Raw genomic sequence first — 112,163 nt, 5'->3', positions numbered from 1 at the left:
TATACACAAAAATAGTAGCTCCATAATCTCTGCGGTAGTTTTACCCACTACAGAAATTATAGAGCCGTTTTGTGCACCCTGCACAAAACATTTTTTTTATTTTGTTCACTTTGCCATAGGATAATGAAGCGTTTTCATATATAATAAAATCATAATAACAAAGGAGTTCTATTTTATGGTAGAATTAAATTTAAAAAACATTTACAAAAAATATCCAAACAGCGAACACTACTCTGTAGAAGATTTCAACTTGAATATTAAAGATAAAGAATTTATCGTTTTCGTAGGTCCTTCAGGATGTGGGAAATCTACTACGCTTCGTATGATTGCTGGTCTTGAAGACATCACAGAAGGTGAATGTTCAATTGACGGACGCGTGGTGAACGATGTGGCACCAAAAGACCGTGATATTGCTATGGTTTTCCAGAACTATGCTTTGTATCCACACATGACCGTGCATGACAATATGGCTTTTGGTTTGAAACTTCGTAAATACAGCAAGGATGATATTGAAAAACGTGTAAATGAAGCAGCGGACATTCTTGGTTTGAAAGAATTCTTGGATCGTAAACCAGCTGACCTTTCAGGTGGTCAACGTCAACGTGTAGCCATGGGACGTGCCATTGTCCGTGATGCAAAGGTATTCCTTATGGACGAACCACTTTCTAACTTGGATGCGAAATTGCGGGTATCCATGCGTGCAGAAATCGCTAAAATTCACCGTCGTATCGGAGCAACAACTATCTATGTTACTCACGACCAAACAGAAGCGATGACCTTGGCTGACCGTATCGTTATCATGTCTGCAACGAAAAACCCTTCAGGTACAGGTACAATCGGACGTGTAGAACAAATCGGTACCCCACAAGAAGTTTACAAAAATCCAGTCAATAAATTTGTCGCAGGCTTCATCGGAAGCCCAGCTATGAACTTCATCAATGTTACCTTGAAAGGTGATGAAATCGTCGCACAAGACCTTTCTTTGAAAGTACCAGAAGGTGCCTTGAAGGTACTTCGTGAAAAAGGCTATGAAGGCAAGAAACTCATCTTTGGTATTCGTCCAGAAGACATCAATACAGAAGGTGCTTTCCTTGAAACATTCCCAGATTCAGTAGTTCATGCTAAAATCTCTGTATCTGAATTGCTTGGCTCTGAATCCCACTTGTATTGCCAAGTTGCAGACAATGAATTTATTGCCAAAGTAGATGCTCGTGATTACCTCAAAGCTGGAGCAGGCATTGACCTTGGCTTTGACTTGAACAAAGCACACTTCTTTGACCCAGAAACGGAAAAGACAGTTTACTAATTTACAACGCCTCTAGAATAAATTAATAAGAAAATGCAGGATGCCTTGTTTTATGCGAGACTCCTGCGTTTTTTTATAGAAGTTAACTATAAGGTGATTTATAAATAAGAAGAAGCTTTTTAAAATTTATGTTATACTAAAGTTATGGAAAATAACGATATTGTCTACGGTGTGCATGCTGTGACGGAAGCTCTCATGGCCAATACTGGGAATAAACTCTATATTCAAGATGACCTACGTGGGAAAAATGTTGCTAAGATGAAAGATTTGGCAGCAGAAAAAAAGGTTTCTATTTCTTGGACAAGCAAAAAAACACTGCAAGAAATGACAGGCGGTGCCGTTCATCAAGGCTTTGTCTTGCGTGTTTCAGAATTTGCCTATACAGAATTTGAAGCGATGTTGAAAATGGCGGAGCGAGAAGAGAATCCTCTGCTGCTCATTTTAGACGGTCTAACAGACCCACATAATTTGGGCTCGATTCTGCGGACAGCTGACGCGACAAATGTTACAGGCGTCATTATTCCTAAGCATCGAGCGGTTGGTGTCACGCCGGTCGTCGCAAAGACCTCTACTGGTGCAGTGGAGCATATTCCCATTGCTCGTGTGACCAATCTCAGCCAAGCTCTGGATAAACTAAAACATGCAGGTTTTTGGATTTTTGGCACAGATATGAATGGCACCCCTTCGACTAAGTGGAATACGGCAGGTAAGCTGGCTCTGATTATCGGCAATGAAGGCAAGGGCATTTCTGCTAATATTAAAAAGCAAGTTGATGAAATGCTTACCATTCCTATGAATGGACATGTGCAGAGCCTTAATGCTAGTGTGGCGGCGGCTATTCTCATGTATGAAGTGTTTAGAAATCGCCTATGAAACGGAAAATTTTATTAGTAGATGGCTACAATATGGTAGCATTTTGGCAGGAGACTCGTTCTTTATTTAACAAAGGGGAATTAGATGCAGCACGAACCATTCTGCTTAACAAACTCAGTAATTACGCCAGTTTTGAACAGTTGGAAATTATCTGTGTGTTTGATGCGCAGTATATGCCGGGAGTTCGCCAGACTTATGATGAATTCAATGTTACGGTTGTGTTCACTGAGGAAGAAGAAACAGCAGACGATTACATTGAGCGTTTGGCAACTGATCTCAACAACCCTATAAATCAAGTATCTGTGGCAACGAGCGACTTAAATGAGCAATGGACTGTCTTCGCACAAGGGGCTTTACGTGTATCGGCTCGTGAACTAGAAAAGCGAGTAGCTGTTACAAAGTCGGATCTGAATCAAATGAGCCAACAGCTTCAAATGGGAAAACCACCTTTGCGTCCTATGGACAATCCAACCTTGCGCGATTTACAGAAAATGATGGAGAAAAAGAAAGATGGCTTTTAAAATTTTAACGGATTCAACCGCAGACCTTCCAGAAAGCTGGGCTTTGGAAAATGATGTTCAAATCCTTGGTTTGACTATTCAGTTGGACGGAATAACTTATGAAACGGTCGGAGAGAAGAAACTGACGAGTGAGCAGCTCCTCTCTAAAATGGAAGCAGGTAGCCAGCCAACAACCAGCCAAATCAATGTCGGTCAGTTTGAAGATATCTTTCGTGGTTACGCTGAAATCGGTATGCCAGTTCTTTATATTGCTTTTGCCTCGGTCTTGTCAGGAACTTATCAGAGTGCGGTTATGGCACGGGATATGGTTTTGGAAGATTTTCCAGAAGCGGTTATCCGAATTATTGATACCAAGGCGGCATCTATGGGAGAAGGTATTCTGGTGATGAAAGCGGTGGAAGCGAAAGCTGCCGGTCAAAGTTTGAAACAAGTAGTAGCCTTAATAAAATCTTTAGTGCCAAAAGTGAAAACGTATTTTCTAGTAGATGACCTAAATCACCTCATGCGGGGCGGACGAATTTCAAAGACCGCAGCTCTTATGGGAAGTTTAGTCAATATTAAGCCAGTCATTGCAGTCAAGGGAGATGGAAGGCTGGATTCTGTGGCTAAAGTCCGTGGGAAGAAAAAGGCTCAGATTGAGGTGGTGCGCATGACCTTGGAGGATATTGCCGATCCGCGCGTGGTGATTGCTTATGCTGGAGCAGACAGCCAAGAGGTGGCTCAAGTCTTAAAAGAGCAACTTCTTATGTCAGAGCAAATCAATGATGTTTTAGTCTTGCCATTAGGTCCCGTTATTGCCACTCACACGGGTCCTGGAACTTTGGGACTATTCAGTATTGCCCATGAAAATCAAGATTAAGCGAAATGAAACCGTTCTTTCATAAATAATTTATCAAATATATTGACTTTTACCCCTAAAATTTGGTATGATAGTAAACGGTATTGTTTACCCCATTTGTAGGGCCCCGGAACCTTCCAAATAACTTGCGGACCGGAACATCCGCCTTGTAAACAAAAACGATATTCATATAGGAGAAATCATGAACAAAACAACATACATGGCTAAGCCAGGTGAAGTTGAACGTAAATGGTACGTGGTAGACGCTACTGATGTACCTCTTGGACGCCTTTCTGCCGTTGTAGCAAGCGTACTTCGTGGAAAAAATAAACCAACTTTCACACCTCACACTGATACAGGTGACTTTGTGATCGTTATCAATGCTGAAAAAGTAAAATTAACTGGTAAAAAAGCAACTGATAAAGTCTACTACACACACTCAATGTATCCAGGTGGATTGAAATCAATCACTGCTGGTGAACTCCGTTCTAAAAATGCTGTTCGTTTGATTGAGAAATCAGTTAAAGGTATGCTTCCACACAATACTCTTGGCCGTGCTCAAGGTATGAAATTGAAAGTATTCGTAGGCGCTGAACACACGCACGCTGCACAACAACCAGAAGTTCTTGATATTTCAGGACTTATCTAAGGAAAGGAACAAATAAGCTATGTCACAAGCACAATATGCAGGTACTGGACGTCGTAAAAACGCTGTTGCACGCGTTCGCCTTGTTCCAGGAACTGGTAAAATTACTGTAAACAAAAAAGATGTTGAAGAATATATCCCACATGCGGATCTTCGCCTTGTCATCAACCAACCATTCGCAGTTACTTCAACTGTTGGTCAATACGATGTTCTCGTAAACGTTCTCGGTGGTGGCTACGCTGGTCAAGCAGGAGCTATCCGTCACGGTATCGCCCGTGCCCTCCTCCAAGTAGACCCAGATTTCCGCGACTCACTCAAACGCGCTGGTCTCCTTACACGTGATGCCCGTATGGTAGAACGTAAGAAACCAGGTCTTAAGAAAGCTCGTAAAGCTAGCCAGTTCTCAAAACGTTAAGAACCAGCTACAATACAGCATTTACAACACTTCATGGTTCACACCGTGGGGTGTTTTTTGATGATTTTTTAGCAAAATTCACACCACTTTTTACACCAAATTCACACCATTACTTTTTAAGATTGCGGTAGGCGATTTCGCCAACAGCCATTGGTACAATGTTAGATGTGTTGACGTAAGTTTTAGTTGTGATAGTATCGCTATGCGTTAGAGCCTCAGAAATGGCTTCTAGTGATGTTCCTGCTTGCTTGGCAAGAGTTGCACCAGTATGGCGTAATTTGTGCGGTGTAGCGTGTGTCAGCTCTTTGTGACGGCGTTTGACTGACTTCATCTTGTTATTGAGATAATCAGCGTGTAAGGGACTATTCACATTGCCTTTCATATCGATATAAGTAAAAACATATTGTTCATCATATTGAATAATACCGAATTTTGCCAGTTCCGATTTTTGTTGTTTTTTCCAAGATTGGAGCAGGTCGGCTAGTTCAATAGGGATTTTAAAGGTTGTCTTTTTGTTTCCTTTGGTTGATTTGATATTTTTGTACTTATCAAGTGATTGTACTAACTGAATTTCCTGTTTGCTGATGTTAATGTGTTTCCATTGCAGCGCATAGCTCTCTGACTTCCTGTCTCCTAGAAAGAAGGTAGTATAGAAGAGTACATAGTCTTTGAATAGAATTTTTTCTGCTTCTAAGTCTTCTTCAAAGGCGGTAAACCATGCTTGAAGTTCTGCTTGTGATAGATATAAATCTTCATCATTTTTAGCATCTTGTAGTTTAATTTTTTTAGCTGCCTTAATACGGCTAATGGTTTTAGAGAGACGATTAGTTTCGATATATTCCAATTCCTCAGCCCAATCAAAAATAGAATTAACGTAACTTCTGATAACCTTAAAATTAGCGTATTCCTCTGCCTTTTGAGTCAGTAAGTTTAAAACAACTTGTTTATTTTGATTGAGAAAATCAATGGAATAATTTCCAAGCATGGGTAGGATATGCCTTCTAAAGACAATTTCTGTTCCAACGATAGTAGTTTGAGAAGGTGGTTTGGCAGTAGAAGTAGTCTGGCCTGCTTTGTAGGATTCCCACCAAACATTTTGATAGAAATCTGAAAAGAGGATAGAACCGCTATTCTCTAATGGAACAGACTCTCCACTAAGAATTTTATCAATCTTGTTTTGAAGTTCTAGTTCGTATTTTTTTGCTTCACTCCTTAATTTGAACCTTTTTTCAATCACTTTCTTATTCATTCCAAGTGAAGATTTGGCTTCTTCTGGAATGTAGACACGTAAGCGATAGGTTCCGTTTTTCGTTTTTGTTATTGACATAGTAGTATTCTCCTTGTGAATTGAGCTAGAAAAATACCGTGGCTTTATTATATCAAACCACGGTTGTAATGCTACTGATTTTGTAACCAGTGATTGAGTTTGGCTTTATCAAAGCGGACAGTTTTTCCAACACGAATTACTGGTAAACCTTTTTTGATCCAACTGTCAAGAGTGTTGTTGGATATTCCTAGATATTCGCAGGTTTGTCGTTTGTTTAAAAATGGTCTTTCAAAGTTGATGTTGTTTAGTTGATTTTCAATTTCTCGTTTAACTGCATCATCAATAAGAAGATGAATTTCTTCATCTGGGAAAATTACTTGCATTTGCTTACCCCTTGTTTCTTTCAGAAATTTTTGAGATAATAGCAACAACAAAAGTAGTTGTGCTATTTTTGTTGAGTGTTTGGGTTATCATTGTTGGTTTGGTCGCTGGCATTGATAACCTTTTTTTGTTTTATTCCAATTCATATTTGTCACCACTGTTTCTAGAATTTCTTCTAATGCTCCATCTCTCTGAATAGCAGGAGACTTTTGAAAAGTGTAAGAATGTTGAACGCGAATGTTAGTTCCGAAGGCTTCTATTGTGCTTTCTTCTGCTATTTTCTCGTGAGGACAAACATGGAAAATGTCATTGTGTATGTGTACTAACAGGTCAATCCTTCGTATAAATTGCCCTAAGTCTTCCTTGTAGTTCTCCCTGGCAAAGAAAAACAATTCAACTGGTGGCTTAGTACTCGTTATTAAAATAATTCTTGGTGCGCCTAGTTTATTGTGATAACGAGCCGATATTGGGCTGATCATATAAGGATCTAGTAATTTTAACCAGTCTGAAACAGTGAAGCTATCTCCTTTGATGTCGTCTAAGAATAAGATTTCTTCACCATTATATTCATCAAATGCATTAGTAGAAGCTGTCAGACATGCTTCCCAATTTAATCCATTCTTAACTGCATTTGCTTGAATAGCATTTATCAATTCTTTACTGAACTTAGTCTTTCCTACGCCGCTTTTGGCTTGTATAAAAATGACTGTCTTCTTAAATTGGCCTGCTTCAAGCTCTGCTATGGTCTGATAACTTCTGCGCTCCCCAGCTGTATCTAAAGCTTCGTTAACTTTTCGTTTATGTTGCCCATAAATTGCGTAATATTCATCGGTAAGCATGATCTTACTTTTAGTCAGTTTACCATCCAGTATTTGCTCGATTAACCAATCAACACTAAGATTCGTTTCCTTAGCTTTTTTGGTTGCTCGACCTTTAATCCATGTTTCCATGCTTCGTTGGTAAATGCTGGTATAATCTTCGCCCCTCACGGTTATAACTTCATCAGGTTGGTATTGATGTTTGCTTTCATCTTTGGCATGTACTAGGTAAGCCAAACAATTATCGTACCCGTATCGTCCAGATTTCAATTTTTCAAGATATTGAGGTTCTACGCGAATAGCTAGAGCAATTTTTGCTAATGAAGCGCCTCTTTCAAATTTTAATAAAGCATGAATATGGACTGCCTTATCTTGAACAACATTTTTCTTCTGGTTAGCATCCCAAGTTGAAATCTTATCTTTATCATGTTTAATGATATAAGCTTCTTTAACGATAATATTGTTAGATTCAAGATTATTGACAATCATTTTAAGCAATGGAAGGCAATCACCGTCCTTGGCTTGTTGAACTGGTGCCTTATAGTCAGCAGATAGCCAGTAGTCTGCTTCTAATTGTTGAACCAGCATAATTGTTGTAAGGTTTGCTTCTTTCTTTGCCATAAATAGATAGGCTCCTTTATTTTAATTATTCCTTTAACTATTCCCTTGATAAATCAAGGATTTGAAATTTGTTATGTTGCTTCAAACCCTTGCTTTATCTAGTGTTTTGTTATGCACGGCAGTTGACAAGCCCACTGCCGTGCAGGCGTTAGAAATAGTTAGAATTAGTTTTGTTTCATCTTTTCAAGATGACCGATCTTGTGACTCATCGGCTTCGTCATGAATCCATTTGTTGTTCCAACAGACTTCGCTAGTTGGAATACAAATGGATTTCCCATTATCTAATCCTCAAACCAAGGTGTTTCATAAAAGTGGGGGACCTCCCACTTTTTACCAGAACCAAGGATACGAGCGACACCTTGCCCCTTTCCATAGCTACGCTTTGGCATGTCAGCAAAACCAGACATGAGATATTTACGCTCATCTGCACAATCAGCAGCACCACCTAGCATAATAACAGCGTCAGAGCAATTTGCACGGGCTAAGGAGGGCAAAAACCCCTCTTTTGTGGCAAATTGAGATATAGCGATGATGTGGATGCCTGTACTTGCTCCAGTAGCTGAGAGTCTGTTGATGGCATTTGTCCATCTAGCAGTCAACTTGAGGGTTTTGTCAACTTTATCAAGGGACTCAAGTGAAGCATTTAAATTACCTAATTCATCGAAGAATAGTCCTATATCTGGCATGTTCTCCATTTCTAGATATTTGTCTTTACTTGTTTTATTGATTTTAGCCAGTCGTTCATCCATTATGGTGCACCAATATTCAGCACGTTCAACGATTTGAACAGGGTCTGATTGTCCGTTAAATTCTTTTACATATCTGTCATACTTAGCAGAGTTATATTCGACAACCCAACCTTGTAAGCTCATTAATCGAGCCATGTAGCGGCCCGCTAGAACTGATTTTCCTGCACGAGTACGAGCAATAATTGAAATATGTGGAGTAATATCAGCGTACCAAATTAAATCATTTGACAGACGGATAGCATGTTTATTGTTACTTGTGAATGGTTCTAACGTATTCATTTTGTCGGTGACGAGTAGCCGCTGTGAAGTAAGTGTATCCTCGAAGTAAAAGATGATATAGCTATCACCAGCTGTTAGTTCAGAATTGACCACAGCAAATCGCTGATATTTGCCAGATAAGATTCCAGAAACACGTTGTTCAAACTTTTCTCGGTCAGCACGTTCCCAGTTAGCTATGTTTTCGATGGCAATATAGCCGTTAGATTGTTCATCATCTAACCAGACATGTATTTCAGGCATTTCATTGCCGAAACGGGTTGTATTTGACAATTTGAGTACGTCTGTTATTTGTTTATCATTAAATAATCGTCTTAAACGCTTTGCCAACTTTTTAGATTCATCAGACATGCTAGGAATCTCAATTGATGAGACTTCTTCACGATGAAACCATGTATATGCAAATATAAGAATAGAAACGATATTTGTAATGATGCTGTAAAGTAGTATGCTTCGTAAATAAGAAGATAAAACTGTTACTATTTGGCTTATGAAGAACGACAAGACAGTCAATCCAATTGTAAACCCAAAGGCTAACAAGGAGACTTGATAGCCTTGAGGTCTGCAATTTTGTGTTGGCTTGATCCTTCTGAATCTACGCTTATGCATTACGTTGAACTACAGCTACTGAGTCAGCAGCATACCAACCGATACCATTTGCGGTTGCACCACCACGTACATTCTTAAATTGAAGAATTGTACCGAAACTAACATCGACTTTGTTTGGAGCTTTAATTGTATATTCGAGATCGTGAGCGGTGTCTACGGCAGAATACTTGTATTTTCCATCGATTTCCTCAATTGAACCAATTGAGACTACTTTTAAAGTCGGGATAACATCAGTTGTATATTCATTTCCAGTTTTTTCACTAGTCATTACTTTTGGTTGTGTCTCATGCAAGAGAACTTCTGCGAGAGTCCGATTCCAATTAGTCTTTGCCATTGCTTTTACCTGCTTTCATTTTTTCAAGGTTGGAAAAAATCTCTTCCAAACGGTTATTGATATGACGTTCTTTGTCAATTCGATCTATTAGCTCATTTTCAGACATTAAATCAATATCTGAGTCATATGCTATCGATAAGGTCAGGAACGACAAGCCATCCTGTCCATACCACAGCTCAGTTAACTCAGTCGGAACTGTTTCAAAAAACCAATCATTAGTGGCTCTTTGATACGCCGGGTTTCCAAAATGGATTAAACGTTTTGCTCGTAAGTCTCGAAGCGTCTTTTGCAACTTGGTATTCATGTATATTAACCTCATTTGTCTTTCTGTTCTAAGAAGGTCTCGCTTAGCCGAGATGTTTTAAGAAATCCGTATTTCTTATGCTTTTATTATACGAAATTATGTTTGACAATTTCAGGATTTATTTTTATAATATAAACTGAAATTTTCCGTTTTCAAAGAAAGGTTAACAATGTTTGCTAATTTATTAAATTACTATATTAAAAATGCACAGACTAGAATTAATGAACGAATTGAGGTTATCAATAAAAAACGTTCTGCTCTAAGGTCTTCTGGAAGCAGTCTTTACTCAGATTTAAAACCAATCAGGAATAGCCATTTATATAAACATAAACCAAAAACAATTAAAGTTATTAGGGAATCTGATCCCGACCAATTATACACAAAGATGACGGTCAGGGTTGCTGAGTCTATGTTAGAAAATATAAAGTTAAAGCCAAATTTTAAATCATACTCCTCAAATAAAGATGAGGAATTGGAAATGAGAAAGAATAACTTTGAATTTAATAGTCTTCAAGAAATTTTTTGGGGAGTCGGTGAAAGCTACACTGATAGCGACAAATTCAATTTCGTTTTAAATCTCTTTTTAGATTTATCCAATCATCCAGTGTATTCTTCTATGACATACTCTATCCTGATTGATTATGTCCCGTTAGCCAGATATAAAGCATTGGATAAAGCGATTGATGAAGATCAGGAATTCGGATCAATGTTTGCTCCTGATTATAAGAACGCGAATGTTGATGTATTTGCTGAAGCAGTATATTTGTTTTGTATGAACAATAAATCGGATGAAATGATGGAACGTTTTATTAAATTCTTAAATACGGAATACAAGTATGAATCAAAGGATCAAAATGGGCATTTTCTTTGGAAATCAGATATTATCCATTTTCAAAATTTCAATGAAGCATTTCAAAAGAAACTAAAAGATATACTTGAACCTATATTAAACATAGAAATGCACCAGTCTCTTGGGAAGCGAGCATATGATATTGTTCTTGATGACTTCAAAATTACTTCAAAATTAATGGAGATCAGTATGGTTAGAGGTCCTGAAGAGTATGGTCGTCACTTGACGATGGCGGAAAAGAACGATGTGGATGTTATGTCTGTTTTGTTAAGTGCAAGCGAAATTTATATTGATAAGTTGATAGAAGCGCAACAGGATATTTTTGGGGACATTGAAGAAAAGTACTTTAATAGTGAGTTATTTTTATCGTCTGGTACTCCATATTATTCAGAAGCCCGGCTTCATCAGTTGGTACAGCAAAAACGAAAGAAAGAGCTTGAAAAAGACTTAGATTTTGAACCTGAATTAAATAGTCTTGAATATTAAGACTAGAGGTAAAACTCTGATTTTTATTTACACAATTACGTGTTATAATAGAATAAAGCATTGAAACAAATAGGAGTTTTCTTTATGGCAAAAGCAAAAGTACAATCAGTTGAACCAATGGTAGCGGACCTGGTTAATGGTTGGTTAAAGTCGTATGGTTTGGATTATAAGCTAGAGCAAGAGACACTTAATTCTGAAATTGACAAGGCGTTAAATGAGTACGCTTCAAAAAGTGGAGGTACAGGCGGGAATCGTCCAGATGCCAAGCTCTTGCTTCAAGATAAGCATACTGACTACTGGCCTATCTTGATTGAGTATAAGGGCTACAAGGACAAACTGGAAAAGCTAGACAAAGATGGTCAGGTTGATAATCGAAAGGCAAATAATGAGCCTAATTATACTAATATCAACTCTTTTGCAGTTAATGGTGCGGTTCACTATGCCAATGCCCTTTTGCACTACACCAGCTACACCAATATTATTTCTATCGGTGTGACAGGTTATAAAGATGAGTTCGGAGAACTTCAGACACAGATTGGTGTCTACTTTGTTTCAAAAAATAATTTTGGTATTGGTCAAAAAGTAGATGACTATACTGACTTGTCTTTCTTGAAGTCTGCTAATTTTGATGTCTTTGTCGAAAAGGTCAAAGCATTAGAGCTGACAGCTGATGAAGCAGAAAAGCTGAAAGAACAACGTGAAAAAGAAATTGATGCTAGTCTAACCAAGCTCAATAATGATATTTATCAGAGTGAAAAAGGCTTGGGCGAAAATGATCGTGTCTATCTAGTGGCTGCTTCCATTATTGCAACGCTTGGTGTAGCGGGTAAGGTCAAACCATTGGATAAAGAAGATTTGAAATCTTCAACAGAAGAGGACAACCGAGACGGCGATATTATCATCCGAAAGGTTAACTCGTTTTTGAAAGAGAAGAAAATTCCAAAGGCTAAAAGAGATTTAATTATCCGTACATTAAAAAATACTCTAACGACTGATAATATTAATAAACCCGTTAATGGCGAAAGTCAGCTCAAGAGAGTATTTAGCAAGATTGTTGATGATTTAGGAATTTACTACAAGATTGGATTGAATACTGACTTTACAGGCAAGCTCTTCAATGAAATGTATTCATGGCTTGGTTTCACACAGGATAAATTAAATGATGTAGTCTTGACCCCATCTTATGTGGCAACCTTGCTGGTCAAATTGGCACGTGTTGATAAGGATTCCTATGTGTGGGACTTTGCGACAGGTTCTGCGGGACTTTTGGTTTCAGCTATGAATGAGATGCTCAATGATGCCAAGGCTAAAATCACGTCGCCTGACGAACTTTACAAAAAGGAAGCAGAAATCAAGGCAAATCAGCTCTTAGGCTTGGAAATTCTATCGTCTGTCTATATGTTGGCTGTTCTCAATATGATTATGATGGGGGACGGCTCATCAAATATTATCAACGAGGATTCCCTTACACAGTTTAATGGTAAATACGGTTATGGAAAGACCGATGAGAAATTCCCAGCGACTGCCTTCATCCTTAATCCGCCATACTCCGCAGAGGGGAACGGCATGGTCTTCGTTAAGCGTGCGCTTTCTATGATGGAGAAAGGGTATGCTTCGATCATCATTCAAGGTTCTGCTGGAAGTGGTAAGGCAACGGAGATTAATAAGGAAATCTTGAAATCGAATAGATTGCTTGCAAGTATTAAAATGCCTAGTGATTTATTTGTTGGTAAATCTAGTGTTCAAACCTATATTTACGTTTTTCGAGTTGGAGAAGCTCACGAAAATGACTATTCAGTAAAATTTATTGATTTTACAAATGATGGTTACACCAGAAGTAATCGTAAGAAATCTAGTAATAACCTTAGAGATACAGACCATGCTAAAGAAAAATATCAAGAAGTTGTAGATTTGGTGAAATACGGTAAAAGTAAACTACAGTATTTATCTGAAGAGGAATATTATGAAGGTAATATTGATGTTACTAACGGAAATGACTGGAATCAATCAGCACCTGTTGACCTGAAGCCTACTTTGAATGACTTTAAGAAAACAATTGGAGATTATTTAGCTTGGGAAGTTTCTAACTTGTTAAGAAATCAAACAGTAGAGGATGAAACGCTGGGAAAATAGAAGCCTCACTCAATCAAAAATTAGCAAGTGTTGAGTGGGGCGAATATCGAGTCGGTGATTTGTTTGACATTGTAAATACCCTTAGTTTTAATAAAGAGCGACTGACTGCTGGTGATGAATATGATTATGTTACGAGAACATCATTAAATCAAGGGATATTACAATCAACAGGATTTGTTAATGAAGCTAATTTGAATGAAGCAAATGTCTGGAGTTTGGGATTGTTGCAGATGGACTTTTTCTATCGAAAGAGAATGTGGTATGCTGGACAATTTGTAAGAAAGATTATTCCTAAGTTTGATACAACAGTCAATAATGCAAAATTCTTTTCTGTCATGTTGAATAAATTAAAGCCAGTCTTATTGCAAGTTCTTGTTAGGAATGTTGATGAAACATTCAGAAGCCAGGCACTATACTTACCAACTAAAAACAATCAAATTGATTTTGATTTTATGGAGTCCTTCATAGCGGAGCTGGAGGCGGAGCGTATAGCGGAGCTATCCGCTTACTTAAAAGTAAGCGGATTGGACAATTATGAATTGTCCGCTGAAGAGCTAAAAGCTCTTCAGGCCTATCACACTTTGGAGTGGAGAGAATTTAATTTAGAAAAACTGTTCGGTAAATCAACTCGAGGAAAACGATTAAAAAGTTTAGATAGAGTCAAAGGTAATTTACCTTTTGTCACAGCAGGTGAGACGAATACTGGAATATCAGCATTTATTGGAAACGATGTTGAGATATTTAAATCTAATACTACAACAATAGATATGTTTGGTTCTGCAAAATATCGAAATTATGAATATGGTGCAGATGACCATATAGCTGTTGTGCATACTGATAAATTAAATAAATTTGCATCTTTATTTGTAACTACAGCTATTCATAGAGCTAGTCATACAGGGAAATTTTCTTATGATAGAAATTTTTATGCTAAAGATGCAGATGAATTAATTATCTCTCTTCCTGTGAATGGTACAGATAATATTAATTATGAGTTTATGGCTCTCTTAACTCAGGCTATTCAAAAACTAGTTATCAAAGATGTTGTTAAGTATGCAGATAAAAGGATTAAAGCAACTAAGACGGTAGTAAAATGTCGTCAAGAAAACCGCTAACTAGATAGTGATAGTTAACGGTTAAGTATAATTGAAGAATGGTGTGAACTTTCTGGTAAGATCTAGCTCAATTCGTGTATTTTTATGATAAAATTCACACCATTCAGATGAAATTTATTCAAATTAGATGAAATATATCTTTTTGATAACGCGGGAAACCATTGATTTTTGGCATATATTGAGACTCATTCAAATGCGAGATGTTCAAACCAGGCTTGAAAAAGGCTCGTAAAGCATCACAATTTAGTAAACGTTAAAACTTATTTACACTTATTTAAAGCATTTCGTATCAAAAATACGGGATGCTTTTTCTGTTCACCCCAAATATTTGAACCTTGAATTTCCGTAGATAGGTTCCATTACGACTATTACCAGAATTATAGCCTACTTTATCGTAAGGTTCATACCCTAAAAGGGCTGATAATTCTACTTTAAGCAGGTCGTTCATAGCTGTTTCAAGAGAAGAACGAAAAAAATCATCGATATCTCGTTTTTTGACTAGGAAGTTAAGAAATTCTGTGGTAAACTGTATCATAGAAGTAAATCTCTTTCTAGTAATGTTTCGCAACTCTACTATAACGGATTTATTCCTTTTTGTGTTTACACAACTTATTTTACACACCTGATCGAATAACATTAGAAACGAATGTCTTTTATGTTTGAGGTATTACACAATAGTGGGAATACAGGTAGTATTGTACTGAGAGGTATCTTATGTTTAGTAAACTAAGTGACCATGACTTTAAAAAAGGAGTCTTTAGAACAAAGTTCAGTCAATTAGTAACTCCATTAGGAAAAGAATCTGACTGGGCTCATTCAAAAGGTCCAGAATATCTTTGGATTGGATTAGCTCTGCAATATGGAAATCGAATAGAGCAAATGGAAAGAATGATGTTAGCTCTGACTAATTTATCAAAAGCATTAGATTTAGAAAAAATCTTGCCTTTACCGGCAATGAGTTTAATACTTAATTTAGATATTGATGAGAAGAAAATTTTTGTTGAATCACTAAATTCTGCTTTCGACTTATCAATATTTTCTCCGCTTTCAATAGTTTTGCCTGATAGCGAAGAGGTTTTGAGTAAAAATTTTTACAGCAAGAGTCACTCTTTTAATCAAAGACTAGATATACTTGTTAAAGTACTAAATGAAGTATCTGACCAATATAGTCAATTATCAACGGATGTAAGATATTTTTTACTGTATTACAAGATGCTACAGGGAAAAATTCAATTTGTAGAATCGCAGTTACACATGGTAGACGGATTAAGTAAGTACCCTTACTTAGATATATCAGATCCAGAAATGAGAATTATTCGTCCTCAGATTCGCTCAATGGAGGTAGCTTTATCAATGTCCGAAGATATGAATTATCCTTATAGTAAAAGATTTTGGAATAATATTAGCCAGCTAACTGATTGTGAGGTATATTCAATTGTTATGGATAGAAGTAATACTATAGATTTGAATAAGATAAAAGATACAGTATCTTCGACATTAAAATATTACAGAGATATGCTTCAAAGTATAGAGCCTTTTAACGAGAAGCTCTATGTTTTGACTAGTATCCTAACCTATTCTTATAAGCGGTTACTAGAATTAATGAATCATGATTTGCAATATACGATTTCAGGTCGTTCCATAGTAAGGTCGTGCATTGAAAACTATGTGATGACAAAATATTTAATTGCCGAAGAAGAAAAACACAAAAATATTTGGGAAGAATATCAATATTATGGTATTGGTGGATATAAACTGATTTCAGAACGCTATATAGAAAATCAGCCTGAATTAACAAACTCTCATATTAATTTTGAATATCTGAATTTACTAATATCTGAATTTCAAAATAAAGAATTTATAGATATGGATACTAGATATTTCGGAAAAGGGAATATAAGACAAAAGTTTGAACAAGTTGAGGAAGATGATTTATATAAATATCACTATGATTATGATTCTCAATTTGAACATGGACTTTGGGGAGCGATTAGAGAAAGCTCAATTTTGAAATGCAACTCTGCTGGACACCAATTCCACGGTATTCCCGATGTAGACGATATTCAAAAATTACCCGATGTTAGTCATGATCTGGTGATGGTTTTAACAAAGCATCTATCAGTGATTAAAGAAGTGTTTCCCATTCCAAGTGAGCAAACAGAAGGTGATAGTTTATGCTAGATAGACTAAGACAATCACAAAATGAATATTTAGAGTTACTGAAGAGAGTTAGAGGGGACTTGGACTTAGAGAATGTGGCTTATCATTTAGATAAAATTAGAAATTTTTGGTTTAGAAAACAAAAATTATTAGAGATGTGTAGCCAATATCTCTTTAATAATTCGAACACATATTTTTATACAGCAGTTTCTAAATTTAATGTAGATAACTCAGATAAGAACATCATCTTTGCATTAGGGAATTATCAAATATTTGACGATCCAATACTATCCTATTTAGAAGTAATGGAAAAAGGAAATACAGTACATCAAATAGAAAGATACTTCAAAAAATTAAAAGAAAAAATTGTAGAGTCAATAGATGATTTGATAGTTTTATTAGAAAAAGAGATTCCAAATTTTTACGTATTACCACTAAGATTTTCTAGTTCAACCATCAACAAAGAAAAAGTTGATATCAGACCGTTTATTGAAAACTTCTTTATAGAAGGCATTGATTTTAATAATTTACACAAGTACGAGAATATAGATACTGTGGTCGTACATGAATACTTGTCGAAGATATTACTCTTTGATTATGATGATCCTACACAAGCGATAAAAGACCGTTTGAAACAATATCGAATTGAGTACTCAGATATAGTCCCACAAGATATGAATGATACAGAACTTTTCCGATTTATTATCTATGGCTATTTCAGTCAAGCTATGGATATTTTTCTGACTTCCTACTCTTTCAATATTTCCCCATTCTTTTCTAGCTTAACTACATACATAAATTATAATGTTTTCTTATTAAATATCGTGCACAATTCGAAAAAAGAAAAACTAGAACATTTCTTAAAAATGTCAAGATTAACCTTACCCATTTGGTTTGAATACGATAAAAAAGGAGTTGAGCTAAGTATTTCTGGAATACGTGAAAGAGCAAAAAATATAAACTTTTCAGATCGTATAAGAGAGATTTATAATGCTCTCGATGATTTCAACACCCAAGAGCAGTTGATTACTGAGGTTGAGAATTGTGTACATTTATTGATAAATTATGAAGGTAGAGGTTGCTAGTAATGTTGTTTCTCAATAACATAAGCTCCGAAAAAGAATTTTTTGTAATCTAATGATAATCCATTGTTTGTAAGATTAGGTTATAAGTGTTTATTTCCAACGAAAATGAAGTTTGAATGCTTAATTTAATAGGCTTTTACAGATATTTGATTTTTGTTACCCAAAACTAGGCGTGAAAAAAGCTCGTAAAGCATCACAATTTAGTAAACATTAAAACTTATTTACAATTTTGAAAGCATTTCGTTACAAAAATACGGGATGCTTTTTCTGTTTCCCCCAAATTTTTGTAACTAGATGATACTTGAAATTGATATAAATTTGGTTGTTCTTGATAAATCTAAGCAACAATAAGTGATCAAGTGAAAAGGGAGGAATCTGAAAGAAAAAATATCTTTGATAGTACTCATTTATTGTGAAATATGATATATTTATTAATTAGAAAGAGGAGAATATTGGAAATGGTAATGACACATAAAGATATTAAAAAGTTACACAAAAGGTTTGAGAGTGGAAGTCTTATTCTATAATTGAAATTCTATGAGGTTATAGCTTCAATTATTGGGCAGTACATTCAATTGATGAATAAAAAGAAATAATTACTAAATGATGGTAGTGAGTTAGGATAATATTTCAAATAAATGTGAGGGAACTATTAATTAATGGACGATTTTAATGAGTTTAAAAATCAGTTAAAGAAAAGTGGTCGTAGAGTACTAGAAGATAGTTATGTAAGACAGTATACAAAGATTTGGAATAATTATATCAAAAGTATTATTTCCAATTATAAAAGTAAGATTGATTTAGATTCGAAAAATGTTGAAGTAGTGGTTGTAGAAGAAGTACTAAAATGTAACGCATTTGTACAAAAAGTGGGGAAAACATATTTTATTGCAATAAACCATTATATAATAAAGTATTATCATGAACGAATTCGAGATGTATTTCTTCAATATAATAATTATATTAAAATGATGTACTGTTTTAAAGACACCTTAATTGCTTCAGATATGAATGAAATTTCTTTCACTCTTCGTAGTGGTCCTTATTTGAGTTTTTTTAACACGCCTGATTTAAGGTATAATACATTTGCAAATACTATTTTTAATAATATTTTGTTCTTTATAATCTTTCACGAATTTGGACATATTATTACTGGTCAATTAGAGGAAGAGAAGACTCAGAATATATTCTTTGAGCTTCAAGATCAACGTTCAGGAGATTTAGAAGATCAGGGGAAAGAATTTTTAGCGGATTTTTATGGGACTATATATACAGTATCAACAGCAATTACCTATAATACACTAAACATCAAATCATATACAACGGTAATAGGGTTACTTAAGTTTTCCGCTTGGTGCATGTTGTCTTTTTTTACGATTGATAAGGCAGAAGCTGATTTAGAAATAAGTTTTGAAGAATACTTAGAGAAAAATTCAAGATTTAAACACCCTCCTCTAGCTGTTCGCATGCACTATATCGAATTGATGATAGAAGGAGAGGTAGTATTTTCTCTAAATAAAACACGCAGACCAGATTGGTTTATCAAGGAAAAAAATGATCGAAAAAAAGGATTGATAAAATATATTATGTTTGCTTCTAGCTGCTTGTTATTTGAATTAATAAAAAACTCAGAAGAAAATATATCGTTGAAATATGGAGATGATGTATTAGGAACGTTGGTATCAAAGTACTATCTTGAAGTTCGGAAATCTGCAAGTTTAGTTTCTGAAAAGTTGAAAAAAGATAGCTTTGTAAATGTTACCATCCAAGAAGAAATAAGTGAGTCAGAAGGTGATGAAATCATAGAACTTGAAGAGTTTGAAACTAAGAAAAAGTATGATAAAGAAGTTTTTAACTCTTATGTGGTTGAAACTGTTGATGGTTTTTTGGATGAAGTGATATCAAATTTGTCTAAAAGATAATGAATTAAGGTAGTAGAAATTTTAATATTATTATTGAAAGGTTCAGCATTTATAGTTTTTAATTTCGACTAGTTTGTTTTAAAATGAATATTGAAAGGAATTATTCCCCTTTTTAGAATCTAATTGATTCATATTTTATGAAATTAATCAGTAGATATAGTTCTGAAAAGACTTGGTATTATGCTATTTTTGCTCTAATAGAAACCCATACTTTCCAAACCAGGTCTTAAGAAAGCTCGTAAAGCTAGCCAGTTCTCTAAACGTTAAGAACCAGCTTTACATCAACGATTACAGACACTCAATGTTTACCTCATTGGGTGTTTTTTCTATCATTTGTCAAGTATATCAAGTTTTTTTAAAGTTTTTATTTTCAAAAATGTTGTTTTCATCAAGCAGTAGTCTTGCTTTGAGTGATTTTTGGCTAAAAAGGTGTGTACGAAAACAACACCTTATCTAGCTATTTTTTTCATAAGGTGTTACAATGATAGAGCATAGACGGCTTTAATGATTTTGGGTTAAAGTGTAATCGTAAAGTTTGTTATGCGTAATGAGGTAATACATTGTCCTTATGAGGCGATGCATTGAGGCAATCGTATGAGGCTTAGTTGAAGTCGTCTGCGATTGTCTTTTTCGTTTCTCATAAAAGTCCACAATGTGGCAAGGATTGGTATGACTGGCCGAAGCAATGTTGTGAATCATCTTGAATGATTCCTTGTTTTAGTGATGTCGTTTTCAATACTCGACGTTGAACGTCCCACATACTTTGAACAGATTCCCACTAAAACAGGTGTCTTGCTAGTTTTTTGTACGACGTCTAGCGTCAAAAACACCCACGACTTAACAAGACACCTCTACTTTAACATAAAGAAAAAGCAGTGAGTACCATCTCCCGTCGGAGATTTCCTCACTACTAATCTTAGTATGTTTGATGATTTTTTAGCAAAATTCACACCACTTTTCACACCATTATTTATTTTAGGTTTCGGTAGGCGATTTCTCCAACGGCCATTGGAACGATGGTAGAGGTGTTGATGTAGTTTTTAGTTATGCAGTTGTATTTATGAAGTTTTACCATAGTGCTTCCTATTTTACCCATTATTTTTACGCTAATGTTTGTCATCATCAGTCATATAAGTAGTAAATTGTAGTCTGATGATTACTTTAAAAGTAGATAAATCATTTCTTTTTTTGCTGAATTCTAAATTATATGAAAGTCAGAGCACTGTTTAAATGTTGCTGTTACAAACCAAGGAAAAAGAGATACAAAAATAGCCTTTACAAACATATTGATTGTATGGGCTATTCTGTCAAAAATTACTAGCTAGGAAAAATAGCTATATTCTAAAAGCTCGATTTTTCGGGCTCTTTTTTAGTCTGTATGATCATCTTCGTCTAGTGAGATGTATTGGTCAAGAGAAGAATGAACAAGGGTTAAAAATTTTTCTTTGAAGACTTGTGGTGGGAGTGGCTTTTCTTGGGCTATCCATACTTCAATGTTGGCAATCACATAATGCACCAGTAAAGAGATGATAAAGTCATCTGGAAAATCAACAAGGGATTGATTCGGTTTGATATTTTCAAGTGCCCATTTTGTGTAAATCTTTTTTAAATAATTGGTCCAATAAGGGTCCGTTGAGCTAGAATACAGCATTTTTAGCCATTTTCGATTTTCATAAAGAATAGGGAAAATATTATCTGCAATGAAAAGAAATGGGTCTTTATTTGTTAGTGTATTGTATTCTAAAAAAGCCTCATAAATAGGTTTATCAATGTTCTCATGAATTGATTCAATAATATCGTCAACATTATGGAAATGATGTTTATAAATTGCTTGGCGTGAAATGCCAGCTTTCTTGGCGAGGTCACTCATTGAGAGATTGACTTCAGCAGGATTTTGCATTGCCAAGTCATAGAAAGCATCCAAAATCTTTTGTTGACTACCTTTTACCATATAAAACAGCTCCTTGTTCTTTTTAGTATAATGGAAAGAGAAAAAGATTGCAAGAAAAAGTGAATAATAAAGACTTTAATGCAGTCCTTTTAAAATTGCTATTTATTAAGTTTAACAAAAATATCATTTGTCATGAATCTGTGTTTTGTTTGAGATAGAATTAACATCTGTGAATGGTATTGTAAAAATAGGATAAACAAAAATATTGATAGAATAGTCTAATTATGATGTAATAGTAGAAGTGCAATATTTTTAATACATAATAATTTTACTATTATAAAACAGTGCTGAATAAGAGGATAAATTTTACGTAAATAATAGGATAAAATCATAGAGAATGTATACTAAAATATTGACGGTATAAATTTAAAGCGGTACAATATTAGTGTACAGTAGGGGGTGGCTGTCTTATTTTAGCTAGGCGTTTTTATTTGTGTCATTCTGTTATAAGGAGGAAAACGTGAAAAAAATAAAGGTAATGGTCGTTTTTGGTACAAGACCTGAAGCTATCAAGATGGCTCCACTTATTCTTCAATTGAAAAAACAATCAGAAAAATTTGAGACCATGACAGTTGTGACTGCCCAACATCGACAAATGTTAGATCAGGTATTGCAAACCTTTAACATTGAACCAGATATTGATTTGGACATCATGGGAAAAAGTCAAACATTAACGGATATTACAGTAAAAATTTTAAACCAACTGGACAAACTTTTAAAAGAAGTGAAACCTGACATCATTTTGGTACATGGAGATACAGCGACAACATTTGCAACAAGTTTGGCAGCTTTTTATAATCAAGTTCGAATTGGACATGTGGAAGCTGGTTTGAGGACATGGGAAAAGTATTCTCCATTTCCAGAAGAAATGAATCGTCAAATGACAGATGCTGTAACAGATCTTTATTTTGCTCCAACGATGCAAAGTAAAGAAAATCTCATTAAGGAAAATCATGATGAAAAAAACATATTTGTTACAGGGAATACAGCGATTGACGCTTTAAAATTGACTGTTCAAGAGAATTATCATCATGATGTTTTGGAGCAAATACCATCAAATCATCAGCTTATTCTCGTTACCATGCACCGTCGTGAAAATCAAGGAGAACCAATGCGTCGTGTGTTTAGAACCTTGCGGCAAGTGGCCGAAGCGCACGGTGATGTTGAGGTCATTTATCCTGTTCATTTAAGTCCAGCCGTTCAAGAGGTAGCAAAGGAAATTCTTAGCAATCATCCGCAGATTCATCTAATTGAGCCTTTAGATGTTGTGGATTTTCATAATATTGCAGCGAGAAGTTATTTCATTATGTCTGATTCTGGAGGTGTCCAAGAGGAAGCCCCTTCTTTGGGAAAACCGGTGCTGGTATTGCGTGATACGACAGAGAGACCAGAAGGCGTGACTGCTGGGACATTGAAGTTAGTTGGAACAGAAAGTGAGAATATTCGCGAGGCTATGGAGACATTGTTGACAGATGAGACTGTTTATCATCAAATGTCTCAAGCTAGCAATCCGTATGGTGATGGCAGAGCATCTGAGCGAATTGTAGAGGCGATTGCGCATTACTTTGGTTATGCAGCCAGACCAAAAAATTTTGTGATAGGAGAATAAGATGTATCGAAAAAAAGAACTGGAATGGACAATTGCTTTACTAATTATCGTAATTTTAGCAATTGTTGGTTATAGTTTCTATTTTGCGAGTAGTATTTTTTATGTTGAAATTATTTTGATTGTTCTTGCCATCTTGAGTGTATTTGTCTTACCAGATATGTTGCTGACTTGGCTGTTAATTTTTAGCGTTGTATTAGCAACTTTGTTTTTAGTGGCAGGTGTTGTGTATATACCAGCAAATCAGCGTTTCTTATTATTGATTACTTTTCCAGTAGTTCTGAGAATAGCCAAGCAAGTTAATATTCATCGACGAACCTATCTTTCTATTGTAAAAGACTATAGTGAGCAAGCAAAAGAATTGTATGAAAGCCATTTACAGGCGGTTCGAGATGGACGGGAAGAAAGCTTTCAAGCCTTATTAGTTCATTGGGCGCATAATGATTATTTTCAACAAATTTATCCAAAAGAATTTCGTTGGATGTTGGTGCGCCTCTATGCAACTTTAAAGAAATGCATGCAAGAAACAGGAACAGTTTATTATCTTTCAAATGGAAATTTTCTCATTTTATCTTCAGGAGAAGGACAGTCTCTAGTAGAATTATTTCAGCACAGCATGCTTGCTAAATTGTTACTGTTGCGTTTTAAAACCAGTAAGAGTGTGCAAGAAGTTCAATACAAATCAGGTTATTTGCTGATTGATTCAGAGAATTATGAAAAGTTTTCTGATGTTGATGACTTTATGAAAAATCTAGAAAGACAGCTTGAGACAGACATTATTGTAGAATACTAGGAGGGAATCTGTGATCATAACCAATATATTTTTTGGAGTAGCATTGGCAATTAGTATCTTTTTTGCTGTATGCTTTGTTGTGCTGTTTATTTGTTATTTAGTCATTTATAACAGAGTGAATAAAAACTTTAAGGCGGTGAACCATGATTAGTCAGTTGATTATGATTATCACTCTGGTATCCATTTGGTTATCCTTGGTTTGGAGTTTAGTTACTTTGAGTTCAGGTGTTCATTTTTGGCTAAAACATAGCGACTTTAAAGTAGATACTAGTCCTTTAGAGAGCTATCCGATGGTTACAATTGTGGTACCAGCCCATAATGAAGATGTGGTCATTGCGCAAACAACAAGAGCTATTTTGGATATGAATTACCCACATGACAAAGTGGAATTGCTTTTATTTGCGGACAATTGTGAAGATACTACTTATCAAGAAATGTTAAAAGTAAAAGCGATGCCAGAATATGCTACACGAGATATTACCATTACAGACCGGAAGGGGACTGGCGGAAAAGCAGGCGTTTTAAATGATGCTCTGAAAATGGCGAAGGGTGAATATATCTGCGTTTATGATGCAGATGCTATGCCAGAGAAAAATGCTCTTTATTTTCTGGTTAAGAAAGTTCTGGAAGATCCAGAACGCCACGTGGCATCTTTTGGGCGAAATAAGACGCGAAATGCAAATCAAAATTTCTTAACACGTTGTATCAATCAAGAGATTGTCGTAACGCAACGAATTCAACATGTTGGTATGTGGCATATGTTTAAAATTGGTCGCATTCCTGGCACAAACTTTATTATCAACACTGAATTTGTAAAAAGCATTGGTGGGTGGCGAAATGGCGCCTTGACAGAAGATACTGATATTTCTTTTAAAATTATGCAAAGTGGGAAATTGATTGCTTTGGCTTATAATTCTGAAGCTTTCCAACAAGAACCAGAGACAGTTAAAAGCTATTATATGCAGCGGAAACGTTGGGCTAAAGGAAATTATGAAGTTGTTATTTCAAATTTCAAGCATTTGTTTGACAAGAGCAATTGGCGTGTGAAATTAGAAGTTGCATATTATTCCTGTGTTTTCTTCTGGTTTAATGCAGCAATAATTTTATCAGATATTGTCCTTTTGTCAAATGTGATTGCTATTATTGTTCATCTATTTGTTCCAAGTGTTCATATTCCTTTTACATTTGATTCAAATAATATTTACATTGCGCAATTGATGTTGTTTAATTGGCTTTTGATGATTATGCTATATCTCTTACAAATCAATATCGCTCTAGCCTCCCAATTTGGTCAAGCGACTTCTAAGCAGATTTGGTTAGCTTTGATTTCTTACTTTACTTATTCGCAGCTATTCATCATTGTTTCAATTGATGCTGTAACTTCTGTGACCTTGGACAAACTCTTCCATCGTGACGGAACCAAGTGGGTTAAAACGAAGCGATTTGCAGGATAGGAGGAAACGTGAAAAGAACAAATTTAAGATATGTTTGGTTAGTTGCTATTTTATTGGCAATCATTACTATTTTTACTTATGTTAGATTCAATAGTACAGGTCATTTGAAGAATCAGATTTACCAACAATGGTCAAAAAATTATGTAGTTCAGCAAAAAGACAAGGCCTACGTCAAAACAACGAACGATAAGAAAAAAAATGTTGTGCTGTCTGAATCGCAGGGCTATGGAATGGTGACTGCGGTTGAAGCGGCAAAGCAAGGGTATGCCAGCCAGAAAGATTTTGAACGTTTGTACAATTATTATTTGGCACATCGTATGAAAAATACGCAGCTGATGTCATGGCGACAAACAGTCAAGAATGGTGTCGTTACAGCCAAAACCAATAATGCAACAGATGGCGATCTTTATATTGCGTATGCTCTGATTCAAGCAGCTAAATTATGGCCACAGAAGGCTGCCGTTTATAATGCGCAGGCCAAGGCAATCTTGAAGGATATTTTGACTTATAATTACAATAGTACAACAGGAGTGTTGACAGTTGGGAACTGGGCAACATCAGACTCAAAATACTATCGTTTAATGCGAACATCAGATGTTCTTCCAGCTCAGTTCCAAGCTTTTTACAAGTTGACAGGTAATAGGCAATGGTTAAATATCAGATCAAACATGCTATCTAAATTGGAAATGATAAGTGCTAAAACAAAAACAGGTCTACTTCCTGATTTCCTTTGGGTGGAAGCAGATACAGTTCGGGCAGCTGAGAAAAAAGCTGTTGCTTCTAAGTATGACGGTGATTATTATTACAATGCTTGTCGCTTGCCATATAATTTAGCGCAAAGTCGGGATAAACAAAGCCAGAATATATTGAATAAAATGATGAATTTCTTTATGAAACAAGAAGTGCTTTATGCTGGTTATACGTTAAAAGGCAAGGCTCTAAGTCATTATCAGTCTGCTAGTTTTGGCGCTCCGATTTTCTATGCAGCCAGCCGAAATTCAGCATATCGAAAACTGGTTCAGCAAAATAAATATATTTTTATGCAAGATTTGTCAAAGGAAAATTATTACGAAGCAGCCATGATTACCCTTGTTGCACTAGATGCTTTATAAACTAAATAGAAGTGGACACAAATTGGTATTTCGTAAAAAATTGATTTTGTCGCCCCACCCTGTAGGGTTGAGTTGGTGGTATTAGTTAGGGATTACTTAACTACTGCATATTGAGTTTTATTTTAGAAGAAAGTAAACGAGTCTGGGACATTTTTGTCTCAGACTCGTTTTTACTAGTAGAGTATTCTATTCTTCTTTTTTCTTTAAATGGAGCAAGTAGCCACTGACAAGAATGAACATGCTAGCAATAACCAAGCTGCTTTGATTTTCTTTGCTTCCTGTTTGTGGAAGTTGAGCTTTTCGAGTAGCGTTCATGATTTGAGGTTGAGGAGTGTAGCGTAGGGTTGTAGCTTGACCAGCCTGAGGTTTTTGATTGATGATTTCAACAACTTCAGTAGAAGGTTTTTGTTCTTTCTCAAGATCTTTCAGTTGAGCTAATTGACTGCCAAAGATAGCATTGGATACCCAACGGTAGAAATGAATCGTGTGAAGACGGTTTGTTGGGTTGCCAGCATAAATAAAGAGTGGTTGTTCTTTGTAGCTACCAGAAATAGCTACAATTTTATTGGCTAACTGTTCATTACCTGGCCACCAACCAGCGATATAATAATCACTGCCAGCAATCGAAGCTAATGTCTTGAAATTTGCAGGTACTTTAGCAATCCAATTTCCAGAGTTAGAATAGAAAAGATCATTCTTATTGTAACCACTAGTCAACGGATCTTTGTCATCAATGATCGCTTTCATCAAGCCTTCATAATCACCACCATTTTTGAGTTGTTCTGCGTCAAAGCCATCAACTACACCGAGTTCTTCAAGGCGTTGCATAGCAGTTCCACCAACTACAATGGTTGGTTTCAGACCAAGGAGAGACTTGTCAAAGTTGTCACTTTCTAGAACAATCACATCAGCTTCTTCAGGAGTATTGACAATGTCAAATCCTAAATTCTTCAAAGCAAGAGCGGTATGAGCAGGAGTATCCACACCAGCCCAATAGTATTGATGAGGCGGTGCATAAACTTTTAGAGCTTTTAAGGTTTGCCCTTGAGGAGTTTTATAAAGGGCATCTCCATAGATTGCATAGTTTTTCAGCAGGTTGGCAAAAGTAGGTGTATCCACGATGTAGCCATCGTCTGTCAAATAAACTTTCTTACCGTCTCGGATTGCACGATTGACAGCGCGAACGGCACTTTCTGAAGTATTGGCAATGACATAATATGGTGCTTTGTGGTCAATTTCGCTAGTCCGAGTAGCACGAAGAGCAGTTACTTCACCGAGTTTACCGTCAAAGAGTTTTTCTTTAAAGACTGCTACTGCTTTGAATCCCCTCATATCTGGGAAATTAACCAGCAATTCTGCATACATAGCGGCCCAAGCAGATTCGTTGGAGCCCTTGTAGAGGATATGGTTGGCATAGCCACGTTTAGCTTGTGCCATATCAACAACCAAATCACCCTTCTTATAACCGCCAGTGTCTTCCTTCAATTCTTGAACGACAACGCCGTTTCTCTTGAAGTATTCAATCATATTATAGGCCTGTTGGGAGTCATTGCTCTTATCAAGTCCCATTGGAATCACATAATAATCGGGGAAGAATTTCTTTTGTCCATGTTTGATACGACCGACCACTTTACCATCTGGTCCAACTAATTCATTTTCAGCTTTTGGATCTTCAACCTTGTTGATACCACGGAGATAGAAGTTGAGGCGCATTTCCATGAGTTTATCAGGATCTTGGGACAGGTAAGAGATACCTCCAAGGACAGCGTGATAACCAGCTTTATAGGATTCTTGATTGCCCTCAGGGATTTCAACGGTATGTCCTAATATTCCGTGGTACATAGCATAAACACCAGTGTAGCCAGAGAAAGAGTCATCCCAGCCATCGCCCCAGTCTAACTTCGGAATGATGTAGTGGTCATACTTGGAATTGGCAACACCAGCACGGCCCATGTGGTGGGCATTTTCCAACATATTTTTTGACAAAAGGTCATATTCAAAGTTTGGATCGTGCGGTGGAGTAGCTGGCTCAATCAGGAAGTCCCTGACAAAGCCGTGGATGTCGTAAAGTGCAATTGGATTCCATTTGTTGATGAGTCCAGCAACAGTCCGGGTTTCTGGGTTGGCCTGATAGCTAGTATCGCGGTTTGGATCGATTCCGTTAGCTAGGGCACGGGTATTGGCAACATCTCCGTCAGGATTTTCTGTGAAATCAAAGAGGAAGATGAATTTCTTGAGAAGGTCTTTAACGGAGAGGGTTACGATTTTTTGTGTTCCATCTGCTTGAGTCGTTTTAAAGCTGATTTGGTCTTGGGTTGCGAAAGAGTTGAACAAGCCGGTAATAATATCAATAGCAGGTTGCTCATCAGCATGTGTGTTGTTGATGAGGATAGGAAGTTTGTAGTCTAATTTGCCGTCTTTGAGGGCTGCTAACATTTCAGCAGGTTTGGTTAGCGCCATTTTATTGGTTGAGTTGAGGTAATCATCAATGCTTTTTTGATCAGAACTGATAATGCCTAACTTAATTTTCCGTCCTTGAGCGCTGGTACCAATGTCTTCAATTTGAACAAGCCGATCATTTTTAGCTTCTTGTCGACTTTTTTCGATAGCAGCTAACATTTCTTCGTGAGTATGGAAGTTTTCATATGGTCGGAAAACAAGTGTTTTTCGAATCGTCAGACCGGATTCTTCATCTGTTCCAACGAGCTCATGATTTCCGATGAATTGCCGATAGGTTCTTCGGATATTGTTTGGTGTCCGAAGACTTAAATCCTTTCCAAATAATTCATTGAATTTGAGAGAAAGTTTGAGGTCAGAGCCATTGGTTGTTTCCTCAATGGTGACAAAGGAATCTCCTGAAAAGTCTCCTTTTTCCATATTCCAAGTTTTCCATTCAGCGATTGGCTTATTATCTAATTTCCAAGTCACCTTGCCAGCAGCGGCTCCTTGTTCCTGTACAGTCTCAGTAATGGTAGCTTTTTCAGACATATGGACTGTACTATCAGCTAATTGAACCTTCTTTTCTTCTGTTCCAGCTGCTCGTGTTTCTGGTTTTGCAGGTGTTGCAGGAGTCACTGTTTCGGATTCGTTTGTAGTAGAAGTCGAACTGTCTATTGAAGGAGCGCTTTCTGATTTTTGTGCTTCTTCTTGATTGGTTGTTGTGGGAGGCTGAGCTTCAGCTGGTGAAGAATCTGGCGTTGCTGTCGCTTCTGTTGCGTTTGTTTTCGCACTTGACTTTTCGGCAGGGACTACCGTTTCTGTCTTGTTAGCAATAGGCTGTGTCTCCGTGCTATCTTGCGTATCTGCAGCAGCATTTCCTTGCGTTAAAACTGCAACAAGAACGGCAGCTGACAAGCTGAGAACATTTGTGTACAATCGTTTCTTATATGAATTTTTCATAAGAAACCTCCTTTATGAAATTTGAGGGCAGCAAAAAATAACGAAAATAGCTCTTAGTTATTCTCTGTTATTTTTCTCCCCTTATTTATTTGAAGTATACAAAGATAGTATACCAGAAAGTGTAAACGGTTTCAATCAAAAGTGTAGACAAAAAATAGAAATATATCAAAATAAATAGATATGTAATGAATTTTGGTGGGAATTGAATGGCAGAAAATCTCAAAGCACACACTAAAGACGATCAAAGAATAAACTTCACCTCGAAAGTCTGACAATGTTCTAACGAAGAAAGTTAGAGGTAAGACTTTTGCAACTGAAATATTCTTTGCCCCTGATAGCAAGGAAATCTTTCAAGATAAGTAGTTAAAGATTATACATTTTAAAAAGAATGAAGAAAAAGTAGATTGTCTTTGTATCGATTTCTGGGAGCGAGTAGGAAATTTGACGATGGGGAAATTGTCTTAAAAGTGGTATAATACTATATATATTAAAGATTTTAGGAAGGTGGGATATTATGAGAAATTCAATATGTGAAAAAATAGTATGGTATGACTCTCGGTTATAGAGTTGACAGCAATCAATAAAGAAGTAATAGTGAAGCGGCGTAAATAAATTAGAATTTGTGGGAGGAATCATAGTGAATGAATTTAACGAATATGTACGTGAATGTTTTTCTACAGTTGGTGATATTACCATAAAATCCATGATGGGCGGATACCTTGTATATTTTAATGGTAAGCTGATAGGTGACATTTGTAATAATGAACTGTTTTTAAAGAGAACGCCGACATCGGACAGACTTCTTGCAGATTCAGAACTGCGTTATCCGTATGAAGGGTCAAAGACTCTGATGCACGTATTCGAAAAATTTGAGGATGCGAATTTGATTGTAGGATTACTGGGAGGAATGTATACGGAACTGCCCGAGAAGAAACCTAAGAAAGCCAAATGAGATTGACAAACTTCAGTTTGTTGAAATTAAATAATTAAATAAAAACAATAATATAGCAAATTACAAAACAGTAAATCAAAAAAATGGTTTACTGTTTTTCTTGCTCAAAATGGGGATGAGGTCAAAAGAAAAAGCATCAATAAATCAAAAAGATACTTGACAAAACGCTTTAGGGCAGAGTAAACCAGTTTTCGGGTAGCCTGTCTGACCCTCGGATGAAGTGAACGAGTTTTCGTTCAGTCCGTTGATCGAGATGACGAGCTTATCTTCGCCGAGTATCACGACAAGGCCAACCAGCTTTTGAAGAAGGCCAGCGGGCAACCAAGATTTTGATTGACCAGATTGAGGGGCGTCATCAAGAAGACAAACAACAAGTGCTGGATTGTAGTATTCATTGGAAAGAATCAACAATCAATTGATAACGATTAAGCAGAGCTTAAGGGCAAAAGTCGTATTTTTCTCTTTCGGTTTATGCAAATTTCCTTTACTTATGCTACAATAGGAAAAAGGATGTTGATTGGAGTAAAAAAATGAAAGCGATTATTACGGTTGTTGGCAAAGATAGAACGGGGATTGTGGCAGGAGTTTCGAGCAAAATTGCAGAGCTTGGGTTGAATATTGATGACATTTCGCAGACTGTTTTAGATGAATTCTTCACTATGATGGCAGTCGTTTCTAGTGAAGAAAAGAAAGATTTTACAGAACTGCGCAATGAATTTGAAGCCTTTGGCAATACACTTAATGTCAAAATTAACATTCAAAGTGCAGCGATTTTTGACGCTATGTACAATATCTAATAGAGGTGAAAAATGGATATAAAGCAAGTTACTGAAACCATTTCCATGATTGAGGAGCAGAATTTTGATATTCGGACGATTACCATGGGAATTTCACTTCTCGACTGTATTGATACGGATATTGAGCGAGCAGCGGAAAAAATCTATCAAAAAATCACCACGAAAGCTCAAGATTTGGTGGCAGTTGGTGATGAAATAGCTGCGGAGCTGGGCATTCCCATTGTCAACAAACGTGTATCGGTGACCCCGATTTCCTTGATTGGCGCTGCGACAGATAGTGATGACTATGTGCCTCTAGCAAAAGCGCTGGATCGAGCAGCAAAAGAAATCGGTGTCGATTTTATCGGTGGTTTTTCTGCTCTGGTGCAAAAGGGTTATCAAAAAGGAGATGAAATCCTTATCCGTTCCATTCCGCGAGCTTTAGCGGAGACTGATAAGGTTTGCTCATCTGTTAATATTGGGTCCACCAAGTCTGGGATTAACATGACGGCGGTTGCAGATATGGGACGTGTTATCAAAGAAACTGCAGAACTTTCTGACATGGGGGCAGCGAAATTAGTTGTTTTTGCCAATGCGATCGAGGATAATCCTTTTATGGCAGGTGCTTTTCATGGCGTTGGCGAAGCTGATGTCGTCATCAATGTAGGCGTTTCTGGTCCTGGTGTCGTCAAACGTGCCCTTGAAAAAGTTCGTGGCGAAAGTTTTGATGTAGTGGCGGAAACAGTCAAGAAAACAGCCTTTAAAATCACTCGGATCGGTCAGCTTGTCGGACAGATGGCTAGTGAGCGGCTGGGTGTTAAATTCGGGATTGTTGATTTAAGCTTGGCGCCAACACCTGCTGTTGGCGACTCTGTTGCCCGTGTTCTGGAAGAAATGGGCTTGGAAACAGTCGGTACGCATGGCACAACGGCAGCCTTGGCTCTACTCAATGACCAAGTGAAAAAAGGCGGTGTTATGGCTTGTAATCAAGTTGGCGGTTTATCTGGTGCTTTCATTCCAGTTTCAGAAGACGAAGGTATGATTGCAGCGGTTCAAAACGGATCTCTCAATTTAGAAAAATTAGAAGCCATGACCGCGATTTGCTCGGTTGGATTGGATATGATTGCCATTCCATCAGACACGCCTTCTGAAACGATTGCAGCTATGATTGCAGACGAAGCCGCTATTGGGGTTATCAATCAGAAAACAACAGCGGTACGGATTATTCCTAAAGGAAAAGAAGGCGACATGATTGAGTTTGGAGGTCTTTTAGGGACTGCGCCAGTGATGAGAGTCAATAAAGCTTCATCAGCTGATTTTATTGCGCGTGGTGGACAAATTCCAGCACCGATTCATAGTTTTAAAAATTAAAATAAGGTCTGCATGACAGGCCTTTTCTTTTGAAAAGGAGATTGAAATGGCAAAAACGAAATTATACATTATTCGTCATGGAAAAACGATGTTTAATACAATTGGTCGGGCGCAAGGTTGGAGTGATACGCCGCTTACGGCTGAAGGGGAACGTGGCATCCATGAATTAGGAATTGGTTTGCGAGAATCAGGACTTACATTTACAAGAGCTTTTTCCAGCGATTCTGGGCGGACAATTCAGACCATGGGGATTGTCCTTGAAGAGCTCGGTTTAACAGGCAAAATTCCTTATACCTTTGACAAGCGAATCCGCGAATGGTGTTTTGGCAGTTTCGACGGTGCTTATGGTGGCGATCTGTTTCATGGCGTGATTCCACGAGTGCTGGATGTTGAAGACTATAAGAAACTAACCTTGCAGGAATTAGCAGACGGTCTAGTCGAAGTGGATACAGCTGGCTGGGCAGAACCTTGGGAAAAGCTGAGTGGACGTATTCTAGATGGTTTCACAGCTATTGCGCAAGAGGTAGAAGCTACTGGTGGGGGCAATGCTCTTGTCGTCAGCCACAGCATGACAATCGGTGCCTTTACTTGTTTGATTGATCCGTCTATTATTTTAAATCCTGGCGTACAAAATGGCAGTGTAACGGTCGTGGAGTATGAAAATGGGAAATTCACCATTCAAGCGTTAGGAGACATGTCTTATCGCCAAGTAGGTGCTAAGATATTGGAAGGGCAGAAATAATCGCAAAAACGGGAATGTGAGAAAAGTTGATTTTCACGAATTGTGGCTTTCATCTTACTCCTGATTTTTCTTTTATCTCTCAAACGACTTTCTGCAAAAAAATGATATAATATAGTAAGAAAAACGGAGGTAAAATATGGCAAAAACAAGATTATACATTGTTCGCCATGGGAAGACCATGTTTAATACAATCGGTCGGGCACAAGGCTGGTCTGATACGCCTTTGACTGCTGCAGGAGAACGTGGCATTCGTGAGCTAGGAATTGGGCTTCGCGAGTCAGGACTTCCATTCAAAAAAGCTTTTTCTAGCGATAGCGGGCGGACAATTCAAACCATGGGGATTATTTTAGAAGAACTTGACTTGACAGGGCGCATTCCTTATCGCACAGATAAGCGAATTCGTGAATGGTGTTTTGGTAGTTTCGATGGAGCTTACGATGGTGAATTGTTTATGGGAGTGATGCCCCGTGTTTTCAATGTAGAGCATGTTCATCAATTGAGTTACCCTGAGCTGGCTGAAGGCCTGGTAGAAGTTGATACAGCTGGTTGGGCTGAGAGTTGGGAAAAATTGAGCAGCCGTATTTGGGAAGGATTTTCAGATATTGCCAAGGAAATCGAAGCTGCTGATGGAGGCAATGCACTGATTGTTAGCCATGGTATGACCATTGGAACATTTGTGTACCTCATTGACCGAACAAGACCACATGGTTTAGACAATGGTAGTGTGACCGTCATTGAATACGAGAATGGTCAGTTTACAGTTGACTGCATTGGAGATATGTCTTATCGTGAGGTTGGCAAGAAAATACTGGATGACGGTGAGCAAGAGTAGTTTTTAGTAGTGCAATTCGTGTGAATTTGCTACGGTTTTATTTAACATTGAGGAAAGTTTAAGATTTATAACATCTTCTATAAGATATTTTGTAGGTCCTCAGACTGATTTTTAGCACTCTTTTTAAAAGAGTGCTAATTTTTTGAGTTTTTGTCTTGACTTTAAAAATGAACCGTGTATAATAGAATCATAAGTTAGCACTCGGGTGTTTAGAGTGCTAAAAAGAAAATCTCATATTCCAGCTGAAAGCTGAAAGGGGTGATGTTATGGTAACGGAACGTCAGAATGAGATTTTAAACTTGATCATTGACATCTTTACAAAGACCCATGAGCCAGTCGGATCCAAAGCCCTACAAGAATCAATCCAGTCTAGTAGCGCGACGATTCGTAATGATATGGCTGTTCTTGAAAAGCAGGGGCTTTTGGAAAAAGCGCACACATCAAGTGGACGTAAGCCTAGTGTTGCAGGTTTTCAATACTTTGTCAAACATTCCCTTTCCTTTGATCGTCTTGCTGAAAATGAACTCTATGAAGTAATCAAGGCATTTGACCGTGAATTCTTCAAACTAGAGGATGTTCTTCAACAAGCAGCAGACGTTCTTTCAACGCTAAGTGGATGTACGGTGGTAGCACTTGATGTAGAACCGAGTCAACAACGCTTGACAGCTTTTGACATTGTGATTCTCAGCCAGCATACAGCTTTAGCAGTCTTTACTTTGGATGAATCCAATACGATTACCAGCCAGTTCATGATTCCCCGTAATTTCTTGCGAGGTGATTTGATTCAGCTGAAAGAATTGATACAAGAGCGTTTCTTAGGACAGACAGTTCTTGATATTCACTATAAGATTCGGACAGAGATTCCACAAATTATTCAGCGTTATTTTACAACGACCGATAATGTTATGGATCTTTTCGAGCATATCTTTAGTGATATTTTCAAAGAAAATGTCATTGTATCTGGTAAGGTGAAGTTGCTAAATTTTTCAGATCTAAAGAGTTATCAATTCTTTGACCAACCGCAAAAAGTGGCTTTTGAAATTCGAGATAGTTTAGCTGAAGATCAAATGCAGACGGTGCGCGTGGCGGATAGCAGAGAAAGTAGTCTGGCGAATTTGACGCTCATCTCTAGCAAATTTCTCATTCCTTACCGGGGATTTGGCATGCTAGCGGTCATTGGACCAGTCAATTTAGATTATCAGCGAGTTGTCAGTCAACTCAATGTTGTCAATCGCGTTTTAACGATGAAGCTCACAGATTTTTATAGATATCTGAGTAGCAATCATTATGAAGTGCATTAAGGCGACAAAGCTGATAGCTATAGATAGAAAAATAATCAAAAGATCATAAGGAGGTGCCTAGTGGCAGAAGAAAAACAGCAAGAAGAAGTAAAAAAAGAGGACGTTTCAGTAGAAGAAACGTCTGAAGAAACAACAGAGGTAGCTCCTGAAAAGTCTGAATTGGACTTGGCGAATGAGCGCGCAGACGAATTTGAAAACAAATATCTTCGTGCAGCTGCTGAAATGCAAAATATTCAGCGCCGAGCAAATGAAGAACGTCAACAATTGCAGAAATATCGTAGCCAAGACTTAGGGAAAGCAATCCTTCCTTCGCTGGACAACTTAGAACGTGCCTTGGCAGTTGAAGGATTGACTGATGATGTCCGAAAAGGGCTAGAAATGGTACAGGAAAGTTTGATTGCCGCTCTTAAAGATGAAGGAATTGAAGAGGTTCCGATAGACGGTGAGTTTGATCACAACTTCCATATGGCTATTCAGACGGTGCCGGCAGATGATGATCACCCAGCTGGAAGCATCGCACAAGTCTTTCAAAAGGGCTACAAACTCCATGAACGTCTCCTAAGACCAGCTATGGTAGTAGTAGCAGAATAAAAAATCTCGTCCGAAACGACGGTAAACTATGAAGAAAGAAAATATATTTTCGCTCTGCTAAACCGTGAGCGAAGCGAACAATTAGCGACACTCTTCACCGTGGTCTCTCTGCGCAAACTTTAATAAAGAGATTGACTTAATCAAGCTCTGATGACGCCGCCACTTAAGAAGAGTATCAAAAAAGAAATTCTAAAATAAAGAGGGAAAAATAATGAGTAAAATTATTGGTATTGACTTAGGTACAACAAATTCAGCAGTTGCAGTTCTTGAAGGAACTGAAAGCAAAATTATTGCAAATCCAGAAGGTAACCGTACAACACCGTCAGTTGTGTCTTTCAAAAACGGTGAAATCATCGTTGGTGACGCAGCAAAACGTCAAGCGGTGACAAACCCAGATACAATCATTTCCATCAAGTCAAAAATGGGAACATCTGAAAAAGTAGCTGCTAACGGCAAAGAATACACTCCGCAAGAAATCTCAGCTATGATTCTGCAATACTTGAAAGGCTATGCTGAAGATTACCTTGGTGAAAAAGTAACCAAAGCAGTTATCACAGTTCCTGCTTACTTCAACGATGCCCAACGTCAAGCAACTAAAGATGCTGGTAAAATTGCTGGTCTTGAAGTAGAACGTATTGTCAACGAACCAACAGCAGCAGCCCTTGCTTATGGTTTGGACAAGACAGATAAAGAAGAAAAAATCCTTGTATTTGACCTTGGTGGTGGTACATTTGACGTGTCAATCCTTGAATTAGGCGACGGTGTCTTTGATGTGCTAGCAACTGCAGGGGACAATAAACTCGGTGGTGATGACTTTGACCAAAAGATTATCGACTATATGGTAGCAGAGTTCAAGAAAGAAAACGGTATTGATTTGTCAACTGACAAGATGGCTCTTCAACGTTTGAAGGATGCGGCTGAAAAAGCTAAGAAAGACCTTTCTGGTGTAACTTCTACTCAAATTAGCTTGCCATTCATCACTGCGGGAGAAGCTGGACCACTCCACTTAGAAATGACTTTGACTCGTGCAAAATTTGATGACTTGACTCGTGACCTTGTGGATCGCACAAAAGAACCTGTTCGTCGTGCATTGTCTGACGCTGGTCTTAGCTTGTCAGAAATTGATGAAGTTATTCTTGTTGGTGGTTCAACACGTATCCCAGCCGTTGTGGAAGCAGTAAAAGCTGAAACTGGTAAAGAACCAAACAAATCTGTAAACCCTGACGAAGTGGTTGCTATGGGTGCTGCTATCCAAGGTGGTGTGATTACTGGTGATGTTAAAGACGTTGTCCTTTTGGACGTAACACCGTTGTCACTTGGTATCGAAACTATGGGTGGTGTATTTACAAAACTTATTGACCGCAACACAACTATCCCAACTTCTAAGTCACAAGTCTTCTCTACAGCAGCAGACAACCAACCAGCCGTTGATATCCATGTTCTTCAAGGTGAACGTCCAATGGCTGCAGACAACAAGACACTTGGACGCTTCCAATTGACAGACATTCCTGCTGCACCTCGTGGTATCCCTCAAATCGAAGTAACCTTTGATATTGACAAAAACGGTATCGTGTCTGTTAAGGCTAAAGACCTTGGTACGCAAAAAGAACAACACATCGTTATTCAATCGAACTCCGGTTTGACAGACGAAGAAATTGACCGCATGATGAAAGATGCAGAAGCAAACGCCGAAGCAGATAAAAAACGTAAAGAAGAAGTGGATCTCCGCAACGAAGTGGATCAAGCTATCTTTGCAACTGAAAAGACAATCAAAGAAACAGAAGGCAAAGGTTTTGATGCAGAACGTGACGCTGCTCAAGCTGCTCTTGATGAATTGAAAAAAGCCCAAGAAGATAACAACTTGGATGACATGAAAGCAAAACTTGAAGCACTCAATGAAAAAGCGCAAGCCCTCGCTGTGAAACTTTACGAACAAGCGGCTGCAGCCCAACAAGCTCAAGCAGGAGCAGAAGGAGCAAGTCAAACAAATACAGGCGACAACAAAGGTGATGATGTCGTAGACGGTGAGTTTACGGAGAAATAAGACGCCAAAGCAGTTCATCTGCTAACGCTTGCCGCTATAAGGCGGTCAAGCTAAGCGGCTTACTAGATCGAAAACAAAGAAAAAATCGTCTTTGCTTTCTCCCGTCGTAACGATGAGACAGGAGTGCTTTAGGAAAATCCTGAAACCTCCTTTGTCACATCTTGGCAAGAACGATTGCGGATTATAATTTAGTGCTTGCTCAATCTTACTTGTAGCCGATTTGTAACAGATAAATTCAGGGGTTGATAAACCAACCTCTGTTTTTGGATAAAGAGGAACTGAACCCGACATAAATATTGGTTCATTTCGTAACAATAACAGAAAGGAACAAAGAGTGTTCATGAAATTGAACACGAGCGGAAAGCTCGGAAATTAGATAAACCTCTTAAGAAATCAGGATTTCTTGTCGGTTTCCTAAATTTCAGTCGCTTTCTGTTCGCTCTTAGTATCTTATATGAACAATACAGAATTTTATGACCGTTTAGGCGTTTCAAAAAACGCATCTCAGGATGAGATTAAGAAAGCCTATCGGAAATTATCAAAAAAATATCATCCAGACATCAATAAAGAACCGGGTGCTGAAGAGAAATACAAAGAAGTCCAAGAAGCTTATGAAACCTTGAGTGATGAGCAAAAACGGGCAGCCTATGACCAATATGGTGCTGCGGGAGCTAACGGAGGCTTCGGTGGCGGAGCTGGCGGTTTCGGAGGCTTTGACGGTTCTAGCTTTGGTGGCTTTGAAGATATTTTCTCTAGCTTCTTTGGTGGAGGTGGTGCAAGTCGCAATCCCAACGCACCTCGTCAAGGAGATGATCTTCAATATCGGGTCAACCTTAAGTTTGAAGAAGCGATTTTTGGTACAGATAAAGAAATTAAATACAATCGTGAGGCGACTTGCCATACTTGTCATGGCTCTGGTGCGAAACCAGGAACTAGCCCAATAACTTGTAGTCGCTGTCACGGATCTGGTGTCATCAATGTGGACACGCAAACTCCACTTGGCATGATGCGCCGTCAGGTGACATGTGATGTCTGCCATGGACGCGGACAAGAAATCAAAGATCCTTGTCAAACCTGTCATGGAACAGGGCATGAAAAACAAGCTCATAGCGTTCATGTAAAAATCCCTGCAGGTGTTGAAACTGGTCAACAAGTTCGCTTGTCTGGTCAAGGTGAGGCCGGTTTCAACGGTGGACCGTACGGAGATCTATATGTCGTCGTTCAGGTGGAATCAAGTGATAAGTTTGAGCGGGATGGATCGACCATTTATTACAAACTGAACCTCAACTTTGTTCAAGCAGCTTTAGGTGACAGCGTGGAAATACCAACCGTTCACGGTGATGTGGAATTAACCATTCCAGAAGGAACACAAACCGGCAAACGCTTCCGCCTGCGTGGAAAGGGAGCACCGAGCCTTCGTGGCGGCAGCATGGGAGACCAGTATGTCACAGTCAATGTTGTAACACCGACAGGACTTAACGACAAACAAAAAGCAGCGTTGAAAGAGTTCGCAGAAGCTGGTGATATGAAAGTCAATCCGAAGAAAAAAGGTTTCTTTGATAAAATGAAAGATGCCTTTGAGCAATAAGAAAAGAGCAGTTTGACGCTGCTCTTTTATATTATAAGGATAAAATTGTGTGTTTTTCATCTTTGGTGATGACGCGCTTGATACCAGTTGGTTGTGTGGAAACAAGTTTTGCTAGAAAATTTGGGTAGGCTTGATACTCATCCATTCGATCTAGTGGAATCCATTCAACTGTTTCACGAGGAGAGAAGCTTGGGAACTGCTGGCCTTTTGACTTCATCAAGTAATAAAAGGAAATTTCATGGCAATTCAGACCAGCTAACTTGCCAGAATTTTGTTGGAAAAAATTTTCGTGAATGAACAGCAATCGATCGATTTCGTAGTCCTGTCCAGTTTCTTCCTTAATTTCTCGAAGAATAGCTTCTTCTGAAGTTTCTCCTAGCTGAACAGCTCCACCTAAAGGATAAAAATAATCCTCGTTTGGATTGGTCATAAAAGCAAGCGCGCCTTCTTCAATAATGACGGCAGCAGCTTTGTAACGAAATCGAGATTTCTTTTTGCAAAAAGTAATATCAGTCATTTATCTTTCCTCCGTATTCTAGTGTAGCATATTTTCAATGAAAACCTGTCCCCGGACAGTTTTGTTTTTACAGTCTTGCGAGGGGCTTTTTTTCTTGTTACAATAAACACATGACACGATATAAAGCGATTATTTCTTACGACGGTCATGGCTTTGCTGGTTTTCAGCGGCAACTTCATGCTCGTAGCGTTCAAGAAGAGATTGAAAAGACTTTAACCAAAATCAATAGTGGGGCATCGGTCGTAATCCATGGTGCAGGACGTACAGACAGCGGTGTTCATGCGCTAGGACAAGTTATTCATTTTGATTTACCACAAAAAAGAGATGGAGAAAAACTACGTTTCGCACTTGATACGCAGACACCAGAAGACATTGATTTTATTAGCGTAGAAGAAGTTAATGAAGCTTTTCATTCAAGATATTGTAAACACAGCAAGACCTATGAATTTATAGTGGATATCGGGCGTCCTAAAAATCCTATGATGCGCTATTATGCAACCCATTACCCTTATCCGCTTGATTTGAGTTTGATTGAAGAAGCTATTGAAAAGTTAGAAGGAACTCACGATTTTACAGGTTTTACAGCGTCAGGAACTAGCGTGGAAAATAAAATACGGACGATTACAAAAGCGAGGCTGGTATTTGATGAAAAACGCAACTTTTTGATGTTTACTTTTTCCGGCAATGGATTTTTATATAAGCAAATCCGCAATATGGTCGGAACATTGCTGAAGATCGGCAACGGTCGAATGCCAGTTGAGCAGATTGATAGAATTTTAACAGAGAAAGATCGTCATTTGGCTGGACCGACTGCAGCGCCAAACGGACTTTATCTAAAGGAGATACGATATGAAGAATAATCTTATTCTGGCAATTTCAGGGAATGATATTTTTAGTGGTGGCGGACTGCATGCTGATTTAGCGACTTACACGGTCAACCAACTACATGGTTTTGTGGCGGTGACTTGCTTGACCGCCATGACGGAGCAAGGTTTTGAGATTATTCCTGTAGACACGACCGTCTTTGCTCAGCAGCTCAACTCTCTCAAGGATGTCCCTTTCTCAGCTATTAAATTGGGGCTTTTGCCCAATGTAGAAGTGGCAGATTTGGCTTTGGATTTTGTGAAAGCTCATGCAGAGACTCCTGTTGTGTTAGACCCTGTCTTAGTTTGCAAGGAAAGCCATGATGTGGAGGTTTCAGCGCTTCGAGATGAACTGATTAAATTTTTCCCTTATGCAAGTATTATCACGCCTAATTTGCCAGAAGCCGAACTCTTGACTCAAAAAGAATTGCGAACATTAGAAGATGTAAAAGAAGCGGCTAAGCTTCTTCATTCCTTGGGCGCTAAATCCGTTGTTATCAAAGGAGGAAATCGCTTAGATGCTCAAAAAGCGATAGATGTTTTTTATGATGGCGAGCGGTTTCAAATTTTAGAATCACCTGTTTTAGACAAGAATAATACTGGTGCGGGCTGTACCTTTGCTTCAAGCATTGCCGGTCAGCTATTATTAGGGAAGTCAACTTTTGAAGCGGTTCAAAATTCAAAAGAATTTGTTTACCGAGCTATCCAACATTCAGATCAATATGGAGTTGTTCAATATGAAAAAGAATCAGACGCATAAACTTGTCCTTTTATCTATGATTGCTGCTTTGACAGTTGTTTTGGGATATTATTTAAAAATTCCAACGCCAACGGGAATTTTAACTTTTCTTGATACAGGAATTTTCTTTGCCGCCTTTTATTTTGGCAGAAAAGAAGGAGCAATTGTTGGTGGTTTAGCCGGATTTCTTATTGATTTGATTTCGGGTTATCCGCAGTGGATGTTTTTTAGCATGATTTTTCATGGTCTACAAGGTTATTTTGCGGGTTTTAAAGGGAAAAGTCGTTATCTTGGTTTAGTATTGGCGACGCTTGTTATGGTAGGGGGGTATGCTGTTGCTTCCACAATCATGCATGGTTGGGGAGCAGCTTTTCCAGAAATATTTCCTAACTTCTGCCAAAATACCTTGGGAATGATTGTCGGAGCTATCTTGAATAAATTGTTGGCAGATGTTTCGAAAAAATAAAGTAAATAAGGGGCATTGTGCCCTTTTTACTTTTAAGAATTTCAGTTTGTAAAAGCAATAAAAATCATTTATAATACAATTAAAACGAGGTGAAATCATGGATTTACAAAAACTTAAAGAACAAACACAAACAATTTTAGCAGATGTTTTAGAAAAATCAGTTCTTTCTGCTGGTGATATTTTTGTGCTTGGACTTTCTTCCAGTGAGGTGATTGGAGGGCATATTGGAAAAAATTCCAGCCAAGAAGTGGGAGAAGTCATTGTCAAAACCATATTGGATATGTTATCCGAGCGTGATCTTTACTTAGCTGTTCAAGGCTGCGAACATGTTAATCGAGCCTTGGTTGTGGAGCGAGAGTTGGCTCAAAAACGAAATCTAGAAATTGTCAATGTCTTGCCCACTCTGCATGCCGGTGGAAGCGGGCAGTTAGCTGCTTTTAAATATATGAACGATCCAGTTGAGGTGGAATTTATCATGGCTCAAGCGGGGCTAGATATCGGAGATACGGCGATTGGTATGCATGTTAAACACGTTCAAATCCCAGTTCGACCAATTTTGAGAGAATTGGGAGAAGCGCATGTGACTGCGCTCGCTAGCCGCCCTAAGCTAATCGGTGGAGCACGTGCTGCTTACCAAAAGGATAAAATTCGGAAAGCATAAAGAGCAAAATCAGCAAATGGACGGAAAAATCATTAAAATTTCATTAGAAAATTTGTGAATTAACGTGTATTTATGGTATAATTGATTGTATTCAATAAATTTTAAGGAGAAATGACAGAATGTCTGTATCATTTGAAAACAAAGAAACAAATCGCGGAGTTTTGACATTTACAATCAGTCAAGAACAAATCAAGCCAGAATTGGATCGCGTGTTTAACTCAGTTAAGAAAACTCTGAATGTACCAGGTTTCCGTAAAGGTCATCTTCCTCGTCCGGTGTTTAACCAAAAATTTGGGGAAGAAGCTCTTTACCAAGACACACTGAACGCCCTTCTCCCAGCTGCTTATGAAGCTGCAGTTAAAGAAGCAGAAATTGAAGTTGTTGCCCAACCACAATTTGACGTGGCTTCTATGGAAAAAGGTCAAGATTGGACCATTACCGCTGAAGTAGTTACAAAACCTGAAGTAAAATTAGGTGAATATAAAAATCTAGAAGTATCTGTTGATGTCTCTAAAGAAGTATCTGACGCAGATGTAGACGCAAGAATTGAACGTGAGCGCAACAATTTAGCAGAGCTTGTATTGAAAGAAGACAAGGCTGCTAATGGCGACACAGTTGTGATTGACTTTGTTGGAACAGTTGACGGTGTTGAATTTGACGGTGGTAAAGGAGATAACTTCTCACTTGAACTCGGAAGCGGTCGATTCATTCCAGGTTTTGAGGATCAATTGGTTGGACATGCTGCTGGCGAAACAGTAGAAGTAAACGTGACATTCCCAGAAGACTATCAAGCAACAGACCTTGCAGGTAAAGATGCTAAGTTTGTTACAACCATTCATGAAGTCAAAGAAAAAGAAGTTCCAGAACTAGATGATGAACTAGCGAAAGACATTGATGAAGATGTTGAAACACTGGATGAATTAAAAGAAAAATACCGCAAAGAATTAGCTGAATCAAAAGAAATTGCTTTTGATGACGCAGTCGAATCTGCAGCACTTGATCTTGCAGTAGAAAATGCAGAAATCGTTGAGTTGCCAGAAGAAATGGTTCACGAAGAAGTTCATCGCTCTGTGAATGAATTCCTTGGAAACATGCAACGTCAAGGTATTTCACCAGATATGTATTTCCAAATCACTGGTACAACGCAAGAAGATCTTCACAAACAACATGAAGCTGACGCTGAAAAACGTACTAAGACAAACCTTGTGATTGAAGCTGTTGCGAAAGCAGAAGGATTTGAAGCAAGTGATGAAGATATTGAAGCAGAAATTGCTTCTCTTGCCGCTGATTACAATATGGAAGTAGAACGCGTTCGTCAACTTCTTTCAGCAGATATGTTGAAACATGATATTGTGATTAAAAAAGCCGTTGAATTGATTACAAGTACTGCAAAAGTAAAATAATCGAACGATAACATAAGGCAAGTTCAGTCGGAAATTCGGCTGAATTGCCTTTTTACTTCTTTTTAATAGAAAAAATGAAAGTCATTTTGGTAAAAATGGTGATTTTCTTGAATAGAAGATAAAATTCTTTTGACGAAAGAAGATTTTTATCGTACAATAAAAAGTAGCGAAAAATTTAATTTATTGAATTTTTGAGAGCAAACAGGGCAGAAGCCCTCAGACTTAAAAGGAGATCGACTTTGGAATTAGAAGTATTTGCTGGACAAGAAAAGAGTGAACTTTCTATGATTGAAGTAGCGCGTGCTATCTTAGAAACACGTGGTCGTCATCATGAAATGTATTTTAACGATCTTGTCAATGAAATTCAAAATTACCTTGAAAAATCAAATAGTGATATTCGTGAAGCCTTGCCACTTTTTTATACAGAGCTAAATGTAGACGGCAGTTTCATTCCTCTTGGAGATAACAAATGGGGCTTGCGTTCATGGTATGCGATTGACGAGGTGGATGAAGAAATTATTACACTTGAAGAAGACGATGAAGAAACTCCGAAGAAACGGAAGAAAAAACGTGTGAATGCCTTTATGGACGGAGATGAAAACGCCATTGATTACAATGATGATGATCCAGAAGATGAAGATTCATACGAAGCAGACCCTGCCCTTAACTATGACGAGGACAATCCAGACGATGAAAAGAGTGAAGTTGAGGCGTATGATGCGGAAATCAATGAAATTGCACCTGATGATTTAGGTGAAGAAGTCGAACTCAATGAAGAGGATGAGGATTACTCAGATGATGAGGTGGATCCAGAAGATGAAGAATAGTTCAGTTTAGAGCATTTTCTGATTTGACAAAAAATCTATTCTGCGATATTATAATATCGGGCACTTCTTTTAAAGAAGTCAAAGGCTCCCTAGCTCTAGGGAGCTGTTTTTGTTTTTACTATTTAGAAGTGAACATGCCTAAAAGCATCGAAAAAAGGAAAGATTGATTTGTGAATGATCGTTCCCCATTTTCATGTGTTTTCTAAATGGGTTTTGTATCTTAGAGAAGGAGAATTTATGGCAACAAAATATATTTTTGTTACAGGTGGTGTAGTTAGTTCGATCGGTAAAGGGATTGTGGCAGCAAGTCTTGGTCGTCTCTTGAAAAACCGTGGCCTTAAGGTGACTATTCAAAAGTTTGACCCATATATCAATATTGACCCAGGAACGATGAGTCCTTACCAACACGGGGAAGTGTTTGTGACGGACGACGGTGCAGAGACAGACTTGGATCTGGGGCACTATGAACGCTTTATTGATATTAACCTAAATAAATATTCAAATGTCACAACAGGTAAGATTTATAGTGAAGTTCTTCGAAAAGAGCGTAAAGGTGAGTACCTTGGAGCAACAGTTCAAGTCATTCCACACATTACAGATGCTTTAAAAGAAAAAATTAAGCGTGCTGCAACGACAACAGATTCTGATGTGATTATCACAGAAGTGGGAGGAACTGTTGGAGATATTGAAAGCTTGCCATTCTTAGAAGCGCTTCGTCAAATGAAGGCAGATGTCGGTGCAGATAATGTAATGTATATTCACACGACCTTGCTTCCATATCTTAAGGCAGCTGGGGAAATGAAAACCAAGCCAACTCAACACTCTGTAAAAGAATTGCGTGGTCTGGGTATTCAACCGAATATGCTGGTCATTCGCACCGAAAAGCCAGCCGGTCAAAATATTAAGAATAAATTGGCACAGTTTTGTGATGTAGCACCAGAAGCAGTGATTGAGTCGCTAGATGTGGAACATTTGTATCAAATTCCGCTGAACTTGCAAGCACAAAACATGGATCAAATCGTTTGTGATCACTTGAAGTTGGACGTGCCAGAAGCAGATATGACAGAGTGGTCTGCTATGGTTGATAAAGTCATGAACTTGAAGAAACAAGTAAAAATTGCACTAGTTGGAAAATATGTGGAACTACCAGATGCGTACATCTCTGTTGTAGAAGCTCTCAAGCACTCTGGTTATGCCAACGATGCGGAAATCAAGCTGAATTGGGTCAATGCGAATGATGTCACAACTGAAAATGTCGCCGAATTACTGAAAGATGCAGACGGTATCATTGTGCCGGGTGGCTTTGGTCATCGTGGGACCGAAGGAAAGATTGCGACGATTCAATATGCTCGTGAAAATGATGTGCCAATGCTTGGAATTTGTCTTGGTATGCAGTTGACTTGTGTTGAATTTGCTCGCCATGTGCTGGGATTTGATGATGCTAATTCTTCAGAACTAAATCCAGATACGAAACATCCTGTTATAGATTTGATGCGGGATCAGATTGATGTAGAAGATATGGGAGGGACGCTTCGTTTAGGACTTTATCCGTCTAAGTTGAAACGCGGTTCCAAAGCGGCTGCAGCTTATGACAATCAAGAAGTTGTTCAGCGTCGTCACCGTCACCGTTACGAATTTAACAATGAATTCCGTCAACAATTTGAAGATGCTGGTTTTGTATTCTCAGGAGTTTCACCTGATAATCGTCTGGTGGAAATTGTTGAAATGCCAGAAAATAAATTCTTTGTGGCTTGTCAATACCACCCAGAATTATCTAGCCGTCCTAATCGTCCAGAAGGACTTTATACCGCTTTTGTCACAGCAGCAGTTGAAAATAGTGAGAAATAAGATTGGAAGCAATTCCAGTCTTTTTAGCATTTCTCATAGGAGAAAAATTTGTCAATATGGATGAAAGACAGCATTTTAAAACTAAAGTAAGAAATTTTCTCCTAAAAATGATACAATTTGAATAGTTGATGAGCTCAATAAATAATAAAACGGAGGTGGATCATGATGAAGTTTATACTGAATGAAAGTCTCGCAATGCTTGGGATTAAAAATGTGGTTATTGGCATCGCTAAAAATGTAGATCCACGTGCACCTTTACCTGCTTCATTTTTGAAAAAGCAAAAAGAGATGGAAAAGTGGGCATTGAATTGCGATATCGATGAGGTGTCTGATACTCCAGTCATTCAAGGCTACAAGGATTTATTGCAAAGTGTCGGACGTAGTGTCAAGAAGAATCCTCCTACCGTTTTGGCGCTTATTCGGAATATTCGACATCGTGGATCCATCCCGAATATTAATAGTATTATTGATATTTATAATGTTGAATCTTTACATTCTTTATTAGCCATTGGTGGGCATGATTTGGATAAAATAGCGGGGCAAATTGAATTTACGGTTAGTCAAAAAGAAGATGTTTTTCTACCGATTTTATCTACGGAAAAACACGTTTCACAGACTGATTATGTTTATCGTGATCAAAAAGGAATTTTAGCATGGCTAGATGTTCGTGACGGAGAAAACTATAAATTTGATGACGAGACAAAGAATGCTATTTTTATCATTCAAGGAAATGCTTATACATCTGTGGAAATGCGTTTAGAAGCACTGGAGCGCATTGAGAACGATTTGGCAGAATGTATGCCGAATCTGGATTTTGAAACGTATGTCATTCACCCAGAGGGGAAATAACCTAAAAAGCAATGCATCCATCAATAGGATACGAGAAGTGAGTCCGTTGTTTGAAAGCATTTGGAATACAATCACATTTTTTAGTAAAAGATTTGTTTGAAAATTCTTTACTTTTTATGAAGATATAGTATAATTAGAATATATCATACTTTTCGGAGGTAACTATGAAAAAAAGTAAAATCATCGCAGTTGCGGGGCTAGCTCTTTTAACGTCTGGTCTTTTAGCTGCTTGCTCGGGTTCGAAATCGAGCTCAGCTGAAACAAAATTTGGTTATGTGTATTCTAGTGATCCAGAAACTTTGGATTATGTAACATCAGGAAAAGCAACCACTAGCGATCTTGTGACAAATGGAGTTGACGGATTGTTAGAAAATGACAAATATGGAAATCTTGTACCATCAATGGCTAAGTCATGGACTGTATCAAAAGATGGTTTAACCTATACTTATAAACTTCGTAAGGGTGCCAAATGGTACACATCAGAAGGGGAAGAATACGCAGAAGTTAAAGCGCAAGACTTTGTAACTGGTTTGAAACATGCTGCCGATAAAAAATCTGAGGCGCTTTATTTGGTTCAAAACTCAATTAAAGGTTTAGATGCTTACGTGAATGGTCAAACAAAAGACTTTTCAACGGTAGGTGTGAAAGCAGTTGATGATTATACTGTTCAGTATACATTGAACAAGCCAGAACCATATTGGAATTCTAAGACAACCTCTGCCATTATGTGGCCAATCAATGCCGAATTTTTGAAATCTAAAGGAAATAAATTTGGCCAATCAACAGACCCTAACTCAATCCTTTATAATGGACCATTCTTGATGAAAGCTATCACAGCAAAATCTGCGGTAGAATATGTTAAAAACAAACATTATTGGGATAAAGATAAAGTAAATGTTGATAGCATCAAGTTGGCTTATTATGATGGTCAAGACCAAGATTCATTAGCACGTAACTTTAAAGATGGTGCTTATACGTATGCACGTCTCTTCCCAGCAAGTTCAAACTTTTCAACTTTTGAAAAGGACTTCAAAGACAATATCTATACATCAGAAGCTGGTGCAGGAACAGCAGTTTTAGGACTTAATATTGACCGTCAAACGTACAACCACACTGCTAAAAAAACAGATGAAGAAAAAAATTCAACGAAAAAAGCATTGTTGAATAAAGACTTCCGTCAAGCGCTGAACTTTGCGCTTGACCGCGACTCTTACGCTGCACAAGTCAATGGTAAAGAAGGCGCTGCTAAAGCAATCCGCAATATGTTTGTACCGTCTGACTTTGTCCAAGTTGGAGAAAAATCATTTAGCGATGTTGTAGAAGAAAAATTAGCTAGCTATGGTGATGACTGGAAGGGTGTCAAATTAGCAGATTCACAAAACGGTTTGTACAATCCAGACAAAGCAAAAGCGAAATTTGCAAAAGCAAAAGAAGCATTGCAAGCTCAAGGTGTGCAATTCCCAATCCACATAGATGTTCCTGTAATTGAAACTTCTAAAAACTTTGTTGCTCGTATGCAATCTATGAAACAATCTATTGAAAAAGTGCTTGGCAAAGAAAATGTTGTCATGGACTTGAATATGATGTCAGAAGATGATGTAATGAACATCACTTATTATGCTCCGAATGCAGCTAGCGAAGATTGGGATCTCTCAGGTATCGTTGGTTGGACTCCTGACTATCAAGACCCATCTACTTATCTTGACATTTTGAAATCAACATCTTCTGATAATACGAAAACTTGGTTTGGATTTGACTCTGGTAGTGAAAATGCTGGTGCTAAAGCAGTTGGCTTGGACGAATATAATAAATTAGTCGATGAAGCAGGTGCAGAAACAACAGACATTGCAAAACGTTATGAAAAATATGCAGCAGCACAAGCTTGGTTAACAGACAGTTCACTTGTCTTACCAACAATGGCTTCAACAGGTGCCGGAACTTTTGTGTCACGCATTCAACCGTTCTCAGGTGCATTTGCGCAAACAGGTAGTAAAGGTAGCTCAACCTACTTCAAATACATTAAAGTCGGTAACGATACTGTCACTAAGAAAGACTATGAAGCAGCTAAGAAGAAATGGCAAAAAGAAAAAGCCGAGTCTAATAAAAAAGCTCAAGATAAATTAGCTGATCATGTAAAATAATACAACCTATAAAAGCAGGTGAAACTCACTAAAAGGTGAGGAAAACCTGTTTTTTTCTATCTATAAAATTGTAAGGTTAATATAATTCCTTTGATACTAGGTCTGAAAAATATGTCATAAAATTTAGAAAATTCTATTTACTTTTCACTTTTTGTGTGCTAGAATGTATAGAAATAATGGTTTGGGGAGGAATATTCATGAAAAAAAGTAAAATTATTACCCTTGCAGCGCTAGCCTTGCTTGCAACAGGAACTTTAGCAGCTTGTTCTAGCTCTAAAACAAGCTCTGGGAATAAAACATTCTCATATGTTTATGAGCAGGATCCAGATAATTTGAACTATTTGACAACTGGGAAAGCAGCTACTGCAAATCTTACCAGCAATGTTATTGACGGACTCTTGGAAAATGACCGTTATGGAAATCTAGTTCCTTCTGTGGCGAAGGATTGGACCGTCTCTAAAGATGGCTTGACTTATACTTATACACTTCGTAAGGGTGTGAAATGGTACACATCAGAAGGCGAAGAGTATGCAGAAGTTAAGGCACAAGACTTTGTAACGGGCTTAAAATATGCTGCAGACAATAAATCTGATGCTATTTACTTGGTGCAAGATTCTGTTAAAGGCTTGGATGCTTACATGAAAGGTGAAAATAAAGATTTCTCTTCTGTCGGTATCAAAGCAGTCGATGATTACACGGTTCAATACACTCTTAATCGACCAGAAAGTTTTTGGAACTCAAAAACAACAATGGGTGTTCTAGCACCAGTTAATGCAGAATTTTTGAAATCAAAAGGCAATAAATTTGCACAAGCAACAGATCCATCTAGTCTTCTTTATAATGGACCATACTTGCTAAAATCTATCACAGCAAAATCATCTGTCGAATTTGCGAAAAATCCAAACTATTGGGATAAGAAAAATGTGCACATTGATAACATCAAGTTGTCTTACTATGATGGTCAAGATCAGGACAAACTTGCTAAAGGATTTAGCGATGGTTCATTTACTAATGCCAAAGTATTTCCAACAAGTCCAAGTTATGCTTCTGTCAGCAAGAAATACAAAGATAACATCGTTTATACTCCGCAAGATGCAACGACTTACCTAGTAGCTACAAACATTGACCGTCAATCTTACAAACATACTTCAAAGACAACAGATGTTCAAAAGACTTCTACTAAGAAAGCTTTGCTAAACAAGGATTTCCGTCAAGCGATTACCTTTGCATTTGACCGCACAGCTTATGCATCACAGGTGAATGGTAAAGACGGTGCGACGAAGATGCTCCGTAATCTCTTTGTACCGCCAACATTTGTTCAAACAGATGACAAGAGCTTTGGAGAATTGGTCAAAGAAAAATTAGTTGGTTATGATGAAAGTTGGAAAGATGTCAACTTAAATGATGCGCAAGATGGTCTTTACAATCCAACTAAAGCTAAAGAAAAATTAGCGAAAGCGAAAGCAGCGCTTCAAGCAGACGGTGTTCAATTCCCAATCCACATTGATATGCCAGTTGACCAAACAGCAACTAATAAAGTTCAACGTGTGCAATCATTGAAACAATCGATTGAAAAAAATCTTGGGAAAGAAAATGTTGTGATTGATATTCAACAAATGTCTAAAGACGACGTGAATAATATCACTTACTTTGCCGAATCCGCAGCTGCAGAAGATTGGGACCTTTCTGATAATGTCGGTTGGAGTCCAGACTTCCAAGACCCATCTACTTATCTTGATGTCATCAAACCTTCAAGTGGTGAAAACACTAAGACTTATCTAGGATTTGATGCAGGTACGAATAACGCTGCAGCAGCACAAGTTGGTATGAACGAATATGAAAAGTTGTTGAATGAAGCTGAAAAAGAAACCACTAATACGAATGCACGCTATGAAAAATATGCTGCAGCCCAAGCTTGGTTGACTGATAATGCTTTGGTTATTCCGACAACAACCTTGACTGGTCGTCCAATTCTTTCTCGTACAGTGCCATTTACTAATCCATTTGCTTGGTCAGGAAACAAAGGGAATAGTGAAATCATTCTATATAAATATCTTGAACTCCAAGATGAGCCTGTGACTCAAAATCAATACAAGAAAGCAATGGAAAAATGGAATAAAAAGCGCACAGAATCTAATAAAAAGGCTCAAGAAGAACTTGCAGATCATGTTAAATAATTGAAAAAAATTAGATAAAATTTAACAGAAAAACAAAAAAAGTTCAATTATGATAAAAATATTCTGACAATTGATTTTACAATTAACCAGAATTGTGATATAATTTTAAACAATCAGTTTAAAAATTGAAGGTATTCTAAAATTGAAAATAGGTATTTGTCGTGACGCGTGGCATTTCTCTATCAGTTCCTTCGGTCTTGGCTGACAGGTTATGTTTAATAACTTAACCATAGTTATTAAAGTGGAATATCTGATGTGACTCATGCTGAATCATTAAAATACAAAAAGAATTAGCAGATCATGTAAAATAAACTTCTCATCAGAACTTTCTCTAACAGGAGGGAAAGTTCTTTTGGGATTTTAAAGGAAACGGTAAATGAAGAAATATATTTTTATGCGTATCTTACGCTCTTTAGTATCTATTTTCATGGTAACAACGCTGACTTACACCATTATCTATACCATGGTGCCTAGGAAGTTGATTTTCAAACAGGACCCAAACTATAACAAAATAGCGACAACTCCTGATAAAAAAGCCAATTACGAAAATACGATTTTTGAGCGTATGGGTTACATTGACTACTATGATACGAAGGAATTACAAGAAAAAGCTAGTAAAGAGAATTCCTCTGTAACAGTAGAACCTACTAATGCAAATAAAAAAATCTATGAAGCTTACATCAAAAAGCTGGGACGCGGTTGGAAATTGCAGCAATTTAAAGAAAGCAAGCAATTTTATGCAACTCGTGAAGTTCCAGTCTATGAACGCGTTCTTGGTTTCTATGGTAATTTGATTCAAATTGACCATACAGGTGCTGTGAAAGATGCTTCTAATCCGAATTTGAAGCGTTATATTCGCATTGAAAATGATCCTGCTATTGGTTGGTCTGTTGTTGGTTCTGGAACGAGACATAAATATTTATTGTACTTCAATAGTCAGTTTCCATTTATCCACCAAAATTTTGTAAGATTAAATCTAGGAACTTCTTATCCGACCTATGCTAATCTTCCTGTTTTACAGGTTATTTCACAAGGGCAAGGTCAAACGAAGACATCAGAAGTTCAATTTCCAACAGGAAAGAAAACATCATCTGTTAATATTTATACGCGTACATACAAGTCTCCAAAACAAGCCGATGCACGCGATGTTGCTAATTACGGAAAAGATGATCCTTATACGGCGACAGAGAGCAATTATCAATATCCATCTATGATTGTGAGCTCTTCTATTGTTGGGTTGATTGGTTTGGCCTTGTCATACTTAATCGCCGTTCCACTTGGATCTTATATGGCTCGCTTTAAGAATACATTGTTTGATAGTATTTCAACCGGTGCTTTGACTTTCTTAATGTCACTGCCAACTATTGCCTTGGTTTATATCATTCGGTTGATTGGCTCAGCAATTGGTTTGCCTGATTCATTCCCTATTTTGGGAGCAGGTGATTGGCGCTCTTATGTGCTGCCGGCAGTTATTCTTGGACTCTTGAGTGCGCCTTGGACAGCAGTGTGGATTCGCCGTTATATGATTGACTTGCAATCACAAGATTTTGTTCGTTTTGCACGTGCAAAAGGTCTTTCTGAAAAAGAAATTTCTAATAAACATATTTTCAAAAATGCCATGGTGCCACTTGTATCCAGCATTCCAAACTCAGTTATTGGGGTTATTACAGGTGCAACTTTGACTGAAACAGTCTTTGCTTTCCCTGGTATGGGTAAGATGTTGATTGACTCTGTTAAAGCTTCAAATAATTCTATGGTCGTTGGTCTTGTCTTTATCTTTACTTGTCTTTCTATCTTCGCTCTTCTATTGGGTGATATTCTGATGACAGTACTTGACCCACGTATTAAATTAACATCAAAAGGAGGTAAATAATGGCTACAATTGATAAGACTAAGTTCCAATTTGTCAAACGCGATGATTTTGCCTCTGAAACAATTGATGCTCCAGCCTATTCTTACTGGAAATCAGTTATGCGTCAGTTCCTAAAAAAGAAATCAACAGTTATCATGTTGGGAATTTTGGTCGCTATTATTTTGATGAGTTTCATTTATCCGATTTTCTCAGATTTTGACTTTAACGATGTCAGCAAGGTGAATGATTTCGGTGCGCGTTATATTAAACCAAACGGTCAATATTGGTTTGGTACAGATAGCAACGGGAAATCTCTTTTTGACGGAGTATGGTTTGGAGCTCGTAACTCCATCCTCATTTCTGTCATTGCAACCGTGATTAACTTAGTTATTGGTATTGTGATTGGCGGTATCTGGGGAATTTCAAAAACCGTTGACCGTATCATGATGGAAGTGTATAATATCATTTCTAACATCCCTTCTCTCTTGATTGTCATTGTCTTGACTTATTCAATTGGTGCTGGTTTCTGGAACTTGATTTTTGCTATGACCATCACAGGTTGGGTTGGGATTGCTTATACGATTCGTATCCAAATCATGCGTTATCGCGACTTGGAATATAACCTTGCCAGCCGAACTTTGGGTACGCCAACACTGAAAATCATCGTGAAAAACATCATGCCACAATTGGTTTCTGTTATTGTGACCACGGCTTCGCAACTGCTTCCAAGTTTCATTTCTTATGAAGCGTTTCTATCGTTCTTTGGTTTAGGGCTTCCTGTCACAGTACCAAGTTTGGGACGGTTAATTTCAGATTATTCACAAAACGTGACAACAAATGCGTATCTTTTCTGGATTCCATTGACAACCTTGATTTTGGTTTCTCTTTCATTGTTCGTTGTCGGTCAAAACTTAGCGGACGCTAGTGATCCACGTACACATAGATAGGAGTAAATATGACACAAGAAAAAAATGTAATATTGACTGCTCGCGATATTGTCGTGGAATTTGACGTTCGTGATAAAGTCTTAACAGCCATTCGTGGTGTTTCGCTTGACCTTATCGAAGGTGAGGTTCTTGCACTTGTAGGAGAATCTGGTTCTGGTAAGTCTGTCTTGACAAAGACATTTACAGGAATGTTAGAGGAAAATGGTCGAGTTGCTCAAGGAACGATTGATTACCGTGGACAAGATTTGACAAAATTGAAGTCTAATAAAGATTGGGAACCTATACGCGGTGTTAAAATTGCAACAATCTTCCAAGATCCGATGACGAGTTTGGACCCTATTAACACAATTGGTAGCCAAATTACAGAAGTGATTATCAAGCATCAAAAGAAAACGCCAAAAGAAGCAAAAGAAATGGCTGTTGACTATATGAATAAGGTCGGCATTCCTGATGCTGAAAAGCGTTTTAATGAATACCCATTCCAATATTCAGGAGGAATGCGTCAACGGATTGTTATTGCTATTGCGCTTGCTTGTCGACCTGATATCCTTATCTGTGATGAACCAACGACAGCGCTTGACGTTACGATTCAGGCACAAATCATTGATTTGTTGAAATCTTTGCAGCAAGAATATGAATTTACAACTATTTTTATCACCCACGACCTTGGAGTGGTAGCAAGTATTGCAGATAAGGTTGCGGTTATGTATGCTGGTGAAATCGTAGAGTATGGAACAGTAGAAGAAGTCTTTTACGATCCACGTCACCCTTACACTTGGAGTTTGTTATCTAGTCTACCTCAGTTGGCAGATGATAAGGGTGAGTTGTATTCAATCCCTGGAACGCCGCCATCTCTTTATTCACAATTGCAAGGAGATGCATTTGCCTTGCGTTCAGATTATGCTATGGAAATTGATTTTGAAGAGAAGCCACCTCAAATCTATGTAACGGATACCCACTGGGCAAAAACATGGTTGTTACATGAGAATGCTCCAAAAGTGAATAAGCCAGCTGTTATTGATGATTTACACGAAAAAATTAGCTCAAAAATGGGCTTTGCCCATTTAGACGCCTAGGAGGAAGGAAATGCCTGAAAAATTAGTAGAAGTTAAAGATTTGGAAATTTCTTTCGGTGAGGGAAGCAAGAAATTTGTTGCTGTTAAAAATGCTAATTTCTTTATCAATAAAGGAGAAACGTTTTCACTTGTAGGAGAATCTGGTTCTGGTAAAACGACAATTGGTCGTGCGATTATTGGTTTAAATGATACGAGTCATGGAGAGATTTTCTTTGAAGGGAAAAAAATCAATGGCAAAAAATCAAAAGAAGAAGAGTCAGAAATCATTCGTAAAATTCAAATGATTTTCCAAGACCCTGCTGCTAGTTTGAATGAACGTGCGACAGTTGATTATATCATTTCGGAAGGCTTGTATAATTTCCATTTATTTAAAGATGAAGAAGAACGCAAGAAAAAAGTGAAAGATATTATTCATGAAGTTGGATTGTTATCAGAGCATTTAACACGTTACCCGCATGAATTTTCTGGTGGTCAACGTCAGCGGATTGGGATTGCCCGTGCGCTTGTTATGGAACCAGATTTTGTCATTGCAGATGAGCCGATTTCAGCTTTGGACGTGTCTGTGCGGGCACAAGTTTTAAACCTACTGAAAAAATTCCAAAAAGAATTAGGTTTGACTTATCTCTTTATTGCTCACGATTTATCGGTTGTACGCTTCATTTCAGATCGTATTGCGGTTATTTATAAGGGTGTGATTGTCGAAGTAGCTGAAACAGAAGAACTCTTTAACAATCCAATTCATCCTTATACTCAGTCTTTATTGTCAGCTGTGCCAATTCCAGATCCAATCTTGGAACGGAAGAAAGTGTTGAAAGTCTATGATGCTAATCAGCATGATTATTCAACGGATAAGCCAGAAATGGTCGAAATTCGTCCTGGACACTTTGTGTGGGCTAATAAAGCAGAAGTTGAAAAATATAAAAAAGAATTATAACATCATTCTTTGACTTTGAGAGAATTTTAAAAATCACTTTAGAGGTTATCTAGAGTGATTTTTGAATTCATGTTATCTTTTTCTGGACGATTCTATTTTAAACTGTACTATACTAGATATGATAGAAAAGAGGAGTAATGGAATGTATCAATTGATTGCGTTTGATATGGATGGAACACTTTTGACTAGTAAAAAAACGATTGCCAAAAGCAGCGTTGAAGCGATTGGGAGAGCTCAAGATGCTGGTAAACAAGTTGTACTTTCAACAGGACGCTCTTTGTCAGAACTGCTTCCTTATGGAGATGATTTGCGCGGGATTCGCTATGCTATTCTTGCAAGTGGTGCATTGATTTATGATTTGGAGGCTAAATGCGTTTTAGCTAAGCAAACCTTGCCTGCTATAGCAGTGGATAAGGTGAAGGCGATAGCAGAAGCTCAAGATTTGATGCTGGTTTGTATGATTGACGGACAAGGCTATCTTCAAAAATCACATTTTGAGAATATTGCTAACTTTTATATGGAAATTTATACTGAACTTTATGATAAAACAGCTATCTTGGTGGATAACATTTACGATTTGTTAGCTAAGGAGAGAGAGCATTTTGACAAAATCAATATTTATCACTTTACGGCAAGGGATCGAGATCAATCGTATGAAACTTTATTGTCTGAAAAGATAACGATGATAAAAGCTGAAGTAAGTGGTCTTGAACTAACAGCGCAAGGAGTTGAAAAGGGGCAGGGTTTAGCTCACCTTGCTCAAAAATTAAATCTTCCTATGGAGCAAATCATTGCTGTTGGGGATGCTGACAATGATGAAAGCATGATTCGCGAAGCAGGTTTTGGTGTTGCTATGGGAAATGCCAATGAGAATATCAAAGGTTTGGCAGATATTATTGTGGCAGATAACGACCACGGTGGCTGTGCGCAGGCTATTGATGATGTGCTTCTGGCAGATAAAATATAAGAACAACGAATAAACACTAACCCCCACTTAAGATTTCTCAATACTTAAGTGGGGGTTTAACTATCTCACAGTATTAAATACTCTTTCCTGAAGAGAGGTGGACGGGAAGAAAGTAGCCGGTTGTCACAACTTCTTCACCAGCAATTTTTCGAAGCAACAAATCTACCAGTAAACAAGCTATATCTTTCAATGGTTGCTGTATAGTGGCTAGTTGGGGATAGTAGTTTTCTACAAAATAAGTTCCGTCGTAGCCAATGACTTTTAGCTCCTCTGGAATTTTGATTTCCAATTCTTGAGCGACTTTCATGATTAAAATGGCTGTCAAATCATCTGAAGCAAAAATGGCATCAGGTTTTCTATGTTTTAAAATATTTTTGATTTCCATTTCTTTGCGAATAGGAGAGAAGTCACTTGATACATTGATAATTGGTGCATCAGGTAGAATGGAAGCAAAACCTGCATGGCGGAGACCTGTCGGGGAGTTTGAATTATCATTTCCGGTAATCATAATGATATTTTGGGCACCGGATTTGACCAAGGTTTCTGCAGCCAAGACACCACCAGCATAGTTGTCCGAAGATACAACAGGAATGGAAGGGGATAAGTTGCGGTCAAAAGAGATAATGGGAGCTGTTACACGGTCATAATCAGAGATGCCTAAGTTGTGGCTACCTGAGATAATGCCATCCACTTGATTGGCTTCTAGCATCTCCAGATACTCTTTTTCCTTACTTGAATTGTGCTCGCTATTGCAGATGATTGTCTTGTAGCCTCTTTTGAATAACTCATGCTCTAATTTGTCAATGAGTTCGGCATAAAAAATGTGACTGATATTTGGGAAAATCAATCCAATCAGTTTAGCGGATTTTCCTTGTAAGCTACGAGCGAGATTATTGGGCTTGTATCCCAACTCGCGCATGGCCTCATTGACTTTTGTAATCGTTTTTTCTGAGAGGTAGCCTTTTTTGTTAATTACACGAGATACAGTGGTTGGGCTGACTCCAGCAATTTTTGCAACATCAGTTAACTTCGCGACCATAATCTAATTCATAGTAAGTTCCAGTTGGATTTCCCTCGTTGATAAAAATACCGTTTTGGTTTTCATGAGGGAAAACGCGACCTGAAAATACCTTTTCTCCTTTGTTAATAAAAATTTCAAAAACTGACTTATCAATGAAGATAGTAGCAGTTGTAGCTTGGTTTTCAATCGTACAACTACGAACAGTACCAAATTCAAGAGCGTATTGCTCACCGGCTTGACTACGGTCAACTGTTACTTGACCATTTTTGATGTCAAAGCGAATGCGTAACCCCTTATGCTCTTGATCTGCAAAGAGGACGATTTCAGCTTGTGAATCAGCTGTAAATTCTAGTTCTAATTCATAGCAGTTCTTTGTTTGCGCTTGGTTAGCAAACGTTTGGATATTATCTGTGCGTAAGGATGTGATAGCTGGGACAGGGTATTGATAGAGTTTACCGTCTTTTAGGGTTAATTCTTTGACCAAAGAGAATGTTCCTTGGTGGTCGAAACGGTCAGATGGATAAGCGATATCTGGCAAACCCAGCCAGCTGACAGCTAAGGCACGGCCATCTGGAGCATTGAAAGCTTGAGTGGCGTAGCATTCAAATCCATAATCTAAATTTTGCAGAGGACTAGGTTCAACAATTGCTACTTTCTTTGTGTCAAACGATTGACCTATTTTATACATATTTGGATAAATATTGTCATAAGGGACAATTTCTTTTGATAAACCTTGAGGACAGTAGAGCAAAACAGGCTTCTCATCAATAAAGACAAGATTTGGGCACTCCATCATGTAGGCGGTGTTATCATTTTCAAAGTGTAAATTACCGACTTCTTCCCAGTTTGTATAATCGTTGTCAACCGCTTTATAAAGCTTGATATAGCCTTTTTTGTCAAGGTTTTGTCCCCCAACAATGGCATAAAATTGTCCGTGGTAGTTAAAAATCTGAGGATCACGGAAATGATCTGTAGTGTCCTGAGGCTGTTCAATCAAGATCTTGTTTAGTTTTTGAATATGTCCGTCTTTGTCCAGCAAAGCGCCGATTTGGTAAGGGTGACGAACCCAATTCTCATCACGGACATTCCCAGTATAGAATAGGAAAAGTTTGTCGTCAAACTGCATAGCAGAGCCAGAGTAAGCACCGTGACTGTCTAATGGGGTGTCTGGCAGAACACGAACACCGGTTTCTGTGAAGTGTACGAGGTCATTACTTTCCAGTTGTACCCAGGACTTGAGCCCATGAGTTGCACCAAATGGAAAATTTTGATAGAAGGCAATCCATTTTCCGTCAAAATAGGAAAAACCATTTGGGTCATTCAGCAGTCCCGTATCAGGCTCTACGTGGTAGGTAGCACGCCAAGGTGATGTAGCGATTTTATTTTTTATCTGTTGGATTTCGTTTTCAGTCCATTGTTCATAGCGTTTGTAGCGTTGTTCGGTTGTCCAAGCCAATCTTTTGTCCTCCGAGATAGTTTTCTTACTTATATAGTAAACGTTTTCTCTGAAAAAATCAACTTTTTAATAGAAAAAAATTAAATTTCTGCAAAACGCTTGACATATTTTGAAATCATGTTAAAATAATAGTCGTAGGAGCGATTAAATCGCTTTCATAAATTTTAATTATTTTCAATAAGGAGATGCAAATGGAAAATAAGGACATTGCAAAAGCAGTCATTGAGGCCATTGGCGGACGTGACAATGTAAGTAGTGTTGCTCACTGTGCGACCCGTCTGCGTGTCATGGTCAAAGATGAAGCTAAGATTGATAAAGACAGAGTTGAGAATCTTGAAAAGGTTCAGGGAGCTTTCTTTAACTCAGGTCAATATCAAATTATCTTTGGTACTGGTACAGTGAATAAAATCTATGATGAAGTGGTAGCACTTGGTTTGCCTACGTCTTCAACTGGTGAACAAAAAGCAGAAGCAGCTAAAAAGGGGAATTGGTTCCAACGTGCCGTTCGTACATTTGGTGACGTATTTGTGCCAATCCTGCCAGCAATCGTAGCAACAGGTCTCTTCATGGGGATTCGTGGTGCGATTAATAACGATACAATTCTTGGGTTATTTGGCACGACTTCAAAAGCATTCGCTGCATCAGACTTCTATACTTACACAGTTGTGTTGACAGATACAGCCTTTGCCTTCTTCCCGGCTTTGATTTCTTGGTCAGCTTTCCGTGTATTCGGTGGTAATCCAGTTATTGGTATTGTACTTGGTTTGATGTTGGTCAATACAGCTCTTCCAAATGCATGGGATGTAGCTTCTGGTGCTGCAAAGCCAATCATGTTCTTTGGTTTCATTCCAGTAGTTGGTTATCAAAACTCAGTATTGCCAGCCTTCTTCATTGGACTACTTGGTGCGAAACTTGAAAAATGGTTGCATAAGAAAATTCCAGATGTGCTTGATTTGCTCGTTGTGCCATTCTTGACCTTCCTTGTGATGTCAGTTCTTGGACTCTTTGTCATTGGTCCGATCTTCCACTCACTTGAAAATGTCATTCTTGCTGCAACAAAAGCTATTCTTGCTTTGCCGTTTGGTTTAGCTGGTCTCATCCTTGGTGGTGTACATCAGCTTATCGTGGTAACCGGTGTTCACCATATCTTCAACTTATTAGAAGCGCAATTAATTGCAAATGAAGGAAAAGATGCCTTTAATGCGATCATCACAGCTGCTATGACTGCCCAAGCGGGTGCAACTCTTGCAGTTGGTGTAAAAACAAAATCTAAAAAACTAAAAGCTCTTGCATTCCCAGCTGCTCTCTCTGCAGGTCTTGGAATTACTGAACCAGCTATTTTCGGGGTAAACTTACGTTATGGTAAACCATTTGTACTTGGTCTTGTTGCCGGTGCTGCTGGTGGTTGGTTAGCTTCTATTCTTGGACTTGCTGGTACTGGATTTGGTATTACTATTATCCCAGGTACACTTCTCTATCTGAATGGGCAAGTTCTTCAATATATCTTCATGGTACTTGTAACTACTGGTCTTGGATTTGGTTTGACTTACGCATTTGGTTACAAAGATGCTGAAGAAGAAGTGACTGAAGCAAAAGAAGTAGTAGAAGCTAATGAAGCAGCTGCACCAGTCCTTTCTGATGAAACAATTGTTTCTCCAATCGTTGGTCAAGTGGTTGACTTGAAAGATGTCAATGATCCAGTGTTCTCAAGTGGTGCTATGGGACAAGGAATCGCAGTAAAACCTAGCGAAGGTGTTGTGTATGCTCCTGCGGATGCAGAAGTGACAATTGCATTTGCAACTGGTCACGCTTACGGCTTGAAAACGGCAAATGGTGCTGAAATCTTGATTCACGTAGGTATTGACACAGTTTCTATGAACGGTGACGGATTTGATCAAAAAGTTGCTCAAGGTGATAAGGTGAAAGCTGGCGATGTTCTTGGTACATTTGATGCTGCGAAAATTGCAGCCGCTGGTCTTGATGACACAACTATGGTGATTGTTACCAACACAGCTGATTATGCTTCTGTTACTCCTGTTGCAGAGGGTACAGTAGCGAAAGGCGATGCTGTGATTGAGCTAAAAGCCTAACCGTATAATGTGATAAGAGGCTGAGCAAAAAGGTTCAGCTTCTTCACTTTTGGTTAACAAAACACATTAACACAGCGGTTTATTGTTTTCTTTGCTCGCTTCACGTCTCAAAGTTGTCAATCAACTGTGCGGGGTGGGAAACGAACTTTTTCCGGTTCTTTCCCACTCCCTTTTCTTTGAAAAAGAGAAGAAAAAGTAAGATTTTTACTCAGAAGTCATACGAGGATATGCTATAATGAATAGAGAAGAAAACAAAATTAAAAGAGGTTTTGAAATGACAAAATTGTATGGAAGCCTAGAAGCTGGTGGTACAAAATTTGTGTGTGCAGTTGGGGATGAAAAATTTGAAGTAGTTGAGAAAACACAATTTCCAACGACCACACCGATTGAAACGTTGGATAAGACGATTGCATTTTTCTCTCGTTTTGAGAATTTAGCCGGTCTTGCAGTTGGTTCTTTTGGACCGATTGATATTGACCCTAATTCAAAAACGTATGGTTTTATCACGACGACACCTAAACCACATTGGGCAAATGTTGATATTGTGGGAGCTTTGCGGCGTGCTTTAAATGTGCCGATTTACTTTACGACAGATGTCAATAGCTCTGCTTATGGTGAAGTGGTGGCGCGAAATAATGCAGGCGGACGCATTGAAAATCTAGTTTACTATACGATTGGGACGGGGATTGGAGCCGGTGCTATTCAACGTGGTGAATTTGTTGGTGGGACGGGTCATCCAGAAATGGGGCATTACTACGTTGCAAAACACCCAATGGATGTGGAAAAAGAATTTAATGGAGTGTGTCCATTCCATAATGGCTGTTTAGAGGGATTAGCTGCTGGACCTAGTTTAGAGGCCCGGACAGGCATTCGAGGTGAAAATATTGAACTAAACAGCTCTGTTTGGGATATTCAAGCCTATTATATTGCGCAAGCAGCAATTCAAGCGACAGTGACTTTCCGACCAGATGTGATTGTCTTTGGTGGAGGTGTTATGGCGCAACAGCACATGTTGGATCGCGTTCGTGAAAAGTTCACAGTTTTGTTGAATGGTTATTTGCCTGTTCCAGATGTACGTGATTACATTGTAACGCCAGCGGTTGCAGGAAATGGGTCAGCGACACTTGGAAACTTTGTCTTAGCTAAAAAAGTCAGCGAAAAAGCCAAAGGATAATTGAGTAATTGAGAGCAAGTGAGTGAATATTGAATAAGCTTGCTCTTTTTTTGATATAAGGAAGAAAATGATTAAACCAATTGTAAAAGATATGTTGGTTTTGTAGCAGAAAGCACAACCAGCAAGCAAAGAAGATGTCGGAATCGGGCAGGATTTGTTCGATACCTTAAGAGCGAACAAAGATAAGTGTGTCGGAATGGCCGCCAATATGATTGGAGTTCAAAAACGCATCATTATATTGATGTACGACGTGATTCCTATTGTTATGTTCAATCCTATTTTGAAAAGGAAGTCATCTCCTTACCGAGCGGAAGAGTCCTGTTTATCATTTGCGGGGAGTCGCTTGACAACTCGTTATAAGGAAATTACAGTTGAATATTTGGATCAACATTGGCGAAAGCAAACGCTGACTTTGAAAGATTTTCCTGCACAAATCTGCCAGCATGAACTGGATCATTTGGAAGGGATTTTGATTTAATGACCTGAAAACTCAGCTTTTATAGTACTGGGTTTTTAATTGGTCAAAAAAATAGTTCTCATAGGAACTTTTTTCTTGACATTCGTTTAAATTATAGTAAAATAGTTCTCATGGAAACCAATTGGTTCTCTAGAGAACTATTTGAAAGGAAGTCAAAATGGAAAAACCATTATTGGAATTCAAGCGATTTGGACGAAAAACACATCTAATGATTCAAAAAATTGCCAAAGAGCGAGGAATTGAATTTATGGCGGGTCCGCAGGGGCAGGTATTGCATTTTGTGAATCACCGCGAAGACTGTGATAAGATGACCTTTATTAAAGATATTGAGCAGGAGTTGGGCATTACTAAGTCCGTTGCCAGTAATTTAATGAAGCGGATGGTGAAGAATGGCTTGATTTATCTGGAAGTGAGTGAGACCGATAAACGCGCTAAGATTATTCGTTTAACGCCGGAATCAAAAGAGCGCATGAATAAAATTCGTGATTTTTTTGATGAAATGGATCGTTGCCTATTGACAGATATTTCAGAAGAAGATTTGGTTACTTTTTTTCAAGTGATGGGGAAATTTTACCAGAATATTGAAAAATTAGAAAAAGGAGAAGCGAATGTTTAAATTGTTTAAACGTTTAACTGTCAAAGAAGTAGGGATGATTGTCATCAGCATCTTGTTTACTTGTTTAACAGTTTATTTAGAATTAGAGGTTCCAACTTATATTTCAAAAATTACAGAACTCCTACAAACGAGGGGGACAGTAGTTTCTGATTTGTGGGATCCAGGTTTGAAAATGATTGGGCTGTCTTTTGCGAGCTTTCTTAGTGCTGTGACAGTTGGCTTTATTGCGGCTAGATTGGCGGCTAGCTTTACAACGAGTTTGCGGTCAGATATTTTCAATCGTGTGCTAGATTATTCAGACGCTGAGATTAAGCGATTCTCTATTCCGAGTCTTTTGACGCGGACAACCAACGATCTTACGCAAATTCAGCTCATGATTACCATGGGCTTGCAAGTTGTGACGCGTGGGCCAATCATGGCGATTTGGGCGATTACGAAAATCATTGGGAAATCAGAATACTGGCTCTGGGCAGTTATTGTGGCTGTGATTGTGAATGTTATCATGGCAACAGTCCTGTTGACACTTGCCTTTCCAAAGCAATCTGTTATTCAACGGTTGACTGATAAGTTGAACAGTATTACGCGTGAAAGTCTAACAGGGATTCGTGTTGTTCGGGCTTACAATGCTGAAGACTATCAAGATGACAAGTTTGCAGGAGCCAATGATGAAGTGACTCGTTTGAATCTCTTTGTCAGTCGTCTCATGGCAATTTTAAATCCAATTATGATGGGGATTTCGAGCGGATTGACTTTAGCGATTTATTGGATTGGGGCTTACTTGATTCAAGACGCAGCTTTACCAGAGCGATTGCCTATCTTTAGTGATATGGTAGTCTTTATGTCTTATGCCATGCAAGTGGTAATGGGCTTCATGCTCATGGCGGCTCTTTTTATCATTCTACCTCGTACCTTGGTGTCTGCTGGACGGATTAATGAAGTGCTTGATTTATATTCAACGATTGAGTCTCCAGAACACCCTAAAGAAGCTAAAGATATTAAAGGAGAAGTGGTATTTGACAATGTATCTTTCCGCTATGCTAAAAACTCTGAGGCTGTCATTGAGCATGTCAGCTTTACAGCAAAAGCAGGTGAAACCGTAGCTTTCATTGGTTCAACCGGTTCTGGGAAATCTACTCTAATTAGCTTAATTCCTCGTTTTTATGATGTGACAGAAGGAAGAATTTTAGTAGACGGCGTAAACGTCAAAGATTATCAGCTAGAAGATTTGCATAATAAAGTTGGCTACATTCCACAAAAAGCTGTCCTCTTCTCTGGTGATATAAAGAGTAATTTGGACTTTGGACAAAGCAATGAAAGTCCATTGGATGATGAAAAAATGTGGGCTGCGTTGGACTTGGCACAAGCGAAATCATTTGTTGAAGAAAAAGAAGACGGTTTGCAATCTGAAGTTGCACAAAGCGGAACCAATTTCTCTGGTGGTCAAAAGCAGCGGCTGGCAATTGCGCGTGCGCTTGCTCGCAAGCCTGAAATTTTGATTTTTGATGATTCATTTTCAGCGCTGGACTATAAGACAGACCGCATTTTGCGGGAAGAATTAGCGAAAAAAGTGAAGGACACAACCAGATTGATTGTGGCGCAGCGGATTTCAACGATTATGGATGCTGATCAGATTTTGGTACTGGATAAAGGAAAAGTAGTCGGTCAGGGTACTCATAAAGAATTGCTGGCAACGAACGCAGTTTACCAAGAAATTGCTTACTCACAATTATCAAAGGAGGAATTGGAAAATGGAAAATAAAAAATCATCTTTATTTAGCCAAGTGAAACCTTATCTCAAAGGTTTTCAGCTTCCATTGCTCATTGCATTTGTGGGAGCGGCAGTGTCTAGTATTATTACAGTTTATGGACCGGACAAATTAAAAGAAATTACCAACCTTATCACAGAGGGAATGCGAAGTCAGATTGATTTGAAAGCAATCTCCAACATTGCTCTTTTCCTAGCGATTTTGTATGCAGCAGGTGCTTTGTTAAATTACGTTCAATCTTTTATCATTTCATCTGTTATTCAGCATTTCTCCAAGCGTTTGCGGACTGCTATTGCTGAAAAAATCAATAAATTGCCTCTGCGCTATTTTGACAGCCATTCCCAAGGGGACACTCTTTCACGGGTTACCAATGACGTGGATACAGTCGGACAATCTCTGAACCAAAGTTTAGGAACGGTGATTTCATCAAGTTTGCTTCTCGTTGCGGTTCTCTTTATGATGTTTTACAATAATGTCGTTCTCTCCTTTGTAACGATTGGCTCAGTCTTGATTGGCTTTGTCTTTGTTGCTTTGATTATGGGCAAATCTCAACGATTTTTCCGAGCACAACAAGAAAATCTTGCCAGCGTCAATGGCTATGTAGAAGAAATGTACTCTGGTCACAATGTCATTGTCAGCTACAATGCCGCAGAGGAATCTAAAGCAGCCTTTCAAACGCTCAATACGAATCTTTACAACAGCATGTGGAAATCCCAATTTATTTCAGGAATTATGATGCCGCTTATGATGTTTGTGGGGAACTTCGGTTACGTTATGGTTGTTTTGGTTGGAGCGAGCATGGCCTTGAATGGCGATGTCACTATGGGAACGATTGTTGCCTTTATGGTGTATGTACGGACTTTCTCTCAACCGTTGTCACAAATTGCGCAAGGGATTACCACTCTTCAACAAGCTAGCGCTGCTATGGGACGCGTGTTTGAATTTTTAGCAGAGCCTGAAATGGAAAATGATGAACACAAAGCGCAACAACTTACGACCCTAAAAGGAGATGTTGCCTTTGATAAGGTATTCTTTGGTTACAATCCAGATCGAACGATTATTCATGATTTTTCTGCCAATGCAAAAGCAGGGCAAAAGATTGCCATTGTCGGTCCGACCGGTGCTGGGAAGACGACGATCGTCAATTTGCTGATGAAATTTTATGAGATTGATAAGGGTCGCATTACGATTGACGGTGTTGATACGAAGCAAATGAAACGTTCTGAGGTACACGATGCCTTCTCCATGGTTCTTCAAGAGACTTGGTTATTTGAGGGAACGATTAAGGAAAATTTGATTTACAATCAGAAAAATATTTCTGACGAAGCAGTTGTGGCAGCTGCCAAAGCTGTTGGGGTTCATCATTTCATCAAGACTTTGCCAAAAGGATATGATACGGTGCTGGACGATACTGTGAGCCTCTCTGTTGGGCAAAAGCAATTGCTGACCATTGCGCGTGCCCTTCTTAAGGATGCTCCATTGCTTATCTTGGACGAAGCGACTTCATCTGTTGATACACGGACGGAAGAGCTGATTCAAAAAGCGATGGATAAACTAATGGAAGGACGGACTTCCTTTGTCATTGCTCACCGTTTGTCAACGATTCGTAATGCTGACTTAATTTTGGTTATGCGAGATGGCAATATCATTGAACAAGGCAATCATGAACAATTGATGGAACAAAACGGCTTCTATGCTGATCTTTACAATAGTCAATTTGATGAAGACGCAGAATATGCGTAAAGGAAATGACAAACGATAAATTGCAATAGGGACTCTTTCTAGTCAAAATTTGACCGGAAAGAGTTTTTTGTTATTAAATTTTTTGAAAAAGTATAATCTTTATATATAAAAGACTAGACATTTAACAAAACTGTGCTATACTAATATCAATGATAGGTAATTCGTTAATAAAAAATTACCTAATATACAATATTTTAAGGAGAATTTTCATGGCAAAAGCGTTAATTATCTGTGCGGCAGGGATGTCTTCCTCTCTTATGGCAAAAAAGACAACTGAATACCTTCAAGGTCAAGGACAAGACATTACCGTTGAAGCAATTGGTGCAACAGAAGGAAATAAAGTGATTGAATCTGCAGCGTTTGATCTTTATTTAATTAGTCCTCAAACAAGAATGTATTTCAAACAATTTGCTGACCTCGGTGAAAGAGTTGGACGCCCAGTTGTTCAAATTCCGCCTCAAGCCTATGTGCCTATCCCAACAGGGGTCGCAGCCTTAGCCAAAGTGGTAACGGACAATCTATAAAGAGGGTTTTATGAATACAGAAGAATTACAAGTAGCAGCGTTTGAAATCATTCTTCATAGTGGAACGGCGCGTGCAACAGTACACGAAGCATTTGCAGCGATGCGTCTTGGTCACTACGATGAAGCCTCTCAAAAATTGGAAGCTGCGAATACAGAGTTGGTTGAAGCGCATCACGCGCAAACGAAATTGTTGCAAGATTATGCAAGTGGTGTTGAGATTAAGATCGAGATTATCATGGTTCATGCACAAGACCATTTGATGACAACGATGACATTACGTGAAGTGGCATTAGAAATGCTTGAATTATATAAAAAGCTAGAAGAAAAATAATTTATTGCTAAACCTCCTAAGAATAAACTTATAACATTTGTGCAAACTAGTTACATGTTATAGGTTTATTTTTTATTTTTAAGATAACTCAAACTCCCCAAGGGTTCCGATACCTTGGGGAGTTTTGCTAAATTCAATCTTCAAAACCGTTTTTGTCAGACAGTTCTTTAAAGAAATAACCCGATTTTTTAATCGTTCGTTTACCTTGTTGGTCTAGGTCAACGGCAATAAGTCCATAGCGATTTTTATAGGCATTGCACCAGGACCAATTGTCCATACAGGTCCAGAGATGATAACCAAGGCAGTTAGCTCCTTCGTTAATCGCTTGATGAAGGTAACGGAGATGATCTTTGATAAAGTAAATACGGTAATCATCCTCGATTTGATCATTGGCATTGATATAGCGCTCCTCACCTTCAACGCCCATACCATTTTCTGAGATGTAGCAAGGAATATTACCGTAGTTATCACGAACGTTAATCATAATATCGTAAATCCCTTTTTCATAGATTTCCCAACCGCGATAAGGGTTCATTTTTTTATTCGGCATATCGTAGTAGTCAAAGAAATCATCTGGCATAGGATTCTGCGGATCCTTACCGGCAGGATTTTCTTTTGCTTTAACCCGACGTGGCTGGTAATAATTGACACCAAGCAAATCAATGGTGTTTTCTTTAATAGTCTGCAAATCCTTACTTGTGTGTTCTGGCACCATGTCTAATTCCTTAATAAGGGCAATCAAGTCAGCCGGATATTCGCCCTTGATAGCAGGATCTAAGAAAGAGCGGTTAAAGAAAGCATCCGCAATCTGAGCAGCTTTGACATCTTCGGGATTGTTTTCATCACGCGGATAGCTTGGAGTTAAGTTAAGGATGATCCCGATTTTTCCGTCTTGGTTTTCATGATAGGCTTTGACAGCTAAGCTACTGGCGAGCATTTCATAAAAAGCCACTTGAACAGCGTGTTTCATGTTGACTTCGTTAGGATAATGGAAGTTATAGAGGTAGCCACCTTCAACAGGGACAATCGGCTCGTTATGGGTAAACCAATATTTGACACGGTCTCCAAATAACTCAAAGCAGGTTTTTGCGAAATTTACATAAGCATCAACCGTTTCCCGATTGAGCCAACCGCCTTTTTCTTGCAGTGCCATTGGCATGTCAAAATGGTACAAGTTGATAAATGGCTCAATACCATTTGCAATCAGTTCATCAATGAATGAGTTGTAAAAATCCACAGCTTTGGGATTAACAGCACCAACGCCTTCAGGGATTAGGCGACTCCATTGGATAGAAGTGCGGAAAGAATTATGCCCTGTTGCTTTCATCAATTGCACATCTTCTTTGTAATACTGATAATTATAAGAAGCTTTATCTGGGCCAATATGATTGAAGAATTTTTCGGGCTCTTTATCGTACCAATAGTCCCAGATATTCTCTCCCTTTCCGTCCCCCTCAAAACGCCCTTCTGTTTGCGGACCGCTGGAAGCAGTCCCCCAGAAAAATCCCTTTGGAAATGTTAGAAATGTCATATATTTTCTCCTTTAAAAAATTCTCTATAATATAATTCTATACTTTTTTTAGAAAAAAGTCAATCTTTTATTAAAAAAGTATAGACATTTTACAAAAAATATAGTATAGTTAGAGTATCAAAAAAAGAAAAAGAGGGAAGATTGATGAACAAGTTTCTAGATCAAATCGGTGATAAGTTGTTGCCATTGGCAAACAAGCTCGCTTCCAATCGTTATTTGGCTGTTTTACGGGATGCTTTTATGCTCTCCTTTCCATTAACGATGTTTGGCTCAATCGTAGTAGTATTTAACAATTTGCCATTTTTTAATGATGCAACGAAAGCAACTTTATCTAATCTGTTTGGTAGCGGTCAAAGTGCAACAATGTCTATTATGACAGTGTTTGTAACGTTTGGTATTGGCTATTATTTATCAAAATCTTATGATGTAGAGGGAATCTTTGGAGGAGCCGTTTCCTTTTCTAGTTTTCTTCTCTTGACACCTTTTTATACCATGTCAGAAAAAGGTGAAAAAATTTCAGGCGTATTGAGTTTAGACCGTTTAGGGGCTAAAGGGATGTTCCTTGGCATGCTGGTTGCATTTTTGGCGGCGGAAATCTACTGCTGGGCAACGAAAAAAGGTTGGCAGATTAAAATGCCAGACAGCGTTCCGCCTGCAGTAGCCAAGTCGTTTGCGGCTTTGATTCCTGCCGTATTGACTCTTTCCATATTCTTGTTTGTCAATGCTAGTTTGACAGGATTTTTCAATGCAAATCTTCATGATATTATTTATAAGGTTATTCAAACGCCGCTGGTTGGCTTGGGAAGTAGTATCTGGGCAACTTTAGTGGCAATCTTCTTTGTTCAATTTTTATGGTTCTTTGGACTTCATGGACAAATTCTTGTTAATTCTGTCATGGATCCAATTTGGAATACATTGATGTTGGATAACTTAGAGGCTTATCAGGCTGGCAAGCATTTGCCACACATTATTTCCAAATCATTTATGGAAACATTTACTGTTGGTTTAGGTGGTTCTGGGATGACGCTAGCTGTAGTTATCATTATGGCTTTTATTCTGAAAAAGAAAATGTATAAGGACGTTGGACGACTTGCTCTTGGCGCGGGGCTATTCAATGTCAATGAACCAGTTATCTTTGGCTTGCCAATCGTTTTGAATGCGACTATTCTGATTCCATGGGTTTTAGCACCGATTGTTGTGACTGCGTTTAACTATACTGTGATGGCAGTAGGAATTGTTCCAGCTCCAACAGGAGTGGCAGTTCCTTGGACAGTACCCGTATTCTTTAGCGGAATGCTAGCAACCAATTCCATTTTAGGTGGTGTCCTTCAGTTAGTGGATATGGTGATTGTTGGATTTATCTGGTATCCATTCCTTCGTATGCTGGACAAACAACCTGATTCTGTATTATAATGAGATGAAAGACAGATTTGCAGGAGCTATCTTATGCCTAAATACGAAGAAATAGCAAATATACTTCGAGATAGAATTGCAAGTGGAGTCTACCCAGTAGACTCCATGTTGCCTATTCAGTCCGAATTATCAAAAGAATTTGGCGTCAGCCGAATGACCATCAAAAAAGCCGTTGAGATTTTAACCATTGAAGGACTCATTTTTTCTAAACAAGGAAATGGAACGAGAGTGTTAAATTCCTCCTTTTGGGATAAAGAAGATTCAAAATTTCGCTTGAATAACTACAATGGCTTGAGTCAAGATTTAAAAAATGATGAGCGAAAATTAACGAGCCAGATTATTCAATTTGCAGTTGAATTTCCAGAAGCTGATCTTGCAGAGCGCCTGCAAGTGGAAGTAACGGCACCAGTTTATAAAATTATACGATTGCGTCTGCTTGATGAGCAACCTTATGTGTTGGAACACACTTATATGCCGTGTGACTTGGTACCAAGATTGAATGAGGAGATTTTGCTTCAGTCTATTTATGCTTATTTATGGGATGAATTAAACTTAAAATTTGCCGGGAGTTATCGCCATATCACAGCTGAAAAGCCAGATGAATATGACAAAACCTATTTAGCTTGCCAAGAGACAGACCCGATTTTGCAGGTGGAGCAAGTTGTTTATCTGGAAAATGGACGTCCGATTGAATATTCGAGAAGTCGCAATCGCTTTGACACGAGAGGATATTCTCTTTTAGATGTTAAAAATATTTAAGTCATTATTTGTACAATGAAAAGGAGGAAATGATGTCAGAACCATTATTTTTACAATCTGTTATGCAGGAAAAAATTTGGGGCGGAACGAAACTACGAGACGAATTTGGCTATGAAATTCCCAGCGACAAAGTAGGCGAATACTGGGCGATTTCGGCTCACCCGCATGGTGTATCAACGATCAAAAACGGTCGTTTTGCTGGTACGGGCTTAGATCAGCTCTATGCAGAGCATCGAGAGTTATTTGGTAACAGCAGTGAGCCTGTTTTTCCGCTTTTAACCAAAATTTTGGACGCTAATGATTGGTTGAGTGTTCAGGTTCATCCAGATGATCATTATGCTATGGAGCACGAAGGAGAATTAGGAAAAACGGAGTGCTGGTATGTGATTGCTGCAGATGAAGGAGCAGAAATTATCTACGGGCACAATGCCAAATCACGAGAAGAATTACGCCAGCAGATTGAAAAGAAAGAATGGGACAAGCTCTTAACCAAAGTGCCAGTCAAGGCTGGAGATTTCTTCTATGTTCCAAGTGGTACTATGCACGCGATTGGCTCAGGTATTTTGATTTTAGAAACGCAACAGTCTAGCGACACTACCTATCGTGTCTACGACTTTGACCGAAAAGATGATGAAGGCAATCTGCGCGAGTTGCATTTGGAAAAATCCATTGATGTGCTCAATATCGGTGCACCAGCTAATAGCCGTCCAGTTACAGTGAAAGCGGATGATTTGACGTCGACGCTTCTAGTAGCTAGTGATTTCTTTGCCGTCTACAAATGGGAAGTATCAGGAAAAGTGGATATCGAGAAAACAGCTGCTTATTTACTAGTAAGTGTGCTAGCAGGGGGAGGTGTGCTGACCGTAGATGGAGAAACGTATCCAATCGCAAAAGGAGACCATTTTATCCTGCCAAGCGATGTGGAAGCATGGACTTTTGATGGACAAGACCTTGAAATGATTGTTAGTCATCCGTAATAGCTTTTATAGAACATCAGAGGTTGAGGAAAAGTCCTTGACCTCTTTTATCATAAGGTAAAGCATTATGGCGTAGTTCTCTACTGTTCTACAGATTTTTAAAGGTATCTATGAAACAATCCTATCTGTACAATCCTTATATTTTTGCAGGAATTGTCAGTTATATTAAGAAATGATGTCATTTTCAGAAAACGTTGATAGTATTTCAGAAAAGCGTTATAATAGCTGATATTGAAAATTTAGGAGAAAAAGATGTTTTCCAAGTTGAAGAATATTTTTATTGGTCGACCTTTGAAATCAAGCGATGAGGGAGATGAAGGGAATTTACTCACTAAGCTACAAGCCTTGGCTATGCTGTCAAGCGATGCTCTGTCTTCGATTGCCTATGGTCCTGAACAAGTTGTTTTGGTTTTGGTATCCGTATCTGCTGGTGCAATTTGGTGGTCTTTGCCAATCGGTATTGTGGTGCTGATTTTGCTGGCTAGTTTAACCATTTCATATCGTCAGGTGATTCATGCTTACCCACAAGGCGGTGGGGCTTATATGGTCACAACGGAAAATCTTTCCCCTAAAGCTGGTCTAGTTTCAGGTGGTAGTTTGCTAGTTGATTATATGTTGACAGTAGCGGTATCTGTTTCGTCTGGGGCGGATGCGATTACGTCAGCAATTCCTGCTTTGCATCCGTACAATTTGCACATTTCGATTATTTTAGTGTTGGTTTTAATGCTAATGAACTTACGCGGACTGCGAGAATCTGCGGTTTCTCTGATGATTCCAGTTTATTTGTTCATCGCAAGTACCGTTTTCTTAATTGGCTTTGGTTTATTGCAATTATTACTGGGGAATTTATCCTACCATGCAACAGCTCCTATCGGAAAATCTATTTCAGGTGTCAGCTTAGTGCTCCTGCTACGCGCTTTCACGAGTGGTTCGGCTTCTCTGACAGGTGTGGAAGCTATTTCAAATTCTGTACCATTTTTCAAAACACCCAAAGCTGAAAATGCAGCGAAAACCTTGGCAATTATGGCAGCCATTTTAGGTTTCATGTTTGCTGGCATTACCTTTTTGAATTACTGGATTGGAATCGTTCCGGTAAAAGGTGTTACAACGCTCGCTCAAATGGCGCAAGCTATTTTGGGAAATTCACCTGTTGGGCAGCTTCTCTTTTATATTTTCCAACTGTCAACAGCTCTCATCCTTGCTGTAGCGGCTAATACAGGCTTTTCGGCCTTTCCTATGTTATCCTACAATATGGCAAAAAATAAATATATGCCACACATGTATATGGAAAAAGGAGCACGCCTTGGTTATTCAAACGGGATTTTGACCTTAGCTATCGGTGCTATTCTTCTGTTGCTTATTTTCAACGGAAACACTGAACGGCTCATTCCGCTTTATACCATTGGTGTGTTTGTGCCTTTTGCTCTTTCTCAAACGGGAATGGTTGTGCATTGGCATAAGCAGTACGGAAAACATTTCTTAAAATATTCAATGGCGAATATTTTGGGTGCTGCGATTTGTTACACCATTGTAGTGATTTTGCTGTTTTTCCGTTTGCGAGATATCTGGCCATTCTTCCCGATTATCATTGTTTTATTGTGGATTTTCCTGAGCATTAAAAATCATTACAATAAAGTGGCGAAACAGCTACGTTTGAATGAAGAAATTGAATGCGTGAACTATGCAGGAAATTTGGTTTTGGTGCTTGTTGGAAATGTCACGCGTGTTAGTGTTGGTGCAATGAATTATGCCCGTAGTATCGGTGATGAGGTGATTGCCATGCACGTATCTACCAAAGAAACACAAGAAAAAGATGAAGAAGTAGCAAGTGAATTTAAACAATATTTTCCGAATATTCAATTTGTAAATGTGGAAACAAGCTACCGTAATATCATCAGACCAACCGTACAGTATGTGACAAAAATCGCTCGTGGTGCGCAGAAGAAAGGTTATACCGTAACAGTGCTGGTACCGCAATTTATCCCAAATCATAGCTGGCAAAATATGCTGCACAATCAAATGAGCTTGAAATTGAAATATTTCCTCAGATGGCATGAAAATGTCGTTGTAGCCAGTTATTCTTATCACTTAAAAGAGTAAGAACATAAAACGGCAGTTTTGAATGGAACTGCCGTTTTTATCCTTTTATTTTCTTGAAAGATATAGTGAAAAATGCTATAATGAAAAGAACATTTTAAAATAAGAATTGTAACAAGTAAGGAAAGAAATGGCGAATATTTTAAGAAAAATTATCGAAAATGATAAAGGTGAATTAAGAAGATTAGAAAAAATGGCAAAGAAAGTCATGGCGTATGAAGATGAAATGGCTGCTTTGTCAGATGAAGCTTTGAAAGCAAAGACGGATGAATTTAAGCAACGGTATCAAAATGGCGAGTCATTAGATGACTTGCTTTATGAAGCTTTTGCGGTTGTTCGTGAAGGTGCAAAGCGTGTGTTAGGACTTTTCCCTTACCCAGTACAGATTATGGGTGGGATTGTCTTACACCATGGAGATGTGCCAGAAATGCGTACAGGGGAGGGAAAAACCCTGACAGCGACCATGCCAGTTTATCTGAACGCCTTGTCTGGAGAAGGGGTTCACGTTGTCACAGTAAATGAATATCTGACAGAGCGTGACGCAACGGAAATGGGGGAACTGTACTCTTGGTTGGGGCTTTCTGTCGGTATCAATCTTGCTGCCAAGTCATCCGCAGAGAAAAAAGAAGCCTATGAATGTGATATCACGTATTCAACCAATGCAGAGATTGGTTTTGACTATTTGCGTGACAACATGGTAGTGCGCGCTGAAAACATGGTGCAACGCCCGCTCAACTACGCTTTGGTTGACGAAGTAGACTCCATTTTGATTGACGAAGCTCGTACGCCTTTGATTGTGTCAGGACCAACTTCGTCTGATACGAACCAACTTTATCACATGGCGGATAGCTTTGTGAAGTCTCTTAATAAAGATGACTACATCATTGATGTGCAGTCTAAAACCATTGGACTTTCTGACTCTGGGATTGATAAAGCAGAAAGCTACTTCAAGTTAGAAAACTTGTATGATATTGAAAATGTAGCACTGACTCACTTTATTGACAATGCCCTTCGTGCAAACTATATCATGCTGTTAGATATTGACTATGTGGTGAGTGAAGAGCAAGAAATTTTGATTGTGGATCAATTTACAGGTCGTACAATGGAAGGTCGCCGCTATTCAGACGGACTTCACCAAGCAATTGAAGCCAAAGAAGGTGTGCCAATTCAGGATGAAACGAAGACTTCGGCTTCTATCACTTATCAAAATCTATTCCGTATGTATAAGAAATTGTCAGGGATGACAGGGACAGCTAAGACAGAAGAGGAAGAATTCCGAGAAACATATAATATTCGGGTCATTCCGATTCCGACAAATCGTCCAGTAGCTCGTATTGACCATCCAGATCTTCTTTATCCAAGTATTGAGTCTAAATTTAAAGCGGTTGTCCAAGATGTGAAAGCTCGTCATGAAAAAGGACAACCTGTTCTTGTAGGGACAGTCGCAGTTGAAACAAGTGATTATATTTCTAAAAAATTAGTCGAAGCTGGAGTTCCTCATGAAGTATTGAATGCGAAAAATCACTATAAAGAAGCGCAAATCATTATGAATGCTGGTCAGCGAGGTGCTGTAACGATTGCAACCAATATGGCTGGTCGTGGTACGGATATTAAACTTGGTGAAGGTGTTCGTGAGCTTGGTGGACTTTGTGTTATTGGTACAGAGCGCCATGAAAGCCGTCGTATTGATAATCAACTTCGTGGTCGTTCAGGTCGTCAAGGAGATCCTGGTGAATCACAATTCTACCTATCACTTGAAGATGAACTTATGCGTCGCTTTGGATCGGAACGGATTAAAGCTGTTTTGGATCGCATGAACCTCAGCGAAGAAGAGTCTGTCATCAAATCTCGTATGCTGACGCGCCAAGTAGAAGGAGCTCAAAAGCGTGTTGAAGGGAACAACTATGATACACGTAAACAAGTCCTTCAATATGATGATGTTATGCGTGAGCAACGTGAAATTATCTATGCGCAGCGCTATGATGTCATTACGGCTGATCGTGATTTGGCACTGGAAATTCATGCCATGATGAAGCGAACAATCAACCGTTTTGTGGATGGTAACAGTCGTGCAGAACAAGATGAAAAATTAGAAGCAATTGTTAATTTTGCAAAATACAATCTTGTTCCAGAAGAATCTATTGAAATCGCAGATTTAGAAGGCTTGTCTGATGAAGATATCAAGGCTGATTTATACAAACGTGCCTTGGAAGTTTATGATAGTCAAGTAGCAAAACTTCGCGATGAAGAGTCCGTCAGAGAATTCCAAAAAGTTCTGATTTTACGCGTTGTAGATAGCAAATGGACTGATCACATTGATGCTTTGGATCAACTTCGGAACGCAGTTGGACTTCGTGGTTATGCTCAAAATAACCCAGTCGTTGAATACCAAGCTGAAAGTTTCCGTATGTTTAATGACATGATTGGTTCGATCGAATTTGATGTGACGCGTTTGATGATGAAGGCTCAAATTCACGAGCAAGAACGTCCACGTACGGAGCATCATATCAGCACAACAGCAACACGCAATATTTCAGCACAACACTCTGGCTTACCTAGCGATATTGATTTGACAAAAGTGAAGCGCAATGACTTGTGTCCATGTGGTTCTGGTAAGAAATTTAAAAATTGTCATGGACGCCACAGATAAGTAGTGTAAAGAGGGGGAAGATTATGACATTTAAGGCAACTAGCGAGCCAATTGATGTAGCAAAGGTTCGCAATTTATCAAAGTTGGAAGGAGAGGCTTTAGCTAAAAAAGAGGCACGAGATCGCGAGTTAAATGCGATTATTCGTGGAGAGGATGACCGCATTCTGTTGGTTATTGGTCCATGTTCTTCTGATAATGAGGCTGCTGTTCTGGAATACGCAAAACGTTTATCTGCCCTCCAAGAAGAGGTGAAAGACCGTATTTTCATGGTCATGCGTGTTTATACGGCAAAACCTCGTACTAATGGCGATGGTTATAAAGGATTGATTCATCAACCGAATGCTAAGGCTGCTCCAAGCTTAATCAACGGGATTAAGGCTGTTCGGAATTTGCATTATCGTGTCATTACGGAGACAGGAATGACGACAGCCGATGAAATGCTCTATCCAGAAAATCTTCCGTTGGTAGATGATTTGATTTCATATATGGCTGTTGGGGCGCGTTCTGTGGAAGATCAGCAACACCGTTTTGTAGCGAGTGGAGCTGATGTTGCGACTGGCTTGAAAAATCCTACGTCTGGCAATCTTAATGTCATGTTTAATGGGATTTATGCAGCGCAAAACAAGCAAAGTTTCTTGTTTGCTGGTAAGGAAGTAGAAACTTCAGGGAATCCTCTGGCACATGCTATTCTGCGTGGTGGACTTGATGAGTATGGAAAAAACATTCCAAATTATTACTATGATAATTTGCTAGACACGATTGACCAATATGAAAAAATGGGCTTGGAAAATCCTTTTATCATCATTGATACCAATCATGATAATTCTGGTAAACAGTATTTAGAGCAGGTGCGGATTGTCCGTCAAACCTTAATCAATCGTGACTGGAATGAGAAAATCAAAAAAGTTGTACGTGGCTTTATGATCGAGTCTTACTTAGAAGACGGTCGTCAAAATGAGCCTGAAGTGTTTGGAAAATCCATTACAGACCCTTGTCTGGGTTGGGATAATACAGTCAGACTGGTCAAGGAAATTTATACTACCCTATCTAAAAATGAAAAATAAAAAAGATGGGGAGTGGATTTGTAAAATCTGATAGTATTAGCGCATTAAGTTTTATTTTAGAAAGTAACTGAGTCTGGCACACGTTTGTGTCCCAGCCTCTTTTTAAAAAGATGATTAAAGGACATGGTATTGATATAGAGGAAATTTCTTCTATTCAAAAAGTTTACGAAAAAAATGCTCGCTTTGCCCAAAAGGTTTTGACAGCTGCAGAATTTGACCGATTTGAAAAGCTGACGGGCAAGCGAAAAATGGAATATTTGGCGGGACGTTGGTCTGCTAAAGAGGCTTTTTCTAAAGCGTGGGGGACTGGTATTGGCTGTGTCACTTTTCAGGATTTAGAAATTTTAAACGATGAAAAGGGAGCGCCCGTTTTTACCAAATCGCCTTTTTCTGGCAAGGTCTGGGTGTCGCTCAGCCATGCAGGAAATATTGTTACAGCTAGTGTTATTTTGGAGGAACATCATGAAAACGAGTAATCATCGACCTACTAAGGCCGTTGTTGATTTAGCTGCTATCAGCTTTAATATTAAGCAAATTGCTGCCCACATTCCAAACGATGTGGAAAAGTGGGCTGTGGTGAAGGCAGATGCTTATGGTCACGGTGCGGTTGCTGTTACACGCTATATTGAGTCAATTGTAGATGGCTTTTGTGTTTCCAATATTGATGAAGCTGTAGAGTTGCGTGATGCTGGCATTACGAAAAAGATTTTGGTATTAGGAGTGTCAGATGTTCATGCCATTTCATTGGCAATTGAGCGCAAAGTGACCTGTACGGTTGCTAGTTTAGAATGGATTGATTTGCTCTTGAAGTCAAATATAGATGTAGCTAGCTTGGTTGTTCACATAAAAATTGATTCTGGAATGGGACGGATTGGTTTTCGAGATAGTCAAGACGCTCAAGAAGCCATTCATCGTTTGGAAAAAGCGGGTGCTCAGGTAGAAGGCATCTTCACCCATTTTGCAACAGCTGATGAAGCAGATACCCATAAATTTGAGGCACAGTTGGCACGTTTTAAAGAAATTTTAGAGCAATTAGAAACCGTTCCACCGATTGTTCACGCTAGTAATTCTGCAACGACTCTTTGGCATGCAGAGACTGTGATGAAAGCGGTGCGTCTGGGTGATATTATCTATGGTCTCAATCCTAGCGGTCGTACCTTGCAGCTTCCTTATGAAATGAAGCCGGCTCTTTCTCTGGTGTCGGAATTAGTTCATGTCAAGCAGCTGGAAGCAGGGGCAGATGTGGGATATGGAGCTACTTATACAAGTGAAAATTCGCAGTATATTGGAACGATCCCGTTAGGATATGCAGACGGTTGGACACGAGATATGCAAGGTTTTAATGTTTTGATTGACGGGCAACCTTGTCCTATTGTTGGGCGTGTGTCTATGGATCAGATTACTGTTCGTCTACCTAAAGCTTATCCTATTGGTACACCTGTTGTTTTTATCGGAGAAAGCAGTAAAAAATCTATTTCGGCAACAGATGTAGCAGAAAAACGAGGAACAATCAACTACGAGGTGGTTTGCTTGATTAGTGATCGTGTGCCTAGAGTTTATAAAAATTGATTGAAACTAAAAAGCAGTTGGAAAAATCTAGAAAGCTATTTTCAGCATGGTTGTTCCAATCTGCTTTTACAAACTCTTGAAAAACAGAACTGAAAGAGGAATTATGAATTTACACCAACCTTTAACGGTTCTGCCGGGTGTAGGACCGAAATCTGCTGAAAAATTTACTAAGCTGGGAATTGAAAGCCTGCAAGATTTGCTGCTCTATTTTCCCTTTCGCTATGAAGATTTTAAAAGTAAGAATGTGTTAGAACTGGAAGATGGTGAAAAGGCAGTTATTTCAGGGGTGGTGACTACACCAGCAAATGTCCAGTACTATGGCTACAAGCGCAATCGCCTGCGTTTTACCATAAAGCAGGGAGAGGTGGTACTTGCAGTCAACTTCTTTAATCAACCTTATCTAGCAGACAAGGTGGAGGTTGGCTCAACCATTGCTATTTTCGGAAAATGGGATAAGGCAAAGGCTAGTTTGACCGGGATGAAAATTCTAGCACAAGTAGAAGATGATTTGCAGCCTGTTTATCGAGTGGCACAAGGGATTAGTCAAGCTAGTTTGGTGAAGGTCATTAAGACAGCTTTTGACCAAAGCTTAGAACTTCTGTTGGAAGAAAATCTGCCTCAAATTCTGCTGGAGCGCTATCAGTTAGTGGAACGTAGTCAGGCTGTACGAGCAATGCATTTTCCAAAAGACTTAACAGAGTACAAACAAGCCTTGCGTCGGGTCAAGTTTGAAGAGCTTTTTTATTTTCAAATGCAATTGCAGGTTCTCAAATGTGAAACAAAAGATGTTAGTCAGGGCTTAATTATTCCTTGGCAGGCAGACTTGCTAGAAAATAAAAAAGCTACTCTACCTTTTGAGCTGACAGTTGCTCAAGAGCGCAGTCTAAACGAGATTTTACAGGATATGAAATCGCCAGCTCACATGAACAGGCTCTTGCAGGGAGATGTCGGAAGCGGAAAGACGGTGGTTGCAGGTTTAGCTATGTATGCTACTTATACAGCTGGTTTGCAATCTACTCTCATGGTACCGACTGAAATCTTGGCAGAGCAGCACTTTGATAGCTTGAGCCAACTTTTTCCTGAACTGCGGATAATTCTGTTGACAGGAGGAATGAAGCCAGCAGAACGCAGACAGGCACTAGAAGCTATTGAGGTTGGTCAGGTGGATATGATTGTCGGCACTCATGCTTTGATTCAAGAAAGTGTGATATATCATCAGCTCGGTCTGGTGATTATTGATGAACAGCACCGCTTTGGAGTGGGGCAGAGGCGAATTTTGCGAGAAAAAGGAAATAATCCTGATGTCCTCATGATGACTGCAACGCCCATTCCTAGGACGCTTGCTATTACTGCTTTTGGCGATATGGATGTGTCCATTATTGATCAAATGCCAGCAGGACGTAAGCCAATCATCACCCGTTGGGTCAAGCATGAGCAGCTGGAAGTAGTTCTGGATTGGTTGCTAAAAGAGCTGCAACGAGGTGCTCAAATCTATGTCATCTCTCCTTTGATTGAGGAGTCAGAAGCGCTGGATCTGAAAAATGCGATTGCTTTGGAAAAGGAACTAAAGGCTTATTTCGGTGACAAAGCTCATGTAGCACTACTACATGGTAAAATGAAGAGCGATGAAAAAGATGCCATTATGCAGGATTTTAAGGAAGGGAAAACGGACATTCTGGTTTCCACGACTGTTATTGAAGTCGGTGTCAATGTGCCCAATGCTACGGTCATGCTAATCATGGATGCGGATCGATTTGGGCTCAGTCAGCTTCATCAGTTACGTGGTCGAGTAGGTCGTGGGAATAAGCAGTCTTATGCGGTTCTCGTGGCTAATCCCAAGACGGAATCTGGCAAGAAACGCATGAAAATCATGACGGAAACAACTGACGGTTTTGTCTTAGCTGAGGAAGATTTGAAAATGCGTGGTTCTGGTGAAATCTTTGGCACTCGTCAGTCTGGTTTGCCGGAATTTCAGGTAGCGGATATTTTGGAGGATTATCCAATTTTAGAAGAGGCCAGAAAGGTCGCCAGTCAAATTGTGTCCACTCCTGATTGGCGAACGAATGCAGACTGGTATATTGTAGCACTTCATTTGGAACAACAGGATTATTTGGATTGATTTGAGTCTATCATCATGTATAAAACAAAAAAACTTCACCATTTTCATTTGGATGAAGTTTTTTAAATTAAGTTTTCTGAAAGAAATCTATAAGTCTGCTTTAAGTTTTTCGGGCTATACTAAATTCATCAAAAAGAAAGAGGTAAGTCCAATGACAGTAAATATTAAAGTAAATTATAACAAAACATTCAAAAAAACAGGAAAGGAATCAGAAATATATGGCAAATAACTAAAAAACAAAAGAGCTAAAAACTTTTTTTCATAAATCTCCTAAACATAAAATATCCTAAGAAGCTTCGAATCACTCGAGGCTTTTTATCTATGTAAGAACCTAGCCTTCCATGTAGTCTTTTAATTCTTGCTCTTGAAGTCTAGCATTCAGGGCGATTAGCAGCTTGATACGAGCTTTAGGAGCATTCAGCTCTTTGACAAACATGATTCCTGATTCGTGTAACTTTACACCGCCTCCTTCATAAGCGTAAACTGGCTCTGCAATCCCGTTAAAGCAACGTGATACAAGTGCAATTGGTAATCCAGAATTCGCAAGTTTTCTGAGCTTTTGGGCAACTTCTTGTGGTAGATTTCCAGCGCCAAAGCCTTCAATGATGAGACCGTTTATCTTTTCCAAGTCTAGCATATCAAGCAGTTCAGTTTTCATTCCAGCATAGGCTGGGATAATCGGTACTAACCCAGAAATTTTATCTAAATGAAAACGAACGCGTGGTTCAGCTGTTTTGAAATAGAGGATTTCTTGCTTCATAATCAGTCCGAGTGGTCCATGAGTTGGCGTTTGAAAAGTGCTGACATTGGTCGTATGCGTTTTTGTCACGTATTTGGCAGCATGGACTTCATCATTCATAACCACCAGAACGCCTTTTCCGCGTGCTTTGTCATCACTTGCTACACGAAGTGCAGATAAGTAATTGTAAACTCCGTCACTTCCTAGTTCATTGGAGCTTCGCATGGCACCGGTCAAGACGACAGGAATATCTGGAAGTTCCATGGTATCCAAAAAATAAGCTGTTTCTTCCAGAGTGTCCGTTCCATGAGTAATTACAACCCCGTCAAAATGCTTCCCGTCTGTCTTGATTTTTTGATACAATTGCAACATGTGCTGTGGTGTTATGTGAGGGCTAGGAATATTGAAAACATCAAGAGCCGTCACTTGAATGCCTTCTAGAGGAACTGTGACATGGTTCATGGGATTGTGTTCAGTTGTGACGACTTTTCCAGTAGTGTCCGCCTGCATGGAAATAGTACCGCCAGTATGTAAAACTAAAATTCTTTTGGTCATAAGTGAGCTTCTCCTGAATCTATGCTATAATTATTGTATCATAAAAGAAAGAGATGAGAAATGAATGGAAATCAAAGCAGTCTTTTTTGATATTGACGGGACATTAGTAAATGATAGTCGGACGGTCTTGAAATCCACAGAACAAGCAATCCATAGTTTAAAACAGCAAGGTATTTTAGTTGGTTTAGCAACAGGAAGAGGCCCCTTTTTTGTCCAATCCTTTATGGAGCAGTTGGATTTGGACTTTGCAGTAACCTATAATGGACAATATATTTTTTCAAAAGATAAAGTCATTTCTGCGAAGCCAATTGATAAAACCAGTTTGCGTCACTTGATTCAGTATGCTCGCCAGCATAAAATAGAAATTTCATTTGGGACAAAATCAGGAGTGGTTGGCTCCAAAATCATGAGCTTTGGCATGAGCAAGTTTTCTCAATGGACCAGTCGCTTTGTTCCGAAGAAGATGACACACTTGGTCAATAAAAGTTTCAACAATGTGATTAGTAAGGCACTTCCTCAACAACAGGATGATTTATTGAAATCTATTCAAGAGCCGATTTATCAAGTACTGATGCTGGCAACACCAAAAGAAACACAAGCTATCGAAGTAGATTTTCCAGATTTAAAGTTTACTCGTAGCAGTCCTTTTGCGGCTGACATTATCAATCAGGGTATGTCCAAGCTAGAGGGAATTAAGCTGGTTGGAAAAGAATATGGCTTTGATATCAATCAAGTCATGGCTTTTGGTGATTCTGATAATGATGTTGAAATGTTAGCGGGGGTTGGTATGTCCATCGCCATGGGAAATGGAACCAGCCGAGTGAAAGAAGTTGCGAAACACACTACTAGCAGCAATAGTCAGGACGGGATTCATAAGGCTTTGGAGCATTTTGGTATTTTGGCAAGTGAAAAAGTCTTTGTCAGTAGCGACCACCACTTTAATAAGGTCAAAGAATTTCATGGGATAATGGATGAATGCACGCAGGAAGAGCCCATCCTGTGGACAACAGAAGGTGCTCGTCATCGTGCAGGTTTCAAGGTAGAAGAATTAGTAGAATTTTTACGGGCAGCCAGTCCGTCAGAAGAAATTTTCAATCAGTCTGTTCAATCTTTGCACGAAGCTGTGAACAAAGCTGCTGAAAAAGTCAAAAAGAAGAGCAAAGCAGAGATGTCCTTAGTTGGGCAAGTAGATGCACTGATTGATATGTTGTATTTTACTTATGGTAGTTTTGTTTTAATGGGAGTAGATCCTGAGCGTTTATTTGAAATTGTACACCAAGCGAATATGGGGAAACTCTTCCCAGATGGTAAAGCGCACTTTGACCCAGTTACTCATAAAATTTTAAAACCAGATGATTGGGAAAAAAATTATGCACCGGAGCCTGCTATCAAAAAAGAGCTTGAACGTCAAATTCAAGCTTATCAACGGAATTGTGAAAAAAATGAAGAATAAAAAAGAGGAGAGACTGGTTTATGCCAATCTCTCTTTATCTTTGTATTATAATGTTTTTTCCTTATCACGAACAACAAGTAAGTCAACTTTTGCATGACGCAAGATGTATTCAGATGAGGAACCAACCAGTAACCGTTCAAAGGCATTGAGCCCAGTAGCACCGACCATGATGAGATCAACTTTTTGTTCTTCTGGAATATCAGTGGCAAGAAGGGTTTTCGGATTTCCCATTTCAACAACTGTGACAACATTTCCCACGCCGGCTTCTTTGGCTTTTTCAGCATATTGATCCATGAGTTTCTTTGCATCTTCTTGCAATTCTTCATAGACTTCTGCATCAAATGTAGAAACGCTTTGCAAGGCACGTGTATCAATCACATGGGCGATCGTTAGGCGTGAATTATTTCTAAGCGCAACATTTACACCCTTTTCAAAGGCAAGCTCAGCTTCGTGAGAACCGTCAACAGCGACCATAATGTTTTGATATCTTTGTAGCATAGGAATACCTCCATTCTTTCTTTAGTTATATTGTAACCCTTTACATGAAAAAAGTAAAGCATTTTCATGCAGACTTTACAAGAAGTTTTTTAGATTTTTTAGAAAAATTGCGTTATAATAAATTGACTCTTTTGAAATGAGGAAAAATTCGATGAAAGAATTTAATAAATCAACAAAATTAGAACATGTGGCTTATGATATTCGTGGTCCTGTCTTAGAAGAAGCCATGAGGATGCGCGCAAACGGTGAGAAAATCCTCCGTTTGAATACAGGAAACCCAGCTGAGTTTGGTTTTACAGCGCCAGATGAGGTGATTCATGACTTGATTATGAATGCACGTGATAGCGAGGGGTATTCTGACTCGAAAGGGATTTTTTCTGCTCGGAAAGCTATTATGCAATATTGCCAGTTAAAGAATATTCCAAATGTTGATATTGACGATGTCTACCTTGGAAATGGAGTCAGCGAGCTGATTGTCATGTCTATGCAAGGTTTGCTAGACAATGGCGATGAGGTATTGGTTCCGATGCCGGATTATCCACTCTGGACCGCAGCGGTCAGTTTAGCAGGAGGGAATGCTGTTCACTATCTTTGTGATGAAGCTGCTGATTGGTACCCAGATATTGATGACATTAGATCGAAAATTACTTCTAATACAAAAGCTATTGTCGTTATCAACCCAAACAATCCGACAGGAGCTTTGTATCCTAAAGAGGTGTTGGAAGAACTTGTTGAAGTTGCGCGGCAAAACAACTTGATTATTTTTGCAGATGAGATTTATGACCGTTTAGTGATGGACGGTGAGAAACATACGGCTATCGCCAGTTTGGCTCCTGACCTCTTTTGTGTCAGCATGAACGGCTTGTCTAAATCACACCGTATCGCGGGTTTTCGTGTCGGGTGGATGGTGTTATCTGGTCCTAAATATCACGTGAAAGATTATATTGAAGGGCTAAACATGCTATCCAATATGCGTTTGTGCTCAAACGTCTTATCTCAGCATGTGGTACAAACGTCGCTTGGTGGTTATCAATCAGTCGATGAATTGCTGCTTCCTGGTGGGCGCATTTATGAGCAACGAAACTTTATTTACAAGGCTATCAATGAAATTCCAGGCTTGTCAGCAACCAAACCTAAAGCGGGGCTTTATATTTTTCCTAAAATTGACAGAGAAATGTACCGAGTGGACGATGATGAGCAATTCGTGCTTGATTTCTTAAAGCAAGAAAAGATTTTGTTGGTGCACGGACGAGGCTTTAACTGGAAAGATCCAGATCATTTCCGGATTGTTTATCTGCCTCGTGTAGATGAATTGGCACAAATTCAAGAGAAGATGACTCGTTTCTTAAGGCAATATCGGAGATGACGAAGAGCAGCCGAAAGGTTGCTTTTTTGTTGCTGAAATAAAAGAGCAATAAACTTAGCAGAACTAATTGCACACAATTGTATCTCAATAAACAATTTTCAGATAATTGTTGAAGATTAAAGCGCTTTATGATATAATCAATAAGATTATATGCGAGGTAAATTATGGCAAACTTATTAGCAAAAACACGAAAAATTACATCTATTTTGCGTCGTTCAGATGAGCGATTACAGGATGAATTACCTTACAATGCAATTACCCAGCAGTTAGCTGAAATTATGGATTGCAATGCCTGCATTGTAAACAGTAAAGGGCGTCTTTTGGGGTATTTCATGCGCTACAAGACGAATAATGACCGAGTGGAAGCATTTTATCAAACGAAAATCTTCCCAGAAGAATATGTTCGCACAGCGAATTTAATGTATGACACAGAGGCCAATCTTCCTGTCAATCATGATTTGTCAATTTTTCCTGTCGAAACCAAAGATGAATTTCCAGACGGCTTGACGACGATTTCGCCTATTCATGTTTCAGGGATTCGCTTAGGGACTTTGATTGTTTGGCGCAATGATAAAGAATTTGATGATGATGATTTGATTTTGGTTGAAATTGCAAGTACAGTGGTTGGTATTCAGTTGCTCAACTTCCAACGAGAAGAAGATGAAAAAAATATTCGTCGCAGAACAGCTGTAACCATGGCTGTAAATACTTTGTCTTATTCAGAATTACGAGCTGTTTCAGCTATTTTAGGTGAATTAAACGGTAATGAAGGTCAATTGACAGCATCGGTCATTGCGGATCGTATTGGCATTACTCGCTCGGTGATTGTCAATGCTCTGCGTAAACTAGAGAGTGCAGGCATTATTGAAAGTCGCTCTCTAGGAATGAAAGGGACCTATCTTAAAGTCCTTATTCCAGATGTCTTTGAAGAGATTAAAAAGAGAGATTACTGATGACAAAAGCATTGATTTCGATTGATTATACGGTGGACTTTGTAGCAGATAATGGGAAATTGACGGCAGGTGCACCAGCTCAGGCGATTTCTAAAACTATCGCACAGGTAACAAAGGTTGCTTTTGATCGAGGCGATTATATCTTTTTTGCCATTGATGCCCATGATGAAGGGGATATTTTTCACCCAGAGAGTAAACTCTTTCCACCACATAACATCAAAGGCACTAGTGGACGTAACCTTTATGGACCGTTGGCGGATTTTTATCAGGAGCATAAAGCAGATTCTCGCGTCTTTTGGATGGATAAACGGCATTATTCAGCTTTTTCGGGAACAGATTTGGATATTCGTCTGCGAGAAAGAAAAGTTGACACGGTGATTTTGACTGGTGTTCTGACGGATATTTGCGTTCTCCACACAGCTATTGATGCCTATAATTTAGGGTATCAAATTGAGGTGGTAGAGTCTGCTGTAGCTTCTCTTTCGGAGGAAAATCATAAATTTGCACTAAACCACTTGCAAAATGTTTTAGGTTCGACTATAATAGATAACAATTTAAAAGTAAAAAAGCAGTAGAGTAGGCTTGTTGACTTGAACAGAGAGTGCTGAAAGCTGAGAGCAGCACCAAGGAAGCAAAATCCGAAGAACATACTGTCAATGATATAATGGTTTTTTTCTATACTATTAATGGCAAAGGATGATATTGTCTGAAACTATTAGATCATTGTAAATAATTTGTGTGAATCAAAGCACAAACGTCTGCTCACGTTACGAGCTAGAGGTTGCAATGCAACGAATAACAGTGGTACCACGGCTTTCGTCTGTTTTACAGGCGGAAGCCGTTTTTCTATAGCTCTTAATGTTTTAGCGTTTAGAGCTATGATTATAGATTTACGTAGTAAAGTCAATGTTCCTTATAATTCTTAGTACTTAGAGGAGCGGTTGCAATTTTGTTAGTTGGACAAAAGCTGTAAACAAAAAATGCTTCCTACTTTTAGTATCTAGAGCTACGGTCGTAGATTTCTATAAGTAATTTGCGGCAAATGGTTAATTTGAAAATGAATTTAGAAAGAGGCAGAAAACATGAAAGAAGTTTTTATTGGGAACTACGGTTTAGAACAAGTTGGTCAGAAAATGACAGCGACTGGATGGGTCGCAAATATCCGAAATCATGGGAAATTGGCTTTTATAGAGCTACGAGACCGAGAAGGACTGCTTCAAGTTTTTGTCGCAGGTGATAGCCCGGCTTTTACTGAAATTGAACATCTACATAAAGAAGATGTGATTGCTGTTACAGGAGAAGTTGTCGAGCGAGAAAGTCGCTTTGTCAACAAAGCTATCAAGTCTGGACAGGTGGAACTACGAGCAGAGGCGATTCAAATCCTTGCAAACAGTAATCCTCTTCCTTTTGAACTTGATCAGCACGCCCATACAGGAGAAGAGTTGCGACAGAAATATCGCTATCTGGATTTGCGTCGAAGTAAGATGACAGAAAACCTCAAACTTCGTCATCAAGTAACCAGCACGATTCGTGACTACTTAAACGGTAAGGATTTTCTGGAAGTAGAGACGCCTTATTTGACGAAGTCCACGCCAGAAGGAGCCAGAGACTTTTTGGTTCCTAGCCGAGTTTTTAAAAATCAATTTTATGCCTTGCCTCAAAGTCCCCAAATGCTGAAGCAACTCCTAATGGGAGCTGGTCTGGAGCGTTATTATCAAGTTGTTCGCTGCTTTCGAGATGAGGATTTACGGGGAGACCGTCAGCCTGAATTTACTCAGGTCGATATGGAAATGAGTTTTGCTAGTGAAAAAGACATTCGCATGCTTGTAGAAGAGATGCTCAAAGCGGTTGTCAAGAAAACTCATGGTTTGGAGCTGACAGAAGCTTTTCCGACTATCAGTTATGAAGAAGCCATGAACCGCTTTGGTACAGATAAGCCGGATACGCGATTTGGTTTGGAATTAAAAAATCTGACCAATCTCTGTCAGGATAATCCCTCTCTTTTGCTGAAGCAGGCTTTTGCTCATCACGAAGAATTATGGGGCATTTGTGTTCCAAATGCTACGGATTCTTTCACGAAGAAGCAGCTCAGTCATTTCTATCAGGAAATGAAAGAATTTGGAGCTAGTAGGTTTGCTAGTCTTAAGGTGGAAGCAGGTGAATTTCAAGGGGATTTGGCTTCGACTTTTGAAGTAGAAGCAACAGCTTTCGTAGACCAATTCGAAGCGCAAGACGGTGATTTGCTTTTACTGGTCATCGCCAAGAGAAGACAAGCTCAAGAAGCCTTGGGGCACTTGCGATTGGAGATTGCCAAACAATTAGACTTAATCGATCAGAGTCGACTAGACTTCCTTTGGGTGCTGGATTGGCCTTTGCTAGAGTGGAATGAGGAGCAAGAACGCTATCAAGCCATGCACCACCCATTCACCCAAGGAATTTTTGAAAATGAGAAAGAAGATTTAGCTTCAATCAAAAGTCATGCCTATGATATTGTCCTTAATGGCTATGAAATTGGAGGCGGTAGTTTACGAATCCATGATCGAAAGAGTCAAGAAGCCATGTTTGAACTCTTGGGCATGGAAAAAGAAGATTACGAGCGTGACTTTGGCTTTTTCTTAGAAGCGCTTGATTATGGTTTTCCGCCGCATGGTGGTCTAGCACTGGGCTTGGATCGATTGGTTATGATTTTAGCTGGTGAAGAAAATATCCGTCAGGTCATTGCCTTTCCTAAAAATGGAACTGGTTTTGATCCTATGCTAGAAAGTCCCAGCCAAGTAGATGCGAGTCAAGTGAAAGAACTTCATTTGGAATTGAAGAACTAAGCCTATTTGTGATAAAATAAGAAGATGACTGTTTTTCGGTTATGCTGAAAAATAAAAGAAGAGAAAGGAAACAGAGATGAAAATTACTCAAGAGGAAGTAACGCATGTTGCCAACCTGTCAAAACTAGCTTTTTCACCTGAAGAAACAGCAGAATTTGCGACAACTTTGTCAAAAATTGTGGACATGGTGGAGTTGTTAAACGAAGTTGATACAACTGGTGTGCCTTTTACATCAAATGTTGCAGAAAATGTCAACTATATGCGTGAAGATGTAGCAGTTGCAGGTTGGAATCGAGAAGAACTTTTCCAAAATGTGCCTGAAAAAGAGCGAGGCTATATCAAAGTGCCTGCTATTCTAGATGACGGAGGAGACGCCTAATGACTTTGAATCAAAAAACAATTGAAGAATTGCATGATCTCCTTGTCAAAAAGGAACTTTCCGCAGTTGAGCTGACGAAAGCTACTCTGGAAGATATTAAGAGTCGAGAAAGTGCAGTTGATAGCTTTATTACGATTAGTGAAGAAGAAGCATTGGCGCAAGCAGCAGCAGTAGACGCGAAGGGAATTGATGCAGATAATCTTATGAGCGGGATTCCACTAGCTGTTAAGGACAATATTTCTACTAAGGGGATTTTAACGACAGCTGCATCAAAAATTCTTTACAATTATAAGCCAATTTTTGATGCAACCAGTGTAGAAAAACTCCATGAGAAAGATATGATTGTCATTGGTAAGACCAATATGGACGAATTTGCCATGGGTGGCTCCAGTGAAAATTCTTATTTTAAGACTACAAAAAATGCTTGGGACGCCACCAAAGTTCCCGGTGGTTCATCTGGTGGTTCAGCGACAGCAGTTGCTTCTGGTCAGGTTCGCTTGTCTTTAGGTTCTGATACCGGTGGCTCTATCCGTCAGCCAGCTTCCTTTAACGGAGTGGTCGGACTGAAGCCAACTTATGGACGAGTTTCTCGCTTTGGGCTCATTGCTTTTGGTAGCTCGTTGGATCAAATCGGACCTTTTGCTCAGACGGTCAAAGAAAACGCTCAGCTTTTGGGCGTAATTGCAGGCAATGATAAAAAAGACTCAACCTCTTCTCAACGAACTGTTCCTGATTTCACTAGCAAGATTGGTCAAGATATTAAAGGATTGAAAATTGCTCTTCCAAAAGAATATATGGGTGAAGGGATTGATGAAAAAGTCAAGGAACGCATTTTGGCAGCTGCTAAACATTTGGAAAGTCTGGGAGCGATTGTTGAAGAAGTCAGCCTGCCGCACAGCAAATATGGGGTAGCGGTTTACTATATCATCGCTTCATCTGAAGCCAGCTCTAACTTGCAACGTTTCGATGGGATTCGTTATGGCTATCGGGCAGATGAGATTGAGAACTTAGAAGATGTCTATGTCAAGTCTCGTAGCCAAGGTTTTGGTGAGGAAGTGAAGCGCCGGATTATGTTGGGAACATTTAGTCTATCTTCTGGTTATTACGATGCTTATTTCAAGAAAGCAGGTCAAGTTCGGACGCTCATTATGCAGGATTTTGCCAAGGTATTTGAAAAGTATGATTTGATTTTAGGACCAACTGCACCGACGGTTGCTTACGACTTAGGAACTCAAAGTCATGATCCAGTAGCTATGTATTTGGCTGACCTTTTGACAATTCCGGTCAATTTGGCAGGGCTTCCTGGTATCTCCATTCCAGCAGGCTTTGCGGACGGACTTCCGGTTGGTCTGCAATTGATTGGAAATCATTTTGATGAAGAAACGATTTATCAAGTGGCAGCTGCTTTTGAAGCAACGACAGACTACCACAAGCAAAAACCAGTCATTTTTGGAGGTGAAAAATAATGAACTTTGAAACGATTATTGGACTGGAAGTCCACGTTGAATTAAAAACAAATTCAAAAATTTTCTCACCAGCACCGGCTCATTTCGGAGAAGATCCAAATACCAACACCAATATCATTGACTGGTCTTTCCCAGGTGTCTTGCCGGTGATGAACAAGGGAGTTATTGATTACGGTATTAAGGCTGCTCTGGCGCTCAATATGGACATTCATCAAAAGATGCACTTTGACCGCAAGAATTATTTCTATCCAGATAATCCGAAAGCTTACCAAATCTCTCAATTTGACGAGCCAATTGGCTACAATGGCTGGATTGAGATCGAATTAGAAGACGGTACGACTAAGAAAATTCGCATTGAGCGGGCTCATTTGGAAGAAGACGCTGGAAAGAACACTCACGGCAGTGATGGTTATTCTTATGTTGACCTTAACCGCCAAGGCGTGCCGCTGATTGAGATTGTTTCAGAAGCGGATATGCGAAGTCCAGAAGAAGCCTATGCTTATCTGACAGCCCTTAAAGAAATCATCCAGTATACGGGTATTTCTGACGTCAAAATGGAAGAAGGGTCCATGCGCGTGGATGCCAATATTTCTATCCGTCCTTATGGTCAAGAAGAGTTTGGAACCAAGACAGAACTAAAAAATCTTAATTCCTTCAACTTTGTTCGCAAGGGCTTGGCTTTTGAGGAAAAACGTCAAGCTGAGATTTTGCGCAGCGGCGGTCAAATTCGTCAAGAAACCCGTCGGTATGACGAAGCAACGGGTGAAACCCTGCTTATGCGGGTCAAGGAAGGCTCGGCTGACTATCGTTACTTCCCAGAGCCTGACCTACCAAACTTTGAGATTGATGATAGTTGGATTGAGTCAGTGCGCTCAGATTTACCAGCCTTTCCAAAAGAACGTCGGGCTAAGTACAAGGCAGACTTTGGATTGTCAGACTATGATGCCAAGCAATTGACAGCAACGAAGAACATCTCTGACTTCTTTGAAGCTGCAGTGACAGCAGGTGGAGACGCGAAATCTGTGTCAAACTGGCTCCAAGGTGAGGTTGCTCAATACCTCAATGCTGAAGGTAAAACGATTGAAGAAATCGGCTTAACACCAGTCAACTTGACTGAAATGTTGAGTTTGGTGGCAGACGGTACGATTTCCTCTAAAATCGCTAAAAAAGTCTTTGTTCATTTGGCGAAGAATGGTGGTTCAGCCAAGGAATACGTTGAAAAAGCTGGCTTAGTGCAGATTTCTGACCCAGCACAACTTCTTCCAATCATCCAAGAGGTTTTTGCCAATAATGAAAAAGCAATCAACGACTACAAGGGTGGCAATAAGAATGCTGCCAAGTCCTTAATTGGTCAGCTCATGAAAGCAACCAAAGGACAAGCTAATCCACAAGTAGCTCAAAAACTTCTTAATGAAGAATTGGCAAAGTTGTAAAATCTAAAAAAAAAATCAGTCGTTTCGGCTGATTTTTTGTGCTATAATCATAGAATGGAAAAGCTTGGGGGTAAGATATGTCAAAAATAGCAAAAGGCACCATTTTAACCTTAGTCGCAGGAATTGCATGGGGATTGTCTGGGACGAGCGGACAATACTTGATGACGCATGGATTTCCTGTTTTAGTTTTAACGAATATTCGACTTTTAATTGCAGGACTTCTGTTGGTATTGTATATGTTGCTAACTAATCGTAGAAAATTGGTTGAAATGATAAAAGACCGAAAAGCAATAATGTCTTTAGCACTGTTTGCTTTGTTAGGATTGTTGCTCAATCAATTTGCTTATTTAAAGTCTATTTATGAAAGCAATGCAGGAACGGCAACCGTTTTACAATATGTCTGTCCGGTTGGAATCCTTGCTTACACTTGTATCAAAGACCGTGTTGCACCTACTGTGACAGAAGTATTGTCTATGATATTGGCTGTTGGTGGTACTTTTTTGATTGCCACCCATGGACAACTCAATCAGTTATCTGTCACACCTGCAGGACTGTTCTGGGGGCTGTTTGCCGCATTCACTTACGCTTTGTATATTCTTATTCCGATTCAGCTGATAAAGATGTGGGGCAGTATTTCAGTGATTGGAGTGGGCATGATGCTAGCAGGCATTGTCTTAACGCCATTTAGCGGTATTTTGCGTTTTCATTGGCAGTTGTCAATGAAAGTATATCTGGCTTTAGCGGGGATTATTTTAGTGGGGACAATCCTCGCCTATACACTGTTTCTCAAAGGAACCAGTTTAGTCGGGCCTGTGAAATCTAGCCTTCTAGCGGCTGTTGAGCCTATATCGGCTGTATTTTTCGCCTTTCTCATTATGCACGAGCAATTTTACTTTTTGGATTTTGTCGGGATGTTCATGATTTTATCAGCAGTTGCCTTGATTTCTATAAAAGATTTGATATTGGAAAAAAGGAAAGGAATCTTATAAAAGGCAGAGCGAATCGCATTGCTCTGCCTTTTATTTTGAAAATAATTGCCAAAAGAAATCAATGATGTATGTCAAACCGTAAGTGTAGATGACTAGTGTGATTGGTTTGCACAAAATGATAATCATCATATATTTCTTAAAGGTCATCTTTGTTAAGGCTGCTAACATACAAAGAAAATCCGCTGGGCTGATAGGCCAAATCATCATAAAGATGAAAAAACGCTCAAAACGATTGTCTTCATCCAGCCAACCGATGTACTTATCATAGGTGCGTTTACTGACGACCGATTGGACAAAAGCAGAACCGTAGGTACGCGCTAGGTAAAAAATAATAGCACAGCCGATGACGATGCCGATATAATTATAAATGGTTCCAATGATATGACCATAAATAAAAATACCAGCAACCGAAGTCAAAGCTCCAGGAATAATAGGAACAACTGTCTGTAGAATTTGCAGGAAAATAAAGAGTGGCGGTCCCCAAATGCCAGCTTGCTTAATAAAGGCTGACAGAGTTTCTTTGGATTGTAAAATGCCAGTATAATAGGCCCAGATACAGAAAATTACTGTTCCAACTGCTCCAACAATAGAAGACCAGTTGATAAATTTTTGTAAAAGAGGGGAGACGGCAGTCATTTTCTTACTCGTATTTGCCATAAGTTCCTCCGTGTTAAATTCTCTATTCTTACTATAACATTTTTAAACATTTTTTGGCAAATTGTACATAAAATCGATGAAAAAATCTAGGGTGCGAAAACTCTTTTTTTATGTTAAAATAGGTAGAAGTATAATGTTTGGAGAGAAATGTGGCAATTGAAAACTACATGCCTGATTTTGCGATTGAGGCAGTTTATGATTTGACAGTTGAAAGTTTAAAAAAACACGGTATCAAGGCTGTTTTGGTGGATTTAGATAATACTCTTATCGCATGGAACAATCCTGACGGAACGCCAGAAATGAAACAGTGGCTCCATGACGTGCGCGATGCAGGGATTCGGATTATTGTGGTGTCCAATAACACTAAAAAACGAGTAAAACGAGCAGTTGAAAAGTTTGAAATTGACTATGTCTGTTGGTCTATGAAACCATTCACTTGGGGGATTGATCGGGCGCTGAAAGAATTTCATTTTGAAAAAAATGAAGTTGTCATGGTGGGAGATCAACTCATGACGGACATTCGAGCTGCTCATAGAGCTGGAATTCGTTCGATTTTGGTTAAGCCACTGGTTGAGCATGATTCGTTAAAGACCCAGATTAACCGAGCTCGTGAGCGTCGTGTGTTGAAAAAAATCACCGAAAAATATGGATCGATTGAGTATAAAAAAGGAATTTAAGTATGGAAGACATTCTCTGTATTGGGTGTGGAGCACCGATTCAGACAAAATATAAGGATAGGCTTGGCTACACCCCTCAGTCGGCTTTGGAAAAGGGAATGGAGACAGGTGAGCTGTATTGTCAGCGCTGTTTCCGTCTGCGTCACTACAACGAAATTACCGATGTGCAATTGACAGACGATGATTTTCTCAGACTTCTCCACGAAGTCGGCGACAGCAATGCTCTCGTAGTCAATGTAGTAGATATTTTTGATTTTAATGGTTCGGTGATTCCGGGTTTGCCACGCTTTGTGGCTGGTAACGATGTGCTGTTGGTCGGGAATAAAAAAGATATTCTCCCTAAGTCGGTTAAGACGAGCAAGGTTGCCCAATGGCTGACGGAGCGGGCTCACGAGGAAGGACTGCGCCCTGTTGATGTAGTTTTGACTTCAGCTCAAAACAAGCAAGCGATTAAAGAATTGATTGAAAAGATTGAGCAATATCGGAAAGGCCGAGATGTTTATGTGGTCGGCGTGACCAATGTTGGTAAGTCCACACTTATCAATGCCATTATTCAGGAAATTACTGGGGATAAGGAAATCATTACGACTTCGCGTTTTCCAGGGACCACACTGGATAAGATTGAGATTCCGCTGGCTGACGGCAGTCATATCTACGACACACCAGGGATTATCCACCGCCACCAAATGGCTCATTATCTGTCTGCTAAAAATCTTAAATATGTCAGTCCTAAAAAGGAAATCAAACCCAAAACTTACCAACTCAATCCTGAACAAACCCTCTTTTTAGGGGGCTTGGGGCGCTTTGATTTTGTGTCAGGTGATAAACAAGGCTTTACGGCTTATTTTGACAATGAACTCAAATTGCACCGCACCAAGCTTGTAGGAGCGGGAGAATTTTATGAAAAGCATGTTGGCTCTTTGCTAGCACCGCCCTCTAAAAAAGAAGTGGCAGATTTTCCTCAGCTCGTCAAACATGAGTTGAAAATTGAAACCAAAACAGATGTAGTCTTTTCAGGCTTGGGCTGGATTCGCGTGACAGGACCAGCAAAGATTGTAGCCTGGGCACCAGAGGGAGTTGCAGTAGTGACCCGAAAAGCCATTATCTAAGGAATTCTAGTAAGAAACCGTCACAGTTAAACCAATTTTTAGAAAGGAATTGAACACGAGTTAAAACTTTGGAAAATAGAAAAATTCTCTTAGAAAATCATTGATTCTTCGTCGAATTTCCTAGTTTTCTGTTGGTTTTGTCGTTCTTTGTATCTTATTATGTCATTAACATCCAAACAACGAGCTTTTTTAAATAGTCAAGCTCACAGTCTCAAACCCATTATTCAGATTGGCAAAAACGGTCTCAACGACCAGATTAAAACGAGTGTTCGTCAAGCTCTAGATGCTAGAGAATTAATTAAAGTAACTCTTCTACAAAATACAGATGAGAACATCCATGAAGTAGCAGAAATTCTCGAAGAGGAAATCGGTGTGGATACTGTTCAAAAAATTGGCCGTATTTTAATTCTCTACAAACAGTCTAGCAAAAAGGAAAACCGCAAAATTTCAGTAAAGGTAAAAGAAATTTAGAGGAAGCAGCCTATGGCAATTGAATTACTGACTCCCTTCACCAAGGTGAAGTTGGAACCAGAAGTAAAAGCAAAAAAAAGAAAGCAGGTGGGGATTTTAGGTGGAAACTTTAATCCAGTTCATAATGCCCATTTGGTTGTGGCGGATCAAGTTCGGCAACAATTATGTTTAGATCAAGTCTTGCTGATGCCTGAGTATGAGCCACCACATGTTGATAAGAAATCCACGATTGATGAGAAGCACCGACTGAAAATGCTGGAGTTGGCGATTGAAGGTATTGAAGGTCTGGGAATTGAAACCATTGAGTTAGAGAGAAAGGGTATTAGTTACACCTATGATACGATGAAGCTCTTGACGGAAAAACATCCAGATACAGATTATTATTTCATCATCGGAGCGGATATGGTAGATTACCTTCCCAAGTGGCATCGAATTGACGAATTAGTTGATTTGGTGCAATTTGTTGGTGTTCAGCGCCCCCGTTATAAAGCTGGTACCTCTTATCCAGTTATCTGGGTAGATGTGCCGTTGATGGATATTTCTTCGAGCATGGTTCGAGATTTTCTAGCTCAAGGTAGGACGCCTAATTTTCTCCTACCCAAGCCAGTTTTAGACTATATTGAGAAAGAAGGGCTTTACAATAATGGGATATGAAACTTACGTGGGAATTTCTCGTGAGCAGCTTTTAGTCAAAATGCAGCATCTTTTACCAGAGAAACGTTTTAAACATTGTCTGGGAGTGGAACAAGCAGCGATTGACTTGGCAGAGCGCTTCGGAGTAGATGTAGAAAAAGCTGGTTTGGCAGGTCTGCTCCATGATTATGCGAAAAAGCTCTCTGACGAAGAATTTCTGGCGCTGATTGATAAGTATGCTTTGGATCCAGCATTGAAAGATTGGGAAAATAATGTCTGGCATGGCATGGTCGGCATTTATAAAATTCAGGAAGATTTAGGATTGGCAGATCCAGAAATTTTGAGAGCTATTGAGGTTCATACCGTAGGTTCTGCTCAGATGTCCGATTTAGATAAGGTGATTTATGTAGCAGACTATATTGAGCCTAATCGGGACTTTCCAGGAGTGGAGCAAGCGCGTGAAATTGCTCATGTTTCGCTCAACCAAGCTGTGGCTTATGAAACAGCACATACAGTGGAATACTTGGCACACAAGGGCTTGCCTATCTTCCCACAAACTATTGAGACTTATAATGCGTATGTCGGCTTTATGAAAGATGATAAATGAAAACAGCTCTGTTAGTGATTGATATTCAAACAGCCTTGATAGAGGCTAAACCGTATGCTGTTGATAACTGCTTGTCTGTCTGGCAAAAAGCAATCGCCACTTGTCGTGAGAAAAACATTGAGGTGATTTACATCCGCCACAATGACGAAGAATTACTGACAGGAAGCCATGGCTGGGAAATTTACGGAGCTATTGCTCCAGAAGCTGACGAGAAAATCTTTGATAAGCATTATAATAGTGCTTTTAAAGAAACTCATTTACAGACTTATCTGGATAGCCAAGCTATTGAGCGGCTGATTATCATTGGCATGGCAACGAATTATTGCATTGATACGACTGTTAAGGTGGCGTTTGAATTTGGCTATAATTTGGCAGTTGTTAAAAATGGCACGACCACCTTTGCTGAAAGAGAAATTACAGCAGAACAATTAATACAGCATTATGAAAATACTTGGAACGGACGTTTTGCCCAAGTGGCTGATTTAGAAGAAATTTTAAAAGAGGATTAAATGGATAAAAAAGAACTATTAGAAATTGTTGTAAAAGCAGCGGATGAAAAACGAGCAGAAGACATTACTGTGCTAGATTTGCAAGAATTGACGACGATGACAGACTATTTTGTCATTGCCAGCTCTATGAACAGCCGTCAACTAGAAGCTATTGCTGATAATATTCGTGAAAAAGTTACAGAAGCAGGGCAATCAGCTAGCCATGTAGAAGGAGACTCTGCTGGAGGCTGGGTGCTTTTGGATCTAGGCGGGGTGGTTGTTCATATTTTTTCTGAGGAAATGCGGAATCACTACAACCTTGAAAAACTCTGGCATGAAGCCGTTGGTGTGGATGTGACACCATTGCTTGAGAAACAAGCCTTGTAGATAAAAAACGATGAGGGTTGAGGACATTGTCCCAACCTCTTTCAATGAGAAGAAAGGAAGAGTACCTTTTTGGTACTTCTAGATAAGATGACAACTTATGAAACCTTCGCATCAGTCTATGATGCTATTATGGATGATAGTCTTTATGATAAATGGACCGATTTTTCGCTCCGCCATTTTCCAAAAAATAAGAAAAAGCTCTTAGAATTAGCTTGTGGAACAGGAATTCAATCCGTACGCTTTGCCAAAGCTGGCTTTGATGTGGCAGGACTTGATTTGAGTGACGAGATGCTTGAAATCGCTCGTAAACGTGCCAAAGAAGCAGGTGAAGCCATTGAATTCAAACAGGGCAACATGCTTGATTTATCGCAAGCTGGGAAATACGACTTGGTGACTTGTTACTCTGATTCAATTTGCTACATGGCCGATGAAGTTGAAGTCGGTGATGTCTTTCAGCAAGTTTACAACTGTTTGAACGAAGGCGGCGTTTTCATTTTTGATGTGCACTCAACTTACCAGACAGATACCGTCTTTCCTGGTTATTCTTACCATGAAAACGCTGATGAATTTGCCATGGTCTGGGATACATACGCCGATGAAGCACCCCATTCAGTCGTGCATGAATTGACCTTCTTCTTGCAAGACGAAGACGGGCGCTTCACACGTTATGACGAAGTCCATGAAGAACGCACTTACGAAGTCTTAACTTACGATATCCTCTTGGAACAAGCAGGCTTCAAATCATTCAAACTTTACGCCGACTTTGAGGACATAAAGCCACGCAAAAAATCAAACCGCTGGTTCTTTGTGGTGGAGAAATGAGAAAATCGTTATATCCCCACGTATTATATGTATAAAGGAATGATTTAATGTTTCAATTATTAATTATTGTAGGAATCGTAGTTATAGAATTTTGTGTATTGAAGAATATTTTATCCGTGAATGTAAAAGATTATCAGGGATTTAGTACGAGATTTTTTTCTCCAAGCAACAATAGTATCAGTACAGGCAGTGTTATTTTCTGGATATTGGCTTCTCCTATTTTTTCGTCTCTAGCATATATATTTACTTTATTTGTAAATTCTACACTGGAGTGTAATTATATCCAATTTGATATGCTTTGGCTTATAAGTGTACTGTTTTGGTTATGGTTTTCTCTATTAGTGTTTGTATTAGGGAGACGAAAACTGGTAAATTGGCTTTTTGTTAGTTTTATAGCTGGAAGCTCAATTCTGTTTAATTGGTATTTATCTTCAATATCTTTTACTGGAGATGTAAAAGATATACTGCCGAATGCTAATAATACGACATTTCAGCTTTACTTGATATTGGGAATATTTTTAGTTTCAACAATACAAATTATTTATGAGCGAGATGATTACGATTTAAGACGTACTAGATTCATTTTAGAGAAGTTGGATTTGTACCTTTCTAAGTTTAAAGTTTTATTTGAATTAGAAGGTGAAGAACTTTACTTGGCTCTTGCAATTCTGATAGTGGAAGATTTTGAACGCCCAAAATTTATTAGATATATAGAGAATATTATAAAATCTTCTACCCGAAATATTGCGCAAAATGATTCTAGAAATGATAATCATAGCGTTTCTTTACTTGTGAAAGAAATTCATGATTTATATATTATAGGAGAAGATGATTACCCTTACCAGAGAATAAGGAATTTCGCCTTAAAATACAATAATTCTTCGAGATATGCTGATGATGTCTGGAAAATATATGACGAAGTGTCTAAACTTGATGAAAATATAAAATTGTTGAAAAAAACAAACCACAATGTTAGTGAAGAGCTAATTTAAAATAGGAGCGCCACATGACTATCACCGGTATCATTGCAGAATTCAATCCCTTCCACAATGGTCATAAATACTTGCTAGAGCAGGCTAAAGGTTTAAAAATTATTGCCATGAGCGGCAATTTTGTCCAACGTGGTGAGCCCGCGATTGTAGATAAGTGGATACGCGCGGAAATGGCTCTGCGAAATGGCGCTGATTTGGTGGTTGAATTGCCATTTTTGGTGGCTGTTCAGTCAGCTGACTACTTCGCACAAGGAGCAGTAGATATTTTAGAGCGCCTTAGTGTGAATAAGTTGACCTTTGGCACGGAAGAGGTCTTAGATTATCAACACTTTTCACAGATTTATACAGATAATCAACAGAAAATGCTGGACTACGTACAAAGTTTGCCAGATGATTTGTCTTATCCACAGAAAACACAGAAAATGTGGGAAAAGTTTGCTGGTGTAAAATTCACAGGCAATACACCCAATCACATTTTAGGACTTTCTTATGCCAAAGCTTGTGCTGGAAAGGCTATTGAGATTCTTCCAATCAAGCGTCAAGGAGCTGGCTATCATTCGCAAGAAGAAAATTTAAAATATGCCTCAGCTACGGCTCTTAGAGAGCGTCTTAATTGTCCAGATTTTCTGGAGAAATTTACCCCGGCTCATGAACTGCTGATTCAGTCTCCCAAAGTGACCTGGTCAGCACTTTATCCTTTGCTGCGTTACCAGATTATCAGTCATCCCGATTTGACGAGTTTTTATCAGGTTAATCGAGAACTTGCGGTGCGCTTGCAGGAAGCAGTGAAAACCAGTTATAGCGTAGAGGAGCTGGTTGAACAAGTCGCAACCAAGCGATATACGAAAGCACGAATCAGACGAATTCTGACTTATATTTTGGTCGGTGCAAGAGATGAGCTTTTGCCTAGTGGGATTCACGTATTAGGCTTTACTCAAGCAGGTCGGGAACATCTCAAAAAGATGAAAGGGAAAACAGACTTCGTCAGTCGCATCGGTCAAGAACCATGGGATTCCTTAACCCAGCGAGCTGATTGTATTTATCAGCTAGGGAACGCCCAACTAGAGGAGCAGAATTTTGGGAAAATCCCGATAATGATAGATTGATGCAAAAATTATTTTATAGAGTTAGACATTGTCAATAATTTGCTAGTGAAATTCAACCTGACTTGTGATATAATAAAAAAGATTGAAAAAGTGAAAATCTAAAGGAGAATATCCAATGGGACGTAAATGGGCCAATATTGTGGCGAAAAAAACTGCCAAGGACGGTGCAAACTCAAAAGTTTATGCTAAATTTGGTGTTGAAATCTATGTAGCAGCTAAAAAAGGAGAGCCAGATCCAGAATCGAACTCAGCTTTGAAATTTGTTATTGAACGTGCGAAGCAAGCGCAAGTGCCAAAGCATGTTATTGACAAAGCGTTAGATAAGGCAAAAGGAAATACAGACGAAACCTTTACTGAAGGACGTTATGAGGGCTTTGGTCCAAATGGTTCAATGCTTATTGTGGATACACTAACTTCAAATGTCAATCGTACCGCAGCAAATGTTCGTTCTGCCTTTGGTAAAAATGGTGGAAACATGGGAGCGAGTGGCTCAGTGTCTTATATGTTTGATAATAAAGGTGTGATTGTGTTTGTAGGAGACGATGCAGATAGCGTCTTTGAACAATTGTTAGAAGCAGATGTAGACGTAGATGATGTAGAAGCAGAAGACGGTACTATCACCGTTTATACAGCACCAACAGATTTGCACAAAGCCTTGACTGCTCTCCGCGAATCTGGTGTAGAAGAATTCCAAATTACCGAATTGGAAATGATTCCACAATCTGATGTGGTATTATCAGGCGAAGATTTAGAAACATTTGAAAAGTTGTATGCTGTTTTAGAAGACGACGAAGATGTCCAAAAGATTTATACAAATGTAGAAGGATTTTAATAGTGAAGAAAGAGTCCGACAGCTACTGCGTCAAGAGTTTTTTACTAATACAGATTGAGACTGAGATAATTTTGTCCCAGTCTCTTTTTTTGTTACTTACTAATCTCTCAGTGTTTTTTAAGAAATTTAGTTATAAGACCGTAAGTATGTTGAGCTAGTATCTTCTTTACTTTGATAGAGTAGACATGAAGTTTGGTAGAAAAGGTGGCTAGCTAATAATATGTAGTTGAAGAGTGAGGTTGGTTTCCAAGACTGCTTGTTGTAGCTTAGTTTATTCTAAAAATTCAAATAAGGAGCGTAAAAAGCAGACAAACCAGTGATAAACTATAAGTTGAGAGAAGTAAACTATTGGTCGATTGAGTTTGTAAGAAAAGGTGCTACAATATAATTAGCAAATGGAAGGAGGAAAAATCTGATGAAAAAACAAACACTAGGTATGATGATTTCATCATTAAGGAAAGCAAAAGGGATGACACAATTAGAACTGGCTGAAAAGATGGGGGTCACTGATAAGGCTGTTTCAAAATGGGAAAGAGATTTATCCTATCCAGATATTAATACCATTCCTAAATTAGCAGACCTGTTTGATACATCGGTAGATGAGCTGATGCAAGGACAGACAGTGATGAAAGAAAACAAGAAAAATAGAAAATCTGATATTGTTGACACCGTGTTGAGAGGACTTGGAGTAGCCATGGGGATTGTTGTAGTGGTTTTATCTGCTTTAGGAAAAGTGGACACTAAGGCTGCACTGACAATGCTTGGACTTGGTTTAGCCAGCCTTTCTATCTCCTCACTAAAGGATAGAAACGAATGAGAATAATTGTTAAAGACGTTGGTGAAATAACTATCGCCTTTTCTGGTAAGTTTTCATATTCAGGTCATCTAGAGATTTTACATGGGGTTATATTACAATGGTAATAAGATTCTCGCAAGCGTCTGGGAACAGGGGGAATGGACGCTTTTAAGCGTATCAATCCTAAGTTTTTAGTATGGTAAAGAATTATTCGGGTGCACAATTTGTCAAAGACCTTGTAGCTAGATTATCGTGGCAATTATTGCCTTACCATTGTCAATTGCTTTGGCGATTGCTTCGAGGGTCAATCCAGAGCAAGATCTTTATACAGCTGTTGTAGTTGGTTTTTTCATTTCCTTTTTTAGGTGGGAGTCGTGTTTAGATTGGTGAGCCAACAGCCGCTTTGGTTGTTATCATTTATGGAATTATTGCGCAATACGTTCTGGCTGGTCTGACAGTGGCTGCTTTCTTAGCTGGTCTTATGCTCATCGGCATAGGTTTGTTGCATTTTGATGATCTGATTAAATTTATTTCAAAGACCATCACTGTTGGATTTACCCTTGAAATTGCCGTTGGAATCATCGTTGGACAAATCAAGGACTTATTTTGTCTGAACAAGGTAAAAATGTCTTAATTCTTCGTATGCGCAGTGTGTCTGCAATGGATATTTCAGGATTGGATGCTCTTGAAGAGCTCCTTGGCAAATGTCAACGAACAACCTTATCATGTCATGGAAAAAGCAAGCTTTATTGATAGAGTTGGTGCAGACAACTTTTGTGCTAATATTGATGTCGCTTTAACGCGCGCAGCTAGTTTAGAAAAGTAATTGAGTTTTCCACTATTCGTCAAATGTATCAATGGTTGGTAAAAATCTGATTTCGTTTAGCTCTACTTGATAAAGAAAATCTATCACTTTGATAAAAATCAAATAATAGTCAAGAAGGAAAATATTTGATATGATAAGATTTATCTTAATGAAAGAGGTTATTATAGGAATATGAAAAAAGTGTTAAAATATTCTTCTTTAACAGCCCTTGGGCTTTTGACAATAGGAGCTTTAGCAGCGTGCTCCAATTCAAAATCAACGACTTCATCTGGAAAAACAGAAATTAAAGTCGCAACGAATGCTTCACCCAAGCCGTTTAACTATGAAGAAAATAGTAAACTAACAGGTTATGAAATCGAAGTCGTTCGTGCGATCTTCAAAGATTCTGACAAATACAAGGTAAAATTTGAAACAACAGAGTGGTCAGGTATTTTCGCAGGTCTGGATAGTGATCGCTACCAAATGGCGGTCAACAATATCAGCTATACAAAAGAACGTGCAGGAAAGTATTTGTATGCAGCTCCAACTGCTAAAAATCCAAACGTTTTAGTGGTGAAAAAATCTGATAAAAGCATTCAATCGCTGGATGATATTGGTGGGAAAACAACAGAAGTTGTACAAGGGACAACGACTGCAGCACAATTAGAAAAATACAACCAAGAACATTCTGGCAATCCAACGAAAATTAGCTATACAAAAGCAGATTTTCAACAGATTATGAGTCATTTAAACGACGGTAAGTTTGATTATAAGATTTTTGATAAAATTGGTGTAGAAACAGTCATTAAAAATCAAAAACTGGACAACTTGAAAGTGATTGATTTACCAAGTGACCAACAACCTTATGTTTATCCACTTTTAGCAAAAGGACAAGATGAGTTGAAAACATTTGTTAATAGGCGCATTCAAGAGTTGTATAAAGACGGAACTCTGGAAAAACTATCCCAAAAATTCTTTGGCGGTAGTTACTTGCCAGTAGAAGCAGATGTGAAATAAGAGAATGTAAAGCCAGCTAGTTTCAAAGTTTCAGTTGGTTTTCTTATACAAAACAGTTATAGTTTATAACTATATCCTTTGTTATGAAATAACAATTTGTCAATCAGGTAAATATGTGCGATACTATTTTCATAAGATTTTTAAAGGAGACAGAAAATGAAATTTAAAAAATGGTTTGGAATAACAGCTCTAGCAGCTGTAGCAGTGATTGGCTTAGCAGCTTGTGGTTCAGAAAATAAAAGTGACGACGCCAAAACGATTAAAGTTGGTGTAATGACAAAGAGTGACTCAGAGGAAAAACGCTGGGACAAGATTCAAGAATTGTTGAAAAAAGATAATATCAAGTTGAAATTTACAGAATTTACGGACTACTCGCAACCAAATAAAGCGGTCGCTGATGGTGAAGTGGATATCAATGCTTTCCAACATTACTATTTCTTGAACAACTGGAACAAGGAAAACAAGCAAAACTTAGTTGCAACTGCTGAAACTTATATCTCACCCATTCGCCTCTACTCTGGTACCAAAAATGGAAAAAATAAATATACGAAAGTAGATCAAATTCCAAATGGTGCAGAAATTGCAGTTCCAAATGATGCGACAAATGAAAGTCGGGCGCTTAATTTATTGCAATCTGCAGGATTGATTAAATTAGACAAGTCTGGAAATGAATTGGCAACTGTGGCAAATATCAAAGAAAATCCGAAAAAATTGAAAATTACAGAATTGGATGCTAGTCAAACAGCTCGCTCATTGACTTCAGTAGATGCAGCCGTTGTAAACAATACATTTGTAACAGAAGCAAAATTGGACTATAAAAAAGCCTTGTTCATTGAACCGAAAGATAAAAATTCAAAACAATGGTTTAACATCATTGCAGCTAAAAAAGATTGGGAAAAATCTCCAAAAGCAGATGCCATTAAGAAACTCATTAAAGCTTATCATTCAGATGAAGTGAAAAAAGTGGTTGAAGAAACATCAGATGGTTTAGACCAACCGGTTTGGTAATCTTTATTTCATTAGCTGTATTTCAGTCTAAAAACTCAGTTGGAATTACCGACTGAGTTTTGTCGCCATTCTATAAGGAGAAAATATGACATTTTCAAGTGAAGAAGAGCAAATTAAAAAATTTGAACAAGATATAGTAACACAAGAATATATCGCCATTTTACGAACTTTGATTGCTAAAAAATCAATCTTCGCTCAACAAGTCGGTTTACAAGAAGTGGCTGCTTATCTAAAAGAAATCTTTACAAAAGCTGGTGCGGAGGTGGAATTAGATGACAACTATACAGTGCCATTTGTGATAGCGAAGTTTAAAAGTTCAAACCCTACAGCTAAGACAATTATTTTTTATAATCACTACGACACGGTTCCGGCAGATAGCGATCAGATTTGGACAGATGACCCATTTACCTTATCTATTCGAGACGGTGGCATGTATGGTCGCGGAGTAGATGATGACAAAGGACATATTATCGCGCGTTTGACGGCTATGCAAAAATATTTACAAAAGCATAAAACGTTACCTGTCAATGTCATTTTTATGATGGAAGGAGCAGAAGAGTCTGCTTCTGTTGATTTAGAAAAATACCTAGCCAAACACAAGGTGCTTCTGCAAGGAGCAGATCTTCTCGTTTGGGAACAAGGAATTAAAAATTCTTTGGGTCAACTAGAAATTTCTGGTGGGAACAAGGGAATTGTGACCTTTGATATGAAGGTCAAAAGTGCGGAAGTGGATATTCATTCTAGCTTTGGTGGTGTGATTGATTCGGCTTCTTGGTACTTGTTGAACGCCCTTGCTAGCTTGAGAGATAAGGATGGACGTATTCAGGTAGAAGGGCTTTATGATCAAGTAATCACACCTAATCAACGAGAGTTAGCTTTAGTGGAACAATACGCTCAGCGCAGTCCAGAAGAAGTAGAAACTATTTATGGTTTGGAATTACCTTTATTACAAGAAGAGAAAAAATCTTTTTTAAATCGAATTTTCTTTGAACCATCTTTGAACATTGAAGGAATTACTTCTGGTTACCAAGGTCAAGGAGTGAAGACGATTCTTCCGTCAGAAGCTTCGGCAAAAGTAGAGGTTCGCTTAGTGCCAGGACTGGAACCACATGGAGTATTGGAACTGATTCGCAAACAACTCGACAAAAATGGTTTTGATAAGGTAGAATTAGTTTATACTTTGGGAGAAATGAGCTATCGTAGTGATATGAGTGCGTCGCCGATTTTAAATGTCATTGAACTAGCTAAGAAATTCTATCAAAAAGGAGTTTCTGTCTTACCAACTACAGCAGGTACAGGACCGATGCACACGGTATTTGAAGCACTTGAGGTACCAATGGTCGCCTTTGGACTTGGAAATGCGAATAGTCGAGACCATGGCGGTGATGAAAATGTCCGCATTGCAGATTATTACACCCATATTGAATTAGTAGAGGAGCTGATTGCAAGTTATGAGTAAAGAAATGATTCAGTTAGATCACATTGATGTAACTTTTCAACAAAAGAAACGTCAGATTCAAGCAGTTAAAGATGTGACGATTCATATTCAAGAAAGAGATATCTATGGAATTGTCGGTTATTCTGGGGCTGGGAAATCAACCTTGGTTCGTGTCATTAACCTACTGCAAGTTCCAACGAGCGGGGAAATTATTGTAGATGATGATGTTCTTTTTGACAATAAAGTAACCTTGACAGCAGAACAGCTGCGCCGCAAACGTCAAGACATCGGCATGATTTTTCAACATTTTAATCTGATGAGTCAATTGACAGCAGAAGAAAATGTCGCTTTTGCATTGAAACATTCTGGCTTATCAAAAGAAGAAAAGAAAGAAAAAGTGCGTACACTGTTGGAGTTGGTCGGTTTAGCAGATCGCGCTGAAAATTATCCTTCTCAGCTTTCTGGAGGGCAAAAACAGCGGGTTGCAATCGCGCGTGCTTTAGCAAATGACCCTAAAATCTTGATTTCTGATGAATCAACCTCAGCTCTAGATCCAAAAACAACTAAACAAATTTTAGCTCTTTTACAAGATTTAAATCAAAAGCTGGGATTAACAATTGTTTTGATTACTCATGAGATGCAAATTGTCAAAGACATCGCTAATCGTGTCGCAGTTATGCAGGACGGTCAACTGATTGAAGAAGGTTCTGTTTTGGATATTTTCTCTAATCCTCAGCAAGACTTAACCAAAGACTTCATCGCGACTGCAACAGGAATTGATGAAGCTATGGGCAAGATTGAGCAACAAGAAATTGTCAAACATTTGGCGAAAAATAGTCTCTTGGTGCAAATGAAGTACGCAGGAACCTCTACAGATGAACCCTTGCTGAATGAAATTTACAAACATCATCAAGTTACTGCCAATATACTCTATGGAAATATTGAAATTTTAGGTGGAACACCTGTCGGAGGACTGGTCGTTGTTTTATCTGGTGAAAAGGAAAATCTAGCAGCGGCTAAAACAGCTATTCGTGAAGCTGGTGTTCAATTGACAGTATTGAAGGGAGAAGCATAGATGGAAAACTTTATTCAAACATACTTGCCGAATGTTTATCGAATGGGTTGGAGCGGTCAAGCTGGCTGGGGAACAGCTATTTACTTGACGTTATATATGACAGTTATTTCTTTTATTATTGGTGGATTATTGGGGTTAATTGCAGGGCTTTTTCTTGTTTTGACTGCTCCAGGTGGTGTCTTGGAAAATAAAATAGTTTTTTGGATTTTAGACAAAATCACGTCTATCTTCCGCGCCATCCCATTTATTATTTTGTTAGCTGTTCTTTCACCTTTTTCACACTTGATTGTGGGGACTAGTATTGGACCAAACGCAGCTATTGTACCACTTTCTTTTGCCGTATTTGCTTTCTTTGCTCGCCAAGTTCAAGTTGTTCTTGCCGAATTGGACGGCGGTGTTATCGAAGCTGCTCAGGCAAGCGGAGCGACTTTCGGTGACCTAGTTGGTGTCTATCTACGTGAAGGTTTGCCAGATTTGATTCGTGTGACAACAGTCACTCTTATTTCTCTCGTTGGCGAGACTGCAATGGCTGGTGCTGTCGGTGCTGGAGGAATCGGGAATGTTGCGATTGCTTATGGCTTCAATCGCTATAATAACGATGTAACAATTTTAGCAACGATCATTATTATTGTACTTATCTTTGCCATTCAGTTTGCTGGTGATTTTTTGACTAGAAAATTAAGCCATAAATAGGATAGCTGAGATGATTGTTAGAGATAAACAA

Annotated in this window: 98 protein-coding genes and 6 pseudogenes; 87 read left to right on the top strand and 17 right to left on the bottom strand. The window is 38.7% G+C overall.

Annotated elements, in window-relative coordinates:
- Positions 1-175: 175 nt before the first annotated feature.
- The 6 genes from RG565_RS07120 to rpsI (RG565_RS07095) all read left to right on the top strand — a co-directional run bounded on the left by RG565_RS07120 (position 176) and on the right by rpsI (RG565_RS07095) (position 4,599).
- Positions 176-1,306 (top strand): ABC transporter ATP-binding protein, encoded by a 1,131-nt coding sequence (locus RG565_RS07120; protein WP_022525160.1) that lies wholly within the window; start codon positions 176-178, stop codon positions 1,304-1,306.
- Positions 1,307-1,450: 144 nt separating this feature from the next.
- A complete protein-coding gene (rlmB, locus tag RG565_RS07115) occupies positions 1,451-2,179 on the top strand; it encodes a 23S rRNA (guanosine(2251)-2'-O)-methyltransferase RlmB (protein WP_126467629.1) in 729 nt (242 codons plus the stop codon).
- Positions 2,176-2,700: an NYN domain-containing protein gene (locus RG565_RS07110; RefSeq protein ID WP_247937035.1), complete on the top strand. Its 525-nt coding sequence runs from the start codon at positions 2,176-2,178 to the stop codon at positions 2,698-2,700. The genes rlmB and RG565_RS07110 overlap by 4 nt, the downstream gene beginning before the upstream one ends.
- Positions 2,690-3,559 (top strand): DegV family protein, encoded by an 870-nt coding sequence (locus RG565_RS07105; RefSeq protein ID WP_247937036.1) that lies wholly within the window; start codon positions 2,690-2,692, stop codon positions 3,557-3,559. Before RG565_RS07110 ends, RG565_RS07105 begins: the two co-directional genes overlap by 11 nt.
- Before the next feature lie 181 nt (positions 3,560-3,740).
- Positions 3,741-4,187: a 50S ribosomal protein L13 gene (gene rplM / locus RG565_RS07100; RefSeq protein ID WP_003026230.1), complete on the top strand. Its 447-nt coding sequence runs from the start codon at positions 3,741-3,743 to the stop codon at positions 4,185-4,187.
- Between the two features lie 19 nt (positions 4,188-4,206).
- A complete protein-coding gene (gene rpsI / locus RG565_RS07095; RefSeq protein WP_003035124.1) occupies positions 4,207-4,599 on the top strand; it encodes a 30S ribosomal protein S9 in 393 nt (130 codons plus the stop codon).
- Positions 4,600-4,708: 109 nt separating this feature from the next.
- On the opposite strand, the gene xerC is transcribed toward rpsI (RG565_RS07095), so the two are convergent.
- From xerC to RG565_RS07065, 6 genes are all read right to left on the bottom strand, one after another.
- Entirely contained in the window at positions 4,709-5,926 is a 1,218-nt protein-coding gene (gene xerC, locus RG565_RS07090; RefSeq protein ID WP_247937041.1) for a tyrosine recombinase XerC, read from the bottom strand.
- 71 nt (positions 5,927-5,997) lie between these two features.
- Positions 5,998-6,249 (bottom strand): AlpA family transcriptional regulator, encoded by a 252-nt coding sequence (locus tag RG565_RS07085; protein WP_247937042.1) that lies wholly within the window; start codon positions 6,247-6,249, stop codon positions 5,998-6,000.
- A gap of 87 nt (positions 6,250-6,336) precedes the next feature.
- Positions 6,337-7,686, bottom strand: a complete 1,350-nt coding sequence (locus RG565_RS07080; protein WP_247937043.1) for a Rep family protein — start codon at positions 7,684-7,686, stop codon at positions 6,337-6,339.
- 281 nt (positions 7,687-7,967) lie between these two features.
- Positions 7,968-9,062 (bottom strand): cell division protein FtsK, encoded by a 1,095-nt coding sequence (locus RG565_RS07075; RefSeq protein ID WP_268734206.1) that lies wholly within the window; start codon positions 9,060-9,062, stop codon positions 7,968-7,970.
- Positions 9,063-9,312: 250 nt separating this feature from the next.
- Positions 9,313-9,654, bottom strand: a complete 342-nt coding sequence (locus tag RG565_RS07070) for a hypothetical protein (protein WP_247937045.1) — start codon at positions 9,652-9,654, stop codon at positions 9,313-9,315.
- Positions 9,641-9,958, bottom strand: coding sequence for a hypothetical protein (locus RG565_RS07065; RefSeq protein ID WP_247937046.1), 318 nt, complete (start codon positions 9,956-9,958; stop codon positions 9,641-9,643). The genes RG565_RS07070 and RG565_RS07065 overlap by 14 nt, the downstream gene beginning before the upstream one ends.
- A gap of 169 nt (positions 9,959-10,127) precedes the next feature.
- Here RG565_RS07065 and RG565_RS07060 point away from each other — a divergent pair, with 169 nt between their 5' ends.
- The 4 genes and pseudogenes from RG565_RS07060 to rpsI (RG565_RS07045) all read left to right on the top strand — a co-directional run.
- Positions 10,128-11,294 carry a hypothetical protein gene (locus RG565_RS07060; protein ID WP_247937047.1) on the top strand — a complete coding sequence of 389 codons (1,167 nt, stop codon included), beginning with the start codon at positions 10,128-10,130 and terminating at the stop codon, positions 11,292-11,294.
- An 84-nt stretch (positions 11,295-11,378) separates the two neighbouring features.
- The gene (locus tag RG565_RS07055; protein ID WP_247937048.1) at positions 11,379-13,427 is read left to right on the top strand and encodes a class I SAM-dependent DNA methyltransferase; all 2,049 of its coding nucleotides are present in this window, start codon (positions 11,379-11,381) and stop codon (positions 13,425-13,427) included.
- Positions 13,424-14,542, top strand: a complete 1,119-nt coding sequence (locus tag RG565_RS07050) for a restriction endonuclease subunit S (RefSeq protein WP_268732247.1) — start codon at positions 13,424-13,426, stop codon at positions 14,540-14,542. The genes RG565_RS07055 and RG565_RS07050 overlap by 4 nt, the downstream gene beginning before the upstream one ends.
- A gap of 182 nt (positions 14,543-14,724) precedes the next feature.
- Positions 14,725-14,799: pseudogene (gene rpsI / locus RG565_RS07045) on the top strand (30S ribosomal protein S9); the annotation flags it as partial.
- A 41-nt stretch (positions 14,800-14,840) separates the two neighbouring features.
- Here rpsI (RG565_RS07045) and RG565_RS07040 read toward each other — a convergent pair.
- A pseudogene (locus RG565_RS07040) lies at positions 14,841-15,077 on the bottom strand (transposase); the annotation flags it as partial.
- Between the two features lie 179 nt (positions 15,078-15,256).
- Between RG565_RS07040 and RG565_RS07035 the strand changes: the two are divergent.
- The 3 genes from RG565_RS07035 to RG565_RS07025 all read left to right on the top strand — a co-directional run bounded on the left by RG565_RS07035 (position 15,257) and on the right by RG565_RS07025 (position 19,709).
- A complete protein-coding gene (locus tag RG565_RS07035; RefSeq protein WP_247937050.1) occupies positions 15,257-16,723 on the top strand; it encodes a DUF5677 domain-containing protein in 1,467 nt (488 codons plus the stop codon).
- On the top strand, positions 16,717-17,787 hold the full coding sequence (locus RG565_RS07030) for a hypothetical protein (protein ID WP_247937051.1): 1,071 nt from the start codon (positions 16,717-16,719) through the stop codon (positions 17,785-17,787). The genes RG565_RS07035 and RG565_RS07030 overlap by 7 nt, the downstream gene beginning before the upstream one ends.
- Before the next feature lie 659 nt (positions 17,788-18,446).
- Positions 18,447-19,709 (top strand): hypothetical protein, encoded by a 1,263-nt coding sequence (locus RG565_RS07025; protein ID WP_247937052.1) that lies wholly within the window; start codon positions 18,447-18,449, stop codon positions 19,707-19,709.
- A 501-nt stretch (positions 19,710-20,210) separates the two neighbouring features.
- On the opposite strand, the pseudogene RG565_RS07020 reads toward RG565_RS07025, so the two are convergent.
- Both RG565_RS07020 and RG565_RS07015 read right to left on the bottom strand, forming a co-directional pair.
- Positions 20,211-20,414 (bottom strand): annotated as a pseudogene (locus RG565_RS07020) (IS110 family transposase); the annotation flags it as partial.
- A 664-nt stretch (positions 20,415-21,078) separates the two neighbouring features.
- A complete protein-coding gene (locus RG565_RS07015; RefSeq protein ID WP_268732224.1) occupies positions 21,079-21,660 on the bottom strand; it encodes a TetR/AcrR family transcriptional regulator in 582 nt (193 codons plus the stop codon).
- Between the two features lie 460 nt (positions 21,661-22,120).
- Between RG565_RS07015 and wecB the strand changes: the two genes are divergently transcribed.
- The 4 genes from wecB (at position 22,121) to RG565_RS06995 (ending at position 26,625) form a co-directional block, all read left to right on the top strand.
- The gene (wecB, locus tag RG565_RS07010) at positions 22,121-23,269 is read left to right on the top strand and encodes a non-hydrolyzing UDP-N-acetylglucosamine 2-epimerase (RefSeq protein ID WP_308937463.1); all 1,149 of its coding nucleotides are present in this window, start codon (positions 22,121-22,123) and stop codon (positions 23,267-23,269) included.
- 1 nt (position 23,270) lies between these two features.
- A complete protein-coding gene (locus RG565_RS07005) occupies positions 23,271-24,059 on the top strand; it encodes a hypothetical protein (RefSeq protein ID WP_221738973.1) in 789 nt (262 codons plus the stop codon).
- 143 nt (positions 24,060-24,202) lie between these two features.
- Positions 24,203-25,513 carry a glycosyltransferase gene (locus RG565_RS07000; RefSeq protein ID WP_049534485.1) on the top strand — a complete coding sequence of 437 codons (1,311 nt, stop codon included), beginning with the start codon at positions 24,203-24,205 and terminating at the stop codon, positions 25,511-25,513.
- Positions 25,514-25,521: 8 nt separating this feature from the next.
- Positions 25,522-26,625, top strand: a complete 1,104-nt coding sequence (locus RG565_RS06995; protein ID WP_268734205.1) for a glycosyl hydrolase family 8 — start codon at positions 25,522-25,524, stop codon at positions 26,623-26,625.
- Between the two features lie 186 nt (positions 26,626-26,811).
- On the opposite strand, the gene RG565_RS06990 is transcribed toward RG565_RS06995, so the two are convergent.
- Positions 26,812-30,024, bottom strand: coding sequence for an LPXTG cell wall anchor domain-containing protein (locus tag RG565_RS06990; protein WP_247937054.1), 3,213 nt, complete (start codon positions 30,022-30,024; stop codon positions 26,812-26,814).
- Positions 30,025-30,661: 637 nt separating this feature from the next.
- Between RG565_RS06990 and RG565_RS06985 the strand changes: the two genes are divergently transcribed.
- The 10 genes and pseudogenes from RG565_RS06985 (at position 30,662) to dnaJ (ending at position 40,221) form a co-directional block, all read left to right on the top strand.
- Entirely contained in the window at positions 30,662-30,976 is a 315-nt protein-coding gene (locus tag RG565_RS06985; protein WP_247937055.1) for a TfoX/Sxy family protein, read from the top strand.
- Positions 30,977-31,226: 250 nt separating this feature from the next.
- Positions 31,227-31,395, top strand: a pseudogene (locus RG565_RS06980) (transcriptional regulator); the annotation flags it as partial.
- Positions 31,396-31,506: 111 nt separating this feature from the next.
- A complete protein-coding gene (locus tag RG565_RS06975; RefSeq protein WP_003026213.1) occupies positions 31,507-31,773 on the top strand; it encodes an ACT domain-containing protein in 267 nt (88 codons plus the stop codon).
- A gap of 12 nt (positions 31,774-31,785) precedes the next feature.
- Entirely contained in the window at positions 31,786-33,123 is a 1,338-nt protein-coding gene (locus tag RG565_RS06970; protein ID WP_308937462.1) for a PFL family protein, read from the top strand.
- Positions 33,124-33,169: 46 nt separating this feature from the next.
- Positions 33,170-33,865 carry a histidine phosphatase family protein gene (locus tag RG565_RS06965; protein WP_106083165.1) on the top strand — a complete coding sequence of 232 codons (696 nt, stop codon included), beginning with the start codon at positions 33,170-33,172 and terminating at the stop codon, positions 33,863-33,865.
- 136 nt (positions 33,866-34,001) lie between these two features.
- The gene (locus RG565_RS06960; RefSeq protein WP_247937057.1) at positions 34,002-34,697 is read left to right on the top strand and encodes a histidine phosphatase family protein; all 696 of its coding nucleotides are present in this window, start codon (positions 34,002-34,004) and stop codon (positions 34,695-34,697) included.
- A gap of 266 nt (positions 34,698-34,963) precedes the next feature.
- Positions 34,964-35,998 (top strand): heat-inducible transcriptional repressor HrcA, encoded by a 1,035-nt coding sequence (hrcA, locus tag RG565_RS06955; protein WP_126407734.1) that lies wholly within the window; start codon positions 34,964-34,966, stop codon positions 35,996-35,998.
- 60 nt (positions 35,999-36,058) lie between these two features.
- Positions 36,059-36,589 (top strand): nucleotide exchange factor GrpE, encoded by a 531-nt coding sequence (grpE, locus tag RG565_RS06950; RefSeq protein WP_004224126.1) that lies wholly within the window; start codon positions 36,059-36,061, stop codon positions 36,587-36,589.
- 211 nt (positions 36,590-36,800) lie between these two features.
- Positions 36,801-38,633, top strand: coding sequence for a molecular chaperone DnaK (gene dnaK, locus RG565_RS06945; RefSeq protein ID WP_247937058.1), 1,833 nt, complete (start codon positions 36,801-36,803; stop codon positions 38,631-38,633).
- 454 nt (positions 38,634-39,087) lie between these two features.
- Positions 39,088-40,221 (top strand): molecular chaperone DnaJ, encoded by a 1,134-nt coding sequence (gene dnaJ / locus RG565_RS06940; protein WP_003039670.1) that lies wholly within the window; start codon positions 39,088-39,090, stop codon positions 40,219-40,221.
- A 31-nt stretch (positions 40,222-40,252) separates the two neighbouring features.
- On the opposite strand, the gene RG565_RS06935 is transcribed toward dnaJ, so the two are convergent.
- The gene (locus RG565_RS06935) at positions 40,253-40,738 is read right to left on the bottom strand and encodes an NUDIX hydrolase (RefSeq protein WP_004224118.1); all 486 of its coding nucleotides are present in this window, start codon (positions 40,736-40,738) and stop codon (positions 40,253-40,255) included.
- Positions 40,739-40,848: 110 nt separating this feature from the next.
- On the opposite strand from RG565_RS06935, the gene truA reads away from it, so the two are divergent.
- The 15 genes from truA to RG565_RS06860 all read left to right on the top strand — a co-directional run bounded on the left by truA (position 40,849) and on the right by RG565_RS06860 (position 58,488).
- Complete coding sequence (truA, locus tag RG565_RS06930) at positions 40,849-41,598, top strand: tRNA pseudouridine(38-40) synthase TruA (RefSeq protein WP_247937059.1); 750 nt, start codon at positions 40,849-40,851, stop codon at positions 41,596-41,598.
- Entirely contained in the window at positions 41,588-42,361 is a 774-nt protein-coding gene (locus RG565_RS06925) for a bifunctional hydroxymethylpyrimidine kinase/phosphomethylpyrimidine kinase (protein ID WP_247937060.1), read from the top strand. The genes truA and RG565_RS06925 overlap by 11 nt, the downstream gene beginning before the upstream one ends.
- Positions 42,339-42,806, top strand: a complete 468-nt coding sequence (locus RG565_RS06920) for an ECF transporter S component (RefSeq protein ID WP_004224110.1) — start codon at positions 42,339-42,341, stop codon at positions 42,804-42,806. Before RG565_RS06925 ends, RG565_RS06920 begins: the two co-directional genes overlap by 23 nt.
- Positions 42,807-42,903: 97 nt before the next feature.
- A complete protein-coding gene (locus tag RG565_RS06915; RefSeq protein WP_004224107.1) occupies positions 42,904-43,467 on the top strand; it encodes a TIGR01440 family protein in 564 nt (187 codons plus the stop codon).
- 119 nt (positions 43,468-43,586) lie between these two features.
- Complete coding sequence (gene tig / locus RG565_RS06910) at positions 43,587-44,870, top strand: trigger factor (protein ID WP_151380013.1); 1,284 nt, start codon at positions 43,587-43,589, stop codon at positions 44,868-44,870.
- A 239-nt stretch (positions 44,871-45,109) separates the two neighbouring features.
- Positions 45,110-45,697: a DNA-directed RNA polymerase subunit delta gene (gene rpoE / locus RG565_RS06905; protein WP_247905915.1), complete on the top strand. Its 588-nt coding sequence runs from the start codon at positions 45,110-45,112 to the stop codon at positions 45,695-45,697.
- Between the two features lie 237 nt (positions 45,698-45,934).
- Positions 45,935-47,545 (top strand): CTP synthase, encoded by a 1,611-nt coding sequence (locus RG565_RS06900; RefSeq protein ID WP_059221467.1) that lies wholly within the window; start codon positions 45,935-45,937, stop codon positions 47,543-47,545.
- 162 nt (positions 47,546-47,707) lie between these two features.
- Positions 47,708-48,394 (top strand): B3/4 domain-containing protein, encoded by a 687-nt coding sequence (locus tag RG565_RS06895; protein ID WP_247937061.1) that lies wholly within the window; start codon positions 47,708-47,710, stop codon positions 48,392-48,394.
- Between the two features lie 164 nt (positions 48,395-48,558).
- On the top strand, positions 48,559-50,535 hold the full coding sequence (locus RG565_RS06890; RefSeq protein WP_151380012.1) for a peptide ABC transporter substrate-binding protein: 1,977 nt from the start codon (positions 48,559-48,561) through the stop codon (positions 50,533-50,535).
- 197 nt (positions 50,536-50,732) lie between these two features.
- Positions 50,733-52,712 carry a peptide ABC transporter substrate-binding protein gene (locus RG565_RS06885; protein WP_247937062.1) on the top strand — a complete coding sequence of 660 codons (1,980 nt, stop codon included), beginning with the start codon at positions 50,733-50,735 and terminating at the stop codon, positions 52,710-52,712.
- A gap of 376 nt (positions 52,713-53,088) precedes the next feature.
- On the top strand, positions 53,089-54,585 hold the full coding sequence (locus tag RG565_RS06880; RefSeq protein WP_003026183.1) for an ABC transporter permease: 1,497 nt from the start codon (positions 53,089-53,091) through the stop codon (positions 54,583-54,585).
- The gene (gene oppC, locus RG565_RS06875; RefSeq protein ID WP_003026180.1) at positions 54,585-55,511 is read left to right on the top strand and encodes an oligopeptide ABC transporter permease OppC; all 927 of its coding nucleotides are present in this window, start codon (positions 54,585-54,587) and stop codon (positions 55,509-55,511) included. The genes RG565_RS06880 and oppC overlap by 1 nt, the downstream gene beginning before the upstream one ends.
- Before the next feature lie 8 nt (positions 55,512-55,519).
- Complete coding sequence (locus RG565_RS06870) at positions 55,520-56,587, top strand: ABC transporter ATP-binding protein (protein WP_049507327.1); 1,068 nt, start codon at positions 55,520-55,522, stop codon at positions 56,585-56,587.
- A 10-nt stretch (positions 56,588-56,597) separates the two neighbouring features.
- On the top strand, positions 56,598-57,521 hold the full coding sequence (locus tag RG565_RS06865; protein ID WP_003026175.1) for an ATP-binding cassette domain-containing protein: 924 nt from the start codon (positions 56,598-56,600) through the stop codon (positions 57,519-57,521).
- A 142-nt stretch (positions 57,522-57,663) separates the two neighbouring features.
- Complete coding sequence (locus RG565_RS06860; RefSeq protein WP_247937063.1) at positions 57,664-58,488, top strand: Cof-type HAD-IIB family hydrolase; 825 nt, start codon at positions 57,664-57,666, stop codon at positions 58,486-58,488.
- Positions 58,489-58,561: 73 nt separating this feature from the next.
- Here the strand turns inward: RG565_RS06860 and RG565_RS06855 are convergent, their stop codons facing one another.
- Together RG565_RS06855 and RG565_RS06850 are read right to left on the bottom strand one after the other, a co-directional pair.
- On the bottom strand, positions 58,562-59,527 hold the full coding sequence (locus tag RG565_RS06855) for a LacI family DNA-binding transcriptional regulator (protein ID WP_117644842.1): 966 nt from the start codon (positions 59,525-59,527) through the stop codon (positions 58,562-58,564).
- Positions 59,508-60,965: a sucrose-6-phosphate hydrolase gene (locus RG565_RS06850; protein WP_247937064.1), complete on the bottom strand. Its 1,458-nt coding sequence runs from the start codon at positions 60,963-60,965 to the stop codon at positions 59,508-59,510. Before RG565_RS06850 ends, RG565_RS06855 begins: the two co-directional genes overlap by 20 nt.
- Before the next feature lie 191 nt (positions 60,966-61,156).
- Here RG565_RS06850 and RG565_RS06845 point away from each other — a divergent pair, with 191 nt between their 5' ends.
- The 8 genes and pseudogenes from RG565_RS06845 to RG565_RS06810 all read left to right on the top strand — a co-directional run bounded on the left by RG565_RS06845 (position 61,157) and on the right by RG565_RS06810 (position 69,687).
- Complete coding sequence (locus tag RG565_RS06845) at positions 61,157-63,055, top strand: sucrose-specific PTS transporter subunit IIBC (protein ID WP_247937065.1); 1,899 nt, start codon at positions 61,157-61,159, stop codon at positions 63,053-63,055.
- Between the two features lie 274 nt (positions 63,056-63,329).
- On the top strand, positions 63,330-64,229 hold the full coding sequence (gene scrK, locus RG565_RS06840; RefSeq protein ID WP_037582535.1) for a fructokinase ScrK: 900 nt from the start codon (positions 63,330-63,332) through the stop codon (positions 64,227-64,229).
- 67 nt (positions 64,230-64,296) lie between these two features.
- Positions 64,297-64,707, top strand: a pseudogene (locus RG565_RS06835) (peptide deformylase).
- A 157-nt stretch (positions 64,708-64,864) separates the two neighbouring features.
- Positions 64,865-65,323, top strand: a complete 459-nt coding sequence (locus RG565_RS06830; protein ID WP_003031754.1) for a MarR family winged helix-turn-helix transcriptional regulator — start codon at positions 64,865-64,867, stop codon at positions 65,321-65,323.
- A complete protein-coding gene (locus tag RG565_RS06825; RefSeq protein ID WP_247937066.1) occupies positions 65,316-67,082 on the top strand; it encodes an ABC transporter ATP-binding protein in 1,767 nt (588 codons plus the stop codon). Before RG565_RS06830 ends, RG565_RS06825 begins: the two co-directional genes overlap by 8 nt.
- Positions 67,072-68,832: an ABC transporter ATP-binding protein gene (locus tag RG565_RS06820; protein WP_247937067.1), complete on the top strand. Its 1,761-nt coding sequence runs from the start codon at positions 67,072-67,074 to the stop codon at positions 68,830-68,832. Before RG565_RS06825 ends, RG565_RS06820 begins: the two co-directional genes overlap by 11 nt.
- A 209-nt stretch (positions 68,833-69,041) precedes the next feature.
- Entirely contained in the window at positions 69,042-69,356 is a 315-nt protein-coding gene (locus tag RG565_RS06815; protein ID WP_022525145.1) for a PTS cellobiose transporter subunit IIB, read from the top strand.
- Between the two features lie 10 nt (positions 69,357-69,366).
- Positions 69,367-69,687, top strand: a complete 321-nt coding sequence (locus RG565_RS06810) for a PTS cellobiose transporter subunit IIA (protein WP_021002019.1) — start codon at positions 69,367-69,369, stop codon at positions 69,685-69,687.
- Between the two features lie 133 nt (positions 69,688-69,820).
- Here RG565_RS06810 and RG565_RS06805 read toward each other — a convergent pair whose 3' ends face one another.
- Positions 69,821-71,218 carry a glycoside hydrolase family 1 protein gene (locus tag RG565_RS06805; protein ID WP_247937068.1) on the bottom strand — a complete coding sequence of 466 codons (1,398 nt, stop codon included), beginning with the start codon at positions 71,216-71,218 and terminating at the stop codon, positions 69,821-69,823.
- A gap of 144 nt (positions 71,219-71,362) precedes the next feature.
- On the opposite strand from RG565_RS06805, the gene celB reads away from it, so the two are divergent.
- The 9 genes from celB (at position 71,363) to recG (ending at position 83,866) form a co-directional block, all read left to right on the top strand.
- A complete protein-coding gene (gene celB, locus RG565_RS06800) occupies positions 71,363-72,631 on the top strand; it encodes a PTS cellobiose transporter subunit IIC (protein ID WP_247937069.1) in 1,269 nt (422 codons plus the stop codon).
- A gap of 33 nt (positions 72,632-72,664) precedes the next feature.
- Positions 72,665-73,390, top strand: coding sequence for a GntR family transcriptional regulator (locus tag RG565_RS06795; RefSeq protein WP_106083060.1), 726 nt, complete (start codon positions 72,665-72,667; stop codon positions 73,388-73,390).
- Positions 73,391-73,422: 32 nt separating this feature from the next.
- Positions 73,423-74,367, top strand: coding sequence for a mannose-6-phosphate isomerase, class I (gene manA / locus RG565_RS06790; protein WP_247937112.1), 945 nt, complete (start codon positions 73,423-73,425; stop codon positions 74,365-74,367).
- Between the two features lie 252 nt (positions 74,368-74,619).
- On the top strand, positions 74,620-76,467 hold the full coding sequence (locus RG565_RS06785; RefSeq protein ID WP_247937070.1) for an APC family permease: 1,848 nt from the start codon (positions 74,620-74,622) through the stop codon (positions 76,465-76,467).
- A gap of 127 nt (positions 76,468-76,594) precedes the next feature.
- Positions 76,595-79,114, top strand: coding sequence for a preprotein translocase subunit SecA (gene secA, locus RG565_RS06780; protein ID WP_268732227.1), 2,520 nt, complete (start codon positions 76,595-76,597; stop codon positions 79,112-79,114).
- Positions 79,115-79,137: 23 nt separating this feature from the next.
- The gene (locus RG565_RS06775) at positions 79,138-80,178 is read left to right on the top strand and encodes a 3-deoxy-7-phosphoheptulonate synthase (protein WP_247937072.1); all 1,041 of its coding nucleotides are present in this window, start codon (positions 79,138-79,140) and stop codon (positions 80,176-80,178) included.
- Between the two features lie 110 nt (positions 80,179-80,288).
- On the top strand, positions 80,289-80,654 hold the full coding sequence (gene acpS, locus RG565_RS06770; protein WP_003039726.1) for a holo-ACP synthase: 366 nt from the start codon (positions 80,289-80,291) through the stop codon (positions 80,652-80,654).
- Complete coding sequence (gene alr, locus RG565_RS06765; RefSeq protein ID WP_003027390.1) at positions 80,641-81,747, top strand: alanine racemase; 1,107 nt, start codon at positions 80,641-80,643, stop codon at positions 81,745-81,747. The genes acpS and alr overlap by 14 nt, the downstream gene beginning before the upstream one ends.
- A 103-nt stretch (positions 81,748-81,850) precedes the next feature.
- A complete protein-coding gene (recG, locus tag RG565_RS06760) occupies positions 81,851-83,866 on the top strand; it encodes an ATP-dependent DNA helicase RecG (RefSeq protein WP_022525142.1) in 2,016 nt (671 codons plus the stop codon).
- A gap of 331 nt (positions 83,867-84,197) precedes the next feature.
- Here recG and RG565_RS06755 read toward each other — a convergent pair whose 3' ends face one another.
- Positions 84,198-85,160, bottom strand: coding sequence for an asparaginase (locus RG565_RS06755; RefSeq protein ID WP_247937073.1), 963 nt, complete (start codon positions 85,158-85,160; stop codon positions 84,198-84,200).
- A 64-nt stretch (positions 85,161-85,224) separates the two neighbouring features.
- Between RG565_RS06755 and RG565_RS06750 the strand changes: the two genes are divergently transcribed.
- Positions 85,225-86,613, top strand: coding sequence for a Cof-type HAD-IIB family hydrolase (locus tag RG565_RS06750; protein WP_247937074.1), 1,389 nt, complete (start codon positions 85,225-85,227; stop codon positions 86,611-86,613).
- 45 nt (positions 86,614-86,658) lie between these two features.
- Here RG565_RS06750 and RG565_RS06745 read toward each other — a convergent pair whose 3' ends face one another.
- Complete coding sequence (locus tag RG565_RS06745; protein WP_003028799.1) at positions 86,659-87,111, bottom strand: universal stress protein; 453 nt, start codon at positions 87,109-87,111, stop codon at positions 86,659-86,661.
- A 151-nt stretch (positions 87,112-87,262) separates the two neighbouring features.
- Here RG565_RS06745 and RG565_RS06740 point away from each other — a divergent pair, with 151 nt between their 5' ends.
- The 8 genes from RG565_RS06740 to RG565_RS06705 all read left to right on the top strand — a co-directional run bounded on the left by RG565_RS06740 (position 87,263) and on the right by RG565_RS06705 (position 96,519).
- Positions 87,263-88,477, top strand: coding sequence for a pyridoxal phosphate-dependent aminotransferase (locus RG565_RS06740; protein WP_003039623.1), 1,215 nt, complete (start codon positions 87,263-87,265; stop codon positions 88,475-88,477).
- Between the two features lie 164 nt (positions 88,478-88,641).
- Positions 88,642-89,430, top strand: coding sequence for a GTP-sensing pleiotropic transcriptional regulator CodY (codY, locus tag RG565_RS06735; protein WP_003028802.1), 789 nt, complete (start codon positions 88,642-88,644; stop codon positions 89,428-89,430).
- Positions 89,430-90,005, top strand: coding sequence for a cysteine hydrolase family protein (locus RG565_RS06730; RefSeq protein WP_070670591.1), 576 nt, complete (start codon positions 89,430-89,432; stop codon positions 90,003-90,005). The genes codY and RG565_RS06730 overlap by 1 nt, the downstream gene beginning before the upstream one ends.
- A 507-nt stretch (positions 90,006-90,512) precedes the next feature.
- The gene (gene aspS, locus RG565_RS06725) at positions 90,513-92,252 is read left to right on the top strand and encodes an aspartate--tRNA ligase (protein ID WP_247937101.1); all 1,740 of its coding nucleotides are present in this window, start codon (positions 90,513-90,515) and stop codon (positions 92,250-92,252) included.
- 76 nt (positions 92,253-92,328) lie between these two features.
- Positions 92,329-92,631, top strand: coding sequence for an Asp-tRNA(Asn)/Glu-tRNA(Gln) amidotransferase subunit GatC (gene gatC, locus RG565_RS06720; protein WP_003028817.1), 303 nt, complete (start codon positions 92,329-92,331; stop codon positions 92,629-92,631).
- The gene (gene gatA, locus RG565_RS06715; protein WP_195323323.1) at positions 92,631-94,097 is read left to right on the top strand and encodes an Asp-tRNA(Asn)/Glu-tRNA(Gln) amidotransferase subunit GatA; all 1,467 of its coding nucleotides are present in this window, start codon (positions 92,631-92,633) and stop codon (positions 94,095-94,097) included. The genes gatC and gatA overlap by 1 nt, the downstream gene beginning before the upstream one ends.
- Positions 94,097-95,530, top strand: a complete 1,434-nt coding sequence (gatB, locus tag RG565_RS06710; RefSeq protein ID WP_003039491.1) for an Asp-tRNA(Asn)/Glu-tRNA(Gln) amidotransferase subunit GatB — start codon at positions 94,097-94,099, stop codon at positions 95,528-95,530. Before gatA ends, gatB begins: the two co-directional genes overlap by 1 nt.
- A gap of 77 nt (positions 95,531-95,607) precedes the next feature.
- The gene (locus RG565_RS06705) at positions 95,608-96,519 is read left to right on the top strand and encodes a DMT family transporter (protein WP_247937102.1); all 912 of its coding nucleotides are present in this window, start codon (positions 95,608-95,610) and stop codon (positions 96,517-96,519) included.
- Between the two features lie 30 nt (positions 96,520-96,549).
- On the opposite strand, the gene RG565_RS06700 is transcribed toward RG565_RS06705, so the two are convergent.
- Positions 96,550-97,176: a TVP38/TMEM64 family protein gene (locus RG565_RS06700; protein WP_247937103.1), complete on the bottom strand. Its 627-nt coding sequence runs from the start codon at positions 97,174-97,176 to the stop codon at positions 96,550-96,552.
- Between the two features lie 149 nt (positions 97,177-97,325).
- Here RG565_RS06700 and RG565_RS06695 point away from each other — a divergent pair, with 149 nt between their 5' ends.
- From RG565_RS06695 to RG565_RS06605, 19 genes and pseudogenes are all read left to right on the top strand, one after another.
- Positions 97,326-97,853: a YqeG family HAD IIIA-type phosphatase gene (locus RG565_RS06695; RefSeq protein WP_003039408.1), complete on the top strand. Its 528-nt coding sequence runs from the start codon at positions 97,326-97,328 to the stop codon at positions 97,851-97,853.
- A gap of 2 nt (positions 97,854-97,855) precedes the next feature.
- Positions 97,856-98,962 carry a ribosome biogenesis GTPase YqeH gene (gene yqeH / locus RG565_RS06690; RefSeq protein WP_059221435.1) on the top strand — a complete coding sequence of 369 codons (1,107 nt, stop codon included), beginning with the start codon at positions 97,856-97,858 and terminating at the stop codon, positions 98,960-98,962.
- Between the two features lie 159 nt (positions 98,963-99,121).
- Complete coding sequence (gene yhbY, locus RG565_RS06685) at positions 99,122-99,433, top strand: ribosome assembly RNA-binding protein YhbY (RefSeq protein WP_003039538.1); 312 nt, start codon at positions 99,122-99,124, stop codon at positions 99,431-99,433.
- A 12-nt stretch (positions 99,434-99,445) separates the two neighbouring features.
- Complete coding sequence (locus RG565_RS06680; RefSeq protein ID WP_003039720.1) at positions 99,446-100,087, top strand: nicotinate-nucleotide adenylyltransferase; 642 nt, start codon at positions 99,446-99,448, stop codon at positions 100,085-100,087.
- Positions 100,077-100,673 (top strand): bis(5'-nucleosyl)-tetraphosphatase (symmetrical) YqeK, encoded by a 597-nt coding sequence (yqeK, locus tag RG565_RS06675; RefSeq protein WP_247937104.1) that lies wholly within the window; start codon positions 100,077-100,079, stop codon positions 100,671-100,673. The genes RG565_RS06680 and yqeK overlap by 11 nt, the downstream gene beginning before the upstream one ends.
- The gene (locus RG565_RS06670; RefSeq protein ID WP_247937105.1) at positions 100,670-101,182 is read left to right on the top strand and encodes a cysteine hydrolase family protein; all 513 of its coding nucleotides are present in this window, start codon (positions 100,670-100,672) and stop codon (positions 101,180-101,182) included. The genes yqeK and RG565_RS06670 overlap by 4 nt, the downstream gene beginning before the upstream one ends.
- Complete coding sequence (rsfS, locus tag RG565_RS06665) at positions 101,183-101,548, top strand: ribosome silencing factor (protein WP_106083041.1); 366 nt, start codon at positions 101,183-101,185, stop codon at positions 101,546-101,548.
- An 87-nt stretch (positions 101,549-101,635) separates the two neighbouring features.
- Entirely contained in the window at positions 101,636-102,370 is a 735-nt protein-coding gene (locus tag RG565_RS06660; protein WP_247937113.1) for a class I SAM-dependent methyltransferase, read from the top strand.
- A gap of 47 nt (positions 102,371-102,417) precedes the next feature.
- Entirely contained in the window at positions 102,418-103,362 is a 945-nt protein-coding gene (locus tag RG565_RS06655; RefSeq protein WP_003039509.1) for a hypothetical protein, read from the top strand.
- A gap of 14 nt (positions 103,363-103,376) precedes the next feature.
- The gene (locus RG565_RS06650; protein ID WP_247937106.1) at positions 103,377-104,468 is read left to right on the top strand and encodes a nucleotidyltransferase; all 1,092 of its coding nucleotides are present in this window, start codon (positions 103,377-103,379) and stop codon (positions 104,466-104,468) included.
- A 115-nt stretch (positions 104,469-104,583) separates the two neighbouring features.
- On the top strand, positions 104,584-105,300 hold the full coding sequence (locus tag RG565_RS06645) for a YebC/PmpR family DNA-binding transcriptional regulator (protein ID WP_247937107.1): 717 nt from the start codon (positions 104,584-104,586) through the stop codon (positions 105,298-105,300).
- A gap of 415 nt (positions 105,301-105,715) precedes the next feature.
- Entirely contained in the window at positions 105,716-106,117 is a 402-nt protein-coding gene (locus RG565_RS06640; protein WP_003026092.1) for a helix-turn-helix domain-containing protein, read from the top strand.
- Positions 106,118-106,254: 137 nt separating this feature from the next.
- Positions 106,255-106,712, top strand: a pseudogene (locus RG565_RS06635) (SulP family inorganic anion transporter); the annotation flags it as partial.
- Between the two features lie 81 nt (positions 106,713-106,793).
- Positions 106,794-106,922, top strand: coding sequence for a hypothetical protein (locus RG565_RS06630; RefSeq protein WP_255261429.1), 129 nt, complete (start codon positions 106,794-106,796; stop codon positions 106,920-106,922).
- A 171-nt stretch (positions 106,923-107,093) separates the two neighbouring features.
- Positions 107,094-107,918 carry an amino acid ABC transporter substrate-binding protein gene (locus tag RG565_RS06625; protein ID WP_247937108.1) on the top strand — a complete coding sequence of 275 codons (825 nt, stop codon included), beginning with the start codon at positions 107,094-107,096 and terminating at the stop codon, positions 107,916-107,918.
- A 156-nt stretch (positions 107,919-108,074) separates the two neighbouring features.
- Positions 108,075-108,926: a MetQ/NlpA family ABC transporter substrate-binding protein gene (locus RG565_RS06620; RefSeq protein ID WP_003028865.1), complete on the top strand. Its 852-nt coding sequence runs from the start codon at positions 108,075-108,077 to the stop codon at positions 108,924-108,926.
- A gap of 85 nt (positions 108,927-109,011) precedes the next feature.
- Complete coding sequence (locus RG565_RS06615; protein WP_247937109.1) at positions 109,012-110,385, top strand: M20/M25/M40 family metallo-hydrolase; 1,374 nt, start codon at positions 109,012-109,014, stop codon at positions 110,383-110,385.
- Positions 110,378-111,439: a methionine ABC transporter ATP-binding protein gene (locus RG565_RS06610; protein ID WP_247937110.1), complete on the top strand. Its 1,062-nt coding sequence runs from the start codon at positions 110,378-110,380 to the stop codon at positions 111,437-111,439. The genes RG565_RS06615 and RG565_RS06610 overlap by 8 nt, the downstream gene beginning before the upstream one ends.
- On the top strand, positions 111,440-112,132 hold the full coding sequence (locus RG565_RS06605) for a methionine ABC transporter permease (RefSeq protein WP_003028872.1): 693 nt from the start codon (positions 111,440-111,442) through the stop codon (positions 112,130-112,132).
- The last annotated feature ends 31 nt before the right edge of the window (positions 112,133-112,163 follow it).

Source organism: Streptococcus sp. IsoGale021 (genome assembly GCF_031142795.1).
GTDB lineage: Bacteria > Bacillota > Bacilli > Lactobacillales > Streptococcaceae > Streptococcus > Streptococcus hominis.
Note: the sequence above shows the minus strand (reverse complement) of the source record. Positions and strands in the feature narration are given on the sequence as shown.

Excerpts from the sequence above, each read along its gene's own strand:
- RG565_RS07120 (WP_022525160.1), top strand. The coding sequence starts at position 176 with ATGGTAGAATTAAATTTAAAAAACATTTACAAAAAATATCCAAACAGC.
- rlmB (WP_126467629.1), top strand. The coding sequence starts at position 1,451 with ATGGAAAATAACGATATTGTCTACGGTGTGCATGCTGTGACGGAAGCT.
- RG565_RS07110 (WP_247937035.1), top strand. The coding sequence starts at position 2,176 with ATGAAACGGAAAATTTTATTAGTAGATGGCTACAATATGGTAGCATTT.
- RG565_RS07105 (WP_247937036.1), top strand. The coding sequence starts at position 2,690 with ATGGCTTTTAAAATTTTAACGGATTCAACCGCAGACCTTCCAGAAAGC.
- rplM (WP_003026230.1), top strand. The coding sequence starts at position 3,741 with ATGAACAAAACAACATACATGGCTAAGCCAGGTGAAGTTGAACGTAAA.
- rpsI (WP_003035124.1), top strand. The coding sequence starts at position 4,207 with ATGTCACAAGCACAATATGCAGGTACTGGACGTCGTAAAAACGCTGTT.
- xerC (WP_247937041.1), bottom strand. The coding sequence starts at position 5,926 with ATGTCAATAACAAAAACGAAAAACGGAACCTATCGCTTACGTGTCTAC.
- RG565_RS07085 (WP_247937042.1), bottom strand. The coding sequence starts at position 6,249 with ATGCAAGTAATTTTCCCAGATGAAGAAATTCATCTTCTTATTGATGAT.
- RG565_RS07080 (WP_247937043.1), bottom strand. The coding sequence starts at position 7,686 with ATGGCAAAGAAAGAAGCAAACCTTACAACAATTATGCTGGTTCAACAA.
- RG565_RS07075 (WP_268734206.1), bottom strand. The coding sequence starts at position 9,062 with ATGTCTGATGAATCTAAAAAGTTGGCAAAGCGTTTAAGACGATTATTT.
- RG565_RS07070 (WP_247937045.1), bottom strand. The coding sequence starts at position 9,654 with ATGGCAAAGACTAATTGGAATCGGACTCTCGCAGAAGTTCTCTTGCAT.
- RG565_RS07065 (WP_247937046.1), bottom strand. The coding sequence starts at position 9,958 with ATGAATACCAAGTTGCAAAAGACGCTTCGAGACTTACGAGCAAAACGT.
- RG565_RS07060 (WP_247937047.1), top strand. The coding sequence starts at position 10,128 with ATGTTTGCTAATTTATTAAATTACTATATTAAAAATGCACAGACTAGA.
- RG565_RS07055 (WP_247937048.1), top strand. The coding sequence starts at position 11,379 with ATGGCAAAAGCAAAAGTACAATCAGTTGAACCAATGGTAGCGGACCTG.
- RG565_RS07035 (WP_247937050.1), top strand. The coding sequence starts at position 15,257 with ATGTTTAGTAAACTAAGTGACCATGACTTTAAAAAAGGAGTCTTTAGA.
- RG565_RS07030 (WP_247937051.1), top strand. The coding sequence starts at position 16,717 with ATGCTAGATAGACTAAGACAATCACAAAATGAATATTTAGAGTTACTG.
- RG565_RS07025 (WP_247937052.1), top strand. The coding sequence starts at position 18,447 with ATGGACGATTTTAATGAGTTTAAAAATCAGTTAAAGAAAAGTGGTCGT.
- RG565_RS07015 (WP_268732224.1), bottom strand. The coding sequence starts at position 21,660 with ATGGTAAAAGGTAGTCAACAAAAGATTTTGGATGCTTTCTATGACTTG.
- RG565_RS07005 (WP_221738973.1), top strand. The coding sequence starts at position 23,271 with ATGTATCGAAAAAAAGAACTGGAATGGACAATTGCTTTACTAATTATC.
- RG565_RS07000 (WP_049534485.1), top strand. The coding sequence starts at position 24,203 with ATGATTAGTCAGTTGATTATGATTATCACTCTGGTATCCATTTGGTTA.
- RG565_RS06990 (WP_247937054.1), bottom strand. The coding sequence starts at position 30,024 with ATGAAAAATTCATATAAGAAACGATTGTACACAAATGTTCTCAGCTTG.
- RG565_RS06975 (WP_003026213.1), top strand. The coding sequence starts at position 31,507 with ATGAAAGCGATTATTACGGTTGTTGGCAAAGATAGAACGGGGATTGTG.
- RG565_RS06970 (WP_308937462.1), top strand. The coding sequence starts at position 31,786 with ATGGATATAAAGCAAGTTACTGAAACCATTTCCATGATTGAGGAGCAG.
- RG565_RS06965 (WP_106083165.1), top strand. The coding sequence starts at position 33,170 with ATGGCAAAAACGAAATTATACATTATTCGTCATGGAAAAACGATGTTT.
- RG565_RS06960 (WP_247937057.1), top strand. The coding sequence starts at position 34,002 with ATGGCAAAAACAAGATTATACATTGTTCGCCATGGGAAGACCATGTTT.
- hrcA (WP_126407734.1), top strand. The coding sequence starts at position 34,964 with ATGGTAACGGAACGTCAGAATGAGATTTTAAACTTGATCATTGACATC.
- dnaK (WP_247937058.1), top strand. The coding sequence starts at position 36,801 with ATGAGTAAAATTATTGGTATTGACTTAGGTACAACAAATTCAGCAGTT.
- dnaJ (WP_003039670.1), top strand. The coding sequence starts at position 39,088 with ATGAACAATACAGAATTTTATGACCGTTTAGGCGTTTCAAAAAACGCA.
- RG565_RS06935 (WP_004224118.1), bottom strand. The coding sequence starts at position 40,738 with ATGACTGATATTACTTTTTGCAAAAAGAAATCTCGATTTCGTTACAAA.
- truA (WP_247937059.1), top strand. The coding sequence starts at position 40,849 with ATGACACGATATAAAGCGATTATTTCTTACGACGGTCATGGCTTTGCT.
- RG565_RS06925 (WP_247937060.1), top strand. The coding sequence starts at position 41,588 with ATGAAGAATAATCTTATTCTGGCAATTTCAGGGAATGATATTTTTAGT.
- RG565_RS06920 (WP_004224110.1), top strand. The coding sequence starts at position 42,339 with ATGAAAAAGAATCAGACGCATAAACTTGTCCTTTTATCTATGATTGCT.
- RG565_RS06915 (WP_004224107.1), top strand. The coding sequence starts at position 42,904 with ATGGATTTACAAAAACTTAAAGAACAAACACAAACAATTTTAGCAGAT.
- tig (WP_151380013.1), top strand. The coding sequence starts at position 43,587 with ATGTCTGTATCATTTGAAAACAAAGAAACAAATCGCGGAGTTTTGACA.
- RG565_RS06900 (WP_059221467.1), top strand. The coding sequence starts at position 45,935 with ATGGCAACAAAATATATTTTTGTTACAGGTGGTGTAGTTAGTTCGATC.
- RG565_RS06895 (WP_247937061.1), top strand. The coding sequence starts at position 47,708 with ATGATGAAGTTTATACTGAATGAAAGTCTCGCAATGCTTGGGATTAAA.
- RG565_RS06890 (WP_151380012.1), top strand. The coding sequence starts at position 48,559 with ATGAAAAAAAGTAAAATCATCGCAGTTGCGGGGCTAGCTCTTTTAACG.
- RG565_RS06885 (WP_247937062.1), top strand. The coding sequence starts at position 50,733 with ATGAAAAAAAGTAAAATTATTACCCTTGCAGCGCTAGCCTTGCTTGCA.
- RG565_RS06880 (WP_003026183.1), top strand. The coding sequence starts at position 53,089 with ATGAAGAAATATATTTTTATGCGTATCTTACGCTCTTTAGTATCTATT.
- oppC (WP_003026180.1), top strand. The coding sequence starts at position 54,585 with ATGGCTACAATTGATAAGACTAAGTTCCAATTTGTCAAACGCGATGAT.
- RG565_RS06870 (WP_049507327.1), top strand. The coding sequence starts at position 55,520 with ATGACACAAGAAAAAAATGTAATATTGACTGCTCGCGATATTGTCGTG.
- RG565_RS06865 (WP_003026175.1), top strand. The coding sequence starts at position 56,598 with ATGCCTGAAAAATTAGTAGAAGTTAAAGATTTGGAAATTTCTTTCGGT.
- RG565_RS06860 (WP_247937063.1), top strand. The coding sequence starts at position 57,664 with ATGTATCAATTGATTGCGTTTGATATGGATGGAACACTTTTGACTAGT.
- RG565_RS06855 (WP_117644842.1), bottom strand. The coding sequence starts at position 59,527 with ATGGTCGCGAAGTTAACTGATGTTGCAAAAATTGCTGGAGTCAGCCCA.
- RG565_RS06845 (WP_247937065.1), top strand. The coding sequence starts at position 61,157 with ATGGAAAATAAGGACATTGCAAAAGCAGTCATTGAGGCCATTGGCGGA.
- scrK (WP_037582535.1), top strand. The coding sequence starts at position 63,330 with ATGACAAAATTGTATGGAAGCCTAGAAGCTGGTGGTACAAAATTTGTG.
- RG565_RS06830 (WP_003031754.1), top strand. The coding sequence starts at position 64,865 with ATGGAAAAACCATTATTGGAATTCAAGCGATTTGGACGAAAAACACAT.
- RG565_RS06825 (WP_247937066.1), top strand. The coding sequence starts at position 65,316 with ATGTTTAAATTGTTTAAACGTTTAACTGTCAAAGAAGTAGGGATGATT.
- RG565_RS06820 (WP_247937067.1), top strand. The coding sequence starts at position 67,072 with ATGGAAAATAAAAAATCATCTTTATTTAGCCAAGTGAAACCTTATCTC.
- RG565_RS06815 (WP_022525145.1), top strand. The coding sequence starts at position 69,042 with ATGGCAAAAGCGTTAATTATCTGTGCGGCAGGGATGTCTTCCTCTCTT.
- RG565_RS06810 (WP_021002019.1), top strand. The coding sequence starts at position 69,367 with ATGAATACAGAAGAATTACAAGTAGCAGCGTTTGAAATCATTCTTCAT.
- RG565_RS06805 (WP_247937068.1), bottom strand. The coding sequence starts at position 71,218 with ATGACATTTCTAACATTTCCAAAGGGATTTTTCTGGGGGACTGCTTCC.
- celB (WP_247937069.1), top strand. The coding sequence starts at position 71,363 with ATGAACAAGTTTCTAGATCAAATCGGTGATAAGTTGTTGCCATTGGCA.
- RG565_RS06795 (WP_106083060.1), top strand. The coding sequence starts at position 72,665 with ATGCCTAAATACGAAGAAATAGCAAATATACTTCGAGATAGAATTGCA.
- manA (WP_247937112.1), top strand. The coding sequence starts at position 73,423 with ATGTCAGAACCATTATTTTTACAATCTGTTATGCAGGAAAAAATTTGG.
- RG565_RS06785 (WP_247937070.1), top strand. The coding sequence starts at position 74,620 with ATGTTTTCCAAGTTGAAGAATATTTTTATTGGTCGACCTTTGAAATCA.
- secA (WP_268732227.1), top strand. The coding sequence starts at position 76,595 with ATGGCGAATATTTTAAGAAAAATTATCGAAAATGATAAAGGTGAATTA.
- RG565_RS06775 (WP_247937072.1), top strand. The coding sequence starts at position 79,138 with ATGACATTTAAGGCAACTAGCGAGCCAATTGATGTAGCAAAGGTTCGC.
- acpS (WP_003039726.1), top strand. The coding sequence starts at position 80,289 with ATGATTAAAGGACATGGTATTGATATAGAGGAAATTTCTTCTATTCAA.
- alr (WP_003027390.1), top strand. The coding sequence starts at position 80,641 with ATGAAAACGAGTAATCATCGACCTACTAAGGCCGTTGTTGATTTAGCT.
- recG (WP_022525142.1), top strand. The coding sequence starts at position 81,851 with ATGAATTTACACCAACCTTTAACGGTTCTGCCGGGTGTAGGACCGAAA.
- RG565_RS06755 (WP_247937073.1), bottom strand. The coding sequence starts at position 85,160 with ATGACCAAAAGAATTTTAGTTTTACATACTGGCGGTACTATTTCCATG.
- RG565_RS06750 (WP_247937074.1), top strand. The coding sequence starts at position 85,225 with ATGGAAATCAAAGCAGTCTTTTTTGATATTGACGGGACATTAGTAAAT.
- RG565_RS06745 (WP_003028799.1), bottom strand. The coding sequence starts at position 87,111 with ATGCTACAAAGATATCAAAACATTATGGTCGCTGTTGACGGTTCTCAC.
- RG565_RS06740 (WP_003039623.1), top strand. The coding sequence starts at position 87,263 with ATGAAAGAATTTAATAAATCAACAAAATTAGAACATGTGGCTTATGAT.
- codY (WP_003028802.1), top strand. The coding sequence starts at position 88,642 with ATGGCAAACTTATTAGCAAAAACACGAAAAATTACATCTATTTTGCGT.
- RG565_RS06730 (WP_070670591.1), top strand. The coding sequence starts at position 89,430 with ATGACAAAAGCATTGATTTCGATTGATTATACGGTGGACTTTGTAGCA.
- aspS (WP_247937101.1), top strand. The coding sequence starts at position 90,513 with ATGAAAGAAGTTTTTATTGGGAACTACGGTTTAGAACAAGTTGGTCAG.
- gatC (WP_003028817.1), top strand. The coding sequence starts at position 92,329 with ATGAAAATTACTCAAGAGGAAGTAACGCATGTTGCCAACCTGTCAAAA.
- gatA (WP_195323323.1), top strand. The coding sequence starts at position 92,631 with ATGACTTTGAATCAAAAAACAATTGAAGAATTGCATGATCTCCTTGTC.
- gatB (WP_003039491.1), top strand. The coding sequence starts at position 94,097 with ATGAACTTTGAAACGATTATTGGACTGGAAGTCCACGTTGAATTAAAA.
- RG565_RS06705 (WP_247937102.1), top strand. The coding sequence starts at position 95,608 with ATGTCAAAAATAGCAAAAGGCACCATTTTAACCTTAGTCGCAGGAATT.
- RG565_RS06700 (WP_247937103.1), bottom strand. The coding sequence starts at position 97,176 with ATGGCAAATACGAGTAAGAAAATGACTGCCGTCTCCCCTCTTTTACAA.
- yqeH (WP_059221435.1), top strand. The coding sequence starts at position 97,856 with ATGGAAGACATTCTCTGTATTGGGTGTGGAGCACCGATTCAGACAAAA.
- yhbY (WP_003039538.1), top strand. The coding sequence starts at position 99,122 with ATGTCATTAACATCCAAACAACGAGCTTTTTTAAATAGTCAAGCTCAC.
- RG565_RS06680 (WP_003039720.1), top strand. The coding sequence starts at position 99,446 with ATGGCAATTGAATTACTGACTCCCTTCACCAAGGTGAAGTTGGAACCA.
- yqeK (WP_247937104.1), top strand. The coding sequence starts at position 100,077 with ATGGGATATGAAACTTACGTGGGAATTTCTCGTGAGCAGCTTTTAGTC.
- RG565_RS06670 (WP_247937105.1), top strand. The coding sequence starts at position 100,670 with ATGAAAACAGCTCTGTTAGTGATTGATATTCAAACAGCCTTGATAGAG.
- rsfS (WP_106083041.1), top strand. The coding sequence starts at position 101,183 with ATGGATAAAAAAGAACTATTAGAAATTGTTGTAAAAGCAGCGGATGAA.
- RG565_RS06660 (WP_247937113.1), top strand. The coding sequence starts at position 101,636 with ATGACAACTTATGAAACCTTCGCATCAGTCTATGATGCTATTATGGAT.
- RG565_RS06655 (WP_003039509.1), top strand. The coding sequence starts at position 102,418 with ATGTTTCAATTATTAATTATTGTAGGAATCGTAGTTATAGAATTTTGT.
- RG565_RS06650 (WP_247937106.1), top strand. The coding sequence starts at position 103,377 with ATGACTATCACCGGTATCATTGCAGAATTCAATCCCTTCCACAATGGT.
- RG565_RS06645 (WP_247937107.1), top strand. The coding sequence starts at position 104,584 with ATGGGACGTAAATGGGCCAATATTGTGGCGAAAAAAACTGCCAAGGAC.
- RG565_RS06640 (WP_003026092.1), top strand. The coding sequence starts at position 105,716 with ATGAAAAAACAAACACTAGGTATGATGATTTCATCATTAAGGAAAGCA.
- RG565_RS06625 (WP_247937108.1), top strand. The coding sequence starts at position 107,094 with ATGAAAAAAGTGTTAAAATATTCTTCTTTAACAGCCCTTGGGCTTTTG.
- RG565_RS06620 (WP_003028865.1), top strand. The coding sequence starts at position 108,075 with ATGAAATTTAAAAAATGGTTTGGAATAACAGCTCTAGCAGCTGTAGCA.
- RG565_RS06615 (WP_247937109.1), top strand. The coding sequence starts at position 109,012 with ATGACATTTTCAAGTGAAGAAGAGCAAATTAAAAAATTTGAACAAGAT.
- RG565_RS06610 (WP_247937110.1), top strand. The coding sequence starts at position 110,378 with ATGAGTAAAGAAATGATTCAGTTAGATCACATTGATGTAACTTTTCAA.
- RG565_RS06605 (WP_003028872.1), top strand. The coding sequence starts at position 111,440 with ATGGAAAACTTTATTCAAACATACTTGCCGAATGTTTATCGAATGGGT.